We start from the raw sequence: 111,115 nt of genomic DNA, 5'->3' as shown, positions 1-111,115 counted from the left end.
GGTCGCTCATCGAGGTCCTCCGTCGGCGTGCGGCGGGGCGCCGGCCCCGCGCCGTGGCGTTGCCACACCGACGATCCTAGGGGGCCGGCCGCATCCCGTCCCGGACCTCACCGGTCGGCGATGACCGGCAGCTCCTCGGTGTCGACCCCGAGGACCGCGCGCTCGTCCGGCTTGCCGGGGAGCACGTTGGCCACGTAGTCCTCGACGACCTCGCGGATGGGGATGTCGTGCTGCGCGCGCTCGGCCATGTACCACCGGTGCTCGAGCACCTCGTGGAACACCTCGGCGGGCTCGAGCTTCGCCACGAGGTCACGCGGCACGCCCCGGGTCACGGGCTCGTAGACCTGCGCGAGCCAGTCGTGGGCGATGATCTCCTCGTCTTCCCCCTGGCGCCCCGTCGCGGCCGAGTACACCTCGAGGTCGTTGAGCAGCCGGCGCGCCTGGTTCTCACGGACGTCGAGACCGGTCAGCCGCAGCAGCCGCCGCGAGTGGTGGCCGGAGTCGACGACCTTGGGCTGCAGCCGGATCGACGTGCCGTCGATGTCGGTGGTGATCTCCAGCTCGTCAACGTCGAAGCCGAGCTTGTTGAGGCGCCGGATGCGGTCGTCGACCCGCCAGCGCTCCGTGTCGTCGATGGTCTCGGCGTTGGTCAGCTCGGCCCAGAGCTCGCGGTAGCGGGTGACGATGCGCTCGCTGACGTCGACGGGGTCGCGCTCCTCCTGGAGCAGGCCGCCGGCGTCGAGGTCCATCAGCTCCCCGGCGATGTTGACCCGCGCGATCTCGAGGTCGTGCTCGCGCTGGCCGTCGCTCAGCCGGTTGCGCAGCTCGCCCGTCTCGGCATCGACGAGGTAGGCCGCGAACGCGCCGGCGTCGCGGCGAAAGAGGGTGTTGGACAAGGAGACGTCGCCCCACCAGAAGCCGGTGAGGTGCAGGCGGACGAGCAGCACGGCGAGGGCGTCGATGAGGCGGGTGGCCGTGCCCTTGCGCAGCGACTGGCTGTAGAGCGCGCGGTAGGGGAGGGAGTACTGGAGGTGCCGGGTCACGAGGCACGCGTCGAGCGGCTCGCCGTCGAGGCCGACGCGCCCGCTGACGACCGCGAAGGGCTCGACCGACGGCAGGTGCAGCCGCCGCAGGTTGCGCAGCATCTCGTACTCGCGGCGCGCGATGTCGTCCTTGATCTCCTTGATGGCCAGGACGCGGCCGGAGAGGCGGACGAACCGCACGACGTGCCGGGAGATGCCGCGGGGGAGCGCGGCGAGGATGTCGTCCGGCCACTCCTCGAGCGGGATGCGCCAGGGCAGGTCGAGCAGGGCGGGGTCGGGGCGGGCGGCGGTGAGCTCGAGGGCCATGACGGGCTTCCGGGGTCGGGGGACTCGGGACGGCGGGCGGGCCGGGGACGGGCAACGCCCCGGACGAGTGTCTCGTCCGGGGCGTCGTCGCGTGCGGGTGAGTCGGCGGAACGCCTCAGAGGCGCTTGCCGCTCTCGGGGTCGAAGACGTGCATGTGCTGCGCCTTCGGGTAGACGTAGACCTTCGAGCCCTTCGGGGGGACCGAGCGGCCGTCGACCCGGGCGATGAACGGCTTGGCGAGGTTGTCGTCGCCCCCGACGAGGCTGATGTTGCTGTCGGTCGGCGTGCCGTAGACGTACGCGTCGGCGCCGAGCTCCTCGACGACGTCGATCGTCAGCTCGAGGCCGTCGTTGTTCGTCGTGATCTCGACGTCCTCCGGGCGGACGCCGACGACGACGTGCGAGCCGCCGTGCTCGACACCCTCGCGGGGGATGGTGACCGTGTGGTTGCCGAACTTCGCGCCGTCGGACGAGGCCGGGACGGTGACGAGGTTCATCGCGGGGGAGCCGATGAACCCGGCGACGAACAGGTTCGCCGGGTTGTCGTACATCTCGCGCGGGGTCGCGCACTGCTGGAGGACGCCGTCCTTGAGCAGGGCGATGCGGTCGCCCATCGTCATGGCCTCGACCTGGTCGTGCGTGACGTAGACGGTCGTGACGCCGAGGCGGCGCTGGAGGCTGGCGATCTGGGTGCGGGTCTGGACGCGGAGCTTGGCGTCGAGGTTCGACAGCGGCTCGTCCATGAGGAAGACCTGCGGGCTGCGGACGATCGCCCGGCCCATCGCGACGCGCTGGCGCTGGCCACCGGAGAGGGCCTTCGGCTTGCGCTCGAGGTACTGGGTGAGGTCGAGGATCTTCGCGGCCTCCTCGACGCGCTTGCGGATCTCGCCCTTGTCGACGCCGGCGATCTTCAGGGCGAAGCCCATGTTGTCGGCGACCGTCATGTGCGGGTACAGCGCGTAGTTCTGGAAGACCATCGCGACGTCGCGGTCCTTCGGCGACAGGTCGGTGACGTCGCGGTCACCGATCCAGATCTTGCCGCCGTTGACCTCCTCGAGGCCGGCGAGCATGCGCAGCGAGGTGGACTTGCCGCAGCCGGAGGGACCGACGAGGACGAGGAACTCCCCGTCCTGGATGTCGATGTTCAGCTTGTCGACCGAGGGGGTGTCGTTGCCCGGGTAGATGCGGGTGGCCTCGTCGAACTTCACAGTTGCCATGGCGTCGTTGCCTTTCCTTCACCGGCAGGAACGTGCCGGACGATCCGTTGTAAAGGGGTGGAGCTCCCGCCTGCGTCGGTGCAAGCGGTTTCGCCAGTATGCCGGACGACCCGCCCGCGCCGCGAGGACCGTCCCAGGGGGTGGCGCGGCGGCCGCCCTTCCTCTGGCGCGTCCCGCCGGGAGTCCCTACGGTTGGGCCATGAGGATCGCGGACGTCGTCAAGCGCAAGGGTGATGCGGTCGTCACGGTGCGACCCGACGCCACCGTCACCGAGCTGCTGGCCCTCCTGGCCGAGCACCGGATCGGCGCGGTCGTCGTGAGCGGCGACGGCTCGTCGGTGCACGGCATCGTCAGCGAGCGCGACGTCGTGCGGCACCTGCACTCCGACGGTGCCGGCGCGCTCGACGCCCCCGTCGAGCAGATCATGACCGCCGACGTGCACACCTGCACCCCCGACGACTCGCTCGAGGACCTCGCCACGCGGATGACCGAGCGGCGCATCCGGCACGTGCCGGTCGTCGTCGACGGCGCGCTCGGGGCGATCGTCAGCATCGGCGACATCGTCAAGTTCCGGATCGACACGCTGCAGGCCGAGCGCGACCAGCTGCGCGACTACATCCAGCAGTAGCGCCCCCGGGACCCTGTCACCGCGGACCTCCGGGGGCGGCCCTCCCGGAACCTCCCGCTTCGCCGCGCAGGTGCTGCGTGCCGCGGGCGCATCCCGGTGCCGCGCCGCCCGGGTGTGCAGGAAGTGACACATTCGTCGGTTTCTGCACGGATGGGTCTCCGCGGCTGTGCAGCAATCGACACATTCGTCGATTCCTGCACGGATGGGTCCCCGCGGGTGTGCAGCAATCGACACATTCGTCGATTGATGCACGGGCGGGGCACGGGGAGCGCCCGGGGTGCACCCGTCCAGCGCGTACCCAGCCCCAGCGAATACCGTGGAGCCATGACCGCCGACGCCCCCGTGGACGGACATCCGTCCCCGGACCCCGACGACCCGGGGACGCACGCCCGGCTCGGGCCGTACCGGCTGGTCCAGCGGCTCGGCGAGGGCGGGATGGGCGTGGTCCACCTCGGGCTCGACCGCCACGGCCGGGCGGTCGCCGTCAAGGTCCTGCGCCCCCACGTCGCGCACGACCCGGACGCCCGCCGGCGCCTCGCCCGGGAGGTGGAGACGCTCGAGCGCATCCGCAGCCCCTTCGTCGCGCCCGTCGTCGACGCCGACGTCGACGGCGACACCCCCTACGTCGTGACCCGCTTCATCGACGGCCCGGCGCTCGACACCCACGTCGCGTCGCGCGGCCCGCTGCCCCCGCCGGAGCTGCACCGCCTCGCCGACGGCCTCGCCCAGGCGCTCGAGGCGATCCACGCCGCCGACGTCGTGCACCGCGACGTCAAGCCGGGCAACGTCCTCCTCGTCGACGGCGACCCGGTGCTCATCGACTTCGGCATCGCCCACGTCGTCGACGACGTCCGGCTGACGAGCGTCGGGCTCGTCATGGGCACGCCGGGCTACCTCGCCCCCGAGGTCGTCCACGGCGACGACGTCACCGACGCCACCGACTGGTGGGGATGGGCGGCCACGACCGCCTTCGCGGCGAGCGGCACGCCGCCGTTCGGCAGCGGCGGGATGAACGCCGTCCTCGCGCGGGTGGCGGCCGGGGAGCCCGACCTCGTGGCCGTCGACCCCCGCATCGAGCCCCTGCTCTACGCCGCGCTCTCGCCCTACCCGGACGAGCGCCCGCACCAGCACGAGGTCGTCCGGGCCCTCGAGCGCTACGCCCGCGGCGAGCTCGCGACCTCGGCCATCGAGGTCCGCCGCGCCCGGCCCGAGACCCGGGCCCTCCCGACCGCCGGCACCGCGGTCCTGCCCGTGCCCGCCGCGGCGTCACCCACCCCGCTGCCCCCCGTCGCCCCGCGCGTGCTCCCGCCGCCGCCCACCGGCGCGGGCCGACCCGGGCCGCCGCCCGGGGTGCTGCCGCCCGGCCCCCCGCCCTCCGCGCTGCCCCCGGGCCGCCTGCCCGGCGAGCCGGACGACGACGTGGACGAGGCGCGGGTCGACCCCCGGATCGGTCTGCCCAGGCGGTCGGGGGTGCTCCTCGCGCTCCTCGCCCTCCTCGCCGGGACGGCGGCGGCCGCCCCGCTCGTCGCCCTCGGCGCGCTCGCCGCGTGGATGGTCCTCGCCCGCACCGCCGACCGGTCGGTCACCTCGCTCGTGATGCGCCGCCACGACCGCGGAGCCCGCGGCACCGACGTCGCGGTCGCCGTGGTCAGCAGTCCCTGGCACGTCGTCGTCGGGGCGGTGGGCACGCTCGTCACCCTCGCGCTCCCGCTGCTCGTCGGGGTCTCGGCGATGTTCGCCGCGGCCCTCGTCGTGGGCGGCGCGACCTCCGCCTCGACGCGGGCGGACGGCGTGGTGCCGCTGCTCGCGGCCGGTGTCTTCACCGCCCTCACCGCCTGGTGGGGGCCCGGCGGCGCGAGCCTGCGCCGCGGCAGCCGCAGCCTCGTGCGGGGCGCCACCGGGCGTCCCCCGGTGCGGCAGGTGCTCGTCGTCGCGCTCCTCCTCGGTGGGGCGCTGCTCACCGCTCTCACCGCATCCCGCGGGGGGCCGGAGTGGTGGCCGCTGCCGCAGGCCCCCTCGTGGGTCGACCAGGTGGTGCCGCAGCTGTGACCGACCCCCGGACCCGACGGGCCCGCATCCTGCGCGGTGACCTGCCCACCGAGCCGATGCCGATGGCCGACCTGCTCCGCCGGACGCCGTACCGGCACGCCCGCATCCCCGGCGCCTCCGCCCCGGACCCGACGATCGAGCGCGGGCTCGACCTCGCGCTGCGCGTCGGTGCGCTGATGCTCCGCTGCGGGGCGGGCGCTCCCCAGGTCGAGGGCGCGATCGCCGCGACGGCCGCGGCCGCCGGCGTCGACCAGGTCGAGCTCGACATCACCCTCCAGTCGATCCTCGTCCAGGCGCGCAGCGCCGAGGGCCGCCAGCACACGATGCTCAAGGTCGTGCGGCACACCCGCTTCGACTACGCGCGCCTGGTCGCCGTGCACCGTCTCGTCGAGTCGCTCGTCGCCGGCGAGGTGACCCCCGACGAGGCCTCCGACCGGCTGCGGCAGATCAAGCGGACCCCCCGCACCTACCCGAAGTGGGCCATCTCGCTCGCCAACGCCGTGCTGGCCTCCGCCGTCGCGGTCGTCATCGGCGCGAGCGCGCTCGCGGCCCTCGCGACCATCGGGGTCGTCCTCGCGGTCGCCGGGATCGCCCGGCTGCACGCCCGGGTCGACCTGCCCGAGTTCTACGGCAACGCGATCAACTCCTTCGCGGCGACCCTCCTCGCCGGAGGCCTCTACGCCGTCGGGGCCACCGGGGCGATCCCCTTCACGGAGGCCGACTTCGCCTTCGTCGTCGCCGGCGGCATCGTCGCGATGCTGCCCGGACGCACGATGGCCTCCGCGATCGAGGACGTCATCTTCGGCTACCCGCTGACCGGCGCCGGGCGCCTGCTCGCCGTCCTGCTGTCGCTCACCGGGCTGATCATCGGGATCGCGTCCGGGCTCGGGGCGATGCTCACGCTCACCCGCTGGACCAGCAGCAGCTTCGTCTCGCCGGACGTGCTGGACCTGCGGGTCAGCCAGGCCCCGATCGTCCCGGCCCTGCTGGCGTCCCTCGTCGTCGGTCTCGCGGCCGGGGTCACCGTGCAGAGCCGCCGGGGGCTCATCCTCCCGATGGGGCTGCTGACCATCGTCGGGGTCGCGGTCTCGGCGGTGCTCACCCGCGGCCCGGGGGTCGGTTCCGTCACGGCCACCGGCATCGCGGCGGTCGTGGTCGGTGTGTTCGGCCGGCTGCTGGCCCAACGGATGGATGCTCCCTCCCTCGTGCTCGTCGTGCCCGCGAGCTTCGGCCTGCTGCCCGGTCTGACGATCTTCCGAGGCCTCTACGAGCTCGTCGCCCAGGGGCAGGACTCGGGGCTGCTCACCTTCCAGTCCGGTCTCTCGACGCTGCTGTCCGCGGGCGGGGTCCTGCTGGCCATCGCCACCGGGACCGTGCTCGGCGAGTACCTCGCCGCCCCGTGGGACCGCCACGTGCGCGGCTCGCGCCGCCCGCGCACCGACGCGGTCCCGCGCTGAGACACGCCTGAGCCCGGTCCCGGACCGCGCGGGGTGGGGGCCTACCCTCCTGCCCATGTCCTCCGCGTCCCGTCGCTCCCCGGCCGCGTCCCTGCGCCCGGTCGCCGTCGCCACCGTCGCGCTGCTGCTCGCCGGGTGCACCGGCGACCCCGCGCCGACCACCTCCTCGACCGCCCCCGCACCGACGAGCGCCTCGCCGACGCCGAGCCCGACGGAGGCCGCCGTCACGGTCGAGGGAGCCGACGCCGCCCTGACCAAGGCGGTGGCCGCCGTCTACGCGGGCTGCACCGGGGTCGAGGCGAAGGCCTCGCTCGGCACGTGGGGCAAGGAGAAGGTCGCGGTCGTCACCTCGGGCGACGACGTGACGCTCGCCGTCGGTCCGCGCTGGAAGGTCGTCGGTGGATGGTGGCCCTCGCTCGACAAGGGGGCCTCCCTCGGCAAGGGGCCGCGCTTCGTCCTCGTCATGGGCAGCGACGCGCGCTCGACGAACCTCAAGGGGTCCCGGGCCGACACGCTGCAGGTCGTCGGGGTTGACGGCAAGGGTGGCGCGGGGGTCGTCGGCATCCCCCGCGACCTCTACGTGCCCCTGTCGACCGGCGGCACCTCGAAGATCAACGCCGCCTTCGCCTACGGCGGGGGCCGGGCGCAGGTGCGGACGGTCGAGTCCCTGAGCGGCCTGCCGATCGAGGGCTACGTCGTCACGGGGTTCTCCGGGTTCCGCAAGATCGTCGACGACGCGGGCGGGCTGCCGCTGACGATCGCCCGCAGCTTCACCTTCCTCGGGCTGCTGGACGTCGAGAAGGGCCGGCAGAAGGCCGACGGCAACACCGTCCTCGCCTACGCGCGCGAGCGGAAGTCGCTGCCGGACGGCGACTTCGGCCGCTCCCGCCACCAGCAGGAGATCATCCTGGCGGCGGCGGCCGCCGCCCGGGCGCAGGGGGTCGGCTCGCTCGCGCGGGCGATGACCATCACGTCGCGGCACTCCGAGACCGACCTCGGCGCGGAGGAGGCGCTGACCTTCCTCGCGTCCTTCTACCGCGCCGACCCCGCCGAGGTGGACCACACGGTCGTCGACGGCGCGATCGGCACGAGCGCCGACGGGCAGTCCATCGTCAAGGTCACGTCCTCGACACGCAAGCCCTTCCAGCGGCTGGCCGACGGCCGCCTCTGACCCTCCCCGGTGCGCGCTACACCGCAGTAACCGTCGTCCTGACGACACGTACCGCGGTGTAGCACGCAGCTGACGGTGGGGGAGGGGTCAGGCGTCGCGGGGGCCGGCGGGCGGGCGCGGGGCCGGCCGTCCGGGGGCCGCCGGGGTGGGCCCGGCCGGCCGCGCGGGAGCCTGCGGAGAGCCCGAGCCACGCGGTGCGGGAGCGGGGGCCCCGCTGCCGAGCGCGCGCGCGAGGTCACCGGCGGCGCCGGGGCGGGCCGTGGCCTCCTCGTTGGCCGCGCGCACCGCGAGGTAGATCTCCTCGCGGTGGATCTGGACGTCACCCGGCGCCTCGATCCCGAGGCGCACCTTGTCGCCGCTGATCTCGAGGACCGTCACGACGATGTCGTGCCGGATCCGGATGGCCTCGTGGGGGCGTCGGCTCAGGACGAGCACGCGAGCACCCCCCGGCCGAGCATCCCGGCGCCGGTCATGCGGCCACCAGGGGCGCCCGGAGGGGGAGGTCCTGCCCGGTGAGGACGACCTGCTCGGCGTCGGAGGTGCGGGTGTTGACGACGAGGGGGGCGAGGAGGTTGGCCGTCGAGCGGGTGATGTCCTCGGCGATCGTCACGACGACGAGGACGAGGGCGTCCTCGGCGGTGGTCAGGTGCAGCCGGTCGGCCGTCGCGTCGTCGATCTCGGGGTGGTAGTCGGGGAAGAACGCGGCCGCGTCGGCGGTGACGAAGCTCGGGCCGGCGTCCCCGACGGGCGCGAGGTCGAACAGCCCGGTGGCGACCGCCCGCACCTCGTACTCGGTGGCGGGGAAGCCCACGAGGCCCTCGGGCAGGTGGATCCGACGGACGTCGAGGTCCGCCTCCTGGGTCTGCTGGGTCATCCGGTCCCTCACGTGGTCTCGTCGAAGAGGCGGCCGGCGGTGTCCCGGTCACGCCGTCCGGTGGCGGTGTAGGTGGAGCCGGCCCCGGCCCCGTGGAAGCGCGAGAGCGCCTCCTCGATGGCCTGTGCGCTCGAGGCGAGCAGCTCGCGGTTGGCGAGGGCCGCCTGGAGGAGCGCGGCGGTGGCCTCGCCCAGGGCGTGCCGGTGCTCGGCGAGCACCTGGTCCCAGGGCGCGGGCACGGCCTCGGCCAGCTCGCGCAGGCTGGCCTGCGGCGAGAGCCCGAGGGCCTCGGTCAGGGGGAGGAGGTCGACCGAGCGCGCGAGCTCCGAGGAGCGGATCGTCGCGATCGTGTCGTCGACCTCCCGGGTGGAGCGGGCGAGCCAGCCGGAGCGCGCGGTCTCGACGAGGGCCCGCTGCACCTCGATGCGGTAGGCGAGCACGTCGAGCAGCTCGCGGGTGCGCCACAGCGACTCGGACAGGTCCGCGCAGGCGGCGGCGATGTCGGTCTGGCTGTCGGGCACGGTGTCCTCATCGGGTCGGGCGGGGCGGACTTGAGCGGCTCCGCGGCACGGATCCCGCCCTGGGTCGTCCAGCCAGTCTGCCACGCGCGCGCGCACGCGTGGCGCAGGCGCGGATCGGCACGACAACCGGCCGTTCGGACGACCCCGGTTGACCGGTCGGAGACGCCCCCGGTGGCCGAAGGGATCGAAGTCGGCCCCGGAGCCTCCTACCGCTGGCGGCGGCGGCCGCGCGTCGGGAATCTGGACCCATGACCACCACGGCCTCCCCTGCGGCCCCCCGTCACGACGTGGACGCGCTCTGCCGCGAGCACCTCCCGATCGTCACCTACGAGGTGCGCGCCCTCAGCGCCCGCCTCCCCTCCCACGTGGCGACCGACGACCTGACGTCGGCCGGCCTCTTCGCCCTCGCGTCGGCCGCCGAGTCGTTCGACGCGAGCCGGGGCGTGCCGTTCGGCCGCTACGCGGCGACCCGCATCAAGGGGGCCCTCCTCGACGAGCTGCGCTCGATGGACTGGGCGACGCGCTCGGTCCGGACCCGGGCCCGCGAGCTCGACGCCGTCCGGGGCGCGATGACCTCCGAGCTGGGCCGCGAGCCGGGCGAGCGCGAGCTCGCCGACCGCCTCGGCGTCGGCGTCGACGCGGTCCGCCAGGTCTCCGAGGCCGTGCACCGCTCGGTCGTCGTGCGCCTCGACTCGCTCGTCGACGCCGGCGTCGCGGACGCCGCCCTGCCGCGTGACGAGCGCACCCCCGAGGACGTCGTGGTCCAGCGCGAGCGCGAGAGCTACCTCTCGGCCGCGGTCGCCGCGCTGCCCGAGCGGCTGCGCATCGTCGTCCAGGCCACGTTCTTCGAGGACCGGCTCCTCAAGGACGTCGCCGAGGAGCTCGGGGTGACCGAGTCCCGTGTCTCGCAGCTGCGCACGGAGGCCCTCGGGATGCTCCGCGACGGGATGCGCGCCACGCACGGCGAGGAGCGACCCGCCGCCGCGGCCGCCGCGACGACCGCCGCCGCCCGCCGCCGCGCGGGCTACTACGCCGACATCGCCCAGCGCGCCTCCATGGCGCAGCGGGGCTCCCTCGCCGGCCGCTCGGCCGGCGTCCGGTTCGCGGGCTGACCGCCCGCGACCACCCCTGAACGGCCCCGGCGGAAAAAGTTCGCCGGGGCCCTCAAGTCCCTCACGGCGCCGCCGATGAGGGGTGTGCCGCCCCGACTGGGAGCGGCACGGATCGCCACGGACGGCGGTCCGAGACCCCATCCAAGGAGGAAACATCATGGGTCTGCAGGTCAACACCAACGTCGCCGCTCTGAACACCTACCGGCACCTCAGCTCCACCCAGAGCTCGATGAACACCAGCCTCGAGCGCCTGTCCTCGGGTCTGCGCATCAACCGCGCCGCGGACGACGCCGCCGGCCTGGCGATCAGCGAGAAGCTGCGCGCCCAGACCAACGGCCTCTCCCAGGCCACGTCCAACGCCCAGGACGCGATCTCCCTCGTCCAGACGGCTGAGGGTGCGCTCAACGAGACGCACTCGATCCTCCAGCGCATGCGTCAGCTGGCGGTCCAGTCGGGCAACGACACGAACACCGCGGACGACCGCGCCGCCATCCAGAGCGAGGTGACGGCCCTCAACGAGGAGCTCGACCGCATCGCCAACACCACGCAGTTCAACGGGCAGAACCTGCTCGACGGCACGGGTGGCACCACGGGCACGTTCACCTTCCAGATCGGCGCCAACAGCGGCCAGACCGTCGACGTCACGTTCGACAAGGCGGACACGACCACCCTCGGCACCGGCTCCCTGGACGTCTCGACCGCGGCCGGCGCGGCGACCGCCCTGACCGCGATCGACACCGCGATCAAGACCGTCTCGGGCAACCGGGCCGACCTCGGTGCGGTGCAGAACCGTCTGCAGCACACCATCAACAGCCTGAGCGTCGCGTCGGAGAACGCGGCCGCCGCCGAGTCGCGCATCCGTGACACCGACATGGCGAAGGAGATGAGCTCCTTCAGCCGGAGCCAGATCCTCTCCCAGGCCGGCGTCTCGATGCTCGCCCAGGCGAACAGCGCCCCGCAGTCCGTCCTCAAGCTCCTCGGCTGAGCCTGAGCACTGACTGACACCGTCGCCCGGGTCCGGCTCTCGCACGGACCCGGGCGCACGGTCACCGCCAGCAGCGAGGAAGGAGCAGGACCATGCCGGGAGTCGACGGGCTGATCTCCGGCCTCAACACGACGCAGATCATCAGCCAGCTGATGACCGTCGAGCGGCAGTCCGGCGCGGGCCTCACCAAGGGTAAGACCGCCAGCCAGACGATGGTCAGCGTCCTCCAGTCGCTCAACACGCAGATGCTGTCGCTCCGCGACGCCGCGAAGTTCTTCGTCCCCGACCCGCTCCTCAAGACCTCGGGCTGGACGACCACGACCTCCACCTCCTCCGCCCCCAGCGCCGTCTCCGTCGTCACCGACGGCACGGCCCTGCCGGGGACCACGACCTTCACGGTGTCGAGCGTCGCCTCCGCCGGGTCCGCGGTCTCGAAGGGCTCGGTCGCCTCGACCTCGACCGCCGTCACCTCCGGCCCGGTCGTCGCCGCCAAGGGCCTCGCCGCGCTCGGCGCCTCGGCCCTCCTCTCCGGCACGACGCTCGCGGCCGGGTCCCACACCGTCAAGGTGACCCAGGCCTCCGGCGGCGCCACGCTCTCCGGCGTCCCGCTCGGCTCGACCGTGACCATCGGTTCCGGCGCCCAGCTCGTCGTCGACCTCGGCTCGGGTCCCCAGAGCATCAGCCTGGCCGCCGGCGTCTACACCCCTGCGGCACTCGCGGCCGAGGTGACCCGCGCGGCCGGCGGTGGCCTCACCGCGACCGCCGGCGACGACGGCGCGCTGCGCCTGGCCACCACCCGCGAGGGCAGCGCCGCCTCGCTGCAGGTCGTCTCCGCCGACCCCGCGCTCGGCCTCACCGACACGACCACGACCGCCCACGGCACCGACGGCGTCGTCGAGCTCGACGGCGTCGCGACGACGCTCACCGACCTCGGCCCCGGCTCCACCGTCACCCTTGCCGGCGCGGGCACGGACTCCGTGCAGCTCTCGCTCGCGGGCGGCCTGCGGGCCGGCACCGCGACCCTCGCGGACCTCGGCCTCGCGGCCGGGTCGACCATCGCCCAGGTCGCCTCGGCCGCGACCTCCTCGTCGCTCGGGCTGTCCGGAACGACCGTCAAGGTCGGCGACGCCGCCTACAAGCTCCAGCTCACCTCCGCGACCACCGGCGCCGCGTCCGACGTGATGGTCTCGGCCGGCGCGTTCGGGACGAGCGGCCTCGGCGACCTCGTCGAGCTGCAGACGCCGACCGACACCGTGCTGCGCGTCGGCACCGGCCCGGGCGCCTTCGACGTCCGCTCGGCGAGCAAGGACGTCACCGGACTGCTGCCGGGGACGACCATCACGGCGACCAAGGCCGACCCGACGACCCCGGTCACCGTCACCGTCGCCGGCGACTCCTCCGGCATCGCCGACAAGATGCAGGCCCTCGTCGACGCGGCGAACGCCGCCATCTCGTTCATCGGCGCGCGCTCGGGCTTCAACGGCGACACCAAGACCGCCGGTGTGCTGCTGGGCAACTCGCTGACCCAGAACATCGTGCGGCGGGTCACCGACGCCGCCGTCGGCGGCTCGGCCTCGCAGCCCTCCGCCGCCGGCATCACCGTCGGGCGCGACGGCAAGATCGCCCTGGACAAGACGGCCTTCCTCGCCGCCTACGCCAAGGACCCGGCCAAGGTGACGGCCAACCTCACGACGATGGCGTCGACCATCGCCGACGTCGCCCAGCAGGCCGCCGACCCGCTCAAGGGCTCGATCACCAACGCGGTGAAGTCAGAGCAGGGCCGGATCCGCGACTACACGAACCAGATCGCGTCCTTCGAGACGCGGATGTCGCTGCGCGAGGACACCCTCAAGCGGCAGTACGCCGCCCTGGAGTCCCTCCTCGGGACCGTCAAGTCCCAGGGCGACTGGCTGACCGGCCAGCTCAAGACCCTCCCGACCAACTCGAGCTCGAACTGAGCCAGGAGACGACGACGTGACCACCACCGCCACCCTGCGCCGCCTCTACCAGAGCGACTCCGTGACGACGGCCTCCCCGAGCCGCCTCGTCGTGCTGCTCTTCGACCGGCTCGTCAAGGACCTGCACCTCGCGACCATCGCCATCGAGAAGCGCGACATCCAGGGCTCGCACCACGCCCTGCGGCACGCGCAGGACGTCGTCACCGAGCTCTCGACCTCGCTCGACCTCGAGATGTGGCCCGAGGGTCGCGGCCTGGCCGCGCTCTACGACTACGTGGTCGAGCGCCTCGTCCGGGCCAACGCGACGAAGTCCCACGAGCTCGTCACCGAGGTGCTCGAGCTCGTCGAGCCGCTGCGCGAGGCCTTCACGACCGTCTCGGCCACCGCGGAGGCGTCGTGACCGTCGCCGACCTCTCCTGGGACGACGCGCTCGACGCGGTCGAGGGCGACCTCGCGCGCGCCGAGCACGCCGTGCGCTCGGGGGACCTCGTCGACCTCGCGGAGGTGCTCGGCCGCTCGCCGCGCACCACCGGCCCGCTGCCGGAGCGCCTCGCCCCTCGCGTCACCGCCGCGCTCGAGCGCACGCGCGCGCTCGAGGCCGAGATCGGCGAGCGGATGGCCGCCACGGTCCGTGCCCTCGGCGCCGACGAGCGCCGCCCGCACACCACCCCCGTCCGGCAGACGCCGGCCTACGTCGACGCGAGGGCCTGAGATGTCCAGCGCCTCCTCCCTCGGCATGGGCCTGAGCGCCCTCCAGGCCGCCCAGCGCGGCCTCGAGATCGCCGGCCAGAACATCAGCAACGTCAACACGCCCGGCTACACCCGTCAGCGCATCGACCAGGCGGCGGCGTCGAGCACCGACGTGCCGTCGATGTTCGGGCGCATCCCGGCGATCGGCGAGGGCGTCGTCGTGCTCGGCACGACCCGCATCCAGGACCAGCTCCTCGAGGTCCGTGCGCAGCAGACCCGCGGCGCCGCGACCGCCGCCACCCAGGTCGCCAACGGCTACTCGATGGTCGAGTCGGCCTTCGGCGAGCCGGGCGACACCGGGCTGCAGGCCGGCATGGCCGAGTTCTGGAGCACGTGGGGCGACCTCGCGACCGACCCGACGAGCAGCGCGGCCCGCACGAGCGTGCTCGAGGAGGGCGGCCGCCTCGCCTCCCAGTTCCGCGAGCTCGCCGGCCGGCTCTCGACCCAGTGGGGCGGCACCCGTGAGGCGCTCAACTCCTCGGTCGACCGCGTGAACCGCCTGGCCCAGGACGTGGGTGACCTCAACGACGCCATCCGCGCGTCCAAGGTCGCGGGCGTCAACACCTCCGAGCTCGAGGACCGCCGCGGCCAGCTCATCGGCCAGCTCGGCGACGTCGTCGGCGCCATCGCGCAGCCGATGGAGGACGGCACGATGACGCTGACGGTCGGCGGCTCGGTGCTCGTGTCCGGCGCGCACGTCAGCAGCCTCGCCGTGTCCGGCCCGTCCACCGGCCCCGGTGGCGCGAGCCCTGTGTCGGTCGTCTGGGCGGCCAGCGGCACCCCGGCCACGGTCGGCGCCGGCGAGATCGGCGGGATGCTCACGACGCTGGACAGCACGATCCCGACCGTCATGTCGCGCCTCGACGCCGTCGCCGCCTCGCTCGCGAGCACGGTCAACGCCCAGCAGGCCGCCGGGTACGACGCCACCGGCGCGACCGGGTCCCCGTTCTTCGCCGGCACCTCCGCGGCGTCGCTGCGCCTCGCGCCGCTCACCGCGGCGGGGGTGGCCGCCTCCTCGGCGCCGCCGCCGGCCAGCGACGGCAAGAACGCCGACGGGATGTCCGCCCTCTCGGAGCTGCAGTCCGGCCCCGACGCCACCTACCGCGACCTCGTCGTCTCCATCGGCGTCCAGGTGCAGGGTGCCTCGCGGCGGGCCGACGTCCAGACGGCGCTCGCCGGCCAGGCCGAGTCGGCGCGGCTCGGGGTCTCGAGCGTCAGCGTGGACGAGGAGATGGTCTCGCTCATGGGCTTCCAGCACGCCTACGAGGCGGCCGCGCGCTTCATCAGCGCGGTCGACGAGACGCTCAACACGCTCATGCAGATGGCACGATGACCATGTCCAGCGCCTCGCCCGTCCCCGGAGCACCGCGATGAACCGCGTCACGCCCAGCGCCACCCGCCAGCAGGTCGTCTCGTCGCTGCAGGCCAGCCTCGCGCGCCTGCAGGCGACCCAGGACCAGATCAGCTCGGGCAGGCGCCTCGGCAAGCCCTCGGACTCGCCGACCGACACCGCGACCGCGATGTCGCTGCGCTCCGAGAGCCTGCGCAACGAGCAGCTGCAGCGCGCGATGGACGACGGCGCCGGCTGGCTGGCCAGCGCGGACTCCGCCCTCATGCAGAGCGGCCCCCTGCTGCAGCGCGCGCGCCAGCTCGTGCTCGCGGGGACCAACGACACCAACAGCACCGACGAGCGCGCGGCGATGGCCGCCGAGCTCGACCAGCTGCGCTCGAGCCTGCTCGACGTCGCCAACACCCGCTACCTCGGCCGCGCGGTCTTCGCCGGCACGCAGGACACCGAGAACGCCTACGCGAGCAACGGGGCCTACCTCGGCAACACGACCGCGGTCGAGCGCCGCATCACGACGGGTCCGGACCGGCTGGAGGTCAGCATCGTGGGACCGCAGGCCTTCTCGACCCTCTTCGCCGACCCGAGCGACCCTGCCGGGGCCGGCATCCTGCAGCGGCTCTCCGACGCGCTGCGCAGCGGCGACAAGACGGCGATGGAGCAGGGCCTGAGCGACCTCGACGCCGCGAGCTCGACGCTGCGCACGAGCCAGAGCATCATCGGGTCGCGCACGACGCGGCTGGAGTCGGTCCGCAGCGTCAGCGAGACCGCGGCGACCCGCGCGTCGGTGCAGCTGTCGACCGTCGAGGGCATCGACCTCGCGAAGGCGCTGACCGACCTCAGCGTGCAGCAGACCGCCTACCAGGCGGCGCTCCAGGCGACGGCCAAGGTCGTCCAGCCCTCGATCCTCGACTTCCTGCGCTGACCCCGCAGCCGGTGTAGGCACCGGGAGGGGCTCCGCGCAAGCCGAGCGGGGAGGTCGGGCCGAGCGTCGGAACGTGACTCGGCCGTTCGGCCACACCGTCGTTGGCGCCTCAAGTCGCCCGGGGGGACGCCGATGGGGCAGGCGGTCATGGATGGCCGTCAGCCGCCAGGGACGCGCGGCGTACCCGACGCACCACCGTTCGCGGATGGTGCGTGACGCCTCCAGGAGAACCATGATCGACCCCGTCGGCGACAGCACGTTCCGTGCTCTGGGCCGGGCGCTCACCGGTCTGTCGGTGCGCCAGCGCACGATCGCGGACAACATCGCGAACCTCCAGACCCCCGGGTACACCGCCGCGCGCGTCGACTTCGAGAGCAGCCTCGCCTCCGCGTGGGCCTCCGGCGGCGACACCGGCTCCTCCGCCATCCGCACGATGGCGTCCTCCGACCCCGCCGGCCTCAACGGCAACAACGTCAACCTCGACGAGGAGACCCTCGCCGCCACCGAGACCGGCCTGTCCTACCAGCTCGGCGTCCAGGCGATGACCGACCGCTTCCAGCGCCTGCGCAACGCGATCGGCGGTGCGTGATGGCCCTCTTCGGTGCGATGAACACCGCGGGCAGCGGCCTCCTGCTGCACCGCACCTGGCTCGACGCGATCTCCGACAACATCGCCAACGTCAACACGGTCCGCCCGACGAGCGAGAACGCCTTCCAGGCCCGCTACGTCGTCGCCCAGTCCCGCGGCAACGGCACCGGCGTGGACGTCGCCGGCATCCAGCTCTCCTCCGCGCAGGGCCGGCTCATCCACGACCCGAGCAACCCGATGGCCGACGCGCAGGGCTTCGTCCGCGCCCCCGACGTCGACCTCGGCGAGCAGATGACCCAGCTGATCATGTCGCAGCGCGGCTACCAGGCGAACCTCGCGACCGTCGAGCGCGCCCAGGCGGCCTACCAGCAGGCGATCGGGCTGGGCCGCTGATGAGCATCAGCCCGATCTCGTCGCTCGGTGCGCTGCCCCCCGTCGGGGCGACCCAGCGCCCCGCCGGCCCCCAGGCCACCGGCTTCGGTGACGCCGTCACGCAGGGCCTCGAGAAGCTCGACCAGCTCCAGAAGGTCAGTGACACCAAGGCCGTCGAGGCCGTCACCGGCCAGCTGAGCGACGTCCACGACTACACGATCGCCGCCAACCAGGCGGCCGTCGCCACCCAGCTGACGGTCGCCGTCCGCAACAAGGCCGTCGAGGCCTTCACCGAGATCATGAGGATGCCCGTATGACCGGCCCGGACCCCAAGGCCCTCCTCGCGCGGGGCGGGAAGATGTTCTCCGACCTCACGGCCGGCCAGAAGATGGTCGCGATGGTCGCGGTCCTCGGGGTCGCGATCGGCGGCTTCTTCTTCGTCCGCTGGGTCTCCACGCCGGCCTACGCGCCCCTGTTCACCGGCCTCAGCGCCTCGGACGCCGGCGCCGTCACCTCCGCGCTCACCGACGCGGGCACGCCCTACCAGCTCGCCGACGGCGGCCAGACCGTCCTCGTGCCGCAGGCGCAGGTCTACCAGCAGCGCATCTCGCTCGCGGGCCAGGGCCTGCCGGCCGGCGGCGGCGAGGGCGCGACCGGCTACTCGCTGCTGGACCAGCAGAGCATGACGAGCAGCGACTTCCAGCAGAAGGTCACCTACCAGCGCGCGCTCGAGGGCGAGCTGGCCAAGACCGTCCAGGCGCTCGACGGCGTGCAGTCGGCCGTCGTCCACCTCGCGGTCCCGCAGGAGGACGTCTTCACCTCCGACGCGGCGAAGCCGACCGCCTCGGTCCTCGTCAAGACCGCCCCCGGCAAGACGCTCTCCTCCGGCGCGGTCGACTCGATCGTCAACCTCGTCTCCGGCTCCGTGCCGAAGCTCGCCGCGGCCGACGTCACCGTCTCGGACGCCACCGGCCAGGTCCTCAGCGCCGGCGGCAACGGCACCGGTGCCGGGGGGACCGACGCGCGCCAGACCCAGCAGCGCGCCGTCTCGGACGCCGCCGCCGCCAACCTCCAGTCGATGCTCGACAAGGTCGTCGGCCCGGGCAAGGCCGTCGTCCGCGTCGACGCCACGCTCAACTTCGACGCCCAGCAGACCGACCGCGAGACCTACATCCCGACCAAGCCGCAGACCACGACGCAGCTGCAGACCTCCAAGGAGACCTACACCGGCACCGGCGCCCCCGCCGGCGGTGTCCTCGGCGGCACGACGACCACGGGAACCGGTGGCACGGGCTCGTACTCGAAGACCGAGACCAGCCAGACCAACGCGCTCGGCACCCTCAAGGAGTCAGTCAAGAGCACCCCGGGAAAGGTCGAGCGGATGTCCGTCGCGGTCCTCCTGGACTCCGCCGCCTCCGCCTCGGTCAGCTCCAACGACATCACCCGCCTCGTCACCGCGGCCGCCGGCCTGGACCCCAAGCGCGGCGACCTCGTCGAGGTCACCTCGCTGCCCTTCGACACCTCCGCCGCCGCCGCGGCGCAGAAGGAGCTTGAGGCCGCCGCCGCGGACGCCAAGCAGCAGAACATGATCGACCTCGCCAAGACCGGCGGGCTCGCGCTCCTCGTCCTCCTGGCCCTCGTCTTCGGGTTCCTCCGCAGCCGCCGCCGCAAGGGCGACGCGGAGCCCGAGGAGCTCGAGTACTACCGCGTGCCCGAGGGCCCGGCCCCCGCCGACGCCGTCCTCGAGATGGCCGAGGCCCGCGCGGCCCTGCCGATGCGCGAGCCGGCCGAGACCCAGCTCGTCACCGCCGGCTCCGGCGCGGTCGAGTCGATGGCCCGCGACAACCCCGACGACGTGGCCCGCCTGCTGCGCGGCTGGATCTCGGAGGGGGCGAAGTGACCGTCACCGCCCAGCCGATGAGCGGCCTCCGCAAGGCGGCCCTGCTCCTCATCCAGCTCGGCCCGGACCAGTCGGCGCCGGTGCTGCGCTCGCTGCGCCCGGAGGAGATCGAGGCCCTCATGGCCGAGGTCGCCGCGATGGACGTCGCCGACGAGGAGTCGCGCGAGGCCGTCCTCGCCGAGTTCCAGGACATGGTGCGGGTCAGCAAGCAGCGCACCCGCGGCGGCTTCGACATCGCCGAGGAGATGCTCGTCAAGGCCGAGCACGAGCAGTCGCGCGAGATCCTCGGGCGGCTCTCGACCGCCATCAGCCACGCCCCGTTCGCGTCGCTGCGCACGGTCGACGGCGCCCTGCTGCGCCCCTTCCTCGAGGACGAGCACCCGCAGACCATCGCCCTCGTCCTCGGGCACCTCTCGAGCGAGCAGGCCGCGCTCGTCCTCTCCGGGCTGCCGGACGCGGTCCGCGCCGACGTCGCCCACCGCCTCGCGACGATGGACAAGACGAGCCCCGAGGTCGTCCGGGTCGTCGAGTCCCACCTCGTCCGCAGCCTCGCCACCCTCGGCGACGCCCGCGACCACGTGACCGTCGGCGGCCTCGACCCGCTCGTCGGCATCATGAACCGCTCGCAGCGCGAGACCGAGCGCGCCATCCTCCTCGGCATCGAGGAGCGCGACCCCACCCTCGCCGAGGACCTGCGCTCGAAGATGTTCGCGTTCACCGACATCGTCGACCTCGACGACCGGACGATCCAGCTCGTCCTGCGCCAGGTCGACGCCAAGGAGCTCGCGCTCGCCCTCAAGGGTGCGACGCCGGCGGTGCGGGACAAGGTGTTCCGCAACATGTCCGAGCGCTCCGCGGCCGCCCTCCAGGAAGAGGTCGAGGTGCTCGGCCCGGTCCGCACGGCCCAGGTCGAGGAGGCCCGCTCCGCCGTCGTCAAGGGCATCCGTGCCCTCGAGGAGGCCGGCGAGATCGTCATGTCCCGGGCGGGAGGCAGCGATGACCTCGTCCACTGACCTGCGTCCCACGACCCTCCTGCGCGGTGCGGACGAGCTGCGCCCGGCGAGCTTCGGCCGCCAGCTCGCCCCCGCCGGCGACCCCGCCGGCGTGGGCATCCCCGCCGAGTGGCTCGAGGGCCGCGAGGCCGGGATCGCCGCCGGCCGGCGCGAGGCCGCCGCCGAGCAGGTCGCCTGGCTCGAGCGTGCGGAGGCCGCCGCCGCCGCCGAGCGCGCCGAGCACGCCCGCCGCGTCACCGCCGCCCTCACCGGCATCGGTCGCGCCGCCGAGGACGCCGTCGCCGGGCTCACCGTCCGCGACGTCCTCACCACCGCCGCCGCGCTCGCCGTCGACATCGCCGAGGCGCTCGTCGGCCACCACCTCGAGGTCGACGGCTGCGCCGCCCGCGACGCCGTGGCCCGGGCGCTCACCGAGGTGCCGCGCGGTGGCACCGTCCTCGTCCGCCTCAACCCGGACGACGCCGAGCTGCTCGCAGCGTCCGCCGAGGACCTCGGCGCGCTCGCCCCCACCTCCGTCCTCGAGGTCGTCGCGGACCCCACCGTCGAGCGCGGCGGCTGCCTCGCCGACGTCGGCGACCGCACCGTCGACGCGCAGCTCTCCTCGGCCCTCACCCGCGTCCGCGAGGTGCTCGCGCGATGACCACGACCCTCCACGACGAGCTCGTCGCCGCGGCCCGCCCCCGGGTCACCGGCCGGGTCACGCGCGCCGTCGGCGTCGGCCTCGAGGTCAGCGGCCTCGACGTCGCCGTCGGCGAGGCCGTGCGCGTGGTGGGGGAGCGCGGCTCGATCCTCGCCGAGGTCGTCGCCCTCGACGACGGCGCCGCGCGCTGCATGCCGGTCGGCGAGCTGCGCGGCGTCCGCGTCGGCGACCGCGTCGAGGCCACGGGCGGCCCGCTGCGCGTGCCGGTCGGCGACGGCCTCGTCGGCCGCGTCGTCAACGCGCTCGGCCAGCCGATCGACGGCGGCCCGGCGCTGACCGACGTCCAGTGGGTCGGCACCGACGGCACGCCGCCGCCCGCGATGACGCGCGAGCGCATCAACACCCAGCTCGGCCTCGGCATCCGCGCCTTCGACACGCTCATCCCGTGCGGCCGCGGCCAGCGCATGGGCATCTTCGCCGGGTCCGGCGTCGGCAAGTCGAGCCTGCTGTCGATGATCGTCCGCGGCACCGACGCCCCGGTCACCGTCCTCGCCCTCGTCGGCGAGCGCGGCCGCGAGGTGCGCGAGTTCGTCGAGCACGACCTCGGCCCCGAGGGCCTGGCCCGCGCCGTCGTCGTCGTCGCGACCTCCGACGAGCCCGCCCTCGTCCGCCTGCACGCCGCGTTCACCGCGACCCGCATCGCCGAGTGGTTCCGCGACCAGGGTCGCGACGTCCTCCTCGCGATGGACAGCGTCACGCGCGTGGCGATGGCGCAGCGCGAGGTCGGCCTCGCCGCCGGCGAGCCGCCGACGACCCGCGGCTACCCGCCGTCGGTCTTCGGCATCCTGCCCCGGCTGCTCGAGCGCGCCGGCACGGCCGAGCGCGGCAGCATCACCGGTCTCTACACCGTGCTCGTCGAGGGCGACGACATGAACGACCCGGTCGCCGACGCCGTGCGCTCCATCCTCGACGGCCACGTCGTGCTCGACCGCCGCCTCGCGACCGCCGGCCACTACCCGTGCATCGACGTGCTCGAGTCGGTCTCGCGCGCCAACCGCGCCCTCACCGACCCGCAGCAGCGCGCCGCGGCCGACACCCTGCGCAGCCTCCTCGCGGCCCGCCGCGACGCCAAGGACCTCGTCGAGATCGGCGCCTACGTCGCCGGCACCAACCCGCTCGTCGACCGCGCCCTCGCGCAGAGCGGCGCCATCGACGCCTTCCTGCGCCAGGACCTCGACGACGTCACCGACGCCCGCGACAGCTGGGCCGCCCTCTCGAGCCTGGCGGGTGCGCTGTGAGCACCCGCACCGAGCGCCTGAAGACCGTGCTGCGTGTCCGCACCATCCAGGAGGAGCAGCGCCGCGGCGACCTCGCCCGCGCCGCCGCCGCGCAGGGCCGCGCCGCCGAGGCCGCCGTCGAGGCCGCCGCCCGCTACGGCGCGCGCGAGGTCTGCGGCGTCGGCGTGCCCGTGGACCTCGCGACCTTCCTCGGCACACGTGCCGCCGAGACCCGCCGCGCCGACGGCGTGGCCCACGCCGTCCGTGAGCAGGCCCTCGCCGAGGGCGAGACCGACCGCGCCCGCGCCCTGCTCACCGAGGCGCGCACGCGCACCTCCGGTCTCGAGCGGCTCGTCGAGCGCGCGGCCGAGGAGCAGCGCCTCGAGGTCCTCGCGGCCGACGAGCAGACCGCCGAGGAGTCGGTGCGCGGCCGCCGGACGGAGGACGAGGCGTGAGCGTCGACACCTCCGGCCCCGCCGCCGCCCTCGCCCGGATGGCCGCCATCCAGAGCACCATCGCGTCCGTCTCCGGCGGCGCCCGCACCCAGACGGCGGCCGCCACGGGCGCGTCCTCCTTCGACTCCGTCTACGGCGCGGCGCTCGAGGGCGTCGACGGCAGCGCGGACCTCGGGGCCGGCTCCTTCGGGGGCGGCACCGACGTCGGCTCGCGGGCGGTCGCCGCCGCGAAGAAGTACCTCGGCGTCCCCTACGTGTGGGGTGGCACCTCGCCGAGCGGCCTCGACTGCTCGGGCCTGGTCCAGCGCGCCTACGGCGACGTCGGCGTGCGCCTCCCGCGCGTCGCCGCCGACCAGGCCCGCGAGGGCACGGCCGTCCCCGACCTCGCCCACGCCCAGCCCGGCGACCTGCTCGCCTTCAACTCCCCGGTCACGCACATCGCCATCTACCTCGGCGACGGCAAGATGATCGCGGCCCCGAAGCGCGGGGACGTCGTGAAGGTCCAGGACGTCTACAAGACCCCGTCGGCCATCCGCCGGATCGGCCCGACGGTCGCCGAGGGCGTCCCCGGTGTCGGCGTCGCCGCCATGACCGGTGGTGTGGGGGCGGTCTCGGGCAGCGGTGCGCCGACCGGTCTGCAGCAGCTGTTCTCGGCCGCCACCGCGCGCTACGGCCTCCCGGCCGGCCTGCTCGACGCGGTCGCCAAGGCCGAGAGCGGGTACAACACCCGGGCGGTCAGCGGCGCGGGCGCGCAAGGCCTCATGCAGCTGATGCCGGCGACCGCGCGCGGCCTCGGGGTCGACCCGTTCGACCCGGCCCAGGCCGTCGACGGCGCGGCCCGGATGCTCAAGCGCGACCTCTCGCGCTTCGGCCGGCTCGACCTCGCGGTCGCGGCCTACAACGCCGGCGCCGGTGCCGTGCAGCGCTACGGCGGCATCCCGCCGTACGCGGAGACCCAGCAGTACGTCCGCCGAGTCCTCGGCACCCTGGGAGTGAGCTGATGTCCCTCGTCGTCACGCCGAGCGTCGCGCCGCAGCCCGGCGCCGCGCGCCCCGGGCGCCCCGCCGCGTCCGAGGACGGCTTCGCGGCCGTCCTCGCGGCCCGGTCGGGCGCCGCCCCCGCGACGGGCGAGCCCTCGCACGCGGGGGAGCGCGTCGATCCGGCCGACCCGCGCGAGCGACGGCCCGTCGAGACCAAGCCGGCCCGCGGCCGGGGCGCCGACCGCGCCGGCGACCTGCCGGCCGCCCGCACGACCCCGGACGACGGGGGAGCCGACCGACCGGTCGCCACCGCCGCCGACACCACGGACACCACCGACACCGCCGCGACCGCTGCGGTCGGCACCACCGCCTCCGAGGCCACGCCGACGGCCGTGCCCGCCCCGGCCACCCCGCCCGCGGTCGTCCTCCCCGTCGTCGCCGGCGCCCCGGTGGCCGTCGCCGCGAACCCCGCACCGGTCGACGCCCCGGCGGTCACCGCCGTCGGCGCGGTCGACGCCGCGACCGTCCCGGCCGGTGCCGCCCCCGCGACGCCGGTCGTTCCCGCCGCCGCCCCGAGCACGGCGCCCACGACGACCACGGTCGCCCCGGACCAGGGCACGACGACCGACGGCACGGCGACCTCCGGCGCGACCGTCCCGGCCACGGACGCCGCGACCACCACGGCCCCGGGGTCCGCCACCACCGCCCCCGACGCGGCGGCCCCGACGAGCGCTCCCGCCACGACGCCCGCGACCCCGGCCCCGGCCGGCGCGCCCGCATCGGCGGGTGCCACCGGCGACGCCGCGCCCGCGCCGACGAGCGCTCCCGCCACGACGCCCGCGACCCCGGCCCCGGCCGGCGCGCCCGCATCGGCGGGTGCCACCGGCGACGCCGCGCCCGCGCCGACGACCGGGGCGACGGCGGCCGACGCGCCCGCCCCGGCCGCGACCGACGTCCCCGCGCCCGTCCACGCCGCGGTGCACGAGGCCCTGACGACGGCCGCCGCGAGCACGCCCGACACCACCCCGACACCGACCGTGGTGGCTCCCGCCCTCGCGGCGCCGTCCCCCGTCACCGGCGCGACGGCCGCGGTGGCCACCCCGGCCGCCGCTCCCGTCCCGCAGCCGGCACACACCCAGGTCCTCACCGCCGTGGGTCCGCTCCTCACGGGCGCCGACGGCAGCCACGAGCTGACCATCCGCCTCGACCCCGACGGCCTCGGCGCCGTGCACGTGCGCCTGTCGGTGAGCGGCGACGAGGTGCGGATGCACCTGACCGCCGCCGAGACCGGCACGCGCGACGCGCTCCGCGACGGCCTCACCGAGCTGAAGGCCCGCCTCGAGGAGTCCGGCCTGCGGGCCACCAGCCTCGACGTCGGCTCCGGCAGCACCCCCGGCCGGAACGGCGCCGACGCGCAGGACCTCCGGCAGCCGCGCACGAGCGGGCACGTGACCGTCCGCCACGGCCCGGCGCCACCGCTCGCGGCTCCGACGCCGGCACCCCTCCAGCACACCGACTCCCGACTCGACCTGAGGATGTGAACCCGATGACCACGATCCCCACCGGCGCCGCCGCCGCGGGGCAGGCGGCCGCCGCCGGCTCGACGGCCGCGACGAACGCCGGCAAGAACTCGATCGACTCCGGCGCCTTCCTCAAGCTGCTCGTCGCCCAGCTGAAGTACCAGGACCCGAGCAAGCCGGTCGACAGCTCGGCCTTCATGGCGCAGACCGCGCAGATGCAGATGGTCGAGAGCATGAACCAGCTCGTGTCCCAGAACGCCGCCATCATCGGCGGCCAGAACAGCCTGAGCGCCCTCGCCCTCGTCGGCAAGGACGTCAGCTGGACCGCCGACGGCGTCACCAAGTCCGGTGTGGTGCAGGCCGTCAAGCTCGACGCCACCGGACCCCTCCTCGTCGTCGGCGACGCCGAGGTACCCCTCTCCGTCGTCTCCCGCGTCAGCCAGTCCGGCACGGCCTGAGCCGCGCCGCCCCGACCTCGCACCACCGACCCCGAAGGACCCCCACCATGCTCCGTTCGCTCTTCTCCGCCGTCACCGGCATGCGCAGCCACCAGACCGCGATGGACGTCATCGGCAACAACATCGCCAACGTCAACACCGCGGGCTTCAAGTCCAGCCAGACCCAGTTCCAGGACACCCTCAGCCAGGCGCTGCGCGCCGGCGGCGGCGGCGTCAACCCGGCGCAGGTCGGCCTCGGCGTCCAGGTCGCGGGTGTCGCGACGAACTTCAGCCAGGGCAGCGCCCAGACGACCAACCGCCCGAGCGACCTGATGATCTCCGGCGACGGGTTCTTCATCGTCCAGCAGGCCGGCTCGCAGGTGTACACGCGCTCCGGCGGCTTCTCGCTCGACGACCAGGGCAACCTCACCTCGCCCAACGGCGGTGTCGTGCAGGGCTGGCTGGCCGTCGACGGCCAGATCAACACCGGCACCTCGATGACCGGCCTGCGCGTGCCGACCGGCCTCATCATGGCGCCGACCCCGACGCAGGCGGTCGACGCGGGCGGCAACCTCTCCGCCGACGCCGCGGTCGGCGCGACCGTCGTCAACGGCATCGACGTCTTCGACCAGACCGGCCGCAGCATCCCGGTCACGCTGACCTACACCAAGACCGGCACGGACACGTGGTCCGCCGTCGCCACGGTGACGAACTCGGCCGGCAGCACCGCGACCGTCGGCTCGGCCAACCTCGCGTGGAACTCCACGACGATGGCCTTCACGCCCGAGACGGTGACGTTGACCAACGGCGCGCTCGCCTCCGCGGGCTTCGTCTTCCCCGGCGACGTCGCGGTCAACCTCGCCGGCGACGGCACGCCGCTCACGCAGTACGCCGGTGCCAGCACGGCGACCCTGCGCGGCCAGGACGGCTCCTCGGCCGGCCAGCTGCAGAGCTGGGGCGTGGGCGCCGACGGCGTCATCACGGGCTCGTTCTCCAACGGGCGCACCCAGTCCCTCGGCATGGTCGCCCTCGCGTACTTCGGCAACCCGGAGGGCCTCGAGAAGGCCGGCGACACCTCGTACCGCGTCTCCGCCGCCTCCGGCCAGCCGGCCATCGGCGTGCCGGGCTCCGGCGGGCGCGGGTCCATCGCGGCCGGCCGGCTCGAGATGAGCAACGTCGACCTCGCGCAGGAGTTCACGAACCTCGTGATGATCCAGCGCGGCTTCCAGGCCAACTCCCGCGTCGTCAGCGCCTCCGACGAGATCCTCCAGGACCTCGTCAACCTCAAGCGCTGAGCCGGAGCCGGTCGATGACCGACGGTCCCACGGCGGGCCCGCCCCCCTCGGGGGCGGGCCCGCTGGCGTGCCCGTCGGCCCGCCCCGCGCACGACCTCCCGCAGGACCTCCCGCACGACCCCTCGCACGACCCAGCGGACGGCCCGGTGGCCCCCGCGATCCCCCTCGTCGGTACCCGCCAGGACCTCAAGTCCTGGGCCCGGCTGCCGATGGGAACCCCGACGCGCCACGGACGGCGCATCCAGCACACCCAGGACGGACCCGGCCCCATGATCATCCTCACCCGCCGCAACGGCACGCGCTTCGGGATCAACCCCGACCTCGTCGAGCGCGTCGACGAGACCCCGGACACCATCGTCCTGCTCGTCACCGGCTCGCGCTACGTCGTGCAGGAGACCCTCGACGAGGTCGTCTCGATCATGCGCGAGTCGCGCGCCTCGGTCCTGCACGCCGCCGAGGAGTCCGGCACCGGCCAGCCCGGGTCCCGTCCCGGCGCCGGCCGTGTGGCCCTTCGTGCCGTCCGCGGCCTGGAGGACTGAGCCATGGAGCTCGCGACCATCGGCGGGATCATCCTCGTCTTCGTGGCGGTCATCGTCTCGCTGATCATGGAGGGCGCCTCGCCCACCTCGATCATCCTCATCCCGCCGATCATCCTCGTCTTCCTCGGCAGCATCGGCGCCGCCGTCGCCGGTGGCTTCCTCTCCGACGTCTCCTCGATCCTCAAGCAGACGGTCAAGGCCTTCACGACCTCCGCCCCGAAGAGCGCCGACGCCGTGACCGAGCTCATCGGCCTCGCCGACATCGCCCGCCGCGAGGGCCTGCTCGCCCTCGAGGAGAAGGCCCGCAGCGCCGAGGACCCGTTCCTGCGCGAGGGCCTGGAGATGACGGTCGACGGCACCGACGCCGACGAGATCTACGACGTCCTCGCCGCGCGCATCAAGACGCGCAAGAAGGCCGACCAGCTCGGCATCAAGTTCTTCGCCGACATGGGCGGCTACGCGCCGACCATCGGCATCATCGGCACCGTCATCGGCCTCATCCACGTCCTGAGCAACCTCGACGCCCCCGAGGAGCTCGGCCACCTCATCGCCGGCGCCTTCGTCGCGACGCTCTGGGGCGTCATGACGGCCAACGTCATGTGGCTGCCGCTCTCGAGCAAGCTCAAGCGGATCAGCGAGGCCGAGGCCCTGCACCTCGAGATGGTGCTCGAGGGCATCATGTCGATCCAGGCCGGCACCAGCCCCCGCGTCGTCGAGAAGCGGCTGCGCGCCGTCATCGCCGGCGACGCCCCGCTGCAGGACGCGGCGTGAGCGGCCCCGGGCCCGGCGGCAAGCGCCGCAAGGGGCACGAGGAGGAGCACGAGGGCGGTCACGAGAACGCCGAGCGCTGGCTCCTCAGCTACGCCGACATGATCACGCTGCTCATGGCCCTGTTCATCGTCCTCTTCGCGATCAGCCAGGTCGACCAGCAGAAGCTCCTCCAGCTCTCCTCGGGCCTCCAGGAGTCGTTCGGCGCCCCGCAGATCACGAACCACACCAACGGCGTCCTCGACGGCACCTCGGTGGACTCGGCCATCCAGGCGATCGCCCCGGTCGCGCCGCAGGTGACGAGTGACATCGCGTCGGCCCCCGGCAAGTCGCAGACCTGCGTGCCGGTGGACGAGAAGGCCAAGCAGGCCTCGCGCGACCAGCTGACCGCGGTCCGGCAGAAGATCACCAAGGCCCTCGCGGCCCAGGGGATGGCCAACGCGGCCCACTTCGAGGTGCGTGACGACGGCCTCGTCGTCGACATCGTCTCCGACCGCGTCCTCTTCGACCCGGGCCAGGCGACGCTGCGCGACGGGGGCCGCAAGGTCCTCACGGCGATGGCCCCGACCCTGCGCCAGCTGTCGAACACGATGACCGTCGAGGGCCACACCGACGACGTGCCGGTCGCGAGCTTCTACCGCTCCAACTGGGAGCTCTCGACCTCCCGCGCGACGACGGTGCTCGAGTACCTCATCGCCTCCGGCGTGCGCAGCAAGCAGCTCTCCGCCGCCGGCTACGCCGACCAGCGCCCGCTCGCGAGCAACACGACCGAGGCCGGCCGCGCCCGCAACCGCCGCGTCGCCGTCGTCGTCCACGCCGCGACGCCGGCCGCCACCTCCTCCACCTCCGCCACCTCCACCGCCACCTCAGGAGGCTCCCGATGAGCACCGCCACCGTCCCCGCCGCCGCGGCCGCCGCGGCCGAGCCGGAGAAGAAGAAGAAGCCGATGATGCTCATCGCCATCGTCGTGGCCCTGCTCATGGGCGGTGGTGGGTACTGGTTCTTCCTCAAGCCGTCGTCGGCCGAGGGCGCCGAGGCGCCGAAGCCCGAGCCGACCCCCGGTGTCGTCGTCGACCTCGACCCGCTGACCCTCAACCTCTCCGACGGCCGCTACCTCAAGATGGGCCTCTCGCTCGAGGTCACCGAGGAGGCCCAGGCCGCCGCCGGCAAGGAGGGCGTCAACGGCGCCAAGGCGCGCGACGCCGCCATCAGCATCCTCGGCCAGCGCACCTACGAGCAGATGCTGCAGCCGAAGACCAAGGAGGCGGCCATCAAGACGCTCGAGAAGGAGATCAAGAAGCGTTACGACGGCGACGTGATGGACGTCTACGTGACGGAGCTGGTCATGCAGTGACCCTGCACTGACCCTCGGCCTTCGGGCCGGCACGGACAGGGAGCCGGCCCGCAGCCCCCCGGTCGGGGGACGCCGCCCACTCGGGCGCTCGTCCCCCACCGGGTCGGCCGAACGGCCCTTGCTGCCCCCGTGCGACACGAAGCGCTCAGGTCCCCCCGGCGGGTGCCGATGGGCAGGCCGTGAGTGTGGAGCCACAGACGTACGACTTCCGGAGCCCGGACCGCCTCTCGCGACAGCGCGAGCAGGCCCTCCAGGTCGTCGTCGAGACCTGGGCGCGGCGCGTCTCCACCGTGCTGTCGACCGCCCTGCACACGATCGTGCCCGCGAAGATGGTCGCGCTCGGCCAGTGCACCTACGGCGAGTACCTCGAGTCGATGGCCCGCCCCAGCGTGCTCGGCGCGCTCGCGGTCGAGAACCTCCCCGGCGGCGGCCACCTCCAGCTCTCGCTCGGCGACGCGATGGGCTTCGTCGACCGCATGCTCGGCGGCTCCGGCACCGGCGGGCAGCCCGAGCGCCCCCTCACCGAGATCGAGTCCGGCGTGGCCGAGCTGCTCCTGGCCCAGATGGTCGGCGAGCTGCCCTTCGCGTTCACCGTCATCGGTGACCTGCCCGTCGCGCTGACCGGGCTGGAGTCGACGGTGCGCTTCCACCAGGTCGCCCGCACCACGGACCCCGTCGTCACGGTCGAGCTCGAGCTGCTCGTCTTCGAGCGGCCGGTCCCGCTGACGGTCGCGATCACGCTCGCCACCCTCACCCCGCTGCTCACCTCCCTCGACAAGATGGCCGACGACGACGGCGCGGGGGAGCGGGCCGCGCAGGTCCGCCGCGTCGTGACCGACCGCCTCGGCCAGGTCGAGGTCGACCTCGCCGTCTCCTTCCGCGAGGTGACGCTGACCTCCGCCGAGGTCTTCGCCCTCTCCGTCGGCGACGTCGTCCCCCTGCGCCACCGCACCGAGGAGCCGCTCCTCGTGTCCGCCGGTGGCACCCGCGTCGCCCGCGCGACGCCCGGCAGCCACGGCCGCCGCCTCGCCGTCCAGATCGTCCCCTGACCCTCGACCCGACCGGAGACCCGCCATGAGCATCGCCGACACCCAGGACCCGTTCGCCGTCACCGGTGAGGAGGCGCCCGTCCCGATGGCCGAGGCCGCGCCCGCGCTGCCGCCGCTCGGTGGTGCCGTGCCCCCCGCCGCGCCGGCCGTGCCCGCCGCGGTCGACCCCCGCCGCCTGCACCTGCTGCGCGAGGTGGAGCTCGGCATCAGCGTCGAGCTCGGTCGCAGCCGGATGACGGTGCGCGAGGTGCTCGGCATGGCCCCCGGCGCCGTCGTCGAGCTCGACCGCCCGGCCGGCAGCCCGGTCGACGTCCTCGTCAACGGCACCCTCATGGCGCGCGGCGAGGTCGTCGTCGTCGACGACGAGTACGCCGTCCGCGTCACCGAGATCATCAGCGCCGACCCGGCCCTGGGGCTCGGCGCCTGATGGACGGATCCGTCGTGCTCGTCGTGCTGCGGCTGCTCGTCTCCCTCGGCGTCGTCCTCACCCTCCTCGTGCTGCTCGCCCGCTGGGCGCGCAAGCGTGGTCTCGGGGGTGCGGTCGGCTCGCGTGCCGGGGTGCAGGTCGAGGTGCTGTCGCGGCGCGCGCTGGGCCGCGGGTCCGCCCTCCACGTCGTGCGCGTCGGCGAGCAGGTGCTCGTCCTCGGCGTCACCGACCAGCACGTCTCCCTCCTGCGCGAGCTCGACCCGCAGGTCCTCGAGGTCGTCGAGCCGGAGCAGGAGGCCCCCGTGGTCGCCGCCCCGACCGTCGCGCTCGCCCCCGCCGCCGCGCCGGACTTCGCCGCCGCGCTGCGGGCGCAGGCCGACGGGACCGGCCTCGACCTCGGCCCGGCGGCCACCGTGCCCGTCGCCGTCGCCCCCGTGGCTCCGGCCACCCGCGGCGGTCGCCACGCGGCGGCGCGCCGCCCCGTCCTGCCCCGGCCCACGGCCCCCGCGGCCGGTGGCGCCCCGGTGCCGACCGGCTGGCCGTGGAACGCCGCGAGCCTCGTCGTCGGCGCGATCAAGGGGAGTCGTGCCTAGTCCCCTCGCCCTCCTGCGGCGGGTGCGCCCGCTGCTCGTGACCGGCCTCGTGCTGTTCACGGCGTTCGGCCCCGGCGCCGCCCTCGCGTCGGCCGCGCCGGGCCCGAGCCCGTCGCCCACCCCCGGTGGGGTGTCGGTGACGCTCGACGGCGGCGCGACGCAGCCGAGCCAGACCGTGACGATCATCGTCCTGCTCACCGTGCTGTCGCTGGCGCCGGCGCTGCTCATCCTCACGACCGCCTTCACCAAGGTGATCGTCGTGCTGTCGCTGACCCGCAACGCGCTCGGCACCCAAACCATCCCGCCGAACCAGGTCCTCGTCGGCCTCGCGCTCTTCCTCAGCCTCTTCATCATGGCGCCGGTCCTGTCGCAGATGAACGACCAGGGCATCCAGCCCTACATGAAGGGCGACATCACCCAGTCGCAGGCGATCGAGCGCACCGTCAAGCCGCTGCGGACGTTCATGGGGGAGCAGACCCGCCCGGCCGAGCTCGCGACGATGGTCAGGCTGAGCGGCGAGGAGAAGCCCGCGACGGTCGACGACGTGCCGCTGACGACGCTGGTCCCGGCCTTCGTCCTCTCGGAGCTGAAGTCGGCGTTCATCATCGGCTTCGTCATCTTCGTGCCGTTCCTCGTCATCGACGTCGTCGTCAGCTCCGTGCTCATGTCGATGGGCATGATGATGCTGCCGCCCGCGCTCATCTCGCTGCCCTTCAAGCTCCTGCTCTTCGTCATGGTCGACGGCTGGGGCCTCATCGTCACCGCCCTCGTCCAGAGCTACCGGTGAGGGGGAGGACGTGACCGACGCCGACATCGTCCACATCGGGGTGCAGGCCATGATCGTCAGCGCGAAGCTGGCGATGCCCGTGCTGCTCACCGCCCTGGCCATCGGCTTCGTCATCTCGCTCTTCCAGGCGGTCACGCAGGTGCAGGAGGTGACGCTCAGCTTCGTGCCGAAGCTCCTCGGCGTCGCGCTCGTGCTCGTCGTCGCCGGCCACTGGATGCTCCAGGAAGCGGTGTCCTTCACCCGCGCCATGTTCGACCTCCTGCCGCAGCTGCTCACCTGATGACCATCGCGTTCGCCGCCGACTCGCTCGTCACGCTGCTGCTCGCGACGACCCGGCTCTCGGTGTTCTTCCTCCTCGCCCCGCCGTTCAGCAGCAAGGCCGTGCCGGCGCGCGTCAAGGCCGGTCTGGCCGTGGCGCTCTCGCTCGCGGTGCTGCCGGCCATCCGCGGCCAGGCGACGCCGGCGCTCGAGCTCTTCCCGCTGCTCGGCGCGGCGCTGTACCAGGCGGTCGTCGGGGCGGCGATGGGCTTCGTCGTCCTGCTGGCCTTCGCGGTCGTGCAGGCCGCCGGCGAGCTGCTCGACCTCGCGAGCGGCTTCACGCTCGCCTCGCTCTACGACCCGATGTCGAACGCGACGAGCAGCATCTTCGGGCGCATCCACCAGCTGCTCGCGATCACGCTGCTCTTCGCGACCGGCGGGCACCTCTTCCTCGTGCGGGGGCTCATCTCGACGTTCACGGTCCTGCCGCTGCACCCGATGGCCCTCGGCGACCTCGCCCGGCTCGTCACCGACGGCATCGGCACCTTCCTCGGCGGCGCGCTCCAGGTGGCGGCGCCGGTGCTCGTCGTGCTCTTCCTCTCGGAGATCGCGCTCGGCCTCGTGTCGCGAGCCGTCCCAACGCTCAACATCTTCGCGATCAGCTTCCCCGTGAAGATCATCCTCGTCATCTCCTTCGCGGGGATGGCCTTCGCGCTGCTGCCCGGGGTCGTCAGCGAGCTGCTCGACCAGACCGGCCGCGACATGACGTCGGTGGCGCGGATGCTCGGGGCGGGTGGGTGAGCCGGTGAGCGACAAGTCGCAGAAGACCGAGAAGCCCACCCCGCAGCGGCTCAAGAAGGCGCGCCGCGACGGGCAGGTCGCCCGCACCGCCGAGCTCAGCGCGTGGGCGGCCGTCATGCTCGCGTCCGTCGTCCTGCCGCACCTCGTCTCCGGGCTGTCCGAGCTGTTCGCCGCCACCCTCCAGGGGCTGCGCGAGGTCATCCTCGACCCGCAGCCCGAGCGCGGCGTGACCGTGCTGCGGCAGACCGGGATCGACGCCGTCAAGGTGCTCGCGCCGTTCCTCGGCGTCATGGTCGTCGCCGCGCTGGCCAGCAGCGCGGCGCAGGGCGGCATCCGGGTCTACCCCGGCAAGTTCAAGCCCAACTTCGGTGTGCTCAACCCGGCCAAGGGGCTGAAGCAGCTCGTCTCCGCGCACGCCGCGTGGACCCTCGGCAAGACCCTGCTGAAGTTCGTCATCTTCGGGTGGGTCGGGTACACCGAGCTGCGCGACGTCGCGATCCTCATGACGACCCACGGCTCGTGGTCCCTTGGGGCGGCGGCCTCCGCCACCGTCGGCGCCGTGACGCACGTCCTGCGGCTCGTCGCCGGCGTCGGGCTCGTGCTCGCCGCGGCGGACTTCGTCATGGAGAAGCGGCGCATCGGGTCGCAGCTGAAGATGAGCCAGGACGAGATCAGGCGCGAGCACAAGCAGTCCGAGGGCGACCCGCTGCTCAAGGGCATGATCCGCGGCAAGCAGCGCGAGATGAGCCGCAACCGGATGCTCTCCAACCTCGCCTCGGCCGACGTCGTGCTCGTCAACCCGACCCACGTCGCGGTCGCGCTCAAGTACGAGATGGGCCTCGGCGCACCGCGAGTCGTCGCGCGCGGCGCCGGCGCGGCGGCGGCCCGCATCCGCGAGGAGGCGGCCGAGCTGCGGCTGCCGATGGTCGAGGACGTGCCGCTCGCGCGCACCGTCTACCGGATGTGCGACGTCGGCGACGAGATCCCGCCGGAGCTGTTCGACGCCGTCGCCGGCGTGTTCGTCTTCGTCCTCGGGCTCAAGCGCCGCGGCGTGACGAGCGGTTTCCACCGCAGCCCGTACGCGGGCACCGACCGGGCGGGGGTCGCCGCGTGAGCACACCGACCGTCCGCACCCCTCAGGTCACGTCCCCGTCTGCCGATGGGAGTCCCGAGATGACTGCCACCACCCGCTCCCGTCGCCACCGCGAGGTCCGATGAAGAACGCACGGCTGAGCCAGATCGGCATCCCGGCGGCCGTCGTCGGCGTCGTCGTCATGATGGTCGTGCCGGTGCCGAGCATGCTGCTCGACCTGCTGCTGGCCCTCAACCTCACGATCTCGGTGCTCGTCCTGCTCGTGGCCCTGCGCGTGACGCGGCCGCTGGACTTCGCGGTCTTCCCGTCGCTGCTGCTCGTCGCGACGCTCTTCCGGCTGGCGCTCAACATCAGCGCGACCCGCCTCGTGCTCGTCGACGGGTTCGCCGGCAAGGTCATCGAGGCGTTCGGTCACTTCGTCGTCGGCAGCTCGCTCGTCGTCGGCCTCGTCATCTTCCTCATCCTCGTCGTCATCCAGTTCGTCGTCATCACCAACGGTGCCGGGCGCGTGGCCGAGGTGGCCGCCCGCTTCACCCTCGACGCGATGCCCGGCAAGCAGATGGCCATCGACGCCGACCTCAACTCGGGCCTCATCGACGAGGACGAGGCGCGGCGCCGCCGCAAGGAGGTCTCGGGGGAGGCGGACTTCTACGGCGCGATGGACGGTGCCTCGAAGTTCGTCAAGGGCGACGCGATCGCCGCCATCGTCATCACGCTCGTCAACCTCATCGGCGGCCTCGTCATCGGCGTCGTCCAGAACGGCCAGGCCGTCGGGGACGCGGTCCAGACCTACAGCCTCCTGTCGGTCGGCGACGGCCTCGTCTCGCAGATCCCCGCCCTGCTGCTGTCGATGTCGACCGGCATCATCGTCACCCGCGCCTCGACCGAGCGCGACATGGGCGGCGACATCATCCACCAGTTCGGCCAGCAGCGCGGGGCCATCCAGATCGCCGGCGTCGTCATCATGGCGCTGGCCCTCGTGCCGGCCCTGCCGAAGCTGCCGTTCATCCTCATCGGCGGGGGCGCGGTGCTCCTGGCCCGCGCGATGCCGAAGCTCGAGGAGCGCGAGGAGGCCCGCCGCGCCGAGGAGGCCGCCGCCGAGCGCGAGGCCCTGCCGTCGCCGGACAGCCCGCAGGTCCTCGCCCACGACATCCGCGTCGAGCCGCTCGAGCTCGAGCTGGCCTTCGACCTCATCGGCCTCGTCGACGCCGACAACGGCGGCGACCTGCTCGGCCGGGTCAAGGCGCTGCGCCGCAAGCTCGCGATGGAGCTCGGCGTCGTCATCCCGCTCGTGCGCACCCGCGACAACCTCGACCTGCCCTCGCACACCTACGCGATCCGGGTCCACGGCGTCGAGGTCGCCCGTGGCGAGGCGCCCGCCGGGCACGTGCTCGTCATCGGCGACGCCATCGCGCACCTCGAGGGCATCCCGACCCGCGAGCCGGTGTTCGGCCTCGAGGCCAAGTGGGTCGCCGCGCACCTGCGCGGCCGCGCCGAGGCCCTCGACGGCACGGTCGTCGACCGCTCGTCGGTCATCACCACGCACCTCGCCGAGACCGTGCGCCGGCACGCCGCCGACCTGCTCGGCCGCGAGGACGTCAAGCTGCTCGTCGACGCCGTCCGCTCGACGCACCCGCAGGTCATCGAGGAGCTCACCCCCAACCCGCTCGCGCTCGGCGAGATCCAGCGCGTCCTCAAGGGGCTGCTCGTCGAGGGCGTCGGCATCCGCGACCTCGTCCGGATCTTCGAGGCGATCTCGCTGCGGGCCCGCGTCACCACCGACCCCGACCAGCTCGTCGAGGCCGCTCGCCTGGCCCTGGGCCCGGCCATCGCCGCGTCGCACGCCTCCAACGGCGACCTGCACGTGCTGACCTTCGAGCCGCGGCTGGAGCAGAAGCTGCTCGAGTCGCTGCGCTCCGGTGACGGCGGCCCTCAGCTGCTGCTCGACCCCTACTTCGCCGACCGGCTCGCCACCGAGGCCGCCCGCGTCTCGCGCACGGTCGAGGAGGGCGGCGTGCAGCCGGTGCTCGTGTGCGCGCAGCCGCTGCGGCGGGCGGTGCGCCGGCTCGTCGAGGGCGCGGCCCCGCAGCTGCCGGTGCTCGCGTACCAGGAGCTTGGTGGCCACCTGCGCCTGACCACGGCCGGCGTCGTCGACGTCGCCGCCGCCGACGCGCTCGGCACGGCGGGGGTCTGACGTGGGCCGCAAGAAGGGTGGGGGAGAGGCGAAGGCCAAGACCGCGAAGCCGCACTCGCCGGAGCGCTTCGCGTTCGGCGCGCTCTTCGGGGTCGCGCTGTTCGTCCCCGCGGGGATGCTCGTCTACGCCGGCAACCTCTCGATCGACCAGGCCGTGTACCGCTTCGGCCTCGCGTGGCTCGTCGCGGTCGTCGGCGTCGGCATCGTCGCCTCGACGCTCCAGAACCCGGTCGTCCGTACGCCTGCTGCGGCTCCTGTGCCCGTGGCGGCGCCCCCGGCGGAGCAGCAGCCGGTCGACGAGACGATGGCCCTCCCCACCACCGACCCCGCGGACCCGCAGGCCGGCTGACCCCGCGCCGGTTCGAGGTGAAACCCGACCACGTCAGGGTCGGTTTTCACCTCCACCGGATGAGCTGCGCGGGGGTCCGTTACGCGCTGCCCTAAAGCCGCGCATCGGGCTGTGGAGCGGCCGATAGAGTGTGGGGCCGTCGGCCTCCGGGTCGGCCCGCTGGCGTGGCGCAATCGGTAGCGCACCTGTCTTGTAAACAGGGGGTTGGGGGTTCGAGTCCCCCCGCCAGCTCCATCTCGGTCTCGCTGCGCCCGGTGGTGTCGTTGATGGCGTCACAGCCGGGGTGATGACCCCAGCTGCGACGCCACGAGCCGCGACAGTGGCTCGCGTGAGGCCTGACATCGCTTCGGCTGATCCTTGACGCTCTTCCATGAGGTACAAGTTTGTGGCTGAGCAGCGGCACAGACCGGCACTGCCGCCACCCCGTCGAGTGGGTAGAACACGCCGTCTGCGGCCCCCCGCAGACGGCGTGTTCTACTCACTCGACTCGGCCGAGCGTCCATCCGCTGCGAGCAGACCGGATCTGCGCCGGCGGACGGGGCCCACCCGTGGCCAGCGAAGGCGCGCTGCCCGGCGACCTGTGCCTCTTGCATCGCCTCGCCGGGTGGGCGTATTGATCTCTGTCATGAACTGGGACGCTCTCGGCAAGGCCATCGGATGGCTTCCCGGCGCCGCGGTCGGAAGCCTGGTCGGCGGAGTGTTCGCGGCAGTCACGTTCGGTTCCTTCGCGACGTCATGCCCCATCGGTGGCCCGTTCACCGGCATCGGAGGAGCCGTGACGCAGCTGAGCCAGGAGTGCGTCCGGTCCCCGTTCGGCGACATGGGGTTGGTCGCCTACCTGACCGCGATGGCCTTCCTCGGGGCCGCGGTGGGCGTCGTGCTCCACGCTGCCCTTCATCGCGACGAGGGCCACGAGTCTCCGCGCTGAGCCCACGATGCGGACCGCGAACTGGTTGCGGCGCAGCGCTGGCCGGAGACTGCTGCCCGCCCTCAGCGGTGGCGCCTATCGCCTCGCGGCGATGAGGTGGCGGGTGGAGTGCGCCACGAAGGGTCGACCGGCCCGCATCCCCGCATCGAGCTCGCGCAGCTGACGCTCGTACCGGTCGACGCCGAAGTCCGGGACCCACCAGACGCACTTGCGCAGGATCCAGACGACGGCGCCGACGTCGTGGAACTCCATCCGGCACCTGGCCGTCCGGAGGGTCTCGACGGTCAACCCGGCGGCCTCGGCGTCGCTCGCCTCGCGACGGGGGTCACGTCCCAGGCGCTGCTCGGGGAGCGGCCCGAGCAGGTGCTCGATCAGCTCGAACGCCGAGGCCGGGCCGACGTGCTGGGCGAGGTAGAGCCCGTTCGGCCGCAGCACCCGGTGGATCTCCGGCCAGTCGGGCCGGACCGGGTGACGGGCCGTGACCAGGTCGAAGGACCGGTCCGGGAACGGCAGCGGTGCCCCGTCCGTCGTCTCGACGACCCGGACGCCGCGCGGTCCCAACGTCTCCCGCGCCCGCTCGGCGTTCGGCGGCCAGGACTCCGTGACCACCATCGTCGCGGGAAGCACCGGTGCCTCATCGACGACCTCGCCGCCCCCGGTGTCGAGGTCCAGCGCGCGACCGACCGTCGCGAGCCGCTCCGCGAGGAGGCGGGCGAAACCCCACGGAGGGCGCTCCTCGACGGCCCGGCCCTGCAGCCATCCGAAGCCCCACCCGGTGACGTCCGCCGCCTCGGCCTCGGCCACCAGCTCGTCGAACGTGCGCACGGGACTACACCCTCCCAGATAGCCCGGCGCCAGGTGGTCGGGTGATCCGGGAGGATGGCTCGGTGGTGACCACGGCTCGTTCGTCGATGGATGCGGCCGTGCGGCAGGTGTGTGGACGAGCCGTCGACCGGCTGGTCGGCCTGACCGGTGGGGGCATGAACGAGACCTACCTCGCCGGGCTGTCCGGCGGGAGCGAGGTGGTCGTGCGGGTGGCCAAGCATCCGGTGCCGTGGTTCGCCGACGAGCCACGCCTGATGGAGCAGGCGCGCGCAGCGGGTGTGCCAGCGCCGGCGCCGCTGGGGGTCCAGCACGTCGAGGACGAGACGAGCGTGCTGTCCTTCTGCGTGCTCGATTTCATCCCCGGCCGGTCCCTGGACACGCTGGGCGCCGAGCTGCCGACCCGCGACCTCGAGCGGTTGACGGCCGATGCGGGCGAGCTCCTCGCGCGGATCCACACGCTGGCTCCAGCGGGTGGGACCCGTCACGAGCTCCGGCCCCCGGACGACGCCGCGACGGCGCGGGCGCTGGTCACCGTGGGGCGGGAGGTCGGCGATGCCGGGGTCACGATCGTCGAACGGGGCGTCGAGCTCGCGCGCCGGGTGGCGCACCGCCCTCTCGGCCCACTGCCCTTGGCGCACGGGGACTTCATGCCCAAGAACCTCGTGGTCGACGACCGCAGGATCGTCGGCGTCATCGACTGGGAGTTCGCCGGGCCGGCGCCACCGGCCTTCGACCTGGCGCGGTGGGAGGTCTCCGCCGGCGACCCGTGGCACGACTGGTCGGAGGTGCTGTGCCGCGGTTACGCGCGCGTCGCGGATCCGACGTCGGCGGCCGCGGGGCTGGTCCCGGCCTTCGCCGTCGGCTGGGCGCTGGAGAAGCTGGGCTGGAGGAACCCCGCGGGCGCCGTCCAGGTCCGGCGATGCCTCGAGGTGATCGACAGGTACGCGAACGCCGGATGGCGCGGCCCGGTCGGTCCTGGGGTCGGTGACGCCGCATCCGGCGTGCGATCACCGTCGCTGGAGCCGCCACGCAGCCTCGAGCGCGTCCTCGATGGCACCCGCATCACCGTTGGCGAGGTCCGCCACGACCATCATGTGCGTGGCGAAGCGGGGCGGGATGCTGAACGTCGCGGGGAACTGCGTGACGATCTGGTCCCGGTAGTCGAGGTCCGCCCGGAGCACGACGTGGGAGTCGTCGAGCTGACGAGCGACCAACCGGCCGTCGTACCGCCAGTGGGTCCGGCCGTCCGACCGGGTGGCCCGCACCCCCGCGAGCCCGGCCGCCAGCTCGTCCAGCTCCGACATCTCCACGGGTCGCACCTTCCCTCGGGCTCTGCCGTCGCACCCTAGCGAGAGCCGACCGGTGTGGGGCCGCTCGTGCTCCCCCCGACCGGTCCACGAACACGTGGAGGATCGGCCCCCTCGTCGGTGCTCGGCGTCGTCCGTGGTCCCGATCCCCCTGCACCGATCGCTCGAGGTGACGGCGCCGTCACCGAGACTCGACCCATGACACCTGCCTCCTGCGCCATGCCCCTCGCCGACGTGGTCCGCTGATGGCGTTGCTCGACGCGGGGTCGGGGCTGCTGTTCACGGCGGCACCCGGCACGGCCAGCACGGCGCTGCGCGAGGCCCTGTTCGCGCGGGGCGGTGTCGTCGAGGTGCCCGCCGCCGACGCAGTGCGGGTCGAGGGCATCGACGTCAAGCACGCGACCGCCGCCCAGCTCGTCAGTGCCGGGTTCCTGGCACCGGACCACGGGCTGCGCGTGGTCACGACGACCCGCAACCCGTTCGACTTCTACGTCGCGGAGTACGAACGCAGCCGCCGTCGCTGGGTGCACGAGCTGCGGCAGCCGGACTCCTGGGTGTACGCCACCCCCGGCGCGGTCGGGCGCATCGTGGATGCCGTGACGCTCGAGTTCGGCGAGTGGCTTGCGCTGGCCATCGATGGCCCCGGCGAGCGGCGCGTCAACCGTGGCCACGTCGAGGAAGCCGACGTCGTCCTGCGGATGGAGCACCTGGAGGAGGACCTCCACAACCTGCTCGGCCTCGAGCTCGCCGTCGCGCCCACCAACGTCACCGACCGCGAGCGGGCCTACTGGCGTGCGTACGACGCCGCCAGCCGCGCCCTCGTGCAGACCGCCCACGCCGCCGACCTCGAGCGGTTCTCCTACGCGTTCTGACCGCGCGACCGACCCGACCCCCCCGGTCCTGCGAGCCCGGCCTTCAGCAGACGACCCGCCACGCCGGAACCGGTCGGCGTGACGTCCACGGCTGCGGCGGAAAGCGGCTGCGAGGCAACGAGGTCCGGCCGGTCCCAGAGCGCGGCCCGACGTAGCGCTCGCAGCGACCGGACCTCGAGGAGCGGCCGGCGGTCGTGCTCGACGGTGACCGATGCCGGAGCGTCGGCCCGGTCCACGTCGGAGAGCAGCCGGTGCCAGGTCGCGGGGGAGGCGTGGGCGGGCGCGTGCACGTGGACGTGGCGCCGGTAGCGCCCGACCGTGTCCAGCAGCGCCACGTCGGGGACGCCGTCGACGTCCCCGTCGGGGCGAGGACGCACCCGGTGCTCCTGCGGCAGCAGCGCCGCGTGGGCGTCGCCGAGAAGCAGTCGTGCGGTCGGAACGGCCTGGAGGAGGGGGTCGAGCGTGATGACGAGGGCGGCGAGGTCGACGCCGGGTGGCACCGTCACGACCACGTCGTCCGCGCCCAGGTCGAGGGCCCGGGTGGTGACCCCGGGGACGCCGACGCGAGTGGCGACGGCGAGCGACTCGAGGTCCTTCGCGTGGACGGCGCCCTCGCGTCCCCAGTCCCGGGGCTCCTCGCCCGCGTCGGGGCCGTCGTGCCAGACGGTCGCGTCGGCGGCGTGGGCGAGCAGGCCACCGGCCTCCCAGGCGCGCGCGGCCCACTCCCAGTCCTCGCCGCCGTAGGTGGTGAACCCCTCGTCGAAGCCACCGACGTGGTCGAACCACCAGCGGCTGCACGCCACCGCCGCCGAGATCACGTGCCGGAACGAGAGCGCGTCGGCGTGGAGCAGGTCGGCCGAGCCGGCGTACGCCTCCCGCAGCCACGCCGGCTCGGGCAGCTCGTGCGCGGGTCCGTTGGTCTCGACGGGCGCATCGAGCGGGACGGTCGCGAGGTCGGCGTGCCGTCGCCGACCGACGACGACGGCCTCCGGCAGCAGCCGCGGCAGCCGTGTGACGGCGCGGAGGAACGACGGCTCGGGCGTGGAGTCGGCGTCGAGGAAGACGAGCACGTCGGCCCGGGTCCGCCGAGCACCGGCGTTGCGGGCGGCGGCCGCCCGGAAGCCGCGGTCCTCCTGCGTCACCAGGCCCACGCCGTCGGGGACGCGCGGCAGCGGGTCGCTGCCGTCGTCGGTGACGACCACCTCGACCGCGTCCGCGGGGTAGTCCTGGCGAGCGAGTGCGTGGAGGGTGCGGTCGAGCTCACGCTGCTGGCGGTAGTGGAGCACCACGACACCGACGCTGCGGACCGGCGCGTCCTGCCCCTCGACGAGGTCCCAGCGGTTGCCCGGTACGGCTGCGCCCCACGGGGGTTGCGGACTCACCGCGCCCACCAGGACCGGTAGGTGCGCACCACGTCGTCCAGCGTGTGGGGCGGCCGGTAGTCGGGGGGCAGCCAGGTCCGCGCGGGGTCGTCCAGTGCCAGGGCGGCCTCGGCCGGCCAGGCGTCGAGACCGCGGACGAGGTGGGCACCCGGACGCAGCTCGTCGAGCTCGACCGTGGAGGGGTGCTCCCGCAGGAGGGGTCGCCGGCCTGCGGCCACCCAGCTGTTGACCGACCCGGACGCCGACGGATGCCGGTGTGCGGCAACCGGCACCGTGGTCTCGTGCATCGCCCGGACCAGGGCGTCGTCGTCGAGGTACCCGGTGACGTGCCACGCCACCCCGAGGCGGTCGGCGAGGCGCGCCAGGTCGTCCGCGAGCTCGTCGTGGCCGGCGACCACACCCCCGAGGGCGGCGACACCGAGGGCGCGGCCGGTCGAGCGCAGGGCCGCCGCGAGCTCGATGGCCTCCTCGTGGCCCTTGTCGGGGTAGACCCAGCCGACCAGCCCGATCCACCCGTCCCGGGCCTGCGGTACGGCGGTCGGCAGGACGGCCGAGCCCGCGCCCACGGCTCGCGTCGGGCCGGTCGACCGGGGCTCCAGCACGATGGGGAGAGGGATGACCTCCGGGCCGCGGGGCGCCTGTGGCAGGGCTGCCGCGGCGAGGGTCGCCTCCCAGCGGCTGTTGACCGCCCACGCGGACGAGCGCGCCACCAGGTGGGAGTAGACCGCCGCGCGCCGCCCCCATCGCGACCCCTCGGCCGGCTGCGGGACGTCGTGGAGGGTGAGGCTCAGCCGGGTCCGGGATGCCCACGCGACCACGACCTCGCGGGCCGCCTCCGGGGAGCCGAACAGGCCGGTGGAGAAGTGCAGATGGACCGGGCGGCCGTGGAGCCGGGCGGGTACCTCGTGGCCCCGGACGACCGGGGCGCCGGCCGCGTCGGCCACCTGGCGGGCGAGCAGCGTGACCCCGTGCCGGTCGGGACCCGGGAGCCAGTGCACCGGCAGGTCGTCGACCTGCGGGGCCGTCGCCTCGCTCATCCTGCGGACCCCCGGGCGAGGAGCGCGGCGTACACCTGCGCGTGCACGGCGCGCACCTCGGTGACCTGCCGCGCGCGGGCGTCGGCATCGGCACCCGGGAGACCTGCGGCGCGCAGCCGGAGCGCACCCTCGACGGCGCCGAGCAGCGACGCCTCGTCGGCGCCGTCCAGCCGCCACCGGTAGACGCCCTCCGGCCGCTGGTCGACGAGGTGGCCGACGTCCGGCGCGACGACGCTCGTGCCGAGGTCGTGGCACGCCTCCAGCCATCCCGAGTGCGTCCCGTGCCGGTAGGGCAGGACGGCGACGTCGAGCGAGGCCAGGTGCGACCACAGGGTGTCGTCGTTCATGGGCTGATGCACGACGAGCCGGACGCCGTCGGCGGTGGCCTCGGCCAGCGCGCGGCACGCCTGACGGGCCCGGTCGTCCGGCGGTGCGTCCCAGGTCCGTTCGTGCACCCACACGCAGACGTCGGCCTCGGGCATTTCCCGGGCCAGGTGGCGCAGCGCGGGCAGCAGGCCGACGGCGTCCGTGCCGGCCCGCAGGTCCTTCAGCGTCGTCCCGACGACTGGGCGTCTCGCCGGCGCGGCGGCCATCCGCGCGTCACGCGCCGCGCGCATACTGGACAGCGGGACGAGGTGGGGGTGCGGCACGACGATTGCCGTTCGGTGCCAACGTCGTTCGATCTCGGCCGCGGCCCCGGGGGTCAGCGTCAGCACCGCGTCGGCGGCCTCGACGAGGACGGAGAGCCGCTCCTCGTGGCCGGCCTGGTCGTGCAGGTGGGGGTTCTCCAGGTCGTGGACGGTCTGGACGAGCGGTCGGCCCGTCTCCCGCAGGGTGCGGATGGTCTGGTCGAGCGTGGACAGCGGCACCTGCTCCACGCCGAAGTGGACGTGCATGAGGTCGAAGTCGGAGCGTGCGACCCACTCGGGGGTCAGCATCCGCGGCGGCCACCAGCGAGCCCCGGCCACCTCACCCTCCAGGTCGGGATGGGGGTCCGGCAACGCGGCGAACCCGGCCTCGACGGGCATGACCGTCCGCGAGTACGCGTGCCCACCGGGCACCACAGCCACCGTGCGGACCCGTCCCGGCTGGTCGACGAGCACGCGGGCGCCTGCATCAGGCTGGACGGCGAGGGGCACGGACGTCACTCCCGGGATGGTGGGGACGAGGCCGCTGCCTCGCCGGTCGGTATCCCACCGGCTCTACCCACCGGCGGCGCGGGCCACGCATCCTGCCTCCGCCGGCCGGTGACGGGGCGCCCTCCGCGCGAGGGCGCCCCGTCCGGTCACACGTCAGGCCCCGAGGCCGGCGCGGTCGACCTTGCGGTGGAAGCGCATCCCGGCGAGGCCGCCGAGGACGGCCCCGAGCAGGCTGACGACGGCGACACCGACGAGCGCGAGGATGCCGGCGGTGCCGACGTCGCCCTCGCCGACGGGGAGCCGGGGGAAGCTGTTGAGCTGGCCGAGCACGTTGTACCGGTCACCGGCGACGAGGCCGAGGACGGCGACGACGAGCGCGATGACGAGGGCCCAGAGCCAGACGGCGAGGCCCTGCTTGGCGCCGTTGAACCGGGCCATCCGGCCGGCCACGTACCCGCCGCAGTAGTACGCGACGAAGAGGACGACGAGCAGTGCGATGCCGCCGGCGAGCCCCACGGTGGTGGGGTCGCTGGTGGCGCGATCGGCGGCGTCCTGGACGTCGGTGCCGGTCGCGATGCCGACGCCGGTGCCGGCGGCGGCCACGAGCGCGGTGAGGAGCACGGCGGAGCCGGTGGCGGTCAGCCAGCCGAAGAAGGCGGAGCCGACCTTGATGCCGCCGTATCGCTCCTTCTCGGCGTCGAGCACCTCGTGACGCGTGGGTGCGGCGTCGCGCGGCACGGTGTCGCGGGGGGTCTCGGTGTGGTCCACGGTGGTCCTGTCCTCGTGCGGGGTGGCCATGGCGGTCAGCGGGGGGTGCTGGCGTCGTACGCCGAGGTGGGCTGGGTCGCGGCGCGCGTCTGGCGCGCGGCGTCGCGGGCCTGGTCCTCGACGCTCGGAGCGCCGGCGACGTGGGCGCGCACCTTGGGAGCCTCCTCCTCGACCGTGCCGAGGTAGCGCTCCCAGCGCGACTGCATCGGCTTGACCAGGCCGCCGCCGACACCGACGACGAGGATGCCGCCGATGGTCGCGAGGACCGCGACGAGCACGGGCGTGGTGACGGTCGTGGCGATGCCGACCTGGTTGAGCGCGGCGATGACGCCGAGACCGAGGATGAAGACGCCGGCGATGTTCGCCAGGACCTTGCCGTACGAGAGACCGCCCAGCGTGTTCTGGATCAGGCCCTTGACCGCGGCCGAGACGGCGGCGGCCACGACGACGATGACGATGGCGACGAAGACGCGCGGCAGGAAGGCGATGACGCCGGTCAGCAGCTCGCTGATGGGGTTGGGCCCGAAGGCGCTGAAGGCCAGCTGCAGGGTGAAGAGCAGGATCGCGTAGTAGACGATCTTCGCGAGGATGTCGGAGGCGTCGTACGACGAGGACTCGAGCATCCGGCCGATGCCGCCACGCTCGATGGCGCGGTCGAACCCGACGCGCGTGAGGACGGCCGAGACCGCCTTGGCCAGGGCCTTCGCGACGACGAAGCCGATCAGCAGGATGACGAGGAACAGGAGCAACCTGGGGACGAAGGTGGCGACCGCCGCCAGGGCGTCGCGCAGTGCGTCGTTCATGGAAAGCCTTTCGGAGGGGCCGCTGGGGCGGCTCACGGAGCGCGCCGAGAGCGGCGCCCACGTGGCGTACCCCGGGTGTTTACGACGTAAACATCGGACCGTCCCGGCCGGCCGCGTCCTGCCCCGGTCCTGCTGTCGCGCCCCCGTGGCAGGGTGGGGTGACACCCGCGAGGAGGTCGCATGCCACCGACGGACGAGCTGTCGCCGCAGGACAGGGCCGAGCCGCGCCGCCCGCTCGACCGTGAGGTGGTGGTCGCGGAGGCCATCGCGATGATCGACGCCGAGGGGCTCGAGGCGCTGACCATGCGCTCGCTGGGAGCGCGGCTCGGGGTCGAGGCGATGGCGCTCTACCGCCACGTCAACGGGCGCGAGGACCTGCTCGAGGCGATCGTCGACTCGCTCGTCGACTCCATCGCCGTCGACCCCGGCGACCTCTTCGAGCCGGCCGACGGGTGGCAGGCGTTCCTCCAGTGGATGGCGCACTCGGTGCGCTCGCTCGCCGTCGCCCACCCGGCGGTCTTCCCGCTGGTCGCGACCCGCCACCCGGCGGCGCCGTGGCTGCGACCCCCGCTGCGCAGCCTGCGCGTCGTCGAGGGGTTCCTCGACGGGCTGACCCGCCGTGGCTTCACCGACGCCCAGGCCGTCGAGGCCTACCGCGTCTTCACGAGCTTCCTGCTCGGCCACCTGCTGCTCGAGGTCGCGACGCTCGGCGCGACGACCTCGCCGGTGGAGGAGCCGCTCGACGAGGGCGGGGCCGCCGTCCGCCCGCCGGGGGAGGAGGTGTCGGTCGAGGACTTCCCGACGATCCTGCGGACCGCGCCGCTCCTCGCCGAGGACCACACGGTCGAGGAGTTCGAGCGGTCGCTCGAGGCGCTGCTCGACCGGCTGGACCTCGTCCTCTCGCAGTGACGTCCCAGCCGACGCACGAGGTGAACGGGCGTCATCGGACGCATTTGTTCTCAGCATCCAAGAGCCGCGCGGCGCTCTTCGCGGTCGGGCCCATGACGACGATTCCGCTGCATCCGTGGCGGTTTCGTCACAATGCTTCGGAATGAGTGCACGGTCGTGGAGATTTCTGACTCATCCGTTCGGCCGATCTTCAGGGCGGAACCCATCCATTCCGAGCGCCGAGGGTAAAGGCCCGGTAAAGTCATCGTCAGCAGAAGGGCAGGACAGAGGGTCGCAGGGGCCCGACGAAATCCGGTCTGCGACAGCCCACAGGGCTTGGCAGGGAAGCCACCCGAGAAGTCTTCGGGACGACAAGTGAATCCAGCAGTTCGGGTCAGTACTCACCCACTCCGTGCAGGGCGGAACCGGTGAGGAAGGACGAACCACCAAGGGCGCAGGGGCTCGCGGTGGACCGGACTCACGGCCAGGCGGCCTGGCCGGCTCCGCAGGGGGAGCTGACGCCACAGCCGCCGAACCGACACCACGGCGCCCCGTCCGACCACCAGGTCGGGCGGGGCGCCGCGCGTGTGCACAGCGACGGTCAGCCGGGCTCCCGCAGGCCGGCGAGCATCATCTCGACCGCCGAACGCGGGGCGTACCGGGGGTCCTGCTCTCCGCCGATGCACAGGTTCCCGATGCTCCGCAGGAGCTGGTAGGCGCCGACGTCGCGACGGAGCTCACCGGCGGCGGAGGCCGCGGAGAGGAGGTCGCCACACACCGGGACAAGTCGCTCGACGAAGAACTCGTGGAGTGGCGCGAGCGCGGCGTCGTCGGAGTTGAGCGCCTCGGCCAGGCCGCGCTTGGTCACGAGGAAGTCGACGAAGAGATCGAGCCACCGCGTGAGTGCGACGACCGGTGAGCCGCACTCCTGCAGCAGAGCGGGACCGGCCGCTGCACAGGCCTCCACCTGGTGTCGATAGACCGCGACGATGAGGTCGGCGCGGGTGGGGAAGTGGCGGTAGATCGTCCCGAGGCCCACCCCGGCGCGAGCCGCGATGTCCCGCACGGGAACGTCCACCCCCGAGTCGACGAAGGCTCGGGCTGCCGCCTCGAGCAGGTTCTCCTGGTTGCGGCGCGCGTCGGCACGCTGGGCCGGTCGCTCTGGAGAGGGCGGCGCAGCCATGAGGTTCCGTTCGGTCGGAGGCGGTCGAGCAGGGGTCCGCACGTTAGGGGAACGGCGTTCCGCCGACAAGTCCCGCAGGCGTCGCGGGGCTGTGCTCGCGCGACGGCTCCGGGCCGGGGGTCAGTTCTTCCGCTCCAGCCTCGCGCCGTGCCGATCCTGCAGGTCCCGGGAGAGCGAGTCCCACGCGCCGTCCGTCGTGCCGAGCAGGTCTCGCAGGTACGCGCTCACCGCGTCGGCGACGAGCTCGACGCGCGCGGGGTCCGGGTCGGTCGTCTCGCTGACGGCCTCACCGGCGATGCCGCCCAGCGTGTGCTCACCGCCTGGCACGACGAGGAGGTTCTTGGGCGAGGGGCTCAGCTCGTAGGCGTCGAGGAACCAGTCGGGTCCGCGCGTGGACATCTTCGACTGGTCCTTCTCTCCCGCGATGACGAGGGCGGGCGCCGTCATCGTGCTGTAGTCGGGCCTCATGAAGGGCAGGTGCTCCTCCGCGAACGGGACGAGCGAGTCACCGGTGCCGGTGGCCGCGATGAGGACGCCGCCGCGGATGCCCGGTCGCGCGAAGTCCTCTCCGGGTGTCCCGGCGGCGTCGAGGACGCGGGCGCCCAGCAGGGTCCCCACCGTCTGCGCGCCCCACGAGTGACCGACGAGGGCCACGCGGTCGAGGTCGACGCGACCCGCGAGCCCCGCGTCGACGACGATCTCGACCAGGTGATCGAGGACGGCGTCGAGATCGGCGATCCGGGTCCGCCAGATGGACGGGTGGCGAGGGTCACCGAACCCGATCCCGAGTCGGCGGCTGTCGAGGTGGGTCGGCTGGATCACGACGAAACCGGCTGCCGCCCAGCGGTCCACGAGTGGCTCGTAGCCGTCCATCGACCATGCGTTGCCGTGGGAGAAGACGATCACGGGCAGGTCGTGCCCACCGTGCGGCGACGTCACCTTGACGTGCAGCTCGACCTCGCGGCCGGGCGACGGCACGACGAGAGGCTTGATGGCGATGATGCGTGGGGTGATGTCGGGCACGGTGTTCCTTCTTCCGGGGCGTCACGTCCCGCGGTCGCGGAACGCTGTTCCGCAACCTTAACGGAACATTGCTCCGCTTCAACGTGCGTGCCCTCGGAAGGGCGGGTCCGGACACCCCCATGGCGGGCCAGGGCTTCGCGGCTTCGTGCCCGCCGTCGCCGCGGCGGGTGGCCGCAGTGACCGACGGCCGGCCAGATGCCCCTCCTCCGTCCGTGCCTTTTCTCGCGATCGACCAATCCGTCGGGACGAGCACCCCGAAGCACCCATGACCGGTCGCGTTCTGTAGCAGGGGCGTGACGCCGCCCGGCACCGGCGCCGGACGTCACCCGCAACCGATCAGCAGGGGCCCTTCGTGCGTCATCGCATCGCTCTCGTCTGCCTGTCCTCCGTCGCCCTCCTCCTCCCGACCTCCACGGCCCTGGCCGCCGAGTCGCCGCGCCCGGCGGTGTCGAGCACCGTCTCGGACGCCGGCCCGAGCCCGGTGCTGCCCGAGCAGGGCGGCTCGCTCGCCGACCCGCTGGGCGGAGGCATCCCGGCGGTGTCGGACCCGTCGACGAGCCAGGCACCCGTCGAGGTGCCGCCGCAGCAGGCGTCGGTGTCCGAGAACCCGTCCAGCGTGCTCGGGTGGGCGAGCATCCTCCTGCTCGTGCTGGTGTCCTTGGTCCTCTCGGGGGTCGCGTTCACGACGCTCGCGTGGATGCTCCACGCCTGGCGCACGCCGGAGGGCCTGCGCGCCACCCGGTTCGGCGGACGCTCCAGCCGCGAGACGCCGCTGCGCTTCAGCCTGCTGGTCCCGGCACGCCACGAGGAGCAGGTCCTGGGGGACACCCTCGACACGCTGAGCGCGCTCGACTACGGCGACCTGGAGATCATCGCGATCGTCGGTGACGACGACGAGGGCACGGCCGCCGTCGCGCACGCGGCCGCGAAGCGCCACCCCGGCCGCGTCCGGGTCGTCGTCGACTCCAGCGTCCCGAAGAACAAGCCGAAGGCGCTCAACACGGCGCTGCGCGAGGTGACCGGCGACGTCGTCGGCGTGTTCGACGCGGAGGACGAGGTGCACGAGGACCTCCTCGCCCACATCGACGCGCGCTTCCACGAGACGAAGGCCGACATCGTCCAGGGCGGTGTGCAGCTGATGAACGTGCACACGACGTGGTGGTCGATGCGCAACTGCCTCGAGTACTACTTCTGGTTCCGCAGCCGGCTGCACTTCCACGCCGGGCAGAGGTTCATCCCGCTCGGCGGCAACACCGTCTTCATGCGCACCGACCTGCTGCGCGAGGTCGACGGCTGGGACCCCGAGTGCCTCGCCGAGGACTGCGAGATCGGCGTGCGCGTCTCGACCCGCGGCGCCACCGTCGCCGTCGCCTACGACCCCGAGCTCGTGACCCGCGAGGAGACCCCGGGCGCCCTCCCGTCGCTCATCAAGCAGCGCACGCGCTGGAACCAGGGCTTCCTCCAGGTGCTGGCCAAGGGCGTCTGGCGCGAGCTGCCGACCGCCCGCCAGCGCCTGCTGGCCCGGTACACGCTCTCGATGCCGTTCCTCCAGGCCTTCACCGGGCTGATGATCCCCGTCTCGATCGCCCTCGTCGTCTTCGCCAAGGTGCCGACCTGGGTCAGCCTCGTCACCTTCCTCCCGCTCGTCCCGACCCTCGTCACCCTCGCCGTCGAGGCCGCCGGCCTCCACGAGTTCGGCCGCGCCTACGACGTGAAGGTCCGCCTGCGCGACTACGTGGTCCTCGTGCTCGGGGCCTTCCCCTACCAGGTGCTCCTCGCCGGCGCCGCCGTGCGCGCCGTCTGGCGCGAGAAGAAGGGCCAGCGCGGCTGGGAGAAGACGGAGCACAGCAACCTGCACCGCACCCCGGCCCCGGCCCTCGCCCCGGTCGTCGAGCTCGCCGAGCGGAAGGCCTCCTGATGACCGTCATCGACCGCCCCACCACGACCACCGAGTCCACGCCCGAGGCGGCGACGCCCGAGGCCTCCCGCCTGCGGCGCGCCTGGCGACGCGCGACCGACCGGCGCGGCGACCTGGTCGTCCTCGGGCCGCTGCTCGTCCTCGCCGGCGTCGTCATGCGCATCGGGCTGTACAGCGCCCCGCAGCGCATCGACGACGAGGGCACCTACGTCGCCCAGGCGTGGGCCGTCTTCCACCTCGGCGAGCTGACCCACTACACGTACTGGTACGACCACCCGCCGCTGGGCTGGCTGCAGATCGCCCTCTACACCGAGCTGACCGGCGCCTTCGGCCGCGCCCCGAACGCCGTCGGCGCCGGCCGCGAGCTGATGGTGCTGCTCGCGCTGGTCAGCGCCGCGTTGCTCTGGGTGCTGGCGCGCCGCCTGCGGATGCCCCGCTGGGGCGCCGGGCTGGCCGTGGCCCTCTTCACGCTCTCGCCGCTGGCGGTGCAGTTCCACCGCACGGTCTACCTCGACAACGTCGCGACCCCGTGGCTCCTCGGGGCGTTCGTCCTCGCGCTCAGCCCGCGGCGCCGGCTCGGTGCCTTCGCGGCGGCCGCGGTCTGCTTCGCCGTCGCGGTGCTTTCGAAGGAGACGACCTTCCTCCTCTTCCCGGTGCTGGCCTACCTCCTGTGGCGCCGCAGCCGGGGTGGCACCCGCCGCTACGCCGTCGCGGTCTCCGCGACCCTCTTCGTCCTCATGGGGACCTTCTACGTCCTCTTCGCCGCGCTCAAGGGCGAGGTCGTGCCCGGCCAGGGGCGCACGAGCCTCCTCGGCGGCGTCTTCTACCAGCTGTCCGGCCGCGAGAGCAGCGGCAGCATCTTCGACCCCGAGTCGCTCGGCCACCGGACCGTCGCCATCTGGCTGCAGCTCGACACCGTCCTCCCGGTCGTCGCGGTCCTCGCCACGCTGCTGGCACTCGCCGTCCGGCGGCTGCGCCCCTTCGCCGTCGCGATGATCGTCCTCCTCGCGATGCTCGTGCGCCCGGGGTACCTCCCCGTGCCGTTCGTCGTCGCGCTGCTCCCGCTCGGGGCGCTGCTCGTCGCGGGCGTCGCGACCACGCTCTGGGAGAGCCGGCCGACCCGCCTCGCGGGCCGTCGGGTCGGCCGACTGGGCGCCGGCGTGCTCGTCGCCGTCGGGCTCGGGCTCACCGCCGTCGCCACGCCCGCCTGGGCCGGCCAGCTGCGCGGCCTGATGATCGCGCCGCTCGACCAGCCGATGACCGACGCGACCGTGTGGATCGCGCAGAACGTGCCGTCGGACGAGCGCATCCTCACCGACGACGCGCTCTGGGTCGACCTCGTCGAGCAGGGTCGTGACCGCAGCGACGTCGTGTGGTTCTACAAGCCCGACACCGACCCGGCGGTCCCGAAGGGCGCCGACGCCTACCAGTGGGTCGTCTCGACCGACTCCGTCCGCAGCGACCCGCGCTCCTTCCCGACCCTCGCGGAGGCGCTGGAGCGCAGCGTCCCGGTCGCGGCCTTCGGGACCGGAGAGCGTCGCGTCGAGATCCTGCGGGTGCAGCGCGCCGGCACCGACCCGGCCGTCCTCGAGCAGCAGCGTGCCGCGGCGGCCGCGGCCGGCCAGCAGCTCGTCGCCAACCCGGCCATCACGACCTCGACGGCCGCGCGCGACGCGCTCCTGTCGGGCCGGGTCGACCCGCGGCTGCTCACCGTCCTCGCCTCTCTCGGAGCGCAGCACGCGCTGACCCTCGAGGCGCTGCCGCAGCCCGCCCCGGAGGAGGCCGCCGGTGCCGCGCGCCGCACGGTGACCATCACCGAGGTCGACGGCGGCGCCGCCGTGCCGGACTCGGCGGCGGCCGCCGAGGTCGCGCGGGTGTCCGCGGAGCGACCTGCCCCCTACCGCGCCGACGTGCGCTTCACCGAGGCCGGGGCCGACACCCCGCCCGCCCTCGTCCTGTCCTGGCCCCGGGCGACCCGATGACCCGCCAGGCCACCACCCCGACCCGTTCCACCAGGTCCGCGACGCGCGACCTGTCCGCCCCCGGAGAGAGGAACATCATGCACGCCACCACGCCACACCGGACGCCCCGCGTCCTCGCGGTCCTCGCGGCCGCGGTGGCCCTCGCCGTGGGCGCCTTCGCGCCGTCGGCGTCCGCCGCCCCGTCCGCCGCCCCCGCCGCCGATGGCATGGCCACGGCCTGGGTCCGTGCCGCGCACCTCGTCCCCGGCATGGGGGAGATGACCATCAGCCTCGTGCCGTTCGCCGGTGCGGCGGCCGGCGACGTCACCAAGCCCGGTGTGCCGGAGGCCGACCAGCAGGACGGTGCCCGCGTCGTCGAGCCCGCGGCCGGTTACGGCACGGCGGGTGACTACCGCCAGATCCCGCAGGGCCTCTACACCGTCACCGTCCGTCCCGCGGGCGCCGCGGCCGACGCCCCGCCGGTCCTCACCGGCACCGTCGACGCCAAGGCCGACCAGGCGTACACGCTGGCCGCGCTGGGCAGCAAGACCTCGCCGCGCATCCAGGTCCTCTCCGACGACCTGCGGCCGCCCAAGCCGGGGACCGCGAGCGTGCGGCTGCTCCCGGCGGCCACGCGGGCCTCGGCCGTCACCGTCGCCGCGCAGAACGGGCCGACGGTCGCCGACGGCGCGAAGTTCGGCACGCCCACCGGGTACGCCGCGGTGCCCGACGGCCCGTGGACCCTCGACGTCAGCACCACGACGACGAGCGGCGGACGCGCCATGCAGGGCAGCAGCACCACCGGCAAGGTCGACCTCGCGAGCGGCGGCGTCTACACGCTCCTCGTCCTCGACTCCACGAGCGGCGAGGGCGTCACCCTCGAGCCGGTCGTCGACGCCCAGGGCGTCGCGACCGCCCCGAAGGACGGGGTCCAGACCGGGGGCGGCGGCATGGCCACGCGCCCGGCCGACCCGCGACTGCTCGGCGGGCTCGGCCTCGCCGCGGCCGGCGCCTCCGTCCTCCTCGTCCTGGCCGCGCGTCGGCGCTCCGCCGTCCCGTCGACGCGCCGCGCCTGATGCGCTCCGTCCGGGGCCCGCTCGTGCTCGTCGGGGTCCTCTCCGTGGCGGTCGCCACGGTGCTGGCCCTCGTCGTGACCGGGTGGTCCCCCGGCGGGGACACCCCACGGGCCGCCGCCCCGACCGCCGACCCGTCGGCCTCGGGGTCGGCGCTGCCCGCCGGACCCGACCTCGCCGCCCGCTTCGTCGACGCCTACGTCGACGCCGACGGGCGGGTGGTCCGCCGCGACCAGGGTGGTGACACCGTGAGCGAGGGGCAGGCGTACGCCCTGCTGCTCGCGGCCGCGGACGGCGACGAGCGGACCTTCGACCGGGTCTGGGGCTGGACGCGCGCGAACCTCCTGCGCCCGGACGGCCTGCTGTCGTGGACGTGGGCTCGGGGCGCCGTCGTCGACGCCAACTCGGCCGCCGACGCCGACGTCGACGCGGCGCACGCCCTCGTCGTCGCCGGCGAGCGCTTCGAGCGGTCCGACCTCACGGCGGCCGGGCGGACGCTCGCGACGGCCGTGCTCGACCACGAGACGGCGCAGACCTCGCTCGGGCGGGTGCTGCTCGCCGGGCAGTGGGCCGACACCGAGCCCTACCGGGTCAACCCCAGCTACTCGGCCCCGGCGGCGTACGCGGTGCTGGGCCGGGCCACCGGGGACGCGCGCTGGGCGGAGGTCGCCGACGGCGACCGGGCCGTGCTCGCCGCCCTGCTCGACGAGGCGCCCCTCCCGCCGGACTGGGCGCAGGTGGGCCCGGACGGCGCGGTCGACGCGATGCCCCCGCCCGGAGGAGGCGACGTCGCCTACGGCCTCGACGCCCAGCGCGTCGCCGTCCGCTACGCGGTGTCGTGCGACGCCGACGACCTCGCCCTCGTCAAGCGGCTCGGGGCTGCCCTTCCGCGGGCGAGCGCCGACGTCCGCGGGGTCTACGACCTCGGCGGCACCGCGACGGTCGACTGGCAGCACCCCGTGGCGCTCGTGTCGGCGGCCGCGGTCAGCGACGCCGAGGGCAACGCCGGCCCGGCCGGCGAGCTGCTCCGGGCGGCCGCCGACCTCGACACCCGCGCGAGCACCTACTACGGCGCGGCCTGGGCCGCCCTCGGGGAGGACCTCCTCGAGGACCCGACGACGCTCGGCATCACGTGCCGGCAGCAGGAGACCCGATGACCCCCGACACCACGCCCGTGACGTCCGCGCTCGTCGTCGTCCCGACCTACGACGAGCGGGAGTCCGTCGAGCGCGCGGTCACCCGGGTCCTCGCCGCCGACGCGCGCACCGAGGTGCTCGTCGTCGACGACGGGAGCCCCGACGGGACCGCCGACCTCGTCGCGGCGCTCGCCATCGACGAGCCCCGGCTGCACCTGCTGCGCCGCAGCGGCAAGGGCGGGCTCGGCAGCGCTTACCGTGCGGGCTTCGCCTGGGCGCTCGAGCGCGGGTACGACGCCGTCGTCGAGATGGACGCCGACCTGTCCCACCCGGCCGACCGGCTCCCGGCCCTGCTCGACGCCCTCGGGGACGCCGACCTCTCCATCGGCTCCCGCTGGGTGAAGGGCGGTGCGACAGAGGGCTGGCCGCTGTCCCGGCGACTGCTCTCCCGTGGCGGGAACCTCTACGTCCGCCTGATGCTGGGGCTCGGCGTCGGTGACGCGACCGCGGGGTTCCGCGCGTTCCGGCGATCCGCGCTCGAGACGATCGACCCCGCGAGCCTGGCCAGCGAGGGCTACGCCTTCCAGATCGAGTCGACGTACGTCGCCCGCCGTCTCGGGTTGCGGCTCACCGAGGTCCCGATCACGTTCACCGAGCGCGCCGAGGGCACCTCGAAGATGAGTGGCCACATCGTCCTCGAGGCGCTGCTGCGGGTCACCGGCTGGGCGTTCGGGGTCGGTCGGCCCCCGGCCTCCCGGCGCCGGGCGGTGCTGGCCCGCAGCGGGTCGGCCCCGGCGGTGGGGCCGCTCGCACGCGTCGCCGCGGTGCTCGCCGCGCTCCTGCTCGTCGGCGGGGTCGCGCTCGCGGCGCAGGCGGCGACGCACCCCGAGCCGGCGAGCCTGGCCCCGCTCCCCGCTCGCACCGCGGTGCCGTCGCCGAGCGCGTCGGCCTCGGCTGCCCCGGCGTCCGGCGGGGCGGGCGGGGTGGACGCGTCGGAGGGCGCCCAGGCCCGCGACCCCGGCTCGAACGACGCGTCCATCCCGGTGCCCGCCGCCGGCTCGGACACGCCGGCGGCACAGCAGCCGGTCGCCATCCGCATCCCGTCCATCGGGGTCGAGTCGCGGCTCATCGACCTCGGGATCGCCGAGGACGGGACGATGCAGGTGCCCACCGACCCGGCGCTCGCCGGCTGGCTGACCGGGGCCCCGGCGCCCGGCGAGCGCGGCCCGGCGGTCATCGCCGGCCACGTCGACACCCACGAGGGGCCGGCGGTGTTCTACCGGCTGCGCGAGCTCGAGCCCGGCGACGCCATCGAGGTCGAGCGGCGCGACGGCACGACGCTGACGTTCACGGTCCGTCGGCTGGAGAGCTTCGCGAAGGACGACTTCCCGACCGCCCGCGTCTACGGCCCCGCCCCGGGGCCGGTGCTGCGCCTCATCACGTGCAGCGGCGACATCGACCCGGTGAGCGGGCACTACGTCGACAACACCGTGGTGTTCGCCTCCTGACCGGCCGGTGGCGCCCGCCTCATCGGTCGGGGACGGCCTGGCTCGAGGCGGCGAAGTTGACGCTGATGCGGGGGCCCGACGCCGCGCCCTGCTTGGGGACGCAGTGCCGCCAGTCGGTCTGGCAGCGGCCGCCCATGACGACGAGGTCGCCGCCCGCCGGGCGCAGCCGCCGGCTCGGGCCGCCCTCGGTCGGCCGGAGGAGGAAGTGCCTCGGCGCCCCGAGGCTGAGCACCGGGACGACGCACTCGCGCCGACGGGCCGAGGCGCCGTCGCCGTGCCAGCCGGTGCTGTCGCGGTGGTCGCGGTAGAGGTTGAGCCAGAGCCGGTCGTAGGCGATCCCGTAGTGCTCGCCCAGCTCGCCGGCCAGCTCGCGCAACCTCGACGGAGCCGCGCGCACGTCGGGGTACTCGGCGGTCAGCCGCGGCTCGGTGACGACCTCGTCGTACATCCGGCGCCGCCGCTGCTCCCACCCGGGCAGGGCGAGCAGCTCGACGAACAGGTCGTCGGCGCCGGCGAGCCAGCCCGGCACGTGCTCGACCCACGAGTGCTCGTCCAGACGCAGCCGCTGCGCCGACGCGAACGACACCCCGGAGCCCGTCCTGCCGGTCCCGTCCTCGTCCTCGAAGAGGGGCAGGGGCACGTCGGTCATGCCCCACGACTACCAGCGGGCACCGACAACAGCCTGTCGGGTGGCGACGCGGTCAGCCCCGGGGGGTCTCCGGTGGGACGGCCCAGCCGCCGTCGTCGCGGATGGCCCGGACGATGCGCCGGCTGGCCTCGCGCAGCCCGCGGGCCTGCGCCGCCGTGAGCCGGTCGAGCACCAGGTCGTGCACGAGCCGGACGTGGCCGGGCGTGGCCTGCTCGACCTTGTCGCGCCCGGCGGCCGTCAGGGTGGCGAGGGTGTAGCGACCGTCCCCGGGGTCCGGTGACCGGCGCAGCCATCCGCGGGACTCCAGCCGGGTCGCGGCCCGGGACAGCCGCGAGAGCGTGCTGTTGGCGTACCCGGCGAGGACGCTCAGTCGCAGCTCGCCACCCTCGGCCTCGGCGAGGGCGTAGAGGACGCCGTACTCGAAGTGCGTGAGGTCGGCGTCGCGCTGGAGCTGCGCGTCGAGCGCCGCCGGCAGCCACTCCAGGACGGTGGCCAGCGAGGCCCAGGTCTCGAGCGCCTCGCCCGTGAGGCGCTGCGGGGCGGGGGAGTCCGGCATGCCCGCAGCCTACGCATCCGTAGCCGGTCCACGATGCTCGGTGACTTGCTTGGGCAAGTCATCCGACCTACAGTGACTTGCTCAAGCAAGTAATGTCGGCCGTGGGCCGAGGACGGAGAAGAGCGTGGACCTGCACCTGGCCGGCAAGCGGGCGTTCGTCAGCGGCGCGACCCGGGGGATCGGGTACGCCGTCGCGCGAGGGCTGCTCGACGAGGGCGCGGAGGTGGTCGTCAACGGCCGTGACGAGCGGCGGGTGGCCGAGGCCGTCGAGCGGCTGCGGGCGCACCGTCCGGACGGGCGCGTCAGCGGGATCGCCGCGGACCTCGCGGACGCCGCGCAGGCGGAGGGGCTGCTCGCCTCCCTCGGGCCGGTCGACGTCCTCGTCAACAACGTCGGGGTGTTCGAGGTCGCGCCCCTCGAGGACCTGCGTGACGAGGACTGGCTGCGGTACGTCGAGATCAACGTCATGAGCGCGGTTCGGCTGTCGCGCAGCCTCATCCGGCCGATGCTCGATCGCGGATGGGGGCGCATCGTCTTCGTCAACACCGAGTCCGCGGTCGACGTCCCCGCCGACATGCTGCCCTACGGCGTCAGCAAGGCCGGGGCGCTCGCGCTCGCCAACGGCCTGGCCAAGCTGACCCGGGGGAGCCGCGTGACGGTCAACACCGTCCTCGGCGGGCCGACGTGGTCCGACGGCGTCGCCGACGCGGTGGCGGAGGTGGGCCGGGCACAGGGCGTGGCGGTCGACGACCTGCGCGCCGCGATCGTCGGTCCCGACCACCGCGGTCTCCTCCAGCGGTTCATCGAGCCCGACGAGATCGCCTCGCTCGTGCTCTACCTCGCGAGCCCGCGCTCCTCGGCGACGAACGGCGCGGCGCTGCGGGCCGACGGCGGGGCGCTGCCCACCATCGTCTGACGTCGCGCCGCCGCCCGGGCGTCAGCCGGAGGTCGAGCGGCGGCCACCGGCCCGGCGGGACGTAGGGGCGGCGACCAGGCCGGGGGCGAGGTGGTCGAGCAGCCGGTCGGCGAAGGCGTGGTCGAGGGGCCGGTCGGGGATGAGGAGCCGGTGGTAGCAGGCGCCCCACAGCTGGTCCACGACCGTCTCGGGGTCGACCCCCTCGCGCAGGCCGCCCTGCCGGCGCGCTGCCTCCATCCGGTCGACGGCGAGGGCCCGGCGCGGGCCGGCGTACGTCGACAGGTAGGCCTCCTGGAGGACCGGGTCGCGCTGCCCCTCGGCGATGAGGCCGCGCAGCACGTCACCGGCCGGGGTCGTCGTCAGCAGGTCGACGAAGGCGTGCAGCTGGGCGCGCAGGTCCGCCACGAGGTCACCGGTGTCGGGGAAGGCGAGCACGGGCTCGACGGTCGTGAAGTAGCCCTCGAGCGCGAGCGCGCCCTTGGAGGGCCAGAGCTTGTAGATCGTGACCTTGCTGGCGCCGCTCTCGGCCGCCACCCGTTCGATGGTGAAGCCGCCCATCCCCTCGTCGAGGAGGAGGCGGCCTGCCGCCGCGAGCACGTCGCGGCGGACCTCCTCGGTCGGACGGCGGCCTCGGGGCACGGACCCTCCTTCGGGGGGCGGCGGTCGGTTCGGGGACGAACGTACACAACGGCCGGTGCGGTCACCGGGCGGGGGAGAGCAGGTCCTCGAGGCCGATCCGGCGGTAGAACTCGGTGCGGACGCGGTCGCCCACGGCGTTGACGACCTCGGCGCCGTCGTCGGCCGGGTCGACGTGCACCCGGAACGGGCGCGAGCCCTTCGGCGTCGCGACCAGACCAACGATCGCCTCGGCGACCGCGTGCGGGTCCTGGTCGTCGGGGGCGAGGGCTGCCAGCCGCTCGCCGACCTGGTCCATCAGGCCGGCGTACTCCGCCTCGTAGGCAGCGGCGACCGCGGCGTCCTCGGCGTGGCCGGCGTTCGCGAAGTGGTTGGTGCCGACGGTGAAGGACCCCGGCGCGACCATGGAGGTGTCGACGCCGAAACGCGCGAGCTCGGCGGCGTAGCTGACGGCGAGCGCGTCCATCCCGGCCTTGGCCGCGAAGTACGGCGCGAGGTAGGGCGGGGTGCCGCCGCGGGTGCTCGAGGACCCGACCCAGACGACCAGCCCGTCGCGCTGCGCGCGCAGGTGCGGCAGGACGGCCCGGTTGACCCGCTGCGTGGACAGGACGTTGACGTCGTAGGCGGCCGCGAGCTGGTCCGGGGTGAAGGCCTCTGTCGGGCCGAGCACCATGTGGCCTGCGTTGTGGACGAGGACGTCGATGCGTCCGGAGTCCTCGACGACCCGCTGGACGGCGGCGTCGACAGAGGCCTGGTCGACGACGTCGAGCTCGACGGGTCGCAGGTCGACGACGTGCTCGGCGGCGTAGGCGGTGGCGTCGGATGCCGCTTGCCGGTTGCGGCCGGCGAGGTCGCGCATCCCGGCGTGGACGGTGTGGCCGGCGTCGGCCAGGGCGCGGACGGTCATCGCGCCGAAGCCGCTCGACGCGCCGGTGACGAGGACGACGCGAGGTGTCGTCCCGCCGCCCGGGGTGCTGCCGAGGGTGGTGTCGTGGGTTGTGCTCATCGGGTGCTCCTCCTGTCGTGGGGTGGTGTGTCTCAGGCGATCCCGCCGTTGACGTAGATGACCTGGCCGTTGACCCAGCGGGCCGGGCCCGCGAGGTGCGCGACGGTCTCGGCGATGTCCTCCGGTCGGCCGAGCCGCTCGAGGGGCGCCATCGCGGCGAGCCCGTCGACGGCCTCCTGGGGCTTGCCCTCGAGGAAGAGCGGGGTCGCCGTGGGGCCGGGAGCGACGGCGTTGACCGTGATGTCCCGGCCGCGCAGCTCCTTGGCGAGGACCATCGTCACTGCGTCGACCGCGCCCTTCGTGGCGGCGTAGGCGGCGTAGGTCGGCAGGGCCAGCCGCACGACGCTGCTCGAGAAGGTGATGATCGCGCCGCCGTCGCGGACCCGGCGGGCCGCCTCGCGCGCCACGACGAAGGTGCCGCGCACGTTGGTGCGGTGCATCGCGTCGAGGTCGTCGAGGTCGAGCTCCGCGAGCGGGGCCAGGCGCATGACGCCGGCGGTGTGGACGAGGACGTCGACCCCGCCGAGCGTGCGCTCGACCTCGTCGAACATCGCGGCCACCGCGGACTCGTCGGCCACGTCGGCCCCGACGACGAGGGTCGGGACGTCGTGGCGGCGGGCGAGGTCCGCGACCTCCTCGGCGCGCTCACGGTTGCCGGCGTAGTGCACGGCCACGGCGAACCCGTCGGCTGCCAGGCGCTCGACGACAGCGGTGCCGATGCCGCCCGAGGCGCCGGTGACGAGAGCGGTGCGGTGGGTGGTGGGGGCGCTCATGGTGACCTCCTGTGAAATGAACGATTGGTTCATTAAAGCACAAGTGAACGCAGCGTTCAATTACTTCGCGCTCGACAACCCCGCACGTGCGGGGTTGTCGCTATCCGAACCGAGGCCGGAGCGCGGATAGCCCGCACGTGCGGAGTTGGCGCCGTCCGGAGTCGTCGCAGACCGCGAAAAGCCCGCACGTGCGGGGTTGGTGGAAGGGGCTAGGCCCTGCGGAGGGTGGCCGACGCGGCGTCGAAGAGACGCTCCGCCTCGTCCGCGGTCCGCCCGATCGCCGTCGCCCCCACGGTTCCCCGATCCTCCAGCGAGGGGAACATGTGCAGGACCACGCCGGTCCGCGCGGCCGGGTCGAACGCGAGCCCGGCCGTCTCAAGCGCGTCGATGACCCGGCCGGCCGCGACACCCCGCCCGACCTCGACGTCATCACTCGAGCGGTAGTGCCGCTCTCCGCCGTCGACGGCCCGCCACCGGCCGGCCCCGGCGTCGTACCGGCCGGGCGCGAGGTGGCGCAGCGCGGCGTGCGAGTGGCTCGTCCCGCCCTTGCGCAGGTTGAGGTCGACGGCCACGAGCCTCCGCCCGAAGGATCCGCGGGCCGCGGCGACGTCGACCGAGAGCCATCCGACGGCGCCGCGCTCGGCGAGGCGGCGCGCCACGGCCGCCGCGTGCCCGGCAACCTCCGCCGCGTCCTCGGCGTCGGCGGGGAATCGGCTGCCGACGAAGACCTGCCCGTCCAGCCCGCCGAGGAGCTGCTCGTGCGTGGAGCGGACGACCACCTCCCCGTGGCGGGTGATCTCGACCTGGGCGCTCGGGCTGGACACGACCTCGCCGGTCACCATCTCCTCGACCACGCCGCCGAGCGACAGGTCCCGCAGGAAGGTGGCCGGGGCGAGCCGCGTGAGAGCGGCCACGAGGGCGTCGTCGGGCATCGGGCGGCCCTCGTCGTCCCGCACCGTCAGGACCAGGTTGCCCTCTCCCGCACCGGAGTTGTCGAGCTTGACGACCACCCGCTCGAGCTGCGGCGCCTCCCTCAGGATGGCCCGCACCGCCGCCGCCACCTCGTCGAGGCCCCGGACGTCCTCGACCCCCACCGGGACGGGGACCCCGGCCTCCCGGAACAGGCGGCGCGAGGCGCTCTTGAAGCCCAGCGGCCACAGCTCGGCGGGCCCGCCGTTGAGCGGGACGCCGAGGGCCTGCGCGACCGCGACCTCGTCGACCGTGACGTTCCACGGCTCGATGACGGCCGGGGTGGCGCCCACCTGCCGGCGCAGCCGGTCGAGGAGGTCCGGCCGGTCGAGCAGCTTGGCGGCGATGCCGCGCGGGCCGTCGTCGGGCACGACGAGGCACGTGACCCGGCGGCGTGCGTCGTCGGGGTCGTCGGGACGCGCGAGGCGCGCGTAGTGGTCGAGGACCTCCGGCGCCGGCTCGCTGCTCGTGACGACGACCACCCGCGCCGCGGGGTCGTGCGCCGTGAGAAGGCCGTCGAGGAGGGCGCGGTGCTCCAGGGCCGGCAGGTGCGACGCGTGCCGCTCGAGCAGCCGGGCCGGCATGCTGTGCGAGGGCAGCGAGACGACGACGTGCTCACCGGACGGCGGGCCGTCGGGCCGCGCGGGGACGCTCATCCCGACCACCCTAGGGGCGGGACGGCACAGGGCCGGTCGCGGTGGCGACCGGCCCTGCGGCGTGCTGAGAGGCGCGGGTCAGCGCTTCTTCGTCACGGCGATCTCGTCGCCGACGTCACCGACGTAGCCGGTCGCCCCGGGGTAGGTGAAGCGGTACGTCGACGACTGCTCGCGCTCGGCCTCGGACCACACGTAGCCGTCCTCGTCGGTGCGCAGCGACTCGACGGGCGTCCACGTCGTCGAGCCGGCGAGCCGCCGCTCGAGCGTCACCATCTGGTCGGCGACGGCGTCCCGGCCCGGCGTCGTCAGGCGTCCGACGACGAGCGGGTGCCGACGGTCCCGGACGTAGCGACCGGACAGCTCGGTCACGGTCGACAGCAGCCGGACGCCGTAGGTCGGCTTCGCCGTGGTGGAGCCGGCGAAGGTGAAGCGGACGTAGACCGGCGACTCGGGGGTGTCGGTGTAGGAGACCCGACCCTGCGAGTCGGTCGTCGCGGTGCGCACGGTGGTGTACGTCGAGGAGTCGGCGGCGCGCGTGGCGATGCTGACGCGGGCGCCCGGCACGGCCTTGCCGGTGCTCTTGACGCGCAGGGCGAAGGTCGCGGTCCGCGGCCAGGTCCCGGTGACCGACAGGGACGCCGCGGTCACGGCCTTGCTCTTGACGGGCGCGGGCGGCGGCGGGGGCGGCGGCGGAGGCGTGGGGGTCGGCGTGGGAGGCGTCGTGGGGACGTAGGTCCCGAAGTACTGCCAGTGCCACGGCTCGGGGTTGGAGCCCTTGGCGACGGCCCAGCTCGGCTGGGCCCAGCCGTACTTCTTGCCGGCGGTCGTCAGCCACTTGTACCGGGTGCCGGTGTACGTGCCGATGCTGCAGCCGAAGTCGACGGCCAGACCCCATCCGTGGGTGGAGGTGCCCGGCTTCGCCGCCCGGGGCGAGCCGTACTTCTTGAACAGCGAGACCTGCTTCGTGTACGAGCGGTAGCCGTCGTTGATGCAGAGGTTCGCGCCGAAGCGGGCCTTGTAGGCGGCGTTGAGCGAGGTCAGCTTGCGCGTCGCGTCGCAGCGCAGGCTGTCCTGGGTGCTCCAGGGGATGGCGCAGAGCGCGGTCGAGGGGATCTTGCCGTTGCTGTACCCGCCCCAGGCGAGGGAGGATCCGGCGGCGGAGGCGGTCGGCGCGGCGGCGGTCGCGAGGCCGAGAGCCAGGAGTGGTGCGGCGAGCAGGGTGGTGGTTCGTCTCAGGGCGGACATTTCGGGCACGTTCCTTCCGGGTGGGCCGCCTACGGAACGTGACCTGTCGGGTTGGGACGCCGGTGCGCCCCGTCCTCGTGGGAGGACTTCACCCCGAGGAGCGACTCCACGTACCTGGGCGCCCCGCCCCCACCATCACAGGGATGTCGAGGACCCCGGATGCTGGTGGGGTTCGGCGACACCCGGGCCGGTCGGAGCAGGGGTTCCGACCGACGGTGGTCCTCTCCCGACGACGCTACGAGCGGCGTCCGGCGCACGGGCGTCACCCGGAGGCGGGTGGGCCGAACGGCTCTGCGGTTCGGCCGTTCAGCCGTCCCCGACACGCCGACGGGCTACGCCTCGCGACGTCGACGCGGTGGTACACGCCGGTGACGCCGCGTCGTCGGGCCGCCGGCCGGCCCGGTGGCGGCGTAGGGTCGCCGGATGCCGCGCGACCTCCCGGTGGAGCCCGACCCCCACGGCGACGTCGTGCCGGACGCGCTCGCGTGGCACTACACCGACGGCCCCGGGCTGCTGGCCGTCCTCGCCTCGGACACCCTGTGGGCCACCGCCGCGCCGTTCCTCAACGACCGCGAGGAGGTCGCCCTCGGCGGCCGGATGGTCGTCGAGCGGATGCTCGAGGCGGGCGCGGCCCACGGGGGAGTCGCCGCCGAGCTCGCCGACCGGGTGCGGGAGGCGACCGCCCACGGTGAGGGGCCGGGCGCGGGCAGCGCGTTCATCCTCAGTGCGAGCAGCTCACCCGACTCGCTGGCGATGTGGCGCCTCTACGGCGGGACGAAGGAGTCCTACGCGATCGGGCTCGACCCCGCGGAGCCGCTGGTCCCGCTCGCCCGCCACGACGTCGACCTCCCGCCGGGACGCGACGGGGAGGTCCACCTGCGCCGGCACGGGTGGCAGCCCGTCCGCTACCGGCGTGAGGAGCAGCTCGAGCTGGTCGACGCGGCGCTCGCGCTGCTCGGCGACCTCGCCGGCGGTCCGGCCGCGCCCTTCGCGCAGCGGCCGCCCGACGACGGTGTCGAGCCGGAGCTGACCCCGGCCCTGCGCGAGCACCTGGCCCGCCACCTCGAACCCTTCCTCGACGCGCTCCAGGAGGCGCTGCTCCTCGTCAAGCACGAAGGGTTCGCGGACGAGCGCGAGCTGCGCTTCGCCGTCATGCTGCTCAGCCGCCCCGGCGAGGCGAGCAGGCTCGTCGAGGCGTCGCTCCTGTCCTACCGGGCGTCCGCGTACGGCATCGCGCCCTACCTCCGCCTCACCGGCGCGGACCCGCCCCGTCCGGACGCCCCCGTGGCCACGCGCCCGTCCCGACTCCCGATCAGGGCGGTGGCCGTCTCGCCGTCGCCGAACGGCAGCGAGGCCACGGCATCGGTGCGCACGCTCCTCCTCTCGCACGGCCACGACGTGCCGGTCCGCCGCTCGGCCATCCCCTTCCGGTCCTGACGGCTCCGCCGGGTCCGTGCCCGCCGGAACCGTCGACGTGACGCGCCCCCGCCGGTAGCGTTCGAGGTCTCGGTGACCGCGACGTCGCCGTCATCGGGGGAGGAACACCGGCGCGGCCGTGGGTCGGACTGGTGCAAATGCATCACGTCGGGTGGTGCACGGGGTTCTGGCGGGGCGACTCGGGGAGCGGGACGATGACATGACCGATGACAGGGAGCAGGACATGACACCGACGGCCGCGGCCGAGCCGCGCACGGGCACGGTCTCGGTGGTCGTCGTCGACGACCACCTGCTGTTGGCCGACGCCGTCGCCTCCGGTCTGCGGACCCGGGGGCGGGTCACCGTCCTCGACGTGGCCGCCTCCTGCGCCGAGGGGCTGGCCGCCGTCGAGCGGCACCGACCGGACGTGTGCCTGCTCGACCAGCGGCTGCCCGACGGCTTCGGCACCGACCTCGTCCCCCGCCTCCTCGCGGCGAGCCCGGACACCAAGGTCCTCCTCGTGACCGCCGACGACAGCGTCGACGTCCTCCACCAGGCGCTCGCCGCCGGCGCCGTGGGCATCGTCAACAAGGGCCAGCGGGCGGACGCCCTGCACGAGGCGGTGATGCGCGCGGCCGAGGGCATCACCATCCTCAGCGCCCGCGACGTGCAGCGGCTGCTGCCCTCGTCCGAGCGCGGGGGCCAGCAGCTCGGCGACGACCTGACGCCCCGTGAGCGCGACGTGCTGCGCCTGCTCGTCCAGGGCGTGTCGACGCGCGACATCGCGGCCCGGCTCTTCATCTCGTACGCGACGGCCCGCAACCACATCCAGTCGGTCATCGGCAAGCTCGGCGCCCACAACAAGCTCGAGGCCGTGACCATCGCCCTGCGCGAGAACATCGTGAGCGGGCCGTGAGCGCGCTGCGTGCCCACCGCCCCCTGCAGCGGGGTGTGCCGTGACGTCCACCGAGGTCGGGGTGCGGCGGGTGTTCCTCTGCGACGACCAGTTCGAGATGCGGCAGGCGCTGACCGCGGTGATCACGGCGATCCCCGGCTTCGCCGTGGTCGGCGTGGGGGAGGACGGCGACGAGTGCCGCGAGGGGCTGCGGGCCGAGGATGTCGACGTGCTCGTCGTCGACGTCAGCATGCCCGGCGGTGGGGCCGAGCTCGTGGCGGCCGTGCGGGCGGAGCACCCCGACCTCGCGATCATCTCGTTCTCGGCGCACTCCGAGCCCGAGGTGCGCGAGGCGATGCTCGCCGCCGGGGCCGACGACTTCGTGCTCAAGACCGGCCGCCTCGCCCCGTTGCGCGAGGCGCTCCTGCGCCATTCGCCTGTCGTGGAATGAGATTCGACGGGCCTGACGCCTCGACATGACGTCGCGCGCGTCCGCGCGGACCCCTAGCATGGGCCGCGACGGGGGCGTCGAGACCGCCTCCGAGGGGAGGGACGGTGCTGACGGGGCCGGAGCAGCGGCAGAGAACGGACGACGAGGCGTCGCGCACGCTCGAGCGCATCAGCGGAGGTGTCTTCGCGGTGGCGCCGGACGGGACGCTGCTCTACGTCAACGGCTCGCTCCTCACGATGCTCGGCGAGGAGCCGTCGGCGGTCATCGGGAAGAACGTCTACGAGCTCTACCCGGAAGCCCGCGACGCCGACTTCCTCCACTACCTCGAGCGGGCGCTCGCGTCCGGGGAGGTCGAGGAGTTCGAGGCGTTCGCACCGCGCCTCGGCCGGTGGCTGCGTCGCCGGCTGTACCCCACCCCCGACGGCGTGACCGTCATCGTCGACGAGGGGCGCCCGGGCGACAGCGAGGACGTACCCGACCCGCTGCGCGAGGCGCTCGGTCGGGCCCGCGGCGCCGAGCAGCGCTACCGCGACCTCCTGGACTCGATGGCCGACGGGTGGAAGGAGACCACCCCGGCCGGCGACATCCTCGCCGTCAACGAGGCGCTCGCGGCGATGCTCGGCTACGACAGCGCGGAGGACCTCCTCACCCGAGTCGGGAGCGCCAACGAGCTGTACGTCGATCCCGAGGACCGGGTGCGGGGGCTGCGGAGCGAGTCGGGGGGCAAGCCGCGGATGATCGAGGCGCAGATGCGCCGCCGTGACGGGGGGACGGTGTGGGTCCGCTCGACCCTCACCCCCCGGTACGGACCGGACGGCGAGGTCGCGAGCTACCGCGGCTTCGTCGAGGACATCACCGAGCACCGCGACGCCGAGCGCCGACGGCGCGAGGCCGAGGAACGGATCGAGTCCCGTGAGCGGACGCTGCTCGCCGAGGCGGTGCACGACGAGCCGCTGCAGCTCGTCGTCGCCGCCATCCTGCGGCTGGACGGCCTCCAGGCGCAGCTGCCGCCCGAGCTCGCGGAGCCCGTCGAGCACGTCGCCTCCCTGCTCGAGCAGACCATCGAGCGGCTGCGCAACCTCGTCGTCGCGCTCAGCCCGCCGGACCTGCGCGACGGCCTCGTCGCATCCGTCCGGGGCCTGACCGACGGGCTCTTCATGGGCACGGCCACCGAGGTGGAGGTCGAGGGTCCCGTCCTCCTGCCGCTCGAGCCCGAGATCGAGACCGGCGCCTTCCGGGTCCTGCGCGAGGCGCTCGTCAACGTCCGCAAGCACGCCCGGGCCGACCGGGTGCTCGTCCGCCTCACCGAGTCGGGTGACACCGTGGTGCTCGAGGTCGTCGACGACGGGGTCGGCGGAGCCAAGGCCAGCACCGAGCCCGGGCACCTCGGCATGACCTCGATGTTCGCCCGCGCCGAGAGCCTGGGCGGCAGCCTCACGGTCGACAGCCCGGTCGGGGGCGGGACCCGGGTCTCGCTCGTCGTGCCCCTCGGCGACCGCGCCTCGTAGTACGACTGCATCATCGAGGACTGGACGTCCGCCCGTGTCGGCCCCCCGGGGGCGCTCGTCATACTTGAGTCAGACCTCGGGGCCACGGCCTCCTTCCCCTGCAGGGGGCAGGGCTCCGGGACACGTGCACCAGGGCGTCCGGCCCCCTTTCCCTTGCATCGGGGCCGGCCTCCCGACCCGCACACCGCGAGAGCCCGGCCTCCCTCCCCCTGCACGGAGGCCGGGCTCTCCGCTGTTTGCGGCCGTCCGCGGTTGGAGATGTGCCTGGGGCGCTGGGGTCTGGCGCCGATGCATCAGGCAGGTCCGGCCGTCCGACCCTGTCGACCCCCGGGGGTCGCTCGCCATACTTGAGTCAGACCTCGGGGCCACGGCCTCCTTCCCCTGCAGGGGGCAGGGCCCCGGGACACGTGCACCAGGGCGTCCGGCCCCCTTCCCCCTGCATCGGGGCCGGCCTCCCGACCCGCACACCGCGAGAGCCCGGCCTCCTTCCCCTGCACGGAGGCCGGGCTCTTCGCTGTCCGCCCCGTCCGTGGCCCTGGGCCTGGCGCCGATGCATCAGGCAGGTCAGGCCGTCCGCCCCTGTCGAACAAGGCTGCACCGCAAGATGATTGTGGACATGCCTCGGGGCTCCGGCCCCACCTCCTCCCCCGTTCCGGGGTCGGGGCCCCCGGGGCGGGCCGCGGGTGGTGCCACGAGTCGACCCTCCGCGACGAGGGCACGAGGTGGTGACGCCGGCCGCCCGGCCGGGGGTGACGAGCCAAACCCTCCGGCCGGAGCACCGGTCGGGCTGCAGCGGAGGCGTCACCACCTCCCACCCCTCACCTGCGGCCCCCGGGGCCCGGCCTGCGGGTCGGGCCCCGGCCGCGCGGGAGCATCACCCCGGACCGCCGGCCGGGTCGAGGTGAAACCCGACCCTCGGACGGTCCCCTTTCACCTCGAACCACGCCTGAACCAGCGGGTCGAGGTGATATCCGACCCTCAGACGGTCCCCTTTCACCTCGAACCGCCGTCCACGCAGCCAGTCGAGGTATCCGGCCTCTCTCCCCAGGTAGCCGGATACCTCGACCAGTTCAGGCGGTGGGCACCGGCTCGCCTCGATCCTTCCCTCGCACCCCCTGTCGGTCGCCCCAGCACCCGGACCAACCGGGATGAGCGGCCACCCACGACCGCTCGTCCCGGTTGCGTCAGATGCGGGGGCGAACGACAGCGGCGCCGCCGACCGCTCGTCCCGGTTGCGTCAGATGCGGGGGCGAACGACAGCGGCCGGACGGCCCCTGCCGACCGGCTGGGCCACCTCGTGACCGAGGTCAGGAGTCGGGGCCCGCTTGGAGGTCGGCCAGCAGGTGCTGGTGCTCGCGCGTCGCCGGGTGCAGCGACATGTACGCGGCGTAGAGCTCGTCGTAGAGCTCCCGGTGCGTGGCGTCCGGCTCGACGACGCGGTCGAGGCTCGCCCAGTCGGCGTCCGGCGCCACGAGGCCGGCGCCCTGCGCGGCCATCAGCGCGTCGCCGTAGGCCGCCCCGATGGTCTGCCGGGGCAGGTGCTGCGGGCGGCCGGTCACGTCGCTGACGACCTGCGTCCACAGGCCGCCCTGCGTCCCGCCGCCGACGGCCACGAGGCGCTCGACCGGGTTCTCGGGGGAGTCGAGCAGCTCGAGGATCTGCCGGATGCCGAAGGCGATGCCCTCGTACGCCGCGCGGAACAGGTGGCCGCGGCGGTGGCGCAGCGTGAGCCCGACGAGGACGCCGCGGGCGCGGGTGTCGAAGATCGGGGTTCGCTCGCCCGCGAGGTAGGGCAGGAGCAGGAGCCCGTCGCTGCCCGGCGGGACGGCACTCGCTTCGCGCACGAGGTCCTCGAAGGGCGGTCCCCCGACGAGGTCGCGCACCCAGGTCGTCAGGCTGCCGGAGGTCGACATCCCCGCCGCGAGCGAGAAGCCCGCGGGCGTGACGCCGCGGGTGTTCCACAGCTGCGGGTGCGGGGCGGGGGAGCGCAGCTCCTGGACGAAGAACATCGTCGAGCCGTACATCAACATGAGGTCGCCGGGTGCCCGGACGCCGGCGCCGTAGGCCTCGGCCCACGCGTCGACCGTGCCCGCGCAGACGGGCGTGCCGAGGGGGAGCCCGGTCTCGGCGGCCGCGGCGGCGGTGACGGCGCCGACGACCTCGCCGGACCACGCGAGGGCGGGCGCGGACAGGCCCGCCATCACCTCGTCGTACCAGTCGTGGGCCCAGTCGGCGGCGTGCAGGTCATAGAGCGGCACCGACTGGCTGGCCGTGTGGTGGTCGAGGACGTACTCGCCGCTCAGCCGGAACGCGGCGTACGAGCCGGCGCTGAACCAGCGCTCGGCCCGCGCCCACGCCTCGGGCTCGTGCCGCTGCACCCAGAGCGCCTTGGGGCCGACGGCCTGCGTCGTCAGCGGTGTGCCGCACCGCCGGAGGACCGCGTCCGCGCCGAGCCGCTCGTCGAGCTCGGCGATCTCGGCGGTCGCGCGGCCGTCGATGCCGTAGAGGATCGCGGGCCGGACCGGCGTGCCGTCGGCGGTCGTCAGGAGCAGGCACGGGCCGAGCCCGCTGACGCAGACCGCGGAGACCGGCCGCGCGGGGTCGACGAGCTCGCGGCAGATGGCGACGACGTCGGCCCACCAGACCGCCTCGGCGTCCATCTCGGCGCGGTCCGGCCGCGGCATGACCATCGTGCCCTCGTGGGCGCGCACGGCGGTGGCGACGACTGTGCCGTCGGGGGTGGCGAGCACGCCCTTGGTGCTGCCCGTGCCGATGTCGATGCCCAGGACCAGCTCGTCCACGTCAGGTGCTCCCGTCGGTCGTGGTCGGCGCGGCCGGCCCGCTCGAGCCCCGCACGACGAGCGTGGGGGCGAAGAGGCGGTGCGGCTCGTGGGGGGTCTCGCCGCGGACGACCGCGAGGAGGAGGGTGAAGGCCGCGACACCCATCGCGTGGTGCGGGCGGGCGACCGTGGTCAGCGGCACGGCGAGCTGCGCGGCGAGCGGGATGTCGTCGTAGCCGACGACGGAGACGTCCTCGGGGACGCGGATGCCGTGCCGCTGAAGCTCTTGGAGGATGCCGACCGCGACGACGTCGACGGCGCACGCGACGGCGCCGGGGCGCTGCCCGGCGGGCATCGCCGCGATGGCCGCCCCGACCTCGCGGCCGCCCTCGACCGAGAGCGCGCACGGGAGGTCGACGAGGGTCGCGCCGGCGTCGGCGACGACAGCGCTGACACCGTCGTGCCGGTCACGGACCGGGATGGCGAGCGCGGGGTCGCCGGCGAAGGCGACCGCCCGGTGGCCGAGCCCGAGGAGGTGCTCGGCGGCGAGCCGGCCACCGAGGGTGTCGTCGACCCCGACGCTGACGGCCCCCTCGCGCGGGTCCATCCGGTCGAGGACGACGAGGGGGACTCCGCCGGCCCGCACGCGGTGCAGCTCGGCCGAGAGCGGGTCGTGCGGGACGACGATGGCGCCGGCGACCCGGTGCTCGGAGAAGACCGTGAGAGAGGCCTTCTCGCGATCCAGGCTGCGGGCGCTGTTGGCCATGAGGAGTGTCATCCCGGCCTCCGCGGCGGCGTCCTCGACGCCCCGGGCCATCTCGGCGAAGGCGGGGTTCCAGGCGTCGAGAAGCAGGAGTCCGACGGTGCTGGAGTAGCCGGCGCGCAGCTGGCGGGCGGACTCGTCGCGGACGAAGCCGAGCCGCTCGATGGCCCGCTGCACCGCCTCGCGCCGGGGCTCGCTGACCCGCTCGGGGTGGTTGAGGACGTGCGAGACCGTGCCGACCGACACCCCGGCCGCGCGGGCCACGTCCTTGAGACCCACTCGTCGCGTCGTCACCCTCGACAGCTCCTGACCGTGATCCTTGACACGTTTCAGAAACGGACCCTACCATCATCGACACCTGCTTGAAACGATTCAAGCAGCCTCAGCGAAGAGGAGAACGCAATGGCGCGTGGTCGGATCATCCGAGGCGTGGTGCTGGCCGGGGCCGGCCTGTCGACCCTGCTCGTGGCGGCCTGTGGGTCTGGTGACAGCGGGGCGGGGTCGTCGTCCGGGAGCGGCGGTGGGGGCGGGGCGAAGGTCGCCTTCCTCATGCCCGACACCGGCTCCACCCGGTACGAGCTGCACGACCGTCCCGGGTTCGAGAAGCGGCTCAAGGAGCTCTGCCCCTCGTGCCAGCCGCTGTACAACAACGCCGACGGCAGCGCGGACAAGCAGCAGCAGCAGTTCAACTCGGCCCTGGCCCAGGGCGCCAAGGTGATCGTGCTCGACCCCGTCGACTCGGCGGCCGCGGCCTCGCTCGTCAACGCCGCGCACTCCAAGGGCGTCAAGGTCATCGCCTACGACCGCCCGATCCCGGACATCAAGGTCGACTTCTACGTCTCGTTCGACAACGAGAAGATCGGCAACGCGATCGCGACCTCCCTCCTCGAGAAGATCAAGCAGGACCCGGTCCCCTCCGGCTCGGGCCTGCTCGTCGTCAACGGATCCCCGACCGACGCGGCCGCCGGCCTCATCAAGAAGGGCGTGCACTCGGCCGTCGACAGCAGCGGCATCCCGATCCTCGCCGAGTACGACACCATCGAGTGGAAGCCCGAGAACGCGCAGAAGTTCGTCAGCGGCCAGATCTCGCGCTTCGGCGACAAGATCATCGGCGTCGTCGCGGCCAACGACGGCACCGCGGGCGGCTCGATCGCCGCGTTCAAGGCGGCCGGGGTCAACCCCAACCCGCCGGTCAGCGGCAACGACGCGACCGTCGCGGGCCTGCAGCTCATCATCGCGGGCGACCAGTACAACACCATCAGCAAGCCGAGCGAGATCGTCGGCGGCGCCGCCGCCGAGGTGGCCGTCAAGCTGCTGAACGACGAGTCGCCCGAGACGACCGGGGACCTCTTCGGCTCCCCGTCCAAGCTCTACGACCCGACGCTCGTCACGGCCGAGAACCTCAAGGCCGAGATCGTCGACAAGCAGATCACCCCGGCCTCGGAGCTGTGCACCTCCGAGTACGCCGCCGCCTGCCAGAAGCTCGGCATCTCCTGAGCCCGGACCGCCGCCGGGGCGCACCCCGCCCCGGCGGCCGCCCGGCCGACCATCGGAGGACCTCGATGACCACGACCACCACCGCACCGCCGCTGCTCAGCCTGCGCGGCGTCACCAAGACCTTCGGCGCGGTCAACGCGCTGACCGACATCGACCTCGACGTCGCGCGCGGCGAGGTCGTCGCGCTCGTCGGCGACAACGGCGCCGGCAAGTCCACCCTCGTCAAGGTGCTCTCCGGCGTGCACGCGCCCGACGCCGGGACGATCTCGTTCGACGGCCGACCCGTCACCGTCGCCGACCCCTCCGCCGCGATCGCCCTCGGCATCGCGACGGTCTTCCAGGACCTCGCCCTCTGCGAGAACCTCGACGTCGTCGGCAACCTCTTCCTCGGGCAGGAGCGCGGTCGGATGCGCCTCGACGAGGTATCGATGGAGGTCCGTTCCTGGGAGCTGCTCCAGCAGCTGTCGGCGAAGATCCCGACCGTCCGCATCCCCATCGCGTCGCTCTCGGGCGGCCAGCGCCAGACCGTCGCCATCGCGCGCTCGCTGCTCGGCGACCCGCAGGTCATCATCCTCGACGAGCCGACCGCGGCCCTCGGGGTCGCGCAGACCGCCGAGGTCCTCGACCTCATCGAGCGGCTCCGGCAGAGAGGGCTCGGCGTCATCATGATCAGCCACAACATGGAGGACGTCCGCGCCGTCGCCGACCGCGTCGTCGTCCTGCGGCTCGGCCGCAACAACGGCAGCTTCGACGCGCGGTCGGTCTCGTCCGAGACGATCATCGCCGCCATCACCGGGGCCACCGACAACGTCGTCACGCGGCGTCGCGAGCGGGTCGGCGGCGGGTCCGCCGGAGCGTCCGCGGCGGCCGTCGACGCCCCCGCCGACGAGGAGGCCACCCGATGAGCACCGTTCAGCTCGACCGCGCCGACGAGCGCATCACCCACGACGCGACGACGGCCGGGCGCGCGCGAGCCGCCCTGCGCAACATCCGGTCCGGCGACCTCGGGGCACTGCCCGTCGTCATCGGGCTCGTCATCATCGCGGTCATCTTCCAGAGCCTGAACTCGGTCTTCCTCTCGAGCGGCAACCTCGTCAACCTCATGCTCGACTCGGCCGCGGTCGGGGTCATCTCGCTCGGCATCGTCTGCGTGCTGCTCGTCGGCGAGATCGACCTGTCCGTCGGCTCGGTCAGCGGCTTCACGGCCGCGATCGTGGCCGTCCTCTTCGTCCGCCACGACTGGAACTGGGTGCTCGCGGTCGTCGTCGCGCTCGGCATCGCGGCCCTCATCGGGCTGGCGTACGGCCTGGCGCTCACCCGGTTCGGGATGCCCAGCTTCGTCGCCTCGCTCGCCGGGCTGCTCGCGTTCCTCGGCCTCCAGCTGGCGATCCTGGGCGACCAGGGCTCGGTCAACCTGCCCTTCGACTCCTTCCTCGTCACCTTCGCGCAGGTCGCGTTCGTGCCGCCGTGGCTCGCGTACGTGCTCGCCGCCCTCGGCCCCGTCGCCGTCCTCGCCAGCGGCTACGAGACGATGGTCCGCCGCCGGCGCGCCAACCTCTCGGCAACCTCGGTGCAGGTCCTCGTGGTGCGGGCGGTGGCCCTGCTCGTCGCACTCGAGTTCGTCGTCTGGTACCTCAACCGCGAGCGGGGCGTGGGCTGGATGGTCGTCTTCTTCGTCGCGCTCGTGCTCCTGCTCAACTACGCGATCACGCGCACCGGCTGGGGCCGGTCGCTGCTCGCCGTCGGCGGCAACGTCGAGGCCGCGCGGCGCTCGGGCATCCCCGTCCGGCGGGTCTACCTCAGCGCGTTCGCGGTCTGCTCCTTCCTCGCCGCGCTCGGGGGCATCCTCGCCGCGGGCCGGCTCGCCTCGGCGAACCTCAGCAGCGGCACCGGCGACGTCAACCTCAACGCCATCGCGGCGGCGGTCATCGGTGGCACGAGCCTCTTCGGCGGCCGCGGCAGCGCGTGGTCGGCGCTGCTCGGTACGGTCGTCATCGCGGCCATCGCCAACGGCCTGACCCTGCTCAACCTCGACTCGTCCTACCGGTTCGTCATCACCGGCCTCGTCCTGGCCGTCGCGGTGGCGATCGACTCCCTCGCCCGGCGCTCCCGCGCCTCGCACGGCCGCGCATGAGCACCGCCGTGACCCCCGACGTCCCGTCCCAGGAGGACACCATGATGATCCGCGCGGCCGTGATGACCGAGCTCGGCCGGATCGAGGTGCAGGAGCGGCCCCAGCAGGAGCCCGGCCCGCACGAGGCGCTCGTCCGGCTGCGGGCTGTCGGGGTCTGCGGCTCGGACACCGCCTACTTCACGGTCGGCCGGATCGGCGACTGGGTCGTCGACGGCCCGATCGTCCTCGGCCACGAGGCTGCCGGCCAGGTACTCGCCGTGGGGGAGGAAGTGACCGGCGTCGACGTCGGCGACCGCGTCGCCATCGAGCCGGGCACCCCCTGCCGCCAGTGCGGCGAATGCATGGCCGGGCGCTACCACCTCTGCCCGGACCTCGTCTTCCTCGCGACGCCGCCGTACGACGGGGCGCTCATGGAGACGATGGTCATCGACGCCCGCAACCTCCACCGCATCCCCGCGTCGATGTCCTACGAGGAGGGGGCGCTCGTCGAGCCGCTCTCGGTCGGCATCTGGGGGTGCAAGCGGGCCGGGCTCGAGCCCGGGGACGACGTACTCGTCACCGGTGCCGGTCCGGTCGGGCTGTTGGCGGGAGCCGTCGCGCTCGCCTTCGGGGCGCGGTCGGTGGCTGTGACCGACCCGAGCGAGTTCCGGCAGGGCATGGCGCGCGACCTCGGCCTCGTGGTCGACGACGGCACCGGCGGGCAGGACTTCGACGTCCTGCTCGAGTGCTCCGGCGCGAAGGGTGTTCTCGCGCAAGGGCTCCGGCGACTGCGCCCGGCCGGGCGGGCCGCGATGATCGGGATGCCCAAGGAGGAGCTCGTCGGGCTGCCGCTCTCGCAGCTCAACGTCAACGAGCTCTCGCTCAGCCTCGTCAACCGCTACAACCACACGTGGCCGCTGGCCATCGCCCTGGTCGCCTCGGGCCGGGTCAAGGTGGACTCCCTGGTGACGCACCACTTCTCGCTCGCCGAGACCGCCGACGCCCTGACGCTCGGCAGCCGCGTCACCGACTCGGTCAAGGCGGTCATCCACCCGGACCGCTGACCCACGGACGGCGGCGGCGTCCTGCCGGTGAGGGGAGGGCGCCGTCGTCGTGCCGGCGGGCGCGTCCGTCAGCCGTCGCTGTCGGGCAGGTGCAGGTCGAGCAGGTGGTAGCCGAGCGTCTTGCCGTGACCGTCGAGCACCGTCGAGCCGGTCACGCCGCCCCCCAGCACCCCCGGCAGGACGAACACGAGGGCCGGCAGGTTCGGCATCACGGTGCGGCGTACGGCGCCGGCCTCGGTCATCCCGAAGTGCTCGCCCACGAGGACCGTCGTGAGGTCGCCCACGAGGCGCTCGTGGGCGTCCGCGTCGCGGGGCACCACCGCGAGGATGAGGGTGTCGCCCTTGTCGCCGGCGCGGACGTCGGCCAGGTCGTCGACGGTGGTCACTGCGTCACCTCCACGCGCGTCCGCACCCGGTCGCGGGGGACGAGGCACGAGCGGATGGTCACCATGGGCTTCGCCTCGCGCCGCGCCCCACCCCCGCCGGCCGGACCGTTGGTGTACAGCGACTCGACCTCCCGGCCGACCGCGTGCGCGGACCGGGCGTCGGGCACGTGGCCGGAGACCCGGAGCCGCACCTCGGAGCCGGCGTGCGGCGCGGACAGGCCGCGGAAGGCGGCGCCGGCCCCCACGAGCTCGACCGTGAGGTCGTCCTCCACGAGGTCGTGGACGGCGGTGAGCCGCTCGAGCACGACGTCGGCCGCGAGGCGGGCCCGCTCGAGCGCGCGGGGGCCCGCGTAGGAGATCTGCCCCTCGCCGAGCCACCCGTCGCGGAAGCCGAGCGTCACCTTGAGGTCGCCCGGGCGGGCGCGGCCGCCGGCACCGGTCAGGGTGACGGCGTCGGCGCCGACCTCGGCGAACGAGACCCCCGAGAAGTCGGCGACGACGTCCGGGGTGACGTAGGCGGTGGGGTCGCCCACCTCGTAGAGCAGCTGCTCGGTGCACGTCCGCCGGTCGAGGCGGCCGCCGCTCCCCGCGGGCTTGCCGAAGCGGGCGTCACCGTCGGCCGTGACGTCGGCGAACGGGAACCCGAGCCGCGCGAGCCCCGGCACCGGCTTGGTCACGGGGTCGGCGAAGTACCCCCCGGTCAGCTGGCCGGCGCACTCGAGCAGGTGGCCGACCGCGGTCCCGGCGCCCAGTCGCTCCCAGTCATCGGCGGCCCAGCCGAAGTGGTGCACGAGCGGGCCGACGTAGAGGGACGGGTCGGCCAGCCGCCCGGTGACGACGACGTCGGCTCCCGTCCCCAGCGCCTCCACCACCCCTTCGTGACCGAGGTAGGCGTTGGCCGAGATGAGCTCGGCACCCGTGCGCGACAGGGGTTCTCCGGTCTCCCAGAGCACCGGGTCGAGCTCGCGGACGAGCTCGAGCACGTCGTCGCCCAGCACGGCGGCCACCCGTGGGCGCAGGCCGAGGCGGTGCGCCGTGCGGGCCGCGACCTCGGCCGCCGCCGGTGCGTTGGCGGCACCCGAGTTGGTGATGATCGTCGTGCCGGCCGCCGCTGCGGGAGCCAGCGTGGCCTCCAGCCGCTCCTCCCACAGGGGGTCGTGGCCGGTCGAGGGGTCCTCGAGCCGTCGGGCCTGGGCCGCCGCCACCGTGCGCTCGCCGAGGCACTCGAACACGATGACGTCGAGGTCGGCCTGCCGCACCAGCTCGACCGCGGGGTCGATCCGGTCGCCCGCGAAGCCGGCGCCGGCGCCGAGGCGCAGGGTGGGGGTCAGGCCCACAGGGGCACCGCCCCGGTGACGACGGCGACGGCGAGCATGACGAGGCTGACGAGCCAGGCCCACTTGAGGAGGTGGCGGATGTGGCTGCCGATCTGCACCCCGCCGAGGCCGACGAGGAGGAAGAAGGAGCCGGTGAGCGGGCTGATCGGGAAGCCGGTGGTCTCCTCGCCGAGGAGCGAGGCCCGGGCGATCGCCTCGCCCGAGACGCCGAACTGCTCGCCGACGCCGATGAGGACCGGCATCACGCCGAAGTAGTAGGCGTCCGGGCCGAAGAGCAGGCTCAGCGGGACCCCGAGCACGCCGACGAGGAGGGGGAGCCCCGGCGCGAGACCGCCGGGGATCAGCGAGGCCGCGCTCGTGGCCATGGCGTCGATCATGCCCGTGCCCTCGAGGATGCCGAGGAAGACACCGGCGGCCAGCAGCGTCGTCGCCATGAGCATCGCGCCCGTGGCGTGCGCCTCGATCCGCTCGGTCTGCCGGCGCAGGCCGGGGTAGTTGACGACCAGCGCGATGACGACACCGGCCAGGAAGCAGACCTCGGGCGGTGCGATGCCGCTCACGAGGGCCGCGACGACGAGCACCGTCAGCCCGACGTCAAGCCAGAACAGGCGCGGACGGCGCAGGTCCTCCTCGGTGTCGACGTCGCCGTCGGGTGCCTCGTGCGTGGGTCGGCCGGAGCGCTCGCGGTCACCGGCCGGGGCGCCCGCGTCCCGACCGGTCGGGCCCGTGGGGCCGTCCGCGGTGCGCGCGCCGACGGCGAGCGGGGTCCGCTGCTCGGTGGCGACGGTCTCGGTGTCGACCTCGGCCGTCGTGACGTCCTCCGTGGCGAGCCGGCGCGCCTCGCGGCGGCCGAGCCACCACGCGATGACGACGACGGCGACCATGCCGGTCAGCTGCGCCGGGATGAGGGGAACCCAGAGCTCGTTGGCGTCGACCTTGACGGTCGTCGCGGCGCGCGCCGTCGGGCCACCCCACGGCAGGAGGTTCATGACCCCGGCACCGAGGCCGACGCAGGTGGTCAGCACGAGCCGGCTCATGCCGAGGCGGTCGAAGAGGGGCAGCATCGCGGGGATGGTGATGAGGAACGTCGTCGCGCCGGCGCCGTCGAGGTGGGCGGCCATCGCGAGCACGGCGGTGCCGACGCACACGGTGACCGGGGCGCTGCCGGCGAAGCGGACGATGCGGGCGATGATCGGGTCGAACATGCCGGCGTCGCGCATCAGGCCGAAGTAGACGATGGCGAAGACGAACATCGTCGTCGTCCCGACGACGCCGCCGAGGCCGTCCTTGACGAAGCCGCCGATCTCGTCGGGGCCGAAGCCCGCGGCGAGGGCGGCGGCGAGGGGGACCCCGGCGAGGGCGACGACCGCTGCGACCCGGTTGGTCAGCAGGAGGGCGAGGATGACCGCGACGGTGAGGTATCCGAGCAGGGAAAGCATCTGAGGCCTTTCTCGAGTGCTGCCCGAGGCTCTCAACCCTCGACGTTGCCCGTCCAGCACCAATGCGGCATACATTGATGCGCTGTGGGCATCAACATCGGGATCCGGCACCTGCGGGCCGTCATCGCCGTCGCCGACCACGGGACGTACACGGCGGCGGCGCAGGCCCTCGGGGTGGCGCAGTCGTCGCTCTCGCGCGCCGTCATCGAGGCCGAGCGGCGGGTCGGGGTCCGGCTGTTCGAGCGGACGACCCGGCGCGTCGAGCCGACGGTCGACGGGCGCGAGCTCGTCGAGGTGGCGCGGCGCCTCGTGGCGGAGTTCGACGCCACCCTCGCCCACGTCGAGGGCTACGTCGCCGGCACGCGCGGGGCAGTGAGCGTCGCTGCGCTGCCGTCGATCGCGGCGACCCTGCTGCCCCCCGTCCTCGCCGCCTTCCGACGGCCGCGGCCGGACGTGTCGGTCGTCGTCCGGGACGGGCTCTCGGGCGAGGTGCTGTCGATGCTGGTCCACGGCGAGGTCGACCTCGGGCTCACGGTCGCGCCTGAGCTCCCGCCGGAGCTCGTCGCGCGGACGGTCGCCGAGGACGGGTTCGCCGTGGCCGTCCCGGAGGGGCACGAGCTGGCGGAGGCGGCGGAGGTGCCGTGGTCGGCGCTCGACGGGCGGCCGCTCGTCGCGTTCGACCGGACCTCGTCCATCCGCGGCCACACCGACGCGGCCTACGCCCGGGTCGGGATCCGCCCGGGGCCGCTCACCGAGGCCCGCAACGTGGGCGCGGTCGCCGGCCTCGCCGGGGGAGGGCTCGGGGTGGCCGTCGTTCCCGGGCTGGTCCTGCCGCTCGTCGCCTTCGCCGGGCTCGTGTGGCGGCCGCTGGTCGAGCCGGTCGTCCGCCGGGAGGTCCGACTCGTCCGGCACCGGGACCGTCCGTTGTCGCGCACCGCGCGAGAGCTGATGGCGGCGCTGGCCCGGGCCTCGACGGGCGAGGTCGTGCTCCCCCCGCTCGTGTCCTGGTCCGACCCGGCCGACCCGGCGGAGACGGCGACGGCGCCTTCCCGGTGAGGGGAGGGCGCCGTCGCCGTGCTGTGGTGGCGGTGGTCAGTCGCGCTCGAGCGCGCCGACGAGGCGCCACGCGGCGGGGAGGGCGCCGGCGGCGAGCAGGGCCTTGAGCGCGTCGCCGAGGAGGAAGGGCACGACCCCGACGGCGACCGCGGTCGCGAGCGACATGCCGGTCGAGAGCGAGAGCCACGAGACGCCGAAGGCATAGATGGTCAGCGAGGACGCGACGGCCGCGAGCAGCTGGCGCGGCACCGAGCGGTCGTGGCCGCGACGGGCCGCGAGCCCGGCGACGGCGGCCGCGGCGAGGAAGCCGACGAGGTAGCCGCCGGTGGCACCGACCACGACGTGCGCCCCGTGCGAGCCGTCGGTGAAGACCGGCAGGCCGACGACCCCGAGGACGAGGTAGAGCGCCATGCTCGCGACCGCGCGGCCGGGGCCGAGCGCCGCGCCGACGAGGAGGACGGCGAAGGTCTGCCCGGTCACCGGCACGGGGGAGCCCGGCACGGGGACCGCCACCTGGGCGGCCAGCGCGGTGAGCAGCGCCCCGAGTCCGACGGTGACACCGGTGCGGGTCAGCGCGCGGGGCAGGACGGCCTCGGCGAGGGTCGGGCGGAACGGGGCGGCGAGGGCGGTCATCGGGTCTCCGTGTCTCGAGGGGCGGGCTGCCCCCCATCCTGCCGACCTCCGTGCGCGGCGGCGCAGCGGGGTGACCAGTGAGACACCCGGGCCCGTCGGCACTGCCGCGGCGTTCGAGGTGAAAAAAGACCCTCTCGTGGTCGGGTTTCACCTCGACCCGGCAGCATCCACCGCGTTCGAGGTGAAAGGCGACCCTCTCGTGGTCGGGTTTCACCTCGACCCGGCAGGAGGCAGCGGTCAGACCGGACGCTCGAAGGTGACGAGCAGGCCCTCGACCCCGCCGGGGCCCATCCGGCCCTTGACGTCGGCGCTCGTGATGGCCTTGAGCTGCCAGCCCTGACCCGCGTGCTCGTTGAGGACCTTCTCGAGGCGGTCGCCGGACATCTTGCCGCCGATCATCTTCTCGCGGAGCTCGACGACCTTGTACTGGTACGGCACGGTGCATCCCTTCGTCGCGGACGGACGCCTCCGACCGTAGTGGGGCGGGCACCTCTCCGCCCAGACCCTGGGTCGGCCCCGACGTATCACCGGGGGCGGTCCGCCCCTCCTCCCGCCGACGGCATCCGTCGTCGGTGGGAAGGAGCGGACATGCCCGGTTGGTACGTACACCTCGAGGCGGCGCACGACACCGCCCGGCTGCTGCGGGACGGCACCGTCCCACCCGGGTTCGCCGTCAGCGAGCCGGAGACGAGGGTCATCGGAGAGCACTGCCACACCTGGCGCAACTACCTCGCGCTCGGTGCCCTCGGCCCCGACCTCTTCTACCTGCTGCCCGACTTCAAGGACACGACGGGACAGGTCATCCGGCAGGTCGTGCAGTGGGCGCTCGACGTGTGGGAGGTCGTCGACGCGGAGTTCGTCGCGAAGTGGGAGAAGTGGATCGACCCGATCTCGACGAACAACGCGCAGCTCGCGTCGCAGCTGACCGGCGGGCTGTCGACGCAGCTGGCCCAGGTGCTCGACGAGCTGACGTCGGCGATCATGTCCGCCTTCAAGGGGCTGCTCGCCGAGATGGGCGACTGGTTCGGCGTGCTCACCTCCGGTGTGCCGCAGGGCTACGGCGACGACGCCTTCTACTGGTCGGACATGCTCCACTACCGGCGGACCTACCAGTTCCCGTTCGTCCTCTTCTCCCAGGCGCAGGTGGCGCTCGCGGCGGCGACCACCGACGACGAGCGCAAGGACGCGCAGGCGCGCATCGCCTTCGCCGTCGGCTGGATGTCCCACTGCGCCACCGACGTCACCGGCCACCCCTTCACGAACGCGAAGTCCGGCGGGCCCTACCGCGACCACTGGCAGCGCCACCACCTCGTCGAGAACCACATGGACTCCGAGAACTACGACGCCCGCCACCCCGGCCCGCTCTACGGCGAGTACGGCACGTCGGCGCTGCACTTCCGGGTCGCCTTCCGGCACCGCGACGACGCCCCCTACGACGGCCGCGACGACGCCCCCGCCTACGACCACTGGGCCGGGCTGCCCGCGTACGACGACGGCGACGGACCCACGGCCACCGCCGCCCGGCGCACCTTCTTCGACCTCGACAGCGGCCCGCTGCCGGGCCACCTCGTCGAGGGCCTCCTCGACGCGATGCACGAGGTCTACGGCGGCGACGGCCCGCACATCCTCCTGCAGGACCCGCCCTTCTCGGCGACCGACCCCGGCACCGGGCAGCCCGACGGGCGGCCCAACGAGGCCGCGATGAACCAGATGTGGGAGATCGTCTACCGCTACCTCAAGATGACCGGCAGCGACGCGATCAGCCTGCGCCTGCCCCCGCCCCCGTCGGTCTTCACCGACCACTCGTTCCCCACGCCGCCCGGCGGCGGGGGCGCCGGCATCGACGACGACCCGAGCCGTGGCGCCGACGTGGACGACGACGACTCGTTCAGCCTGCTCGACCTCCTGCTCGCCCTCTTCGCCTGGGCGGTGTACCTCGCGCAGGTGGTGCTCTGGCTGGCCACGATCCTGCCGAGCCTCATCGTCGACGTCACGACGTTCCCGGCGCGCGAGGTCGTCTACTGGGCGGTCATCGTCCCGGCCTGGAACCTCTACCTCCTCGCCCGGCGCGCCCTCGTGATGTCCGGCTTCGCGATGCCCAAGCCCGCCGAGGTCAACACCGGCCTGACGACGCTCGGGCGGCAGGGGACGTACGACATCGCCTCCGCCCTCGACGCGCCGTTCGGCCTGCCGACCGCGCCGCCGCCGGTCACCGAGCCGTCCGGCCGACTGACCTCGCACTCGGCGCACGCGCTCGACCACGCCTACCCGCGCGGCATCGTGCGCGACCTCCCGTCCGCGATCGGCCGGCCCGACCTCGCGAGCGCGCTCGGGCTGACCTCGCCGCTGCGGTACGCGGCGGACGCCCCCGGCGACGAGCTCAAGCCCTCGGAGTGGGTGGCACCGTGGCGCTATCCACTCCGCAACCAGGCGGGCGCCGGTGTGGCGCAGGAGGGTCCGGCCACGCACGTCGGTCCCTACGTCGTCGGATCCGACTCGACCGTCCTGCTCTCCGGCCTCACCGGGGACGACGGCGCCCGGGCGGACCTCGAGGCGGCGTCGAGCCCGGAGGAGACGGCCGCCGTGCTCGACGTCCGGCTCCCGCAGGACGAGAACCTCGGCGGACCGGTCGACTACGGCCTCTACCTCGTCGGCCGGATGGCCGCCGAGAGCGGCAAACCGGAGCTCTCGGTGCCGGACTTCAACCTCGACTCCGACCGCGGCTACGCCTGGCACTGCTGGGACTGGAACCGCTCGACGGTGCCCTGCGTGCCCGACATCACGCCGGTCGGCACGGAGGACTACGGCTACCGGATGCCGTGCACGTCGCCGCAGCTGTTCCACGCCGACCACGACTGCCCGACGCACCCGGGCCGCTGGTACGTCGAGACGCACGACCTCGACGTGCACTACCTCCCCGGCGCCGGGCCCCGGCGCTGCGGGAAGCCGTCCGAGCACGAGCCCGTGACCGACCTCGAGTGGCAGCGCCACCTCCGCGAGGAGCGATGAGATGACCACCACCCCCACCGGCCCGCGACGCGACGGCCGGGACGACGAGCAGCACCCGGTCCTCACCGAGAAGGAGGACGCCGCCCAGCGGGGCGCCGACCCCGCCGGCTCGGTCGGCGCCACGACGCGGCCGAGCGGCGACCTCGCCGACGGCTGGACCCCCTCGGACCACCTCGCCCGCGAGGCCGGCGAGCTCGCGGCCGAGATCGGGAGGGAGCACCGGCCCCGGCGCGAGGACGTCTACCCGTACCTCCTCGTGCGGGCGGCGAGCCCCGGCGACCGCGGGGCGCGGCCGGTCTGGCCTCCCGTCCCGTGCTGGCAGTCGCCGGACATCCTCCTCATGGACGCGGCCGCCACCGGCCCCTTCGACCCGACGCAGCTCGTCGGCAGCCCGACCGCCGGGCGCCGCTACCGGGTGTTCGTCCGGGTCTGGAACCTCGGGCTGCTGCCGGCGGTCGGGGTCCACGTGCGCGCCTGGTTCGTCGACCCCGGCTTCTTCGGAGGCGCGACCGGGCCGGCCTACACGCCGCAGCTCATCGGCGGTGCGATGGTCAACCTCGACGACCGCACCCGCCCCGGCGCCGTCGCGGTCGTCGAGCTGGACCGCACCTGGGACATCCCCGAGACGCTGACCGGCCACGAGTGCCTCCTCGCGTCCGTGTCGTGCCCCCTCGACCCGTGGTCGGGTGTGCTGGACGCCAACGCCGACCGGCACGTCGGGCAGCGCAACCTGACGATCCTCGCCGGCAGCGACGACGCCAAGCAGCTGTTGTGGACGCTGGGCTCGCGCGTCACCGGCACGCTCGAGCTGGTGCACGGCGGGGCCACGGTGGGGCCGCTGGTGCGCGGCGTGCTCGGGGACACGGAGACCGAGCTCGGGGTGCCCGAGCGGCTGCTTCCGCCGTCCCCGAGGGCGCTGCGCCACGGAGTCGCCACGCCGACCGGGCAGCACCTGGCGACGATGCTGCGCACCCGCGACGGCTGGCTGGTCGCCGACAGCGAGCGGGTCGTCGCGCTGGCGACCGAGCTCGGGCTCGTCGGCCGCGACGGCGGGAAGCCGCGCCGGGGCCGCCGCGACCCCGTCGCGCCGGACGTCGCGGGACTCGCGCAGAAGCTCGCGCCGGAGCACGCCGAGCGCCTCGGGGTGCTCGTCGACGGCGAGCCCGGCGACGCCCTGCTCGAGGGGCTGGTGCGCCTCTGGGACGTCGGCGACCTCACGGCAGGCGGACTGGCGGGGGCGCTCGCCGAGGGCGGCCCGGCCGCGCACCTGCTTCAGCTGGCGCACACCGACCCCGAGCGGCAGGAGGCCGGCGGCTACTCCCTCGTCCTCCTCGGCTGAGAAACAGCCTTCGACGGCCGGGGGATCGGTGCGGCGCAGCGCGGTTGGGGCGCCGGGTGCGGACGTAGGTTCGGGGGGTTGCCGACCGAGAGGAACCACCCGATGGATGCCGATGCCGACCGCCTGGCCGAACGGCGTGAGCACGACCTCGCCGTGCAGGAGGTCGTCGACCGGCTCGCGGAGGAGGGGCCCCACGAGGACCCCACCCTCGTCGCCGACCGGCTCGTCGAGCGCCTGACCGCCGTCGGCGTCGTCGGGATGCCCGGCCCCTGGGTCGACTCGGTCGTCACCGAGCTGATGGCCGGCAACCCCTACGTGGTCTCGCCTTTCACAGAGGAGCACGAGGACGTCCCCGAGCCCACGACGCCGGCCCGCTCCGAGGTCATCGAGTAGTAGGGCGGCCCCCGGACGACGTGCCGGCCTGAGCCGGAGCGCTACTCGTCGCCGCGCAGGGTGAACGAGCGCAGGCGGTCGCCGGCGAACCACACGGACCCGACGCTGACGACGACGGCCGCGACGACGGCGTACCCGAGCCCGGTGCCGCCCGCGTCGACGAGGTCGTCGACCGCGTGCCCGACCTCCCGGCCCCACGCGCCGACCGACAGCCACTTGACGCCGCTGAGCACCGAGCCGATGACGCCCTCCCAGAAGAGCGTGTAGAGCAGCCCGACGACGACGGCGTAGCGGGTCAGCGCGGCGAGGCCGAGGAAGAGCGCCGTGTACACCGTGCCCGCCACCACCCCGGCCGCGCCGAGGGCGAGGGCGCGCCCCGGGTGGGCGGTGTCGAGGACGAGGGCGGCGACGGCGAGCGGGAGGGCGCCCAGGGCCGTCGTCGTCAGCCAGGCGGCGGCGAACTTGCTCCGGGCGATGGTGTGCCGGCTCACCGGCTTGGCGAGCAGGTAGACGATGGAGCCGTCGTCGACCTCCGGGCCGAGCACGGCGGTGGCGGCCAGCAGCGCGACGAGCGGCAGCGCGAGCGTGTACCCGAGGCCGACGGTCGCCTCGACCCCGACGGCGTCGGAGGTGAGCAGGCGGACGACGACCGCGAGCCCGACGAGCGCCAGCGGCAGCAGGAGCAGCACGACGCCGCGCCGGCGACCGACGACGGCCTGCGCGGAGAGGGCGAAGAGCGTGCGGTTCACCGGGTCACCCCTCCACCAGGTACGAGAACACGCTCTCGAGCGAGTCATCGGTGGGGGCGAGCTCGTGCAGCCGCAGCCCCTGCTCGCGAGTGACGGCGGGCAGGCGCAGCGCGAACGCGCCGAAGTCCGCCACCGACACCGACACACCGCCGTCCGGGCGCAGCGACACCGCGACGACCGAGGGCTCGGCGATGAGGCAGGCGGCGAGGCGGCGGTCGTCGTCGGCCGAGACCACGTACTGCACGGGCCGGTCGGTCATCAGCCGCCGGATCTCGCCGAACTCGCCGGAGGCCGCGTGCCGCCCGGAGACGACGACCTCGATCTGCCGCGCGACCTGCTCGACCTCCTCGAGGATGTGCGAGCTGAACAGGACCGTGCGCCCCTCGGCTCCCATCCGGCGCAGCAGCGCCATGAGGTGCAGGCGCTGGCGCGGGTCGACACCGTTGAACGGCTCGTCGAGGAGGAGCACCGACGGGTCGTGGACGAGGGCGGAGGCGAGCTTGACCCGCTGGCGCATCCCCTTGGAGTAGGTGCCGATGCGCCGGGCCGCGGGCTCGACCATGTCGACGACCTCGAGGGCCCGCTCGGTGGCGGCGCCGGGGTCGGGCAGGCCGTGCAGCTCGGCGTTGGCGAGGACGAAGCGCCGGCCGGTGAGGTAGCCGAAGCTCACCTCGCGCTCGGGGACGAGCCCGAGCTGCCGGTAGACGTCGGTCGTGCGCCACACGGACGTGCCGTCGAGCGTCACGGTGCCGGCCGACGGCGCGAGGAAGCCCGACATGAGGGCGATGAGCGTCGTCTTGCCGGCGCCGTTCGGCCCGAGCAGCCCGGTGATGCCCGGGCCGACGCTCATCGAGATCCCGTTGACGGCGACGACGTTGCCGTACCAGCGCGAGACCTGGTCCAGGACGAGCGTGCTCATGCGCTCGCCTCCCGTCGGTAGCGCGCGACGAGGGCGCCGACGCACGCGGCCGAGAGGCCGACGAGCACGACGACGTAGGCGGCCACCATCCCCGCGCCGGTGGGCGGGGCGAGGGTGTCGGCGTCGGTCCACGCGCCCATGAGCCCGCGGTAGAGCGAGTACGGCGAGAACAGGCCGGCGACCTCGGCGACGCGGGTGCTGCCCTCGCCGTCGGCGATGCCCTGGACCGCCGTCACGACGCCGTTGGCGATGACGAGGAAGGCGATCGTCGCGACGACGGCGAACCCGCGCCGGGTCGACCACGACGCGATGATCCCGCCCACCCCGGCGAGCGAGAGCGCGAGGAGCACCGCGAGCCCGAGCGCGACCCCGGCCTCGCGGGTCTGGTCCGAGACGTCGAGCTCGGTGAGCAGCGCCGCGGCGTAGAGGATGACGACCGGCAGGAGGAGGAAGACGAGGGTGGCGAGCAGGAGCGAGAGCCAGCGCGCGACCGCGTACGCGGCCGAGGGCAGCGGCCGGGCGAGGTAGAGCGCGATCGTGCCGTGCCGCAGGTCGCGCGAGAAGAGCACCGGCGCCTGCGACGCGACGAACACGCCGAGCAGCACCTGCGTCGTCGACGCGTACTCGGCGTACCCGATGGGCAGCCGGTCGAGGCCGACGAAGGCCATGACCCCCGCGACGATGACCGCCGGCAGGAGGTTGAGCCCGAGCAGGAGGAAGGGCAGCACCTTCGAGCGGCCCGAGCGCCCGAGGCCGAAGGCGTTGCGGAAGCCGGTGAGCACGAGCGAGCGGGCGATGGCCGCGCTGCCGAGGCGCGGCCCGGTGTACGGCCGGTAGCCGAGGTCGTGGATGACGCTGCGGCCGGCGTCGTCGGTGCCGCGGGGGCTCGTCGGCTCAGCCACGGGGCACCCCCGGCTCGTCCTGGGCGTCGGCGTCCGCGGGGTCGGCGAAGACGTCCTCGAGGTGGCGGTGGTCGGCCTGCATCCGCACGAGCCCGAGGCCGAGGTCGGCGGCGGTGTCGCGGACGACGTCGCGCACGTCGCGGGGTCCCCGGTCCGCGGCGTCGACCGAGAGCAGCGACCCCCGCCGGGCCACCGGCACGCCGGCCGCGGCGAGGGCCTCGGCCATCCGCGCCTGGGCGTCGTCACCGAGCACCTCCACGAGGAGGGCGCCGGTGGCGTCGAGGAACTCGTCGGTGCGCGAGGCGCGCAGCAGGGTGCCGCCGTCGAGGACCACGACGTGGTCGCTGACCCGCTCGAGCTCGCCGAGGAGGTGGGAGGTGACGATCACGGCGATCCCGAAGTCGTGGCCGATCCGGCGGACCAGGCCGAGCATCTCGTCGCGGGCGGCGGGGTCGAGGCCGTTCGTCGGCTCGTCGAGGAGGACCAGGCGCGGGTCGTGGACGAGCGCCTGGGCGAGCTTCGCCTTCTGCTTCATGCCCGTCGAGTAGCCACCCATCGGGCGGTAGCGCTCCTCGGCGAGGCCGACGTGGCGCAGCACCTCGGCCGCGCGCTCGCGGGCGGCGACGCGTGGCAGCCCCGACATCATCCCGAGGTGGACGACGAAGTCGCTGGCGCTGACGTCCGGGGGCAGGCAGTCGTGCTCGGGGAGATAGCCGACCGCCGCCCGGACCCGGGCGCCCTCCGTGGCGACGTCGTGGCCGAGGACCTCCGCGCGCCCACCGGTCGCGGGGACGAGGCCGAGGAGGATCTTCAGGAACGTCGACTTGCCCGCGCCGTTCGCGCCGACCAGACCGGTCGTGCCGGGGCCGACGTCGAGCGTGAGGGCGTCGAGCGCGAGCACCGCACCGTAGTCCTTGGTGAGGTGCTCGGTGCGCACGACCGGCTCCACCCGCCTCACCCTAGCCCGGGGCGGTCCGGGCCCGGGTGAGGAGAGGGTGGAGGTGGTGCGTGGCTCCCGTGGAGGTCAGTTCGGGACGTCGACGTAGACGAGGGCGTCGGTGCCGCCGCGGCAGACGACCGGCGTCGTGTTCTCGCAGCGCATCTCGTACTCGCGCTTCGTCACCGGCGAGCGTGCCGTCACGGTCGCCGGCAGGTCGGCCGACGAGGCCATGAGCGCCTGCGCGGTCTCGGTGGCGAAGTCGCACGACGTCACCTCGTTGCCGCTCCACGCCGTCGCGCCGTCGACCGTGCCGCACTCCTTCGCCGTGGAGGCCCGCTCGGTGGGGGTCGGCCCGTCCGACGGAGCGTCGGACGCGGTCTCCTCGGGTGAGGGGGCCTCGTCGGTGGCCGACGCCGAGCTCGACACCGAGGGGGCGGCCACGCTCGAGTCCTCGTCGCCGTCGCTGCCGAAGAACCAGACCATCCCGGCGAGCATGAGCACACCGACGAGGGCCAGGGCCACCATCCCGAGGCAGCCCTTGCGTCGGTCGGCGGGGAGCTCGTCGGAGGCCTGTCCGCCGAGGAGGAAGGCGTCGTCGGGCTCGGCGACCGGCGCCGCCGTCGGGGCGGGCGGGACGGCGGCCGCGGCCGCGACCGGCACCGTGGCAGGTGTCGGTGGGGTCGGCGGAGCCGCCGCGACGGGCAGCTCGGTCGTCGTCGCGTCGTCGGCCGACGGGGTCGCCGGCGTCGTGTGGTCTCGCGGCAGGGTCGTGCCGCAGAGGGAGCAGAATCGGTCCGCGGGGTGTACCGCGGCGCCGCACTCGGGGCAGGTCACGGGTCTCTCCGTCCGGGGGTGGACAACCCAGCCACGATAGCCACGAGGGCGCCCGCCGCCCCAAATCGCGAGGTCAGCGGGCGCTCAGGAACAGCACGACGGGTGGGTGCCGAGGCCCCGGTGGCTTGGCACCCACCCGCCGCGTCCAGGGGGGTGACCCGGGTGGCGGTCACCGCGACGCCGGCGGACCCCGTCGTCCACCGGCGCGCCCACGCTAGGGGGAGCGCGGCGGGCCCTGGGTCAGGCGAACACCCGGAGTCGGTCAGGGTTCGGTCAGGCGGACGGGCCCGGGGCGGTGGTGGCCCGGGCCCCCCGCCGGTCGGACGGAGACGGGGGCAGGGGCCCGGCTCAGGTCGCGACCGGTTCGTGCGTCGTCGCGACGCCGGTCCTCGGGGACAGGGTCCCGGGGTCCGCGTCGTGCCACGACCACACGTCGTCACCGCGCAGGACCACGTCCGAGCCACCGTCGATCTGGACGGTCTGGCCGCAGACGTGCGTGTTCTCCTCGGAGACGAGCCAGGCGAGCAGCGAGGCGACCTGCGCGGCCTCGAGGTACCCGCCCAGCGGCATCGGCACCGCGGCGTCGAGGGCGGCGCGCCCGTCGGCCGTCGCCGTCATCGCCGCGGTCATCGGGGTGCGGACGACGCCCGGGGCGACCGCGTTGAGGGGGATGCCGGCCCCGGCCCACCCCGGCAGCGGCGCGGCCCGCCGGACCCAGCGCGACACCGCCCGCTTGCTCGAGGGGTAGATGGTCGCGGCGGCCTGCGGCCCGGCCGCCTCCAGCTCCGCGGCCAGGGCGAGCGCGCGGTCCTCGTCCCCGGCCAGGCAGGCCTCGACGAGCGGCGCGTGCACCGGCAGGAGCGTGGCCATCGACGACGTGACGACCGCGCGTGGGGCGCGGGACGAGGCGGCCAGGGCCGGGCGCAGGCCGGTCAGCAGGTCGACCGCCCCGAAGAAGTTGACCGCGACGGTCGCCGGGACCGGCAGGGCCAGACCGGCATTGGCCACGACGGCGTCGATGCGGCCGCCGGTCTCGTCGAGCACGCCCTCGACCGCGTCATCACGGCCTCGGCGCGTCGAGAGGTCGGCCACGACGTCGCCGGACGTGACGTCGACCGCGACGACGTGCTCGCCCCGACGCGTCAGCAGGGCCGCGAGCGCCTGCCCGATGCCCGACGCGGCCCCGGTCACCACGATCGTCCGAGCCATGGCAGTCCTGCCTCTCGACCGGCTCCGGGCGGGAACCCCGGGGCTCCTGCTCCGAGCCTAGGAAGATGCCGGCCGGACGGCCGGGGGACGTCTCGTGGGTCACAGTGTCTGCTGCGTCACGCGGGCTGCGACGATGGAGGCGTGGACATCGTGACCCGTGGCTTCGTCGGCCGCCGCTCCGGCGGCGACCCGCGCATCCCTCCCGGCCAGTACCTCGAGCGCGACTTCCCGGTGCTCTCGGCGGGGCCGACCCCGGTCGTCCGCCGGGAGGACTGGACCCTCCGGGTGGAGGGCGTGGACGGCAGCAGCGGCATCCTGTCGTGGGCCGACCTGCACCGCCTCCCCGTCGAGGACGTGCGCACCGACATCCACTGCGTGACGAAGTGGAGCAAGCTCGACACCTCGTGGCGCGGCGTCGACGTCGAGGCCGTGCTGGCGGCGGTCGGCGTCGGGACGCAGAACGCGACGCACGTGCTCGTCCACGCGCACGGCGGGTACACCACGAACCTGCCGCTCGCCGATCTCCGGGGCGGGCGCGCCTGGATCGCGACGGAGTACGAGGGTGCTTCTCTCGCACCGGAGCACGGCGGTCCGGCGCGGCTGCTCGTCCCGCACCTGTACTTCTGGAAGTCGGCGAAGTGGGTGAGCGGCCTGCAGCTGCTCGCGCACGACCGGCCCGGGTTCTGGGAGCAGCTCGGCTACCACGAGTACGGCGACCCGTGGCGCGAGCAGCGCTACGTCGGCGACTGAGGCCGGGGCACCGATGACCGTCGCGTGGTCCTCCCCGCCGCTGCCCATGCCCTGGTACCGCGCCCGCGTGGAGGACGCGTGGCTCGAGACCCGCACCGCCCGGACCGTCGTGCTCGACGTCCCCGGCTGGCCGGGGCACCACGCCGGGCAGCACGTCGACGTCCGGCTCACCGCCGACGACGGCTACACCGCCACCCGGACCTACTCGGTCGCCTCGGCGCCCGAGACCGGCCGGCTCGTGCTCACCGTGCAGCTCGTCACCGAGGGCGAGGTGTCGCCGTGGCTCGTCGGCGAGGCCCGCGAGGGCGACGAGCTCGAGGTGCGCGGACCCATCGGCGGCTGGTTCCGCTGGGACGAGCAGATGCCCGAGCCGGTGCTGCTCGTCGCCGGCGGCAGCGGGGTCGTGCCGCTCATGGCGATGGTCCGGCACCGCTCGCGCGTCGGGGCCGCCCAGCCCTTCCACCTCGTCTACTCGGCGCGCACGCCGGACCACGTCATCTACACCAACGAGCTCTTCGCGCTCGCCCGCACCTCGCCCGGCCTGCGGGTCGACCGGCTCTACACACGCGGCGGGCTGCCCGACGACGCGCGGGAGCCGGGGCGGCTGCGGCCGGAGGACCTGCCCGGGGTCGACGCCTTCGAGGCGCCGCCGGTCGTCTACGTCTGCGGGCCGTCGGGCTTCGTCGAGGCGGCGGCGGGCATCCTCATCGAGAAGGGCCACGACTCGGGCGCCATCCGCACCGAGCGCTTCGGCCCCTCCTCCTGAGCCGTCCCCTCCTTCCCGACTTCTTGCGAGTTCCGCCGCCCGACACGCCGCCGGACGGCGCGTCGGGCGGCGGAACTCGCAACCAGTGGGTGAAGGGGCGGGTCAGTGGGGGTCGCAGGTGAGGTGGACGCCCTCGGCGACCCGGTAGGGCGTCGCCGCGACGATGGCCCCGACGACCCGCCGCAGCCGGCTGACCTCGGCGCGCACGGTCACCTGGTGCTCCTCGTCGCCGAAAAGCGAGCGGCTGAGGGCCGCGGCCGTCAGCCCGTCCGGACCGGCCGCGGCGAGCAGCCGGACGATGGCCGCGTGCCGCGGGGTCAGCGCCGCCCGCCAGCCGCCGTCGCTCCCGCCGCTCACCTCGAGCAGCGCCTCGCCGCCGACGGTGCGCAGCGTCGCCACCAGGACGGCCGCCTGCGCGTCGGGCCGCACGAGCCAGCCCTCGCCGAGCCGCTCCGGCAGGCACAGCCCGAGCCCCGGCACGGTGAGCGGCAGGTTCTCGCGGGGGGCCGCGATGCGGTCGCGGACGAGGACGCCGCTGTGGTGCGCGACCCAACCGTCGTCGTCGACGAGGAGGACCGGGCCGTGCGTCGTCGCGAGCACGTGCTCGGCAGAGCGGCGCAGGCGCTGGAGCGACTGCTCGTGGTGGCGCCACAGCCGGGCCTCGGCGAGCTTCGTCGCGGTGTCGACGAGGGCGATGAGCGCGGGATGGAGGGTGAGCGCCGGTCCTGACACGTCGACGACGCCGAGCATCGCGCCGGTGCGGGGGTCGTGGACGGGGGAGGCGGTGCAGTACCAGGGGTGCTGCCCCTCCTCGAAGTGCTCGGCCGAGAACAGCTGTACCGGCGCCTGCTCGGCGAGCGCGGTGCCGATGGCGTTGGTGCCGACGTGGTCCTCGGTCCAGACGGCGCCCTCCGAGAAGCCGAGGGTGTCGGCGGTGCGCAGCACCCCGGGCGACCCCTCGCGCCACAGGATGATGCCGTCGGCGTCGGTGACGACGACGATGAAGCGCGACGCGTCGGCGACGGACGTCAGCACGGCCCGGATCTCGTCGACGACGAGGCGCAGCGGCGAGGCCCGGCGGCGGCGCTCGACCTCGCCGAGCGGCAGCGGGTCGCGGGCGTTGGCGTGCGTGGGGTCGAGCCCGAAGCCGAGCGTGCGGCGCCAGGAGCGGGAGACGACGGGCCGGACCGGTGCGACCGGGGCCGAGCCGCCCATCACCGCGTCGTGGACGCGGCGCAGTGCGCGGGCGTGCTGCCCGAGGTCGGTGCCCGGGGCCACGGCGCTCCCGGCGCGGTACGACGTCATCGTCGGCTCCTCACCCCCCGGCGGCGCCGCCGGGCGATGGCCACAGGCTAGCCCTCCGCGCCGACGCGCGCCCCGTCGAACCGGGTGGGGATGCAACGCGCTGCAACGCTTCACGCGGCCACCGTCCGCTTGCTGTCCTGTGCCCCATCAGCGCGCGTCGACGAGGACGCGCGGCGGACGACAGGAGCCCCCATGACCGACACCCTGGAGCGCACCACGACCGAGGAGGGGAGCGCGCCGGCCCGGGCCGACGCCTGGCTCTCCGGCTTCGAGCAGGCCCTCGCCGCGGGCGACCTCGACCGCGCCGCCGGGATGTTCGCGACGCGCAGCTTCTGGCGCGACCTCGTGTCGTTCACGTGGAACCTCACGACGGTCGAGGACCGCGACGGTGTGCGCGACCTGCTGGCCCACAACGCCGAGCGGACCGCGGCCTCGGGCTTCGCGACGAGCGAGCCCGCGACCGAGGACGGCGGCGTCGTCACGGCGTGGTTCACCTTCGAGACCTCGACCGGGCGGGGGAGCGGCCTCGTGCGCCTCGTCCAGGAGGACGGCGAGGACCGCGCCTGGACCTTCCTCACGACGCTCGACGAGCTCAAGGGCTTCGAGGAGCCGCGCGGCACCCGGCGGGTCCGCGGCGCCGAGCACGGGGCCGACCGCTCGCGCACGACGTGGAAGGAGCAGCGCCAGCAGGAGGCCGAGTCGCTCGGCTCGACGACGCAGCCCTACGTGCTCGTCGTCGGCGGCGGCCAGGGCGGCATCGCCCTCGGGGCACGGCTGCGGCAGCTCGGCGTCCCGAGCCTCGTCCTCGACAAGCACCCGCGGCCGGGCGACCAGTGGCGCGGGCGCTACAAGTCGCTCTGCCTGCACGACCCGGTCTGGTACGACCACCTGCCGTACGTCAAGTTCCCCGACAACTGGCCGGTCTTCGCCCCGAAGGACAAGATCGGCGACTGGCTCGAGTCCTACGTCAAGGTCATGGAGGTGCCGTACTGGTCGAGCACCGAGGCCAAGAGCGCGACGTGGAACGGCGAGGCCGGCGAGTGGGTCGTCGAGGTCGAGAAGGAGGGGCAGCCGCTGACGCTGCGCCCGACGCACCTCGTCTTCGCGACGGGCATGAGCGGCAAGGCGCGGATGCCCGAGGTCGAGGGGATGGACGTCTTCCGCGGCGACGTGCACCACTCCTCGCGGCACCCCGGACCGGACGCCTACCGCGGCAAGAAGGCGGTCGTCATCGGCAGCAACAACAGCGCCTTCGACATCTGTGGGGCCCTGTGGGAGAACGACGCCGACGTCACGATGGTGCAGCGCAGCTCGACGCACATCGTCAAGTCCGACAGCCTCATGGAGTACGGGCTCGGTGACCTCTACTCCGAGCGGGCGCTCGCGGCGGGGGTGACGACCGAGAAGGCCGACATGATCTTCGCGTCGCTGCCCTACCGGATCCTCCACGAGTTCCAGATCCCCGCCTACGAGAAGATGGCCGAGGTCGACAAGGACTTCTACGACCGCCTCGAGAAGGCCGGCTTCTGGCTCGACTGGGGTGACGACGGCTCCGGCCTCTTCATGAAGTACCTGCGGCGCGGGTCCGGCTACTACATCGACGTCGGCGCCGCCGACCTCGTGGCCAACGGCGACGTCAAGCTCGCCCACGGCCAGGTCGTGCGCCTCACCGAGGACGCGGTCGTGCTCGACGACGGCACCGAGCTGCCCGCCGACCTCGTCGTCTTCGCCACCGGTTACAACTCGATGAACGGCTGGGTCGCCGACCTCATCGACCAGGAGACGGCCGACCGGCTCGGCAAGTGCTGGGGCCTCGGCTCGGACACGACGAAGGACCCCGGGCCCTGGGAGGGCGAGCAGCGCAACATGTGGAAGCCGACCCAGGTGCCGAACCTGTGGATGCACGGCGGCAACCTCCACCAGTCGCGCCACTACTCGCAGTTCCTCGCCCTGCAGCTCAAGGCGCGCTTCGAGGGCCTCGACACGCCCGTGTACCGGCTGCAGGAGGTGAACCACACGTCATGAGGGCCGCCCGCTTCCACGCCCGCGGCGACATCCGCGTCGACGACGTCCCCGAGCCGGCGACCCGGCCGGGCACCGTCAAGGTCGAGGTCGAGTGGTGCGGCATCTGCGGCACCGACCTGCACGAGTACCTCGACGGCCCGATCTTCGCGCCGACGGCCGAGGCGCCGCACCCGCTGACCGGCGAGTCGGCCCCGATCACGCTCGGCCACGAGTTCGCCGGCGTCGTCGCCGAGCTCGGCGAGGGCGTGACCGACCTCGCCGTCGGGGACCGGGTCGTCGTCGAGCCGTACATCATCTGCGGACGGTGCGACGCGTGCCGGCAGGGTCGCTACAACGTCTGCGCGACACTGGGGTTCGTCGGTCTCTCGGGCTACGGCGGTGGCTTCAGCCAGTTCGTCGTCGCCGAGCGCCGCTGGGTCCATCCGCTCGGGGAGCTCGGGACGGACGTGGGCGCGCTCATCGAGCCGCTCGCCGTCGCGTACCACGCGGTCCGGCTCTCGGGCGCGCAGCCGCAGCACTCCGCCCTCGTGTTCGGCGCCGGGCCGATCGGCCTCGTGACGACGGCCTGCCTCAAGGCGGTCGGGGTCGAGGAGGTGCTCGTCGTCGAGCCGGCGCGCGCCCGCAAGGAGAAGGCGCTCGTCGCCGGGGCCGACCGCGTCGTCGACCCGCGGGACGTCGACGTCGTCGAGGCGGTCATGGAGATCACGGACGGCCGCGGCGCCGACGTGTCCTTCGAGTGCGCCGGCATCGACCAGGTGCTCGCGACGGCCATCCGCTCGACCCGCGCCGGCGGCCGCTGCGTCAACGTCGCGATCTGGGGCCACGAGGCCTCCGTCGCGATGAACGACCTCGTCTTCCGCGAGGTCGACGTGCTCGGCAGCCTCGCCTACTGCGACGACCACCCGGCGACCATCGCCATGGTCCGCGACGGCAAGGTCGACCCGTACCAGTTCATCACCGGGCGGATCGACCTCGGCGACATCGTCGAGCAGGGCTTCCGGCAGCTCGTCGACAACAAGGAGGAGAACGTCAAGATCCTCGTCCACCCCTGATCGGGAGGGCGCGCCGGACCGCGCCCCCCGACGCCGCCGCCCGTGGCCGGTCCCTCCCCGGCCGCGGGCGGTGTGCGCGGTGGCAGGGTGGGAGCCGGCGCCACCGACTGGTCGGCGCCACCACGGACGATGGAGGAACGACGTGCGGGTCGCGGTGCTGGGGACGGGGATCATGGGCAGCGGGATGGTCCGCAGCCTGCTGCGCGAGGGGCACGAGGTCGTGGCCTGGAACCGTACGGCGGAGCGCGCCGGGCCGCTCGCCGGCGACGGCGCGACCGTGGCCGGCTCGTTGGCCGAGGCCGCGGACGGCGCCGACGTCGTCGTGACGATGCTCTTCGACGCGGACGCCACCGTCGAGGTCGGCCGGGAGCTCGTCGCGCACCTCGGCGAGGACGCCGTCTGGCTGCAGTGCGGCACGGTCGGCGTCGAGGGGGCCGCGCGGGTGGCCGAGGTCGGTGGCGGGCGGGTGCTCGACGCGCCGGTGCTCGGCACGCGCAAGCCGGCCGAGGAGGGAGCGCTGGTGGTGCTCGTGTCCGGCCCGGAGGCGTTGCGGCAGAAGGTGGCTCCGGTGCTCGAGGCCATCGGTTCGCGCTCGGTCGTGGCCGGTGACGAGGTCGGGGCGGCGAGCGCGCTCAAGCTCGCGTGCAACGCGTGGGTGGCCCTGCTGACGGCGGGGACGGCACAGTCGCTCGCCCTCGCCGGCGCGCTCGGGGTCGACCCCGCGCTGTTCCTCGAGGCCATCGACGGCGGCCCGGTCTTCGCTCCCTACGCGAAGGTCAAGGGCGGGGCGATGCTCGCGGAGGACTGGACGCCCTCGTTCGAGGTCGACGGGGTCGTCAAGGACCTCGGCCTCATGGTCTCGGCCGGCGCGGCGGCCGGCTTCCCGACCGAGCTGCTCCACGTCCTGCACGAGCTCTTCGCGCAGGCGTCCGGGGCCGGGCACGGGGCCGACGACATGGCCGCGGTCCGCACCGTCTTCCCCTGACCCGACGCGCCGCGCGACCGTGCGCAAACCGACGAATGTGTCGATTGATGCACGGTCCAGGGGTCGCCGGCGTACAGGAACTGACGAATGTGTCGATTGATGCACGGTCCAGGGGTCGCCGGCGTGCAGAAACTGACGAATGTGTCGATTGCTGCACGGTGGAGGGGTCGCCGGCGTGCAGGAACTGACGAATGTGTCGATTGATGCACGGTCGAGGGGCAGCCGGCGTGCAGGAACTGACGAATGTGTCGATTGATGCACGGTCCAGGGGCTGCCGGCGTGCAGGAACTGACGAATGTGTCGATTGCTGCACGGTCCAGGGGTCGCCGGCGTGCAGAAACTGACACATTCGTCAGTTGGTGCACGCTCAGGAGCGGCCGACGCGCCAGGTGGTCCGGGCCTCGAACACCTCGCCGGGTCGCAGCGTCGCGTCGGGGAAGGCCGGATGGTGCGGCGCGTCCGGGAAGCCCTGCGTCTCGAGCGCCACGCCCGCGGACCGGCGCAGCGGATCGCCGTCGAGGCCGGTCAGCGACCCGTCGAAGTGCGCCCCGGTGTAGACCTGCACCGCCGGGCGGTCGGTGTGCACCTCGACCCACCGGCCGCTCGCCCCGACGAGCCGGGCGGCCCGCCGCATCCCGGCCCCGTCGACGACGAGGTTGTGGTCGAGGCCGCCGCCGCGCACGAGCTGCTCGTCGTCGAGGGCCAGGACGTCACCGATGCGGCGCGCCTGCCGCAGGTCGAACGGTGTGCCGTCGACCGGCAGCACCTCGCCCGTCGGCAGCAGGTCCGGGCCGACCGGGGTGAAGGACGACGCGTCGACCTCGAGCCGGTGGTCGAGGACGTCCGGGCCGTCGTCGAGCGCGAAGTAGGCGTGGTTGGTCATCCCGAGGTAGGTGGCGGCCGTGGTCGTCGCGTGGTGGTGCAGCCGCACCTCGTCATCGGTGACCTCGTACGTCACCCGCGCGGTCACCACGCCGGGAAGCCCCTGGTCGCCGTCCGGGCTGACGAGGCCGAGCACGACCCGGTCCGGCGCCTCCTCGAGGACCTCCCAGGGGCGCCGGTCCCATCCGTCCGGCCCGCCGTGCAGCGCGTTGGCGCCGTCGTTCGGCGGGACGTGGTGCTCGGCGCCGTCGACGACGAGCCGGCCGCCGCCCAGCCGGTTCGTGAAGCGGCCGACCGTCGCGCCGAGGTAGCCGCCGTCCCGGGCGTAGGTGCCGGGGTCGTGGTGGCCGAGGACGAGGTCGACCGGGCCGCCGTCGTCGAGGACCAGCCGGCGCACGGCGGCCCCGGCGGGGACGACCTCGAGGGCCAGCCGGCCGCTGCGCAGGACGAGGGTGCGGGAGGGAGCGCTCACGACGCCATCCTGCCGGGTGCGGCGCTTCCTGAGAGGCGGGTGGGTCGGGCCGTGGCTCCGGCCGGGCGGGGCGTCGGCGCCCCCGCCTAGACTCGCCGCATGCGCGTCCGGCTCGGCCTGAGGAGCCGCATCCTCGCCCTGACCATGCCGGTCGTCCTGCTCATCAGCGCCGCGCTCGCCGGCATCGTCTACCTCTCGCTCGGCCAGGTCCTCGAGGCCTCCGCCCGCGACGTCGCGCGCGCCGAGGTGGTCGAGCTGCGCGCCGACCTCGCGGTGCACGGCGTGAGCGACCTCATCGGCACCCACGCCGTCGTCGACGGCAACCGCGTCGTCCAGGTCGTCGACCCGCGCACCCGCGAGGTGGTCGCCGCCACCGGCGGCGCCCCCACGACGCCCCTCCTGCGTGTCGAGCCCGACGGTGACGCGGTGCGCGTCGAGAAGGTCAGCGACGTCCGGGGCCTGCCCGAGGGGGCCTGGGTCGTGGCCACCACCGACGCGGTCTCGCCCGAGAACGAGCACTACACGCTGCTCGTGGGGGTGCCCACCCGCGTCGAGGTCACCGCGCTCGGGCAGTCCACCGAGTTCGCCTTCATCGGCGCGGTCGGGCTCATCGCCCTCCTCGGCGCGGTCACCACGTTCGCCGTCGGCCAGGCCCTGCGCCCCGTCGAGCGGATGCGCGACCAGGTCGAGGCCGTCGCCGCCTCGGGCGCCCCGCCGGCCCCCGGCCCGGCGCTGGAGGTCCCGGCGGGCCGCGACGAGCTCGCCCGCCTCGCCGAGACGATGAACCACCTCCTCGAGCGGATGCACACCGCCGACGCCTCGCGCCGCGCGTTCGTGGCCGACGCCGGCCACGAGCTGCGCAGCCCGCTCGCGACGATCCGCGTGCTCCTCGACCGGCTCGCCGAGGAGCGGCCGAGCACCGACCGGCAGGCGACCGCGGCCCGCGCGTCCGCCGAGGTCGACCGCCTGGCCGTCCTCGTCGAGGACCTGCTGACCCTCGCCTCCGCCGACGAGCACGCGATGGTCCTGCACCGGACCGAGATCGACCTCGACGACGTCGTCCTCGCCGAGACCGGGGCACTGCGGGCGCGGGGGATGCCCGTCTCGGTCGCCGTCGAGCCGGTGCGCCTCGAGGGCGACCCCGCGCGGCTCGGGCGGGTCGTGCGCAACCTCCTCGAGAACGCGGAGCGCCACCGCAACGAGGTCGTCCGCGTGCGCCTGGGCCACGACGGCGAGGCGGCCGTGCTCACCGTCGACAACGACGGCCCGCCCATCGAGCCGGCCGACCGCGACCGCGTCTTCAACCGGTTCGTGCGCCTCGACGACTCGCGTACTCGCGGCACGGGCGGCACCGGCCTCGGTCTGGCCATCGTCGCCGAGGTCGTCGCGGCGCACGACGGCACGGTCGAGGCCACCGAGAGCCCCGAGGGGTGGTGCCGCTTCGCGGTCAGGCTCCCGGTGCAGGCTCCGTCGGGTTGAGCCGGTAGCCGAGGCCGCGCACGGTCTCGATGACCTTGGTGTCGAAGGGCGCGTCGATCTTCCGGCGCAGGTAGCCGATGTAGACCTCGACGACGTTGTCGGCGCCCGGGTAGTCGGAGTCCCACACGTTCTCGAGGATCTCGGCCTTGCTCTGGACCAGCCCGACCTTGCGCATCAGGTGGTGCAGGAGCGCGTACTCGCGGGCGGTCAGCTGGATCTCCTGCCCCTCGCGCGTCACCCGCCGGGTCGTGGGGTCGAGGCTGAGCGGCCCGGCCTGGAGGGCCACCGGCCGCTCGGGCGCGCCGCGCCGGGCCAGGGCCTGGAGCCGGGCGAGGAGGACGGGGGTGCTGAAGGGCTTGGTGACGTAGTCGTCGGCGCCGAGCTCGAAGGCGTCCGTCTGGTCGAACTCGCCGTCCTTGGCGGTGAGCATGAGGACGGGCGTCCACACCTTCTGGTGGCGCAGGTGCTTGAGGACGTCGTACCCGTTCATCCCCGGCAGCATGATGTCGAGGACGAGCGCGTCGTACTGGCCGGCGAGCCCGAGCCGCAGGCCCTCCATCCCGTCCTCGGCATGGTCGACGACCCAGCCGGCCTCGCGCAGGGCGTCGCCCAGCGCTGCGGCCAGGGGTTTCTCGTCCTCGACGAGGAGCAGCCTCATCGCGTCTCCCTCCGTGCGGTCGTCGTGCTGCGGGACCCTACCCCTCGCGTGTCATCGGAGGCTCCGGACGTCAGGTACAGTACTCGGGTCCGGTCGGCCGAGAGGCGCTCCGGACCTCGGACCGGCGTCCGGGAGCTGCGAACCCCCTGCACGCAGCTCCCGGGCGTCTTCCGTTGTGGCGGAATTCTTTTCGTCAGTCGTGGAGTGGCTGCCCGGCGGGTCAGTGGTCGCGCAGCGCCTCGATGAGCTCGTCCTTGGACATCGACGAGCGACCCTCGACCTCGAGCTCCCGGGCGCGCTCCTGGAGCTCCTCCTTCGTCCACTCCTCGTAGGCCGGGGAGGAGCCCCCCTTGTGCCCCACGGCGGAGCGCGAGGTGTTGGCGGCGGCGTTGGCGATGCGCGCCGACTTCTCCTTGCTGTTGCCCTCGTCCCGCAGCTTCTCGTAGAGCTCGGGGTCCTTGACCGAGGGTCCGGGGTCCTTGCGTGCGGGCACGGCCGCCTCCTTCGTCGGTGGTCCGTCGTTCCTACCCCCTCCCGGCCCCGGTCACGCTCCCGGCGCGGAACCGCCCCTCGCGCGCCCCGTGGGACGACGGATTCCGCGGGTTTCGGCAGCGATTTCGCGCGGTTAGGATGCCGCCATGATCGAGCAGCAGCGGATCCTCGCGACCGCCATCCCCGGCCCGCGCTCCCAGGAGCTCCAGGCGCGCAAGACGGCCGCGGTCGCCTCCGGCGTCGGCACCGGCCTGCCGGTCTACGTGACGGACGGCGCGGGCGGCATCATCCGCGACGTCGACGGCAACCAGCTCATCGACCTCGGCTCCGGCATCGCCGTGACGACCGTCGGCAACGGCAACCAGCGGGTCGTCGACGCCGTGACCGAGCAGATCGCCCGGTTCACGCACACCTGCTTCATGGTGACGCCGTACCAGCCCTACCTCGAGGTCTGCGAGAAGCTCAACGCGCTGACCCCCGGTGACCACGAGAAGCGCTCGGCCCTGTTCAACTCCGGCGCCGAGGCCGTCGAGAACGCCGTGAAGATCGCCCGGCACGCCACCGGCCGCCAGGCCGTCGTCGTCTTCGAGCACGGCTACCACGGCCGGACCAACCTGACGATGGGCATGACCGCGAAGAACATGCCCTACAAGCACCGCTTCGGCCCGTTCGCGCCCGAGGTCTACCGCGTGCCGATGGCCTACCCGTACCGGTGGGCCGGCGGCCCCGAGCGCTGCGCCGAGGAGGCGCTGCGCACGGTGACCGACATGATCCACGCGCAGGTCGGCGAGGAGAACACCGCCGCCGTCGTCATCGAGCCGATCCAGGGCGAGGGTGGCTTCATCGTCCCGCCGGAGGGCTTCCTGCCGGGCCTGGCCGAGTACTGCCGCGAGCACGGCATCGTCTTCGTCGCCGACGAGGTGCAGTCCGGGTTCTGCCGTACCGGCGACTGGTTCGCCAGCGACCACGAGGGCGTCGTCCCCGACCTCATCACGACGGCGAAGGGCATCGCCGGCGGCATGCCGCTCGCGGCGGTCACCGGCCGCGCCGACCTCATGGATGCCGTCCACGGCGGCGGCCTCGGCGGCACCTACGGGGGCAACCCGGTCGCCTGCGCGGCGGCGCTCGCGAGCATCGAGTCGATGGAGGTCGACGACCTCGCCGGCCGGGCGCGCAGCATCGGCAAGATCCTCGGCGACCGGCTCGGCTCGCTCGCCGAGAAGCACCCCGAAATCGGCGACGTCCGCGGCCGCGGCGCGATGATGGCGATGGAGCTCGTCACCGACCCCGCCACGAAGGAGCCCGCGGCCGCCCTCGCCGCCGCCGTCAACAAGGGCTGCCACGAGCGCGGCGTCGTCACGCTGACCTGCGGCACCTACGGCAACGTCTTCCGCTTCCTGCCGCCGCTATCGATCGGCGACGACCTGCTCCACGAGGCGATGGACGTCTTGGAGGAGTCGATGGGCGCGGCGCTGGCCTGAGCGTGGCCATCCCTCTGCCCGCCGCGTTCGACCTCTCCGGGCGCACGGCGCTCGTCACCGGTGCCGGCTCGTCGACCGGCATCGGGATGGCGTGCGCGCGCCTGCTCGCCGAGTGCGGCGCCCGGGTCGTCGTCGGTGCCACCACCGACCGGGCGCACGAGCGGGCCGCCGAGCTGCGGGCCGAGGGCCACGACGCGGCCGGGGTCGTGGCCGACCTCACGACGCCGGACGGCGCCGGGCTGGCCGTCGCCGCCGCGCTGGAGCTCGGCGGCGGGCTCGACGTGCTCGTCAACAACGCCGGGATGGTCTCGGTGGCCTCCGGCGGCGACTACCTCGGCGGCGACCTCGAGGGCACGCCGCCCGACCGGTGGTCGGCCTCGATCGCGCGCAACCTCGACACCGCCTACCTCGTGACGCGGGCCGCCCTGCCGCACCTGCGCCGCAGCGGGTCGGGGCGCGTCGTCATGGTGTCGTCGACCGCCGGGCCGGTCATGGCGCTGCGCTCGGACGTCGCCTACGCCGCGGCCAAGGCCGGGGTCGTCGGGCTGGCGCGGGCCGTGGCCGTCGACGAGGCCGTGCACGGCGTCACGGCCAACGCCGTCGCGCCGGGGTGGATCGCCACGGGGTCGCAGACCCCGTCCGAGGAGCGCGAGGGGCACCTCGTGCCCGCCGGTCGCTCGGGGACGGCGCAGGAGGTGGCGGCGGCGGTCGCGTTCCTCGCGAGCCCGGGTGCGGCCTACGTCACCGGTCAGCTGCTCGTCGTGGACGGCGGCAACGGGGTGGCCGAGGAGCGCCTGCCCCGCTGAGCGACGTCGTGCCGGGCGCCGCCGGGGTTCCTGCCGGGTGCGCACGCAGCTGCCGGCGCATCCGGCAAGAACCCCGGCGCCGTCGGTGGACGACGGGCGTCAGGCGCGGTCGTGGAGCGTCACGTGGTAGCCGTCCGGGTCCGCGAAGGTGAACGTGCGCCCGAACGGTCCGTCGACGGGCGCGGCCACGACGGGGTGACCGTCCGCGACGAGCGCGTCGTGGATGTCCTGGACGTCGGTGGCGTGCAGCCACACCGCCGTGCCCACGCCCGGGCGCTGGCCCGCCGCGAGGTCGGTGCCCGGCACGACGTCGCGCAGCGCGAACGCGATCGGCCGGGTCTCGAAGACGACCGCGTGCGGCGGACCGGCGGGGGAGGGGACGAGGCCGAGGTAGGTCTCGTAGAACGCCTGCGAGGCGTCGAGGTCGCGGACCTGGAGCGAGACGAAGTCGGGGCCGGTGACGGACATGGGTTCCTCCTGCGGTTTAGTGTCAGTTTTCTGACACGTCGCACTGTATGTCAGACTTCTGACATGAGTCCAGAGCGCGACGGCGTCGACCTCGACACCTCGGTCGGGTACCTGCTCAAGGTGGCCTCGAGCGCCCTGCGCGCCGCGATGGAGCAGGCGCTGCGGCCGCTCGGGATGACGGTCACCCACTACTCGACGCTCGAGCTGCTCGCCCAGCGCCCGGGCCTGTCCGGCGCCGAGCTCGCTCGCGGCACGTTCGTCACGCGGCAGTCGATGCACGTCCTGCTGCAGTCGCTCGAGGAGCTGGGGCACGTCAGGCGGCCGCAGGAGGCCGAGATCGGGAGGACGCTGCCGGCGACCCTCACGCCGCTGGGGCGCCGGCGCCTCGCCCTGGCGAGCGCCGCCGTCCGGGAGGTCGAGCGGACGATGCTCGGCGGACTCTCCGAGAGCGAGCGGGCGGAGACGTTGCGCCTCCTGCGCTCGATGGCCGACGCCCTGCGCTGACCCCGCACGTGCGGGCTTTTCGTGGTCGGGCGGGGGTTCGGACAGCGACAACCCCGCACGTGCGGGCTTTTCGTGGTCCGGCCCACGTTCTGACGGCGACAACCCGGCACGTGCGGGATTTTCGTGGTCGGGGAGGGCTTCCGACAGCGACAACCCCGCACGTGCGGGCTCTCCGCGGACCGGTAGGGCGGTCGGGAGGAGGCGCCGGCGCTCGTAGAATCGGCGGGTGACCCGCCCCGTCCTGCGCCAGGTGCACACGATCGGCAAGCGGCGGGCCTGGGCGATCTGGGTCGTCGGCCTGTCGGTGTACGTGCTCGCGGTCTTCCACCGCACCTCGCTCGGCGTCGCCGGCCTGCTCGCGGCCGAGCGCTTCGACATCTCCGCGGCCCAGCTGTCGACCTTCACCGTCGTCCAGCTCGCGGTGTATGCGGCGATGCAGATCCCGGTCGGGGTGCTCCTGGACCGCTTCGGCTCCAAGAAGCTCATGCTCACCGGCCTGCTGCTCATGTCCGGCGGGCAGCTGTGGTTCGCGGTCGCCGGCTCCTTCGAGGTCGGCGTGGCCGCGCGCGTCATGCTCGGCGCGGGCGACGCGATGGTCTTCACGTCCCTGCTGCGCCTCGTCGCCGTGTGGTTCCGCGTCAAGCAGGCGCCGTTCGTCACCCAGCTGACCGGCATGATCGGCCAGCTCGGGGCCGTCGCCGCCGCCACCCCGCTCGCCGCGGCCCTGGCCACCTTCGGGTGGACGAGGTCGTTCGCGACCGCCGGCGGCGTCGGGCTCCTGCTGTCCGTCGGCCTCCTCGCCGTCGTCAAGGACTCGCCCTACCGGGGCGAGGCGGTCGAGAAGATCAAGGTCCGCGCGCTCGCGAAGACCCTCGCCGAGGTCTGGGGCAACCCCGGGACGCGCCTCGGCCTCTGGGTGCACTTCTCGTCGCAGTTCGGCGCGACGGTCTTCACGATGCTCTGGGGCTTCCCCTTCCTCGTCGCCGAGGGGATGACCCAGCAGGCCGCCTCCCTCGTCCTCGTCGCGATGACGGTCACCGCGATGGCCGCCGGGCCGGTCGTCGCCGCCTTCACCGCCCGGATGCCCTACCGCCGCTCACAGCTCGTGCTCGGCATCGTCGGCGTCATCGCCACGACCTGGGCCGTCGTCCTGCTCTGGCCGGGGCCGGCGCCCACGTGGCTGCTCTACGTCCTCGCGGTCGTCACCGCCTTCGGCGGCCCGGGGTCGATGGTGGGCTTCGACCTCGCCCGGACCTTCCACCCGTCCTCGCGGCTCGGTCGCGCGACCGGTGTCGTCAACATCGGCGGGTTCACGGCGTCGCTGCTGGCCATCGCTCTCATCGGCGTCGTCCTCGACCACCTCGCGCCGGGTGGCCCGGAGGACTACACGCTCGACGACTTCCGCATCGCGATGTCGGTGCAGTTCCTCTTCTGGGGGCTCGGCGCCGTGCAGCTCGTCCGCTACCGGCGGCGCAGCCTGCGGCACATCGAGGAGGTCAACCCCGTCGCGCTCGACCGGCTGCGCGAGGGCGAGACCCTGCTGCCCGGCATCTCGCGCGACCTCGACGGCTGAGCCCTCCGACGGCCGACGCCCGCCGCTCGTTCGACGGTCACGCGCCCGCCGCGTGTCGGACCCACCACGGACACCGGCGCCTGCCTACCGTTGACCACGGACCGGGCCACGTATGAGATGGCCCGGTCCGCCCGCGTCCGGGGGAGGTGGCGGCGTCAGCCCGCCGTGCGGGGGCTGTAGGTGCCGCTGGGGGTGGCGCAGTAGGTGAAGGAGCCGCCCTGGCGGGCGTGGTACTCCATCGTGCGCTGGTCGACGCGCAGGAGCAGGAGCTCGCCCTCGACCGTCATCTGCGTGTAGGCCATGCCCTTCTGCGGGCAGCCGAGCGAGCCGTCGGCCCACGTGACCGGCATGTAGCCACCGATGCGCACGTCGCCCGCGACGATGCCGGCGCGGCCGGCTGCGTCCTGCATCGCGGCCTTGACCTCGGGCCGGTCGGCGAGCCCGGCGGGGACCTCACCGTCCGCGGGCGGCGGGACGGTCGGCCCGCTCGACGGGTCGGGGCCGCTGGGGCTCGTCGTCGGGTCGGGGGAGGGCGTGGTCGCCGGGGGCGGGGTGGTGGCGCCGGTGGTGCTGCCCGTCGCGGAGGGGGTGGTGTCCCCTCCGGGGGCGGTGGCGCTGCCGCAGGCGGCGAGCAGGGTGGCGGTCAGGGCCGCGGTGACGACGAGGGGGAGGCGCACGAGGGTTCCTTCCGGTGGAGGTCCAGAGGTGGGACGCGCCGGGCGGGCGACGGGTTCCGCCGCTCAGCGCAGGACGTGCCGGCCGATGACGAGCCGCTGGATCTGGTTGGTGCCCTCGAAGATCTGGGTCACCTTGGCCTCGCGCATGAACCGCTCGGCCGGGAAGTCCTGGGTGTAGCCGGCGCCGCCGAGCACCTGGACGGCGTCGGTCGTCACCCTCATCGCCGCGTCGGTGGCGACCAGCTTGGCGACGGCGGCCTCCTTGCTGAAGGCGCGCCCGGCGTCCTTGAGGCGGGCCGCGTGCAGGTAGGTCGCGCGGGCGCTCGTCACCGCGGCCTCCATGTCGGCGAGGAGGAACGACAGACCCTGGAACTCGCCGATGGCGCGTCCGAACTGCTTGCGCTCCTTGGCGTACGACGCGGCGAGGTCCAGCGCGCCCTGTGCGAGACCGGTGCTCGCGGCGGCGATGCCCAACCGGCCTGCGTCGAGGGCGGACAGCGCGATGGCCATCCCCTGGCCCTCGTCACCGATGCGCCGGTCGGCCGCGACGCGGACGTCGTCGAACATCACCTCGCGGACGGTGTCGCAGTGCAGGCCCATCTTCTTCTCCGGCGTGCCGAACGACAGGCCCTCGGCGTCGGCCGGTACGACGAAGCACGACAGGCCGCGGCCGCCGTCGTCGGAGGTGCGGGCGAAGGTCGTGTAGTAGTCGGCGTGCCCGGCGTGGCTGATCCACGCCTTGCGGCCGCGCAGGACGTAGGAGTCGCCGTCGCGCGTCGCGCGGGTCGTCATCGACGCGATGTCGGAGCCGGCGAGCGGCTCCGAGAGGCAGTAGGCGCCGAGCTGCGACCCCGAGAGCATCCCCGGCAGCAGGGCGGCCTGCTGCTCCGCCGTGCCGAACGCGGTGACCGGGTAGGCCGTCAGCGAGTGGACCGAGACGCCGACGGCGACGCTCATCCAGGCGCTCGCGACCTCCTCGACGACCTGGAGGTAGACCTCGTACGGCTGCCCGTAGCCGCCGTGCTCCTCGGGGTGGGGGAGCGAGAGCAGCCCCGCCTCGCCGAGCGTGCGGAAGACCTCGGTCGGGAACTGCTCGCCGGTGGCGGCGGCGCGCTCGGCCTCGTCGACCTGCGGTCGCAGGGTCTTGTCGCAGATCTCGCGGGTCAGGTCGATGAGGTCCTGACCCTCCTCGGTCGGCATCAGCCTCGTCGCAGCCATTCCCCGAGGGTAACGAGGTGGTTGGACGTCCAACAAAACCCGGGACGGACCGACCGCCCCGCCGTCAGAGGACCGGCGGCCGGTGCGGGGCCGGGGCCTCGTCCGGGTCGCGGAAGCGGAGCAGCTCCGGGCGCTTGGCACTGCGGGCGTCGCCGGACGACGTGCCGCGCACACGGCGCTCGACCCACGGGGCGGCGTGCGTGCGCACCCACTCGGCGTGCTGGCGCAGCTCGTCGGAGCGCGAGGTCCGGTCGGCGGGCGGCAGGGGGGTGGTCCAGTCGGCGGTGTCGGTCTCGTGGCCGAGCGCCGTGAGGGCGGCCAGCGCGACGCGGCGGTGGCCCTCGGTCGTCAGGTGGATGCGGTCCTCCGACCACATCCGCCAGTCGCGCAGCGCCCGGATCCCCCAGAGGTTGAGGACGTGGCAGCCGTGGTCCTGCGCGATCGTGAAGATGTTCGCGGCGTGGACGGCGTGCCGGCCCCGCAGGGCGCGGAAGAGGCCGGCGTCGCGGGTGTCGGTGGGCGTGGCGAGCAGGACGTCGGCACCGGCGGCGCGCAGGCGCACGACGGCGTCCTCGAGGCGGGAGGCGAGGTCGTCGAGGTCGACGCTGGGGCGCAGCAGGTCGTTGCCGCCGCCGACCATCGAGACGAGGTCGGGGGACATCCGCAGGGCGGCGTCGAGCTGCGGGCCGACGACGTCCGAGAGCGTGCGCCCGCGCACCGCGAGGTTGGCGTACCCGAAGGGCAGGTGCTCGGCCTCGGCGACGTCGTCGAGGGCGTGCGCGAGCCGGTCGGCCCAGCCGACGAAGGCGTCGGGGCGGTCGGGGTCGGGGTCCGACATCCCTTCCGTGAAGGAGTCGCCGATGGCGACGTAGCGGGTCCAGACCCGGCGCTCTGCGGGGTGGGTGGTCACGTGAGCCTCCAGTCGACCGGCGCGGCGCCGGCCTCGGTGAGCAGGGCGTTGGCGCGCGAGAACGGGCGCGAGCCGAAGAACCCGCCGTGCGCCGACAGCGGGCTCGGGTGGGCGGACTCCAGGCAGGGGATGTCCGCACCGGTCAGGTGCGGCGCGAGCGAGCGGGCGTCGCGGCCCCAGAGGATCGCGACGAGGGGTCCGCCGCGCTCGGTCAGCGCCTCGATGGCCCGGCCGGTCACCTCCTCCCAGCCGCGTCCGCGGTGGCTGGCCGGCTTGCCGGGGGTCACGGTGAGGACGCGGTTGAGGAGGAGGACGCCCTGGTCGGCCCACGGCGTGAGGTCGCCGGTCTCGGGGCGGGGCAGGCCGAGGTCGGTCTCCATCTCCTTGTAGATGTTGACGAGGCTCTTGGGCACGGGGCGCACGTCGGGTTCGACGGAGAACGACAGGCCCATCGCGTGCCCGGGCGTCGGGTAGGGGTCCTGGCCGACGACGAGGACGCGGACGGCGTCGAGCGGCTGCTGGAAGGCGCGCAGGACGTGCGGCCCGCCGGGCAGGTAGCCGCGGCCCGCGGCGACCTCGGTCCGGAGGAACTCGCCGAGCCGCGCGACGGTGTCCTCGACCGGGGCCAGCGCCCGCGCCCACGAGGGGTGGACCAGCTCGTGCAGCGGCCGGGCGGGGCTCGGGGAGGGCGCGGAGGACATCGGCCCCACGCTAGTACGCGCCGGTCCGCGGCCCGCCGGGAGCACCCGTCCGGCTCCCCGCGCCGGCCTTTCCCCACTGATTGCGAGTTCCGC

111 protein-coding genes and 1 tRNA gene (1 of these 112 cut by a window edge) are annotated in these 111,115 nt (G+C 74.1%); 69 read left to right on the top strand and 43 right to left on the bottom strand.

What is annotated here, in order from left to right; genetic code table 11:
* From KMZ30_RS10905 to KMZ30_RS10895, 3 genes are all read right to left on the bottom strand, one after another.
* Window positions 1-10, bottom strand: the 5' portion of a protein-coding gene (locus KMZ30_RS10905; RefSeq protein ID WP_215512258.1) for an RDD family protein. It extends 683 nt beyond the left edge of the window; 10 of the gene's 693 nt are visible here — the first part of the coding sequence; its start codon is at window positions 8-10; the stop codon falls past the left edge of the window.
* A 97-nt stretch (window positions 11-107) separates the two neighbouring features.
* Window positions 108-1,349: a DUF4032 domain-containing protein gene (locus KMZ30_RS10900; protein WP_215512259.1), complete on the bottom strand. Its 1,242-nt coding sequence runs from the start codon at window positions 1,347-1,349 to the stop codon at window positions 108-110.
* Window positions 1,350-1,464: 115 nt separating this feature from the next.
* On the bottom strand, window positions 1,465-2,565 hold the full coding sequence (locus KMZ30_RS10895; RefSeq protein WP_215512260.1) for an ABC transporter ATP-binding protein: 1,101 nt from the start codon (window positions 2,563-2,565) through the stop codon (window positions 1,465-1,467).
* Between the two features lie 199 nt (window positions 2,566-2,764).
* Between KMZ30_RS10895 and KMZ30_RS10890 the strand changes: the two genes are divergently transcribed.
* The 4 genes from KMZ30_RS10890 to KMZ30_RS10875 all read left to right on the top strand — a co-directional run bounded on the left by KMZ30_RS10890 (window position 2,765) and on the right by KMZ30_RS10875 (window position 7,870).
* Window positions 2,765-3,193: a CBS domain-containing protein gene (locus tag KMZ30_RS10890; RefSeq protein ID WP_215512261.1), complete on the top strand. Its 429-nt coding sequence runs from the start codon at window positions 2,765-2,767 to the stop codon at window positions 3,191-3,193.
* 324 nt (window positions 3,194-3,517) lie between these two features.
* The gene (locus tag KMZ30_RS10885) at window positions 3,518-5,242 is read left to right on the top strand and encodes a serine/threonine-protein kinase (protein ID WP_215512262.1); all 1,725 of its coding nucleotides are present in this window, start codon (window positions 3,518-3,520) and stop codon (window positions 5,240-5,242) included.
* Complete coding sequence (locus tag KMZ30_RS10880; protein WP_215512263.1) at window positions 5,239-6,699, top strand: threonine/serine exporter family protein; 1,461 nt, start codon at window positions 5,239-5,241, stop codon at window positions 6,697-6,699. Before KMZ30_RS10885 ends, KMZ30_RS10880 begins: the two co-directional genes overlap by 4 nt.
* 55 nt (window positions 6,700-6,754) lie before the next feature.
* On the top strand, window positions 6,755-7,870 hold the full coding sequence (locus tag KMZ30_RS10875; RefSeq protein WP_215512264.1) for an LCP family glycopolymer transferase: 1,116 nt from the start codon (window positions 6,755-6,757) through the stop codon (window positions 7,868-7,870).
* A gap of 87 nt (window positions 7,871-7,957) precedes the next feature.
* On the opposite strand, the gene csrA is transcribed toward KMZ30_RS10875, so the two are convergent.
* Genes csrA through flgN form a run of 3 tightly spaced genes read right to left on the bottom strand, consistent with a single transcriptional unit; the run spans window position 7,958 to window position 9,265 of the window.
* Entirely contained in the window at window positions 7,958-8,305 is a 348-nt protein-coding gene (gene csrA / locus KMZ30_RS10870) for a carbon storage regulator CsrA (protein WP_215512265.1), read from the bottom strand.
* Between the two features lie 34 nt (window positions 8,306-8,339).
* Window positions 8,340-8,744, bottom strand: coding sequence for a flagellar assembly protein FliW (fliW, locus tag KMZ30_RS10865; RefSeq protein WP_215512266.1), 405 nt, complete (start codon window positions 8,742-8,744; stop codon window positions 8,340-8,342).
* Between the two features lie 8 nt (window positions 8,745-8,752).
* Complete coding sequence (gene flgN, locus KMZ30_RS10860) at window positions 8,753-9,265, bottom strand: flagellar export chaperone FlgN (protein WP_215512267.1); 513 nt, start codon at window positions 9,263-9,265, stop codon at window positions 8,753-8,755.
* A 248-nt stretch (window positions 9,266-9,513) separates the two neighbouring features.
* On the opposite strand from flgN, the gene KMZ30_RS10855 reads away from it, so the two are divergent.
* The 34 genes from KMZ30_RS10855 to KMZ30_RS10690 all read left to right on the top strand — a co-directional run bounded on the left by KMZ30_RS10855 (window position 9,514) and on the right by KMZ30_RS10690 (window position 37,957).
* Entirely contained in the window at window positions 9,514-10,377 is an 864-nt protein-coding gene (locus tag KMZ30_RS10855; protein WP_215512268.1) for a sigma-70 family RNA polymerase sigma factor, read from the top strand.
* Between the two features lie 157 nt (window positions 10,378-10,534).
* A complete protein-coding gene (locus KMZ30_RS10850) occupies window positions 10,535-11,362 on the top strand; it encodes a flagellin N-terminal helical domain-containing protein (RefSeq protein ID WP_215512269.1) in 828 nt (275 codons plus the stop codon).
* A gap of 92 nt (window positions 11,363-11,454) precedes the next feature.
* Window positions 11,455-13,320, top strand: a complete 1,866-nt coding sequence (gene fliD, locus KMZ30_RS10845; RefSeq protein WP_215512270.1) for a flagellar filament capping protein FliD — start codon at window positions 11,455-11,457, stop codon at window positions 13,318-13,320.
* A gap of 16 nt (window positions 13,321-13,336) precedes the next feature.
* Entirely contained in the window at window positions 13,337-13,720 is a 384-nt protein-coding gene (gene fliS / locus KMZ30_RS10840) for a flagellar export chaperone FliS (protein ID WP_215512271.1), read from the top strand.
* On the top strand, window positions 13,717-14,031 hold the full coding sequence (locus KMZ30_RS10835) for a hypothetical protein (RefSeq protein WP_215512272.1): 315 nt from the start codon (window positions 13,717-13,719) through the stop codon (window positions 14,029-14,031). Before fliS ends, KMZ30_RS10835 begins: the two co-directional genes overlap by 4 nt.
* 1 nt (window position 14,032) lies before the next feature.
* A complete protein-coding gene (gene flgK, locus KMZ30_RS10830; RefSeq protein ID WP_215512273.1) occupies window positions 14,033-15,403 on the top strand; it encodes a flagellar hook-associated protein FlgK in 1,371 nt (456 codons plus the stop codon).
* A 37-nt stretch (window positions 15,404-15,440) separates the two neighbouring features.
* A complete protein-coding gene (gene flgL, locus KMZ30_RS10825) occupies window positions 15,441-16,340 on the top strand; it encodes a flagellar hook-associated protein FlgL (RefSeq protein WP_215512274.1) in 900 nt (299 codons plus the stop codon).
* A 232-nt stretch (window positions 16,341-16,572) separates the two neighbouring features.
* Window positions 16,573-16,929, top strand: a complete 357-nt coding sequence (locus tag KMZ30_RS10820) for a flagellar basal body rod protein FlgB (protein WP_215512275.1) — start codon at window positions 16,573-16,575, stop codon at window positions 16,927-16,929.
* Window positions 16,929-17,321 (top strand): flagellar basal body rod protein FlgC, encoded by a 393-nt coding sequence (locus KMZ30_RS10815; RefSeq protein ID WP_030528531.1) that lies wholly within the window; start codon window positions 16,929-16,931, stop codon window positions 17,319-17,321. Before KMZ30_RS10820 ends, KMZ30_RS10815 begins: the two co-directional genes overlap by 1 nt.
* Window positions 17,321-17,617 carry a flagellar hook-basal body complex protein FliE gene (gene fliE, locus KMZ30_RS10810; RefSeq protein ID WP_215512276.1) on the top strand — a complete coding sequence of 99 codons (297 nt, stop codon included), beginning with the start codon at window positions 17,321-17,323 and terminating at the stop codon, window positions 17,615-17,617. Before KMZ30_RS10815 ends, fliE begins: the two co-directional genes overlap by 1 nt.
* The gene (gene fliF / locus KMZ30_RS10805; protein ID WP_215512277.1) at window positions 17,614-19,200 is read left to right on the top strand and encodes a flagellar basal-body MS-ring/collar protein FliF; all 1,587 of its coding nucleotides are present in this window, start codon (window positions 17,614-17,616) and stop codon (window positions 19,198-19,200) included. The genes fliE and fliF overlap by 4 nt, the downstream gene beginning before the upstream one ends.
* A complete protein-coding gene (fliG, locus tag KMZ30_RS10800; protein WP_308279641.1) occupies window positions 19,197-20,213 on the top strand; it encodes a flagellar motor switch protein FliG in 1,017 nt (338 codons plus the stop codon). The genes fliF and fliG overlap by 4 nt, the downstream gene beginning before the upstream one ends.
* Entirely contained in the window at window positions 20,197-20,853 is a 657-nt protein-coding gene (locus KMZ30_RS10795) for a FliH/SctL family protein (RefSeq protein WP_215512278.1), read from the top strand. The genes fliG and KMZ30_RS10795 overlap by 17 nt, the downstream gene beginning before the upstream one ends.
* Complete coding sequence (locus KMZ30_RS10790; protein WP_215512279.1) at window positions 20,850-22,151, top strand: FliI/YscN family ATPase; 1,302 nt, start codon at window positions 20,850-20,852, stop codon at window positions 22,149-22,151. Before KMZ30_RS10795 ends, KMZ30_RS10790 begins: the two co-directional genes overlap by 4 nt.
* The gene (locus KMZ30_RS10785) at window positions 22,148-22,585 is read left to right on the top strand and encodes a hypothetical protein (RefSeq protein WP_215512280.1); all 438 of its coding nucleotides are present in this window, start codon (window positions 22,148-22,150) and stop codon (window positions 22,583-22,585) included. Before KMZ30_RS10790 ends, KMZ30_RS10785 begins: the two co-directional genes overlap by 4 nt.
* On the top strand, window positions 22,582-23,586 hold the full coding sequence (locus KMZ30_RS10780) for a transglycosylase SLT domain-containing protein (RefSeq protein ID WP_215512281.1): 1,005 nt from the start codon (window positions 22,582-22,584) through the stop codon (window positions 23,584-23,586). The genes KMZ30_RS10785 and KMZ30_RS10780 overlap by 4 nt, the downstream gene beginning before the upstream one ends.
* Window positions 23,586-25,106 (top strand): flagellar hook-length control protein FliK, encoded by a 1,521-nt coding sequence (locus tag KMZ30_RS10775; RefSeq protein ID WP_215512282.1) that lies wholly within the window; start codon window positions 23,586-23,588, stop codon window positions 25,104-25,106. The genes KMZ30_RS10780 and KMZ30_RS10775 overlap by 1 nt, the downstream gene beginning before the upstream one ends.
* Window positions 25,107-25,111: 5 nt before the next feature.
* Window positions 25,112-25,543: a flagellar hook assembly protein FlgD gene (locus KMZ30_RS10770; RefSeq protein ID WP_215512283.1), complete on the top strand. Its 432-nt coding sequence runs from the start codon at window positions 25,112-25,114 to the stop codon at window positions 25,541-25,543.
* A 47-nt stretch (window positions 25,544-25,590) separates the two neighbouring features.
* Entirely contained in the window at window positions 25,591-26,817 is a 1,227-nt protein-coding gene (locus KMZ30_RS10765; protein WP_215512284.1) for a flagellar hook protein FlgE, read from the top strand.
* Window positions 26,818-26,831: 14 nt separating this feature from the next.
* Window positions 26,832-27,356 carry a flagellar FlbD family protein gene (locus KMZ30_RS21650; RefSeq protein ID WP_226902028.1) on the top strand — a complete coding sequence of 175 codons (525 nt, stop codon included), beginning with the start codon at window positions 26,832-26,834 and terminating at the stop codon, window positions 27,354-27,356.
* Window positions 27,357-27,359: 3 nt separating this feature from the next.
* Complete coding sequence (locus KMZ30_RS10755) at window positions 27,360-28,127, top strand: motility protein A (RefSeq protein ID WP_215512285.1); 768 nt, start codon at window positions 27,360-27,362, stop codon at window positions 28,125-28,127.
* On the top strand, window positions 28,124-29,008 hold the full coding sequence (locus KMZ30_RS22365; RefSeq protein WP_215512286.1) for a flagellar motor protein MotB: 885 nt from the start codon (window positions 28,124-28,126) through the stop codon (window positions 29,006-29,008). The genes KMZ30_RS10755 and KMZ30_RS22365 overlap by 4 nt, the downstream gene beginning before the upstream one ends.
* Complete coding sequence (locus KMZ30_RS10745; RefSeq protein WP_215512287.1) at window positions 29,005-29,478, top strand: flagellar basal body-associated FliL family protein; 474 nt, start codon at window positions 29,005-29,007, stop codon at window positions 29,476-29,478. Before KMZ30_RS22365 ends, KMZ30_RS10745 begins: the two co-directional genes overlap by 4 nt.
* 185 nt (window positions 29,479-29,663) lie before the next feature.
* Window positions 29,664-30,527: a flagellar motor switch protein FliM gene (locus KMZ30_RS22360; protein ID WP_215519879.1), complete on the top strand. Its 864-nt coding sequence runs from the start codon at window positions 29,664-29,666 to the stop codon at window positions 30,525-30,527.
* A gap of 25 nt (window positions 30,528-30,552) precedes the next feature.
* Window positions 30,553-30,954: a flagellar motor switch protein FliN gene (gene fliN, locus KMZ30_RS10735; RefSeq protein ID WP_215519880.1), complete on the top strand. Its 402-nt coding sequence runs from the start codon at window positions 30,553-30,555 to the stop codon at window positions 30,952-30,954.
* Entirely contained in the window at window positions 30,954-31,547 is a 594-nt protein-coding gene (locus KMZ30_RS10730) for a flagellar biosynthetic protein FliO (protein WP_215512290.1), read from the top strand. Before fliN ends, KMZ30_RS10730 begins: the two co-directional genes overlap by 1 nt.
* Entirely contained in the window at window positions 31,540-32,334 is a 795-nt protein-coding gene (fliP, locus tag KMZ30_RS10725; RefSeq protein ID WP_308279643.1) for a flagellar type III secretion system pore protein FliP, read from the top strand. Before KMZ30_RS10730 ends, fliP begins: the two co-directional genes overlap by 8 nt.
* 10 nt (window positions 32,335-32,344) lie before the next feature.
* Complete coding sequence (fliQ, locus tag KMZ30_RS10720; protein ID WP_030528550.1) at window positions 32,345-32,614, top strand: flagellar biosynthesis protein FliQ; 270 nt, start codon at window positions 32,345-32,347, stop codon at window positions 32,612-32,614.
* The gene (locus KMZ30_RS10715) at window positions 32,614-33,393 is read left to right on the top strand and encodes a flagellar biosynthetic protein FliR (protein ID WP_030528551.1); all 780 of its coding nucleotides are present in this window, start codon (window positions 32,614-32,616) and stop codon (window positions 33,391-33,393) included. Before fliQ ends, KMZ30_RS10715 begins: the two co-directional genes overlap by 1 nt.
* Before the next feature lie 4 nt (window positions 33,394-33,397).
* Window positions 33,398-34,507 carry an EscU/YscU/HrcU family type III secretion system export apparatus switch protein gene (locus KMZ30_RS10710; RefSeq protein ID WP_215512291.1) on the top strand — a complete coding sequence of 370 codons (1,110 nt, stop codon included), beginning with the start codon at window positions 33,398-33,400 and terminating at the stop codon, window positions 34,505-34,507.
* A 100-nt stretch (window positions 34,508-34,607) separates the two neighbouring features.
* Window positions 34,608-36,680 (top strand): flagellar biosynthesis protein FlhA, encoded by a 2,073-nt coding sequence (gene flhA, locus KMZ30_RS10705; RefSeq protein WP_215512292.1) that lies wholly within the window; start codon window positions 34,608-34,610, stop codon window positions 36,678-36,680.
* 1 nt (window position 36,681) lies between these two features.
* Window positions 36,682-37,029, top strand: coding sequence for a hypothetical protein (locus KMZ30_RS10700; RefSeq protein WP_215512293.1), 348 nt, complete (start codon window positions 36,682-36,684; stop codon window positions 37,027-37,029).
* 158 nt (window positions 37,030-37,187) lie between these two features.
* Window positions 37,188-37,263, top strand: a tRNA-Thr gene (locus KMZ30_RS10695).
* 391 nt (window positions 37,264-37,654) lie between these two features.
* Complete coding sequence (locus KMZ30_RS10690) at window positions 37,655-37,957, top strand: hypothetical protein (RefSeq protein ID WP_215519881.1); 303 nt, start codon at window positions 37,655-37,657, stop codon at window positions 37,955-37,957.
* Between the two features lie 75 nt (window positions 37,958-38,032).
* On the opposite strand, the gene KMZ30_RS10685 is transcribed toward KMZ30_RS10690, so the two are convergent.
* Window positions 38,033-38,782 carry a class I SAM-dependent methyltransferase gene (locus KMZ30_RS10685; RefSeq protein ID WP_215512295.1) on the bottom strand — a complete coding sequence of 250 codons (750 nt, stop codon included), beginning with the start codon at window positions 38,780-38,782 and terminating at the stop codon, window positions 38,033-38,035.
* An 86-nt stretch (window positions 38,783-38,868) separates the two neighbouring features.
* Here KMZ30_RS10685 and KMZ30_RS10680 point away from each other — a divergent pair, with 86 nt between their 5' ends.
* Together KMZ30_RS10680 and KMZ30_RS10675 are read left to right on the top strand one after the other, a co-directional pair.
* Entirely contained in the window at window positions 38,869-40,131 is a 1,263-nt protein-coding gene (locus tag KMZ30_RS10680) for a phosphotransferase enzyme family protein (RefSeq protein WP_226905202.1), read from the top strand.
* Window positions 40,132-40,334: 203 nt separating this feature from the next.
* Window positions 40,335-40,961 carry a hypothetical protein gene (locus KMZ30_RS10675; RefSeq protein WP_215512297.1) on the top strand — a complete coding sequence of 209 codons (627 nt, stop codon included), beginning with the start codon at window positions 40,335-40,337 and terminating at the stop codon, window positions 40,959-40,961.
* Here KMZ30_RS10675 and KMZ30_RS10670 read toward each other — a convergent pair.
* From KMZ30_RS10670 to KMZ30_RS10650, 5 genes are all read right to left on the bottom strand, one after another.
* A complete protein-coding gene (locus KMZ30_RS10670; RefSeq protein ID WP_215512298.1) occupies window positions 40,949-42,343 on the bottom strand; it encodes a glycosyltransferase in 1,395 nt (464 codons plus the stop codon). The genes KMZ30_RS10675 and KMZ30_RS10670 overlap by 13 nt on opposite strands.
* Window positions 42,340-43,380 (bottom strand): glycosyltransferase family protein, encoded by a 1,041-nt coding sequence (locus KMZ30_RS10665; RefSeq protein ID WP_215512299.1) that lies wholly within the window; start codon window positions 43,378-43,380, stop codon window positions 42,340-42,342. The genes KMZ30_RS10670 and KMZ30_RS10665 overlap by 4 nt, the downstream gene beginning before the upstream one ends.
* Window positions 43,377-44,528, bottom strand: a complete 1,152-nt coding sequence (locus KMZ30_RS10660; RefSeq protein ID WP_308279644.1) for a glycosyltransferase family protein — start codon at window positions 44,526-44,528, stop codon at window positions 43,377-43,379. Before KMZ30_RS10660 ends, KMZ30_RS10665 begins: the two co-directional genes overlap by 4 nt.
* A gap of 144 nt (window positions 44,529-44,672) precedes the next feature.
* A complete protein-coding gene (locus KMZ30_RS10655) occupies window positions 44,673-45,317 on the bottom strand; it encodes a hypothetical protein (protein ID WP_226902032.1) in 645 nt (214 codons plus the stop codon).
* A 5-nt stretch (window positions 45,318-45,322) separates the two neighbouring features.
* Entirely contained in the window at window positions 45,323-46,090 is a 768-nt protein-coding gene (locus tag KMZ30_RS10650; RefSeq protein WP_215519883.1) for a mechanosensitive ion channel family protein, read from the bottom strand.
* 180 nt (window positions 46,091-46,270) lie between these two features.
* On the opposite strand from KMZ30_RS10650, the gene KMZ30_RS10645 reads away from it, so the two are divergent.
* Window positions 46,271-46,999 (top strand): TetR/AcrR family transcriptional regulator, encoded by a 729-nt coding sequence (locus tag KMZ30_RS10645; protein ID WP_215512301.1) that lies wholly within the window; start codon window positions 46,271-46,273, stop codon window positions 46,997-46,999.
* A gap of 580 nt (window positions 47,000-47,579) precedes the next feature.
* Here KMZ30_RS10645 and KMZ30_RS10640 read toward each other — a convergent pair.
* A complete protein-coding gene (locus KMZ30_RS10640; protein ID WP_215512302.1) occupies window positions 47,580-48,161 on the bottom strand; it encodes a TetR/AcrR family transcriptional regulator in 582 nt (193 codons plus the stop codon).
* A gap of 120 nt (window positions 48,162-48,281) precedes the next feature.
* Window positions 48,282-49,184 (bottom strand): alpha/beta hydrolase family protein, encoded by a 903-nt coding sequence (locus KMZ30_RS10635; RefSeq protein ID WP_308279645.1) that lies wholly within the window; start codon window positions 49,182-49,184, stop codon window positions 48,282-48,284.
* Window positions 49,185-49,536: 352 nt separating this feature from the next.
* Here KMZ30_RS10635 and KMZ30_RS10630 point away from each other — a divergent pair, with 352 nt between their 5' ends.
* The 5 genes from KMZ30_RS10630 to KMZ30_RS10610 all read left to right on the top strand — a co-directional run bounded on the left by KMZ30_RS10630 (window position 49,537) and on the right by KMZ30_RS10610 (window position 56,780).
* Entirely contained in the window at window positions 49,537-51,102 is a 1,566-nt protein-coding gene (locus KMZ30_RS10630) for a glycosyltransferase (RefSeq protein WP_308279646.1), read from the top strand.
* Complete coding sequence (locus KMZ30_RS10625) at window positions 51,102-53,084, top strand: glycosyltransferase family protein (protein ID WP_215512303.1); 1,983 nt, start codon at window positions 51,102-51,104, stop codon at window positions 53,082-53,084. The genes KMZ30_RS10630 and KMZ30_RS10625 overlap by 1 nt, the downstream gene beginning before the upstream one ends.
* Window positions 53,085-53,161: 77 nt before the next feature.
* On the top strand, window positions 53,162-54,139 hold the full coding sequence (locus KMZ30_RS10620; protein ID WP_215512304.1) for a DUF4397 domain-containing protein: 978 nt from the start codon (window positions 53,162-53,164) through the stop codon (window positions 54,137-54,139).
* Window positions 54,139-55,293 carry a glycosyl hydrolase family 8 gene (locus KMZ30_RS10615; protein ID WP_215512305.1) on the top strand — a complete coding sequence of 385 codons (1,155 nt, stop codon included), beginning with the start codon at window positions 54,139-54,141 and terminating at the stop codon, window positions 55,291-55,293. Before KMZ30_RS10620 ends, KMZ30_RS10615 begins: the two co-directional genes overlap by 1 nt.
* Entirely contained in the window at window positions 55,290-56,780 is a 1,491-nt protein-coding gene (locus KMZ30_RS10610; RefSeq protein ID WP_215512306.1) for a class F sortase, read from the top strand. Before KMZ30_RS10615 ends, KMZ30_RS10610 begins: the two co-directional genes overlap by 4 nt.
* 19 nt (window positions 56,781-56,799) lie before the next feature.
* On the opposite strand, the gene KMZ30_RS10605 is transcribed toward KMZ30_RS10610, so the two are convergent.
* Together KMZ30_RS10605 and KMZ30_RS10600 are read right to left on the bottom strand one after the other, a co-directional pair.
* A complete protein-coding gene (locus KMZ30_RS10605) occupies window positions 56,800-57,429 on the bottom strand; it encodes an alpha-ketoglutarate-dependent dioxygenase AlkB (protein ID WP_215512307.1) in 630 nt (209 codons plus the stop codon).
* Between the two features lie 52 nt (window positions 57,430-57,481).
* Window positions 57,482-57,985 carry a MarR family winged helix-turn-helix transcriptional regulator gene (locus KMZ30_RS10600; RefSeq protein WP_215512308.1) on the bottom strand — a complete coding sequence of 168 codons (504 nt, stop codon included), beginning with the start codon at window positions 57,983-57,985 and terminating at the stop codon, window positions 57,482-57,484.
* 124 nt (window positions 57,986-58,109) lie between these two features.
* On the opposite strand from KMZ30_RS10600, the gene KMZ30_RS10595 reads away from it, so the two are divergent.
* Window positions 58,110-58,901, top strand: a complete 792-nt coding sequence (locus KMZ30_RS10595; RefSeq protein ID WP_215512309.1) for an SDR family NAD(P)-dependent oxidoreductase — start codon at window positions 58,110-58,112, stop codon at window positions 58,899-58,901.
* A 21-nt stretch (window positions 58,902-58,922) separates the two neighbouring features.
* On the opposite strand, the gene KMZ30_RS10590 is transcribed toward KMZ30_RS10595, so the two are convergent.
* The 5 genes from KMZ30_RS10590 to KMZ30_RS10570 form a co-directional block, all read right to left on the bottom strand.
* On the bottom strand, window positions 58,923-59,540 hold the full coding sequence (locus KMZ30_RS10590; protein ID WP_308279647.1) for a TetR/AcrR family transcriptional regulator: 618 nt from the start codon (window positions 59,538-59,540) through the stop codon (window positions 58,923-58,925).
* A gap of 61 nt (window positions 59,541-59,601) precedes the next feature.
* Window positions 59,602-60,543: an SDR family oxidoreductase gene (locus tag KMZ30_RS10585; RefSeq protein ID WP_215512310.1), complete on the bottom strand. Its 942-nt coding sequence runs from the start codon at window positions 60,541-60,543 to the stop codon at window positions 59,602-59,604.
* A 32-nt stretch (window positions 60,544-60,575) separates the two neighbouring features.
* Entirely contained in the window at window positions 60,576-61,316 is a 741-nt protein-coding gene (locus KMZ30_RS10580; protein WP_215512311.1) for an SDR family oxidoreductase, read from the bottom strand.
* Window positions 61,317-61,525: 209 nt separating this feature from the next.
* Window positions 61,526-62,941, bottom strand: coding sequence for a peptide ligase PGM1-related protein (locus KMZ30_RS10575; protein WP_215512312.1), 1,416 nt, complete (start codon window positions 62,939-62,941; stop codon window positions 61,526-61,528).
* 78 nt (window positions 62,942-63,019) lie between these two features.
* Complete coding sequence (locus KMZ30_RS10570) at window positions 63,020-64,186, bottom strand: M15 family metallopeptidase (RefSeq protein ID WP_215512313.1); 1,167 nt, start codon at window positions 64,184-64,186, stop codon at window positions 63,020-63,022.
* Window positions 64,187-64,609: 423 nt separating this feature from the next.
* Between KMZ30_RS10570 and KMZ30_RS10565 the strand changes: the two genes are divergently transcribed.
* From KMZ30_RS10565 to KMZ30_RS10550, 4 genes are all read left to right on the top strand, one after another.
* On the top strand, window positions 64,610-65,623 hold the full coding sequence (locus KMZ30_RS10565) for a hypothetical protein (protein ID WP_215519884.1): 1,014 nt from the start codon (window positions 64,610-64,612) through the stop codon (window positions 65,621-65,623).
* A gap of 199 nt (window positions 65,624-65,822) precedes the next feature.
* Entirely contained in the window at window positions 65,823-66,518 is a 696-nt protein-coding gene (locus tag KMZ30_RS10560) for a response regulator (RefSeq protein WP_215512315.1), read from the top strand.
* Window positions 66,519-66,558: 40 nt separating this feature from the next.
* Window positions 66,559-66,948: a response regulator gene (locus KMZ30_RS10555; RefSeq protein ID WP_215512316.1), complete on the top strand. Its 390-nt coding sequence runs from the start codon at window positions 66,559-66,561 to the stop codon at window positions 66,946-66,948.
* A 104-nt stretch (window positions 66,949-67,052) separates the two neighbouring features.
* Entirely contained in the window at window positions 67,053-68,456 is a 1,404-nt protein-coding gene (locus KMZ30_RS10550; RefSeq protein ID WP_215512317.1) for a PAS domain-containing sensor histidine kinase, read from the top strand.
* 1,307 nt (window positions 68,457-69,763) lie between these two features.
* On the opposite strand, the gene KMZ30_RS10545 is transcribed toward KMZ30_RS10550, so the two are convergent.
* Together KMZ30_RS10545 and KMZ30_RS10540 are read right to left on the bottom strand one after the other, a co-directional pair.
* Window positions 69,764-71,257, bottom strand: coding sequence for an FGGY-family carbohydrate kinase (locus tag KMZ30_RS10545; RefSeq protein ID WP_308279648.1), 1,494 nt, complete (start codon window positions 71,255-71,257; stop codon window positions 69,764-69,766).
* Window position 71,258: 1 nt separating this feature from the next.
* On the bottom strand, window positions 71,259-72,293 hold the full coding sequence (locus tag KMZ30_RS10540; protein WP_215512318.1) for a LacI family DNA-binding transcriptional regulator: 1,035 nt from the start codon (window positions 72,291-72,293) through the stop codon (window positions 71,259-71,261).
* A 108-nt stretch (window positions 72,294-72,401) separates the two neighbouring features.
* On the opposite strand from KMZ30_RS10540, the gene KMZ30_RS10535 reads away from it, so the two are divergent.
* The 4 genes from KMZ30_RS10535 to KMZ30_RS10520 all read left to right on the top strand — a co-directional run bounded on the left by KMZ30_RS10535 (window position 72,402) and on the right by KMZ30_RS10520 (window position 76,673).
* Window positions 72,402-73,496: an ABC transporter substrate-binding protein gene (locus KMZ30_RS10535; protein WP_215512319.1), complete on the top strand. Its 1,095-nt coding sequence runs from the start codon at window positions 72,402-72,404 to the stop codon at window positions 73,494-73,496.
* A 65-nt stretch (window positions 73,497-73,561) separates the two neighbouring features.
* Window positions 73,562-74,401: an ATP-binding cassette domain-containing protein gene (locus KMZ30_RS10530; RefSeq protein WP_215512320.1), complete on the top strand. Its 840-nt coding sequence runs from the start codon at window positions 73,562-73,564 to the stop codon at window positions 74,399-74,401.
* Entirely contained in the window at window positions 74,398-75,630 is a 1,233-nt protein-coding gene (locus KMZ30_RS10525; protein WP_215512321.1) for a sugar ABC transporter permease, read from the top strand. Before KMZ30_RS10530 ends, KMZ30_RS10525 begins: the two co-directional genes overlap by 4 nt.
* Window positions 75,627-76,673 carry an NAD(P)-dependent alcohol dehydrogenase gene (locus KMZ30_RS10520; RefSeq protein ID WP_226902035.1) on the top strand — a complete coding sequence of 349 codons (1,047 nt, stop codon included), beginning with the start codon at window positions 75,627-75,629 and terminating at the stop codon, window positions 76,671-76,673. The genes KMZ30_RS10525 and KMZ30_RS10520 overlap by 4 nt, the downstream gene beginning before the upstream one ends.
* A 68-nt stretch (window positions 76,674-76,741) precedes the next feature.
* Here the strand turns inward: KMZ30_RS10520 and KMZ30_RS10515 are convergent, their stop codons facing one another.
* The 3 genes from KMZ30_RS10515 to KMZ30_RS10505 are packed head-to-tail and all read right to left on the bottom strand — an operon-like array spanning window position 76,742 to window position 79,835.
* Window positions 76,742-77,059, bottom strand: a complete 318-nt coding sequence (locus KMZ30_RS10515; protein WP_215512322.1) for an AtuA-related protein — start codon at window positions 77,057-77,059, stop codon at window positions 76,742-76,744.
* Complete coding sequence (locus tag KMZ30_RS10510; protein WP_308279650.1) at window positions 77,056-78,396, bottom strand: acyclic terpene utilization AtuA family protein; 1,341 nt, start codon at window positions 78,394-78,396, stop codon at window positions 77,056-77,058. The genes KMZ30_RS10515 and KMZ30_RS10510 overlap by 4 nt, the downstream gene beginning before the upstream one ends.
* Window positions 78,387-79,835, bottom strand: coding sequence for a CitMHS family transporter (locus tag KMZ30_RS10505; protein WP_215512323.1), 1,449 nt, complete (start codon window positions 79,833-79,835; stop codon window positions 78,387-78,389). Before KMZ30_RS10505 ends, KMZ30_RS10510 begins: the two co-directional genes overlap by 10 nt.
* An 84-nt stretch (window positions 79,836-79,919) precedes the next feature.
* Here KMZ30_RS10505 and KMZ30_RS10500 point away from each other — a divergent pair, with 84 nt between their 5' ends.
* A complete protein-coding gene (locus tag KMZ30_RS10500; RefSeq protein WP_215512324.1) occupies window positions 79,920-80,891 on the top strand; it encodes a LysR family transcriptional regulator in 972 nt (323 codons plus the stop codon).
* 36 nt (window positions 80,892-80,927) lie between these two features.
* Here KMZ30_RS10500 and KMZ30_RS10495 read toward each other — a convergent pair whose 3' ends face one another.
* A complete protein-coding gene (locus KMZ30_RS10495) occupies window positions 80,928-81,524 on the bottom strand; it encodes a biotin transporter BioY (RefSeq protein ID WP_215512325.1) in 597 nt (198 codons plus the stop codon).
* A 237-nt stretch (window positions 81,525-81,761) separates the two neighbouring features.
* Complete coding sequence (locus tag KMZ30_RS10490; protein WP_207024302.1) at window positions 81,762-81,962, bottom strand: DUF4177 domain-containing protein; 201 nt, start codon at window positions 81,960-81,962, stop codon at window positions 81,762-81,764.
* 150 nt (window positions 81,963-82,112) lie between these two features.
* On the opposite strand from KMZ30_RS10490, the gene KMZ30_RS10485 reads away from it, so the two are divergent.
* The 3 genes from KMZ30_RS10485 (at window position 82,113) to KMZ30_RS10475 (ending at window position 86,265) form a co-directional block, all read left to right on the top strand.
* Entirely contained in the window at window positions 82,113-84,533 is a 2,421-nt protein-coding gene (locus tag KMZ30_RS10485; protein WP_215512326.1) for a zinc dependent phospholipase C family protein, read from the top strand.
* Between the two features lies 1 nt (window position 84,534).
* Complete coding sequence (locus KMZ30_RS10480; protein ID WP_215512327.1) at window positions 84,535-85,872, top strand: hypothetical protein; 1,338 nt, start codon at window positions 84,535-84,537, stop codon at window positions 85,870-85,872.
* A gap of 102 nt (window positions 85,873-85,974) precedes the next feature.
* A complete protein-coding gene (locus tag KMZ30_RS10475) occupies window positions 85,975-86,265 on the top strand; it encodes a hypothetical protein (RefSeq protein WP_030528589.1) in 291 nt (96 codons plus the stop codon).
* A 41-nt stretch (window positions 86,266-86,306) separates the two neighbouring features.
* Here the strand turns inward: KMZ30_RS10475 and KMZ30_RS10470 are convergent, their stop codons facing one another.
* The 6 genes from KMZ30_RS10470 to KMZ30_RS10445 form a co-directional block, all read right to left on the bottom strand.
* Complete coding sequence (locus tag KMZ30_RS10470) at window positions 86,307-87,014, bottom strand: ABC transporter permease (RefSeq protein WP_215512328.1); 708 nt, start codon at window positions 87,012-87,014, stop codon at window positions 86,307-86,309.
* Between the two features lie 4 nt (window positions 87,015-87,018).
* Window positions 87,019-87,933 carry an ABC transporter ATP-binding protein gene (locus KMZ30_RS10465; RefSeq protein WP_215512329.1) on the bottom strand — a complete coding sequence of 305 codons (915 nt, stop codon included), beginning with the start codon at window positions 87,931-87,933 and terminating at the stop codon, window positions 87,019-87,021.
* Entirely contained in the window at window positions 87,930-88,835 is a 906-nt protein-coding gene (locus KMZ30_RS10460; protein WP_215512330.1) for a hypothetical protein, read from the bottom strand. Before KMZ30_RS10460 ends, KMZ30_RS10465 begins: the two co-directional genes overlap by 4 nt.
* The gene (locus tag KMZ30_RS10455) at window positions 88,828-89,784 is read right to left on the bottom strand and encodes an ABC transporter ATP-binding protein (protein WP_215512331.1); all 957 of its coding nucleotides are present in this window, start codon (window positions 89,782-89,784) and stop codon (window positions 88,828-88,830) included. Before KMZ30_RS10455 ends, KMZ30_RS10460 begins: the two co-directional genes overlap by 8 nt.
* A 75-nt stretch (window positions 89,785-89,859) precedes the next feature.
* Complete coding sequence (locus tag KMZ30_RS10450) at window positions 89,860-90,609, bottom strand: zinc ribbon domain-containing protein (protein WP_215512332.1); 750 nt, start codon at window positions 90,607-90,609, stop codon at window positions 89,860-89,862.
* A gap of 348 nt (window positions 90,610-90,957) precedes the next feature.
* A complete protein-coding gene (locus KMZ30_RS10445) occupies window positions 90,958-91,818 on the bottom strand; it encodes an SDR family oxidoreductase (RefSeq protein ID WP_215512333.1) in 861 nt (286 codons plus the stop codon).
* A gap of 141 nt (window positions 91,819-91,959) precedes the next feature.
* On the opposite strand from KMZ30_RS10445, the gene KMZ30_RS10440 reads away from it, so the two are divergent.
* The gene (locus KMZ30_RS10440; protein ID WP_215512334.1) at window positions 91,960-92,568 is read left to right on the top strand and encodes a sulfite oxidase-like oxidoreductase; all 609 of its coding nucleotides are present in this window, start codon (window positions 91,960-91,962) and stop codon (window positions 92,566-92,568) included.
* 13 nt (window positions 92,569-92,581) lie between these two features.
* The gene (locus KMZ30_RS10435) at window positions 92,582-93,334 is read left to right on the top strand and encodes a ferredoxin reductase (protein WP_226902040.1); all 753 of its coding nucleotides are present in this window, start codon (window positions 92,582-92,584) and stop codon (window positions 93,332-93,334) included.
* A 102-nt stretch (window positions 93,335-93,436) separates the two neighbouring features.
* On the opposite strand, the gene KMZ30_RS10430 is transcribed toward KMZ30_RS10435, so the two are convergent.
* Window positions 93,437-94,639 (bottom strand): GAF domain-containing protein, encoded by a 1,203-nt coding sequence (locus KMZ30_RS10430; protein ID WP_226902042.1) that lies wholly within the window; start codon window positions 94,637-94,639, stop codon window positions 93,437-93,439.
* A 192-nt stretch (window positions 94,640-94,831) separates the two neighbouring features.
* On the opposite strand from KMZ30_RS10430, the gene KMZ30_RS10425 reads away from it, so the two are divergent.
* From KMZ30_RS10425 to KMZ30_RS10415, 3 genes are all read left to right on the top strand, one after another.
* Window positions 94,832-96,664 (top strand): flavin-containing monooxygenase, encoded by a 1,833-nt coding sequence (locus KMZ30_RS10425; protein WP_215512335.1) that lies wholly within the window; start codon window positions 94,832-94,834, stop codon window positions 96,662-96,664.
* On the top strand, window positions 96,661-97,716 hold the full coding sequence (locus KMZ30_RS10420) for a 2,3-butanediol dehydrogenase (RefSeq protein WP_215512336.1): 1,056 nt from the start codon (window positions 96,661-96,663) through the stop codon (window positions 97,714-97,716). The genes KMZ30_RS10425 and KMZ30_RS10420 overlap by 4 nt, the downstream gene beginning before the upstream one ends.
* Before the next feature lie 142 nt (window positions 97,717-97,858).
* Window positions 97,859-98,701, top strand: coding sequence for an NAD(P)-dependent oxidoreductase (locus tag KMZ30_RS10415; protein WP_308279651.1), 843 nt, complete (start codon window positions 97,859-97,861; stop codon window positions 98,699-98,701).
* Window positions 98,702-99,068: 367 nt separating this feature from the next.
* Here the strand turns inward: KMZ30_RS10415 and KMZ30_RS10410 are convergent, their stop codons facing one another.
* Window positions 99,069-100,055: an aldose epimerase family protein gene (locus KMZ30_RS10410; RefSeq protein ID WP_215512337.1), complete on the bottom strand. Its 987-nt coding sequence runs from the start codon at window positions 100,053-100,055 to the stop codon at window positions 99,069-99,071.
* Window positions 100,056-100,154: 99 nt separating this feature from the next.
* Between KMZ30_RS10410 and KMZ30_RS10405 the strand changes: the two genes are divergently transcribed.
* Entirely contained in the window at window positions 100,155-101,534 is a 1,380-nt protein-coding gene (locus KMZ30_RS10405) for a sensor histidine kinase (RefSeq protein WP_215512338.1), read from the top strand.
* Here the strand turns inward: KMZ30_RS10405 and KMZ30_RS10400 are convergent.
* Both KMZ30_RS10400 and KMZ30_RS10395 read right to left on the bottom strand, forming a co-directional pair.
* Window positions 101,503-102,192: a response regulator transcription factor gene (locus tag KMZ30_RS10400; protein ID WP_215512339.1), complete on the bottom strand. Its 690-nt coding sequence runs from the start codon at window positions 102,190-102,192 to the stop codon at window positions 101,503-101,505. The two genes, KMZ30_RS10405 and KMZ30_RS10400, sit on opposite strands and share 32 nt — an antisense overlap.
* Before the next feature lie 220 nt (window positions 102,193-102,412).
* Window positions 102,413-102,685, bottom strand: coding sequence for a DUF7218 family protein (locus KMZ30_RS10395; RefSeq protein WP_215512340.1), 273 nt, complete (start codon window positions 102,683-102,685; stop codon window positions 102,413-102,415).
* A 145-nt stretch (window positions 102,686-102,830) separates the two neighbouring features.
* Between KMZ30_RS10395 and gabT the strand changes: the two genes are divergently transcribed.
* Both gabT and KMZ30_RS10385 read left to right on the top strand, forming a co-directional pair.
* On the top strand, window positions 102,831-104,165 hold the full coding sequence (gene gabT, locus KMZ30_RS10390; RefSeq protein WP_207024276.1) for a 4-aminobutyrate--2-oxoglutarate transaminase: 1,335 nt from the start codon (window positions 102,831-102,833) through the stop codon (window positions 104,163-104,165).
* A gap of 2 nt (window positions 104,166-104,167) precedes the next feature.
* On the top strand, window positions 104,168-104,971 hold the full coding sequence (locus tag KMZ30_RS10385; protein WP_308279652.1) for an SDR family NAD(P)-dependent oxidoreductase: 804 nt from the start codon (window positions 104,168-104,170) through the stop codon (window positions 104,969-104,971).
* 99 nt (window positions 104,972-105,070) lie between these two features.
* On the opposite strand, the gene KMZ30_RS10380 is transcribed toward KMZ30_RS10385, so the two are convergent.
* On the bottom strand, window positions 105,071-105,439 hold the full coding sequence (locus tag KMZ30_RS10380; RefSeq protein WP_215512341.1) for a VOC family protein: 369 nt from the start codon (window positions 105,437-105,439) through the stop codon (window positions 105,071-105,073).
* 63 nt (window positions 105,440-105,502) lie between these two features.
* Here KMZ30_RS10380 and KMZ30_RS10375 point away from each other — a divergent pair, with 63 nt between their 5' ends.
* Window positions 105,503-105,943, top strand: coding sequence for a MarR family winged helix-turn-helix transcriptional regulator (locus tag KMZ30_RS10375; RefSeq protein ID WP_215512342.1), 441 nt, complete (start codon window positions 105,503-105,505; stop codon window positions 105,941-105,943).
* 226 nt (window positions 105,944-106,169) lie between these two features.
* Window positions 106,170-107,516 carry an MFS transporter gene (locus KMZ30_RS10370; RefSeq protein WP_215512343.1) on the top strand — a complete coding sequence of 449 codons (1,347 nt, stop codon included), beginning with the start codon at window positions 106,170-106,172 and terminating at the stop codon, window positions 107,514-107,516.
* Window positions 107,517-107,671: 155 nt separating this feature from the next.
* Here KMZ30_RS10370 and KMZ30_RS10365 read toward each other — a convergent pair whose 3' ends face one another.
* The 4 genes from KMZ30_RS10365 to KMZ30_RS10350 form a co-directional block, all read right to left on the bottom strand.
* Window positions 107,672-108,193, bottom strand: coding sequence for a DUF8738 domain-containing protein (locus tag KMZ30_RS10365; RefSeq protein ID WP_215512344.1), 522 nt, complete (start codon window positions 108,191-108,193; stop codon window positions 107,672-107,674).
* 63 nt (window positions 108,194-108,256) lie between these two features.
* Entirely contained in the window at window positions 108,257-109,411 is a 1,155-nt protein-coding gene (locus KMZ30_RS10360) for an acyl-CoA dehydrogenase family protein (protein ID WP_215512345.1), read from the bottom strand.
* 64 nt (window positions 109,412-109,475) lie between these two features.
* A complete protein-coding gene (locus KMZ30_RS10355) occupies window positions 109,476-110,321 on the bottom strand; it encodes an SGNH/GDSL hydrolase family protein (protein ID WP_308279654.1) in 846 nt (281 codons plus the stop codon).
* Window positions 110,318-111,022, bottom strand: coding sequence for a uracil-DNA glycosylase (locus KMZ30_RS10350; protein ID WP_215512346.1), 705 nt, complete (start codon window positions 111,020-111,022; stop codon window positions 110,318-110,320). The genes KMZ30_RS10355 and KMZ30_RS10350 overlap by 4 nt, the downstream gene beginning before the upstream one ends.
* Window positions 111,023-111,115: the final 93 nt, after the last annotated feature.

It is taken from the genome of Phycicoccus mangrovi (assembly GCF_018729305.1).
Classification (GTDB): domain Bacteria; phylum Actinomycetota; class Actinomycetes; order Actinomycetales; family Dermatophilaceae; genus Phycicoccus; species Phycicoccus jejuensis.
Note: the sequence above shows the minus strand (reverse complement) of the source record. Positions and strands in the feature narration are given on the sequence as shown.

Bases quoted from the DNA above. Each gene is read 5' to 3' on its own strand.
- KMZ30_RS10900 (WP_215512259.1), bottom strand. From the start codon at position 1,349: ATGGCCCTCGAGCTCACCGCCGCCCGCCCCGACCCCGCCCTGCTCGAC.
- KMZ30_RS10895 (WP_215512260.1), bottom strand. From the start codon at position 2,565: ATGGCAACTGTGAAGTTCGACGAGGCCACCCGCATCTACCCGGGCAAC.
- KMZ30_RS10890 (WP_215512261.1), top strand. From the start codon at position 2,765: ATGAGGATCGCGGACGTCGTCAAGCGCAAGGGTGATGCGGTCGTCACG.
- KMZ30_RS10885 (WP_215512262.1), top strand. From the start codon at position 3,518: ATGACCGCCGACGCCCCCGTGGACGGACATCCGTCCCCGGACCCCGAC.
- KMZ30_RS10875 (WP_215512264.1), top strand. From the start codon at position 6,755: ATGTCCTCCGCGTCCCGTCGCTCCCCGGCCGCGTCCCTGCGCCCGGTC.
- fliW (WP_215512266.1), bottom strand. From the start codon at position 8,744: ATGACCCAGCAGACCCAGGAGGCGGACCTCGACGTCCGTCGGATCCAC.
- KMZ30_RS10855 (WP_215512268.1), top strand. From the start codon at position 9,514: ATGACCACCACGGCCTCCCCTGCGGCCCCCCGTCACGACGTGGACGCG.
- KMZ30_RS10850 (WP_215512269.1), top strand. From the start codon at position 10,535: ATGGGTCTGCAGGTCAACACCAACGTCGCCGCTCTGAACACCTACCGG.
- fliD (WP_215512270.1), top strand. From the start codon at position 11,455: ATGCCGGGAGTCGACGGGCTGATCTCCGGCCTCAACACGACGCAGATC.
- flgK (WP_215512273.1), top strand. From the start codon at position 14,033: ATGTCCAGCGCCTCCTCCCTCGGCATGGGCCTGAGCGCCCTCCAGGCC.
- flgL (WP_215512274.1), top strand. From the start codon at position 15,441: ATGAACCGCGTCACGCCCAGCGCCACCCGCCAGCAGGTCGTCTCGTCG.
- KMZ30_RS10820 (WP_215512275.1), top strand. From the start codon at position 16,573: ATGATCGACCCCGTCGGCGACAGCACGTTCCGTGCTCTGGGCCGGGCG.
- KMZ30_RS10815 (WP_030528531.1), top strand. From the start codon at position 16,929: ATGGCCCTCTTCGGTGCGATGAACACCGCGGGCAGCGGCCTCCTGCTG.
- fliE (WP_215512276.1), top strand. From the start codon at position 17,321: ATGAGCATCAGCCCGATCTCGTCGCTCGGTGCGCTGCCCCCCGTCGGG.
- fliF (WP_215512277.1), top strand. From the start codon at position 17,614: ATGACCGGCCCGGACCCCAAGGCCCTCCTCGCGCGGGGCGGGAAGATG.
- KMZ30_RS10795 (WP_215512278.1), top strand. From the start codon at position 20,197: ATGACCTCGTCCACTGACCTGCGTCCCACGACCCTCCTGCGCGGTGCG.
- KMZ30_RS10790 (WP_215512279.1), top strand. From the start codon at position 20,850: ATGACCACGACCCTCCACGACGAGCTCGTCGCCGCGGCCCGCCCCCGG.
- KMZ30_RS10775 (WP_215512282.1), top strand. From the start codon at position 23,586: ATGTCCCTCGTCGTCACGCCGAGCGTCGCGCCGCAGCCCGGCGCCGCG.
- KMZ30_RS10770 (WP_215512283.1), top strand. From the start codon at position 25,112: ATGACCACGATCCCCACCGGCGCCGCCGCCGCGGGGCAGGCGGCCGCC.
- KMZ30_RS10765 (WP_215512284.1), top strand. From the start codon at position 25,591: ATGCTCCGTTCGCTCTTCTCCGCCGTCACCGGCATGCGCAGCCACCAG.
- KMZ30_RS21650 (WP_226902028.1), top strand. From the start codon at position 26,832: ATGACCGACGGTCCCACGGCGGGCCCGCCCCCCTCGGGGGCGGGCCCG.
- KMZ30_RS10755 (WP_215512285.1), top strand. From the start codon at position 27,360: ATGGAGCTCGCGACCATCGGCGGGATCATCCTCGTCTTCGTGGCGGTC.
- KMZ30_RS10745 (WP_215512287.1), top strand. From the start codon at position 29,005: ATGAGCACCGCCACCGTCCCCGCCGCCGCGGCCGCCGCGGCCGAGCCG.
- fliN (WP_215519880.1), top strand. From the start codon at position 30,553: ATGAGCATCGCCGACACCCAGGACCCGTTCGCCGTCACCGGTGAGGAG.
- KMZ30_RS10730 (WP_215512290.1), top strand. From the start codon at position 30,954: ATGGACGGATCCGTCGTGCTCGTCGTGCTGCGGCTGCTCGTCTCCCTC.
- KMZ30_RS10715 (WP_030528551.1), top strand. From the start codon at position 32,614: ATGACCATCGCGTTCGCCGCCGACTCGCTCGTCACGCTGCTGCTCGCG.
- flhA (WP_215512292.1), top strand. From the start codon at position 34,608: ATGAAGAACGCACGGCTGAGCCAGATCGGCATCCCGGCGGCCGTCGTC.
- KMZ30_RS10690 (WP_215519881.1), top strand. From the start codon at position 37,655: ATGAACTGGGACGCTCTCGGCAAGGCCATCGGATGGCTTCCCGGCGCC.
- KMZ30_RS10680 (WP_226905202.1), top strand. From the start codon at position 38,869: ATGGATGCGGCCGTGCGGCAGGTGTGTGGACGAGCCGTCGACCGGCTG.
- KMZ30_RS10675 (WP_215512297.1), top strand. From the start codon at position 40,335: ATGGCGTTGCTCGACGCGGGGTCGGGGCTGCTGTTCACGGCGGCACCC.
- KMZ30_RS10665 (WP_215512299.1), bottom strand. From the start codon at position 43,380: ATGAGCGAGGCGACGGCCCCGCAGGTCGACGACCTGCCGGTGCACTGG.
- KMZ30_RS10655 (WP_226902032.1), bottom strand. From the start codon at position 45,317: ATGGCCACCCCGCACGAGGACAGGACCACCGTGGACCACACCGAGACC.
- KMZ30_RS10650 (WP_215519883.1), bottom strand. From the start codon at position 46,090: ATGAACGACGCACTGCGCGACGCCCTGGCGGCGGTCGCCACCTTCGTC.
- KMZ30_RS10645 (WP_215512301.1), top strand. From the start codon at position 46,271: ATGCCACCGACGGACGAGCTGTCGCCGCAGGACAGGGCCGAGCCGCGC.
- KMZ30_RS10640 (WP_215512302.1), bottom strand. From the start codon at position 48,161: ATGGCTGCGCCGCCCTCTCCAGAGCGACCGGCCCAGCGTGCCGACGCG.
- KMZ30_RS10625 (WP_215512303.1), top strand. From the start codon at position 51,102: ATGACCGTCATCGACCGCCCCACCACGACCACCGAGTCCACGCCCGAG.
- KMZ30_RS10620 (WP_215512304.1), top strand. From the start codon at position 53,162: ATGCACGCCACCACGCCACACCGGACGCCCCGCGTCCTCGCGGTCCTC.
- KMZ30_RS10615 (WP_215512305.1), top strand. From the start codon at position 54,139: ATGCGCTCCGTCCGGGGCCCGCTCGTGCTCGTCGGGGTCCTCTCCGTG.
- KMZ30_RS10610 (WP_215512306.1), top strand. From the start codon at position 55,290: ATGACCCCCGACACCACGCCCGTGACGTCCGCGCTCGTCGTCGTCCCG.
- KMZ30_RS10605 (WP_215512307.1), bottom strand. From the start codon at position 57,429: ATGACCGACGTGCCCCTGCCCCTCTTCGAGGACGAGGACGGGACCGGC.
- KMZ30_RS10600 (WP_215512308.1), bottom strand. From the start codon at position 57,985: ATGCCGGACTCCCCCGCCCCGCAGCGCCTCACGGGCGAGGCGCTCGAG.
- KMZ30_RS10585 (WP_215512310.1), bottom strand. From the start codon at position 60,543: ATGAGCACAACCCACGACACCACCCTCGGCAGCACCCCGGGCGGCGGG.
- KMZ30_RS10580 (WP_215512311.1), bottom strand. From the start codon at position 61,316: ATGAGCGCCCCCACCACCCACCGCACCGCTCTCGTCACCGGCGCCTCG.
- KMZ30_RS10575 (WP_215512312.1), bottom strand. From the start codon at position 62,941: ATGAGCGTCCCCGCGCGGCCCGACGGCCCGCCGTCCGGTGAGCACGTC.
- KMZ30_RS10570 (WP_215512313.1), bottom strand. From the start codon at position 64,186: ATGTCCGCCCTGAGACGAACCACCACCCTGCTCGCCGCACCACTCCTG.
- KMZ30_RS10565 (WP_215519884.1), top strand. From the start codon at position 64,610: ATGCCGCGCGACCTCCCGGTGGAGCCCGACCCCCACGGCGACGTCGTG.
- KMZ30_RS10560 (WP_215512315.1), top strand. From the start codon at position 65,823: ATGACCGATGACAGGGAGCAGGACATGACACCGACGGCCGCGGCCGAG.
- KMZ30_RS10535 (WP_215512319.1), top strand. From the start codon at position 72,402: ATGGCGCGTGGTCGGATCATCCGAGGCGTGGTGCTGGCCGGGGCCGGC.
- KMZ30_RS10530 (WP_215512320.1), top strand. From the start codon at position 73,562: ATGACCACGACCACCACCGCACCGCCGCTGCTCAGCCTGCGCGGCGTC.
- KMZ30_RS10525 (WP_215512321.1), top strand. From the start codon at position 74,398: ATGAGCACCGTTCAGCTCGACCGCGCCGACGAGCGCATCACCCACGAC.
- KMZ30_RS10520 (WP_226902035.1), top strand. From the start codon at position 75,627: ATGAGCACCGCCGTGACCCCCGACGTCCCGTCCCAGGAGGACACCATG.
- KMZ30_RS10505 (WP_215512323.1), bottom strand. From the start codon at position 79,835: ATGCTTTCCCTGCTCGGATACCTCACCGTCGCGGTCATCCTCGCCCTC.
- KMZ30_RS10495 (WP_215512325.1), bottom strand. From the start codon at position 81,524: ATGACCGCCCTCGCCGCCCCGTTCCGCCCGACCCTCGCCGAGGCCGTC.
- KMZ30_RS10485 (WP_215512326.1), top strand. From the start codon at position 82,113: ATGCCCGGTTGGTACGTACACCTCGAGGCGGCGCACGACACCGCCCGG.
- KMZ30_RS10480 (WP_215512327.1), top strand. From the start codon at position 84,535: ATGACCACCACCCCCACCGGCCCGCGACGCGACGGCCGGGACGACGAG.
- KMZ30_RS10475 (WP_030528589.1), top strand. From the start codon at position 85,975: ATGGATGCCGATGCCGACCGCCTGGCCGAACGGCGTGAGCACGACCTC.
- KMZ30_RS10465 (WP_215512329.1), bottom strand. From the start codon at position 87,933: ATGAGCACGCTCGTCCTGGACCAGGTCTCGCGCTGGTACGGCAACGTC.
- KMZ30_RS10445 (WP_215512333.1), bottom strand. From the start codon at position 91,818: ATGGCTCGGACGATCGTGGTGACCGGGGCCGCGTCGGGCATCGGGCAG.
- KMZ30_RS10435 (WP_226902040.1), top strand. From the start codon at position 92,582: ATGACCGTCGCGTGGTCCTCCCCGCCGCTGCCCATGCCCTGGTACCGC.
- KMZ30_RS10430 (WP_226902042.1), bottom strand. From the start codon at position 94,639: ATGACGTCGTACCGCGCCGGGAGCGCCGTGGCCCCGGGCACCGACCTC.
- KMZ30_RS10425 (WP_215512335.1), top strand. From the start codon at position 94,832: ATGACCGACACCCTGGAGCGCACCACGACCGAGGAGGGGAGCGCGCCG.
- KMZ30_RS10420 (WP_215512336.1), top strand. From the start codon at position 96,661: ATGAGGGCCGCCCGCTTCCACGCCCGCGGCGACATCCGCGTCGACGAC.
- KMZ30_RS10405 (WP_215512338.1), top strand. From the start codon at position 100,155: ATGCGCGTCCGGCTCGGCCTGAGGAGCCGCATCCTCGCCCTGACCATG.
- KMZ30_RS10400 (WP_215512339.1), bottom strand. From the start codon at position 102,192: ATGAGGCTGCTCCTCGTCGAGGACGAGAAACCCCTGGCCGCAGCGCTG.
- gabT (WP_207024276.1), top strand. From the start codon at position 102,831: ATGATCGAGCAGCAGCGGATCCTCGCGACCGCCATCCCCGGCCCGCGC.
- KMZ30_RS10380 (WP_215512341.1), bottom strand. From the start codon at position 105,439: ATGTCCGTCACCGGCCCCGACTTCGTCTCGCTCCAGGTCCGCGACCTC.
- KMZ30_RS10375 (WP_215512342.1), top strand. From the start codon at position 105,503: ATGAGTCCAGAGCGCGACGGCGTCGACCTCGACACCTCGGTCGGGTAC.
- KMZ30_RS10360 (WP_215512345.1), bottom strand. From the start codon at position 109,411: ATGGCTGCGACGAGGCTGATGCCGACCGAGGAGGGTCAGGACCTCATC.
- KMZ30_RS10350 (WP_215512346.1), bottom strand. From the start codon at position 111,022: ATGTCCTCCGCGCCCTCCCCGAGCCCCGCCCGGCCGCTGCACGAGCTG.